This window comes from Microbacterium meiriae, assembly GCF_040686935.1.
In the GTDB taxonomy this organism is placed as follows: domain Bacteria; phylum Actinomycetota; class Actinomycetes; order Actinomycetales; family Microbacteriaceae; genus Microbacterium; species Microbacterium meiriae.
In genome coordinates, this window is record NZ_JBFBMF010000004.1 from 169902 (window position 1) to 277094 (window position 107193).

Here is a 107193-nt window from a genome sequence, read left to right on the forward strand (position 1 = left end):
CGACCTCAGCGAGGGCTTCTACGTGCAGCCGACCGTGTTCGAGGGGACGAACGACATGCGGATCTTCCAGGAGGAGATCTTCGGTCCGGTGCTCTCGGTCACCTCGTTCGACGACTTCGACGACGCGATCTCGATCGCGAACGACACCCTGTACGGGTTGGGGGCCGGTGTGTGGAGTCGCAGCGGCGACACCGCGTACCGCGCGGGCCGGGCGATCGAGGCTGGTCGCGTGTGGACGAACACCTACCACCAGTACCCGGCGCATGCCGCGTTCGGCGGGTACAAGCAGTCGGGGGTGGGCCGCGAGAACCACAAGATGATGCTCGACCACTACCAGCAGACGAAGAACCTCCTCGTCTCGTACGCGGAGGGCCCGATGGGCTTCTTCTGATCCGCCCGAGCCCGAGTGTCGGGCGGCGCTCGCCGCGCCGTCCGGCACTCGGCATTCCGGAAGGAGTCCCATGGCCAGTCAGACCACGCCCGCCCGCGTCGCGGTGACCGACCCCGCCGCCGCGCTCGTCCGCGAACTCACCGCGCAGCACGGGCCGCTCATGTTCCACCAGTCCGGCGGCTGCTGCGACGGCTCCGCCCCCATGTGCTACCCCGTGGGGATGTTCCTCACCGGTCCCGGCGACGTGCTCCTCGGCACCCTCGACGTCGGGCTCGACGACGCCGTCGAGGTCTTCATGTCGGTCTCGCAGTTTGAGTACTGGAAGTTCACGCACCTCACCATCGATGTCGTGCCAGGACGCGGTGCCGGGTTCAGCGTCGAGGGCCCCACGGGGATGCGGTTCCTCATCCGGTCGCGGATGCTCGACCCCGCCGAGCTGGCGGGCCTCGGCCTGGCCTGAGGGCCTTCGAATCGCCCGATTGGTCCCATTTCGGCCGGAGATGCAGCCAGTCAAGCGACTCGAACGGGATACGCTGGCCCCATCGTGAACGCACCGCACCGACCCTCCGTCCTCTTCGTCTGCGTCCACAACGCGGGGCGCTCGCAGATGGCCGCCGGCTTCCTCCGGCACCTCGCCGGCGACCGCATCGAGGTGCGCTCCGCCGGGTCGATGCCCGCTGCCGAGATCAACCCCGTCGCGGTGGCGGCGATGGGGGAGCTCGGCATCGACATCACGGCCGAGCAGCCGAAGGTGCTCACGACCGAGGCCGTGCAGGCGTCGGACGTCGTGATCACGATGGGCTGCGGTGACGCGTGCCCGTTCTTCCCCGGCAAGCGCTATGAGGACTGGGTGCTCGATGACCCCGCCGGTCTGGGAATCGATGCCGTCCGGCCGATCCGCGACGATATCCGCGGCCGCATCGAGACCCTCGTGGCCGAGCTGCTCTGACCCGCGCTCAGCCCGCCCCGTCGAGCACCTGTCAGGGGGAGAGCTTCGGCCTGGAGCTCTCTGGCAGCGACGGCACCCGAGTGCTCTGGACCCGGACTGCGGAGTTCAGGTAGAGAGCTGCCACTGCGAGCGCCACCAGGCCACCGATCACGGCCAGCACCGGACTCGGTGAAGCGAATGCTCCGAAGGAGGCCATGATCCCTTGGATCAAGAACATTGCGCTGAGGAGGATTCCGCTCCCTCGTGTGCTGGTCATCTTCCACCAGGGGCGTGGGGCGTCCGACTCTCCGGGGCTACGGAACGTTCGTGCCGCCACGACGACGGCCGCCACGATAACCACGGTGGCCCACACGAATCCGAGTTCGAACCTGAGGACCGTGAGCGGTACGACGGTGAGCACGATCCCGACGATGACGACGAGCAGATACCCGACCTTGGCGGTCGGTGTCTTGATGCGCACGAGTAGCACGTTACGCGTTGGTTGACGAATCGGTCAACGAATGTCCTCGCCGACCTCGTCGTCACGCCGACGGAGAGGCCGCGGCGAGCACAGCACTCCGCAGCCAGGAGCGGTAGCGGTCCGGCGACCAGCCGGACTGCACGACGAGCTGCTGGTGGCTCTCCGGCGAGAGCAGGAACGACAGCACGTCGGCGAGGGTGTCGCCGTCGCGGTCCGAGGCGACGATGCCCCGGCGCTGCAGTTCCGCCGCGAACCCCCGGTAGTCCGCCGCCCGGTTCGCGAGGATGCGCTGCAGGGCGGCATCGACGACCGGGTCGGAGAGCGCCGCGCCCAGGAGGACCGTCCAGAGGGCATGCCCGCGCTCGTTCGCGGCGCCGATCTGCGTGATGACGGCGTCCAGGAAGACGTCGTCGGGCAGGGCCGTCAGTCCCGAACCGGCCTCGGTGTCGGCGAGGGTCTCGGCGGCTTCCGAGCCGGAGAAGGTGACCTCGAAGGCGGCGATGAGCAGTTCCGCCTTCGCCGCCGTGGTCTTCACCGTCTCCGCGGACACCCCGGCCTCCCTGGCGATCGCGGAGATCGTCGTCGCCTGGTATCCCTGCGCGGCGAAGAGGCGGGCGGCCGCCGCGACAATGCGCGCACGGGTCTCCTCGGCCTGGCGGGTCCGCAGGGCGGAGCGGTAGGGGCGTGCACTCGACGTCATTGACTTTCCTCAAAGGGTGATGAATACTTCAACGGTACAACCAACCCTATCGAGAGAGCCGCCATGTCCCGTTACCTCCTCACCTGCACTCCCGCTCACGGGCACGTGCTCCCGCTGCTGCAGGTCGCCAGGCACCTGGTCGCGGGCGGGCACGAGGTCCTCTTCCTCACGAGCAGCCGCTACGAGGAGCGGGTGACAGCGGCCGGTGCGCTGTTCCGCCCGCTGCCCGCGGAGGCCGACGTCGATCTCGACGACGCGAACGGCGCGTTCCCCGAGCGCGAAGGTCTCACCGGGGCGGCCGCGCTCCGTTTCGATATGAGCACCCTCTTCATCCGCCCGGGTCGAGCTCAGCTCGAGGCCGTGCGCGTCGAGCTGGCGCGGAACCGCATCGACGCGGTCCTCACCGAACCGCTGTTCGTCGGTGCGGCGCTGCTGCAGCGGTTGCCGAAGGCCGAGCGGCCCCCGGTCGTGGTCCTCGGGATCTTCCCGCTCGGCGCTCGCAGCGTCGACACGGCCCCGTTCGGGCTCGGAGTCACGCCGATGCCCGGGCCGTTCGGACGCGTGCGCAACGCCTTCCTGCGTCTGGTGGCGGAGCGCGTGATCTTCGGGGGCGTGCAGAAGGAGGCGGATGCCATGGCGCGCGAGGCGGTCGGCCGCGATCTCGGCGGATTCGTGCTCGACTGGGCGGGCCGCGCCGACGCGTACGTGCAGTTCTCGGTTTCCGCGTTCGAATACCCACGGTCCGACCTCCCGGCGTCTGTGCATTTCGCCGGGCCCCTTCCGGCCGCGCCGTCGACGGCACCGCTGCCGGACTGGTGGTCCGACCTTGACGGTCGGCGGCCCGTGATCCACGTCAGTCAGGGCACCATCGCCAACGCGGACTTCGGTCAGCTCGTGCTTCCCACGATCGCCGGGCTCGCCGCGACCGACGCCCTTGTGGTGGTATCCACCGGCGGCCGTCCTGTCGACGCGCTCCCGGCGGAGCTGCCGGCGAACGTCCGGGTCGCCGAGTACTTGCCCTACGACCGGCTGCTGCCGGAGATCGACGTGTTCGTCACCAACGGCGGCTTCGGCGGGGTGCAGCAGGCCCTGGCCCAGGGCGTCCCGCTGGTGGTCGCGGGTCAGACGGAGGACAAGGTCGAGGTCTCCGCCCGAGTCGGGTGGACCGGCGTCGGCATCAACCTGCGGACGAATGCGCCGAAGCCGGGACAGGTCGCCGCGGCCGTGCACCGGGTGCTCGTCGAGCCGGCGTTCCGCGACCGCGCACGGCAGGTCGGAGAGGCGATGCGCGCTGCGGACGCCTGGCAGACGCTCGACGCGGTCCTGGCGGGGGAGGCCACTCGGGCCGCACCAGACAGCGCGATGCACCGCTGACTGCCGCGCGGGAAAGTGCATTCCCGCGCATGAACGCAACCGGGTGCAACGTCCGCCGGTATACCATCCGGGTATCGCCACGCAGCGTCAGTCCCCAGCTGACCACGGGCGCGACGGTCGAACCGTCAATGCGGAGGGAACGTCGAATTCCTTTCGATCCCGAGGGGGGATGGGGTGGGCGTCGGCTCCCCAGAACGACACCCACCCCCACATCGGACTCGTCGTCAGTTCCAGCGGCTGAGCATCCAGAAGACCGCGAAGCCGATCACCACGAGGATCGGCACCCACGTGCCCGTGCGCTTGAGGCGCCGACCCTGCGGCGCGACCCCCGGCGGTGGGGTGATCATCCCCGCCGGCGGAGCGAACGGGAGAGCGTGGCCCCCGGGCGCCGCCGCGGCAGCGAGGCGGTCGTCGCGCCACCGCGCCCACTGGTCGAGCTTGGTCAGCAACGCGCCCACCGTTCCGAACAGCCAGGCCCACGTCGCCGGATCGAGTGTGGAGGCCCGGCGGGGCGTGTAGAGGAACAGCCAGTCGTCGACGATCTCGACGTCGAGCTGCGCGGCGTTGTCGATGAAGCGCGCCATGATGTCGGGCGTGAAGAGGTAGAGCGCGTCCTGCTCGTAGCCTTCGGGGCAGTAGAGGGTGAAGTGCTGATCGAAGTCGCCCTCGAGCGACAGACGCTGCGCCCGTTGGAACGATGCCGGCAGGTTGGAGCCGAAGCCGTTGTTGCCCTTCGCGTCGAGCACGATGTTCGGCAGGGGCACATCCAGCTTCACGGCGACGTAGCCCCAGCGATACGTCGTCGAGTTCTTCCCGGACTGCACCGTGTACTGGTAGTTGCCGAACTCCACGAACCGCGGGTGGGTTCCGCGGACGAGGTCGGTGGCCAGGCGCGAACGGCCGAGGTGGAAGATCATTCCGGGCAGCGGCGGATCGTCCACGCGGGACTCGTACGTCATGCCGTTGGCCTGGGCGAACCGGTGCAGGCGGTACCGAGCGGTGCGCGCGTTGCGGACGCCCATCCAGACGAGCACACCCACCCCCGCCGCCACCAGGAGCAGGAGGGCGAGCGGGATCGCCGCGGAGGCGGGGGACCCACTGCCCGCTGCCAGCGCCACCACCACGGAGGCGAGGATCGGGAGCAGCACGACTCCGGCGATCGCCACGGCTACGACGGCGATGATCGACGACACCGCCATGCCGGTCGTCCGCCGGGACCGGAGCTCCGCCGTGAAGGCGCGGACGGCGGCCGGGTCGACCGGATCGGTGAGGGGACGCGCGTCGAACGACGCCGACGCCTGCGGAGACGTCATCGGTTGACCTCGTCGGCGTCCCAGGTGAGGTCGGCGCCCTCGCGAAGCGCCTTCGCCTCCAGACGTTCGTCCATGCAGATCGCGCGGACGAGGTCGGGCGAGCCCGCGACGATCGTGGAGTCGTAGTCGATCTCCGAGACCATCACCCACGTGCGATCCTTCGGCCAGAGGATGTTCGGGCTCTGCGCGGAGGGCGGGAAGCCGTGCTCCTCGCCCACCCGGTCGCGCCACGGCACGCCGAGCACCCAGGCCGGATCGATGAAGTCCCTGGCGCCGCCGGAGAACAGCACGTAGTCGCGCCCGGGGAGCTGCAGCCGCGGCCCTTCGGAGATCTCGCGCGAGAGGATGCCGTCCTGCCAGGTGGGCTTCCGGAAGACGTTGTTGAACGGGTCGTGGATGCTCCGGTCGAGCATCGCCTGATGGTTCGGGTCGTCGCTGAACGTGAGGAACGCGCGGGACGGGCCGTCGCCGAAGAACCCGACGAGGGCGCCGAACCCGTCCCAGAGCGCGACGACCCCGTCGTCCGGGGTCGCGGTGTGGGCGGCGAGGTGCCCGGCCAGGATCGACACGAGGTCGCTGTCGAGCGCACCCTCGAGCGGCGCCGTGAACTCGCGGCCGTCCGGAGCGATGCGGGTCCGCCAATCGGCGTCGACGGGAGTCCGTACGATCCGGTGCCACTGCGCCTCCGCGTGCATCGTCGTGCCGAAGGCGGCGGCGGTCTGCGCCCAGCTGACGCGTACCTCGGAATCCGCTGCCGTGGGACTCTCCCGCACGGTGGCGGGATGGAAGACCCGGGCGTACGCGGGGAAGCCGCGGGGGACGACCGCGTGCATGCTGCCCAGACCGTCGTCGAGGGTCTGGCGCAGCCACGCGCCGACGCCGGGGTCAGCGATCCACTCCATGCGACCACGGTACCGGCCGTGTCCGACGACGCGAGCCGCGGCCGTCGATCCCTCATAATCGAGGGGTGACTGCCACCGCGACCCTCCCTTCCCTCGACGGCCGACGCTTCCGCATGGTCTCGTCCACGACCTCCGCCGTCGACCCCGACGCCCCCAGCGTCTTCGAGTACTTCGAACGCGACGGCGCGATCTGGGGCGGCTACGAGGGCGACACGGTCACCTTCGGGAAGTTCGTGGGCACGCGTACCGGCGACACGATCTGGGTCTCGTTCGTCCACGTGCTCAAGGCCGACGGCACCGTCGTCACCGGGGACGGCGAGAGCGAGCTGGAGCTCACCGACGACGGCCGCATCCGTCTGGTCGAGCACTACGAGATGCACGGTCTCCCGCAGCTGAGCGTCGTCGAGGAGATCCCGGCCTCCTGACCTCAGCGCGGTGGGAGCGCATCCCGACCGGGGGAGGCCGGCGTCCACCGGGTCATCCCCAGCGGGACCTCGGTCTGCCGCTCCGGCAGGTCGCCGGGCAGCAGGTAGGGCCGCCGGATCACCTCGTCGAGCACGACGACGCTGACCACGGTCCGCACCTCCGGAAGCTGCGCGATGACCCCCGTCGAGAACTCGTGCACGCCGCTCACGTCGACGGCGCGGATGAGCAGCATCGCGTCGTGCTCGCCGGTCGTGATCGCGCACCATTCCACGTCCGGCATCTCGATGATGCGCTCCCGGAACGAGGCCCAGGCCTGCGGCATCACCGTGACGAAGACGAGCGCCCCGATCGACAGCCCGGCCTTCGCCTGATCAACGCGCGCGCTGAATCCGGTGATGACGCCGTCGTGCACGAGCGACTCGACACGTGTGTAGGCGCTGGCCCGCGAGATGCCGACCTTCTCGGCCAGCGCGGCGATCGAGACGCGACCGTTATCGCGCAGCACATCGAGGATTCTGTACGCCGTCTCATCCAAAGGGGCGGCACTTCGTCCAGATTGCTTCGACGGATCCGCGTCCTTGCTGGACATATTGCTCCTCACATCCGAGGTTCTCGACAATGCGTGCCTGTGTGACGCGCACTTGCTGGACACATCGTCGCATATGATGCGAATCTGATCCCCGGTCGTCCACATCGGTGGCGACCGGACCCGAATGTACTCCTCGCCCTTGGAGGCCCTGATGTCGTCACGCCGTATCACGCCGGTCATCGCGCTCGGAGCCGTCGCGCTCCTGGCGCTCGCAGGTTGCTCGGGAGGGAACTCGGCGAACAACTCCGAGTCGTCCCAGGGCTCCGACTCCCTCGTCATCGACACCGCGTTCTCGATCGAGACGACCGACCCCGGTCACACCTACGACCCGACCGGCAACATGATCGCGAAGGCGCTGTACGAGACCCTCGTCGACTTCGAGGGCTCCGACGTCTCGACCCCGGTCCCTGGCCTGGCGTCGTGGGAGCAGAACGACGAGGCGACGGAGTTCACCTTCACGCTCGACGGCGACCGCGTGTTCTCCGACGGCTCGCCCATCGAGGCGAAGGACGTCGTGTTCTCGCTGCAGCGCATCCAGGGGATGGCAGACGCCAAGCCCAACTTCCTGCTCGGCGGCCTCACGATCGAGGAGGTCGACGACAAGACCATCCGGTTCACCTCGGAGACCCCGCTGCTGCAGCTCCCCGCGATCCTCGCGAACCCGGCGCTCGGCATCGTCAACGCCGACGTCGTCATGGAGAACGGCGGGACCACTGACGGCTCCGACAGCGCCCAGGGCTTCCTCGACGGCGAGTCCGCCGGATCCGGCCCCTTCGTGCTGGACACGCTCGACCTCAGCTCGCAGGTCGTCCTCACCCGCAACGACGAGTACAACGGCGACGAGGAGTCGGCCTACAGCCGCGTCGTCGTGCGCAACGTCTCGGAGAGCGCGACCCAGCTCGCCAACCTCAAGGGCGGCGACTCGATGGTCGCGATGGACCTCAACGGCGACCAGGTCGCGGGCCTCGGCGACGACATCAGCGTCGACTCGGTCCCCTCCGGCCAGACCATCTTCCTGCTGCTCAACCAGGGCGAGGCCGGCGGTGACCTCGCGAACGTGAAGATCGCGGAGGCCATCCGCTACGCGCTCGACTACGACGCGCTGCTCGAGCTCGCGGGCGCCGGCGCCGTGCAGGCCACCGGCGTCATCCCGCCCGGGTTCGAGGGTGCCCTCGACAGCGGCGTGGAGCAGGACCTCGACAAGGCGAAGGCCGCGCTGGAGGAGGCCGGCTACACCGGTCAGACCCTCAAGCTGCAGTTCCCGAACGACTACCCGGTCGGCGGCGTGGAGTTCACCCCGCTCGCGGAGCGCATCCAGGCGCAGCTCGAGGACGCCGGCATCGCCGTCGACCTCGCTCCTGCACCGTTCGCGACCGAGCTCGACGCGTACGTCAACGGCACCGAGGGCTTCGGCCTCTGGTTCTGGGGTCCGGACTACGCCGACTCCGCGAACTTCCTGCCCTTCGCGCCCGGTCTGAAGGTCGGCCTCCGCGCCGGCTGGGCGGCCGAGGCGAACCCGGAGATCGCGGGCATCGCCGCCGGTGCGGCCGCGGCGACCGACGCCGAGCAGCGCACCGAGGCCTTCACGGAGTTCGCCGAGGCCATGCAGGCCGAGGGCCCGTTCGTGCCGCTGATCGTCCCCGGTCGCAACATCTCCTCCGCCTCCAGCGTGTCCGGCGCCGTCTACAACTCCGTGTGGGAGATGGACATCGCCGAGATCACGCCCGCCGGCTGATCGGACGACTCATGACGACAGTGGCCGTGCAGAGGCAGGCGCAGCGGCGCCGCTCGCCTCTCGTCGGGTACCTGCTGCGGCGGGCCGGGACCTCTCTGCTCCTGTTGGTGGGCGTGACCATCGTCACGTTCGCGCTCACCAACCTGGTGCCGGGAGACCCGGTCTCGGCCGCGCTCGGCGAGGGCGCGTCGCAGAACCCCGCGACGCGCGAGGCGTTCATCACGGCGAACGGTCTCGACCAGCCACTGTTCGTGCAGTACTTCATCTATATGGGGAACCTGCTCCGCGGGGACCTCGGTACGTCGCTGGTGACCGGACGCCCGGTCACCAGCGACCTCGCCACCGCCGTGCCCGCGACGATCGAGATCGCGATCAGCGCGATCATCGTCAGCCTCGCGGTCAGCATCGTGCTCGGCACGCTCGCGGCCTACCGTCGCGGACTCGTCACCGACCAGGTCATCCGCGTCGTCACGCTCGTCGGGCTCAGCGTCCCGACCTTCTGGCTCGCGCTGGTCAGCTTCTACGTGTTCTTCCTGGAGCTGCGCATCGCGCCGGGCTCCGGACGCATCTCGCCGTCGATCACCCCGCCGCCCCGTGTGACCGGGCTCTACACGGTCGACTACCTCCTCAACGGCGACGCGGTGGGCTTCTTCGACGCCCTCGCGCACCTCGCGCTGCCGGTCATGGTGCTCTCGCTCGTGACCATCGGACTGCTCACCCGCTTCATCCGCACCTCGGTGCTCGAGGTCCTCGGCAGCGACTACGTGCGCGCGGCCCGTGCCAAGGGCCTGCCGGCCATGCGCGTCATCCTCGACTACGTGCTCCGGGGTGCCTCGCTGCCGATCCTCACGGTGGTCGGCGTGGCCTTCGGAGCCCTGCTCTCTGGAACCGTGCTCGTCGAGTCGGTGTTCGCCTGGCCGGGGCTGGGCACGTACGCCTACAACTCCGCCGCGAACCTCGACCTGCCCGGCATCATGGGCGTTGGCCTCGTGGTCGGCGTCATCTACCTCCTCATCAACTTCATCGTGGACCTGCTCTACGGCGTGCTCGACCCGAGAGTGAGGATCGCATGAGCCGCATCGCCGCAGCGACCCCCGCCGGACGCTTCCGCTTCCGCTGGCCGGGCGCCTGGCGCACCCCGCTCGGCATCATCGGCACCGTCATCGCCGGTGCGTGGATCATCGTCGCCTTCACCGCGCAGTGGTGGGTGCCCTACCCGCCGAACGCGCAGGTGCTGCCCCGTCTGCAGGCGCCGGGCATCGACACGATCCTCGGCACCGACGGCAACGGCCGCGACATCTTCTCCCGATTGATGACCGGCGCGACGGTGAGTCTGCCGCTCGCGCTCATGCTCGTGATCGCCGCCCTCATCATCGGCACCCTCGTCGGCGCGGTCGCCGGGTACTTCGGGCGCGCCGTCGACGAGACGCTCATGCGCATCACGGACCTGTTCATGGCGTTCCCGACCGTGATCCTCGCGATGGTGGTCGCGGCCTCGCTCGGCCCCTCGCTGTTCAACGCCGTCATCGCCGCGATCGTGGTCTCGTGGCCGCAGTACGCCCGCGTCACCCGCAGCATCGTGCTCGGTCTCCGCGGACAGAACTACGTGATCGCGGGCCGCCTGCTCGGACACTCGCCGGTGCGCACCCTGTTCGTCGACATCCTCCCGAACATCGCCGGCCCGGTCCTGGTGCTCGCGACACTCGACATCGGGGCGGCGATCCTGCTGCTCTCCGGCCTCTCCTTCCTCGGCCTGGGGGCGCAGCCGCCGACGGCCGAGTGGGGGTCGATGATCTCCGGTGCGATGCAGAACTTCGATGCCTGGTGGCTCGGAGTCTTCCCCGGTCTCGCGATCCTCACGGTGGTGCTCGCGTTCAACTTCCTCGGAGACGCGATGCGCGACGTGCTCGACCCGACCGCCGAGATCGCCCACGAGAAGCAGGCGGAGCACACGGCTTCCGCGACGGGGGTGCCCGCATGACCGCGCACAGCACGGCGACGCTGAGCATCCGCGACCTCACGATCGACATCGGCCGTCCGCTGGTCAAGGGCGTGTCCCTGGAACTCGAACCGGGGCGCATCCACGGCCTCGCGGGGGAGTCCGGCTCCGGCAAGACGCTCACCTCCCTCGCCGTGCTCGGCCTGCTGCCGCGACAGGCGAAGACCGGCGGCTCGATCCTGCTCGCGGGGGAGGAGCTCGTCGGTCGCAACCGCCGGGGGCTCAACCGCATCCGCGGGAAGCGCATCGCGATGGTCTTCCAGGATCCGTCGGCCTCGCTGCACCCGCAGCTGCCAGTCGGCCGTCAGCTCACCGATCACATGCGCGTGCATCTCGGGCTCAAGGGCGCCGCTGCGCGCGAGCGGGCGGTGGAGCTGCTCCAGACCGTGCAGGTGCCGAATCCGGCCGAGGCGTTGAAGCGGTATCCGCATCAGTTCTCCGGCGGGCAGCGGCAGCGCATCGCGATCGCGTGCGCCCTCGCGTGCGATCCGGAGGTGCTGCTCGCGGACGAGCCGACGACCGCCCTCGACGTGACGGTGCAGGCCGGCATCCTGAAGCTGCTGCGCGACCTCGCGATCGAGCGGAACCTCGCCGTCCTGCTCGTGACCCACGACCTGGGCGTGATGAGCGCGATCGCCGACACGGTCGCCGTCATGAAGGATGGTCGCATCGTGGAGCTCGCCGACCGGGAGACGCTGTTCCGCGCTCCGCAGCACGAGTACACCCGCATGCTGCTCGCGGCCCTGCCGGGATCGCGCATCGATGAGAGCCCGGAGGAGGCCGCGGATGAGTGAGGTCAGCGTCCTCGACGCGCGCGACGTGGTGGTGCGGTATCCGGGCACCCCGCCCGTGATCGCGGTGGACGGCGTCTCGCTGAGTGTCGCGGCGGGAGAGACGGTCGCCCTCGTGGGCGAGTCCGGCAGCGGCAAGTCGAGCCTGGCCCGCGCTGTCGTCGGCATCGAGAAGACCGCCGGCGGGACGGTGTCGTTCCGCGGAGCCCCCGTCGCGCCGCTGGGGATCCGTCGTCGTGACACGGCGCTCACGGGCATCCAGATGGTCTTCCAGGACCCGGCGACCTCGCTGAACCCGCGCCGGCGGATCGGCGACCAGATCTCCGACGGCATCGCGACCGCCCGCGCGCGCGGTGCCGCCGGTTCCACCGTGGAGGAGTGGCTGGAGCGGGTCGGACTGCCCGCTGAGGTGCGCACCCGCTTCCCGCATCAGTTCTCCGGCGGCCAGAAGCAGCGCATCGCGATCGCCCGAGCGCTCGCCGCGCGGCCCTCGCTGCTCGTCGCCGATGAGCCGATCTCCGCGCTCGACGCGTCCACCCAGACGAGTGTCGCGGGGCTCATGCGCGACCTCGTGGCCGAGTCCGGCGCCGGGATGCTCTTCATCTCCCACGACCTCGCCGTCGTGCGCCGCATCGCCGACCGCACGTTCGTGATGTTCGGCGGGAGGGTGCTCGAATCAGGGCCGACCGCTGAACTCTGGGCGGTGCCGCGGCACCCCTACACGCAGGCGCTGCTCGCCGCGATCCCGGAGCCCGACGGCACCGGCCGCATCCCCGATGCCCCCTCCGCCGACGACCGCGCGGTCTGGGCCGAGGTGCCTCCCGTCGCCTACTGAGGCCGGATACAGCGAAGGGCCGGAGCATGCACCCCGGCTCTTCGCGTGTCTCGTGCGATCAGAGCGGCGCGACGATGTCCTGCTTCACGTCCCACTCGGTGATCTCGAGCGCGACGTCGACCGACTGCCCCTGGACGGTCGCGGAGCTGGTCGAGGCGAGGTTGACGTAGTCCTCGGTGACCTCGAACACGACCTCGACGGGCGTGCCCGCCTGCTCGACGGTGCCGCTGACGAGGTAGACCTTCTGGCCGAGGCGCTCGCCGGTGCCGGTCACGGTGAAGTCACCCGTGATGGCCTTCGCCGTCTCGGCGGGGTCCATCGCGGTGACCTCCTTCGCGGTGGTGCTGAGGCCCGCGATGATCGGGTCGCTCGACGACGGGTCGGCGGTCTGCCAGTCGCTCGACGGCGACTTCACCCAGACGTCGTCGCCGATCGCGACGATCGAGCCCATCGGGGAGAGCGACTCCAGCGCCTTCTCGGACGGGTTGAAGCGCGTGGTGGACTCCATGCCCATCACGACGGTCTTGGCGGCGTAGCCGGCAGTGTCGGTCATGGCCTCGGCGATGCAGGCGCCGAGGGCAGAGCCGTCGACGGTGGCGCCGTCGGCGAGCTCGGGGCAGTCGGTGGACGGCGCTTCGGCCTCCTGCGACGCGGCCCCGCTCGGCTTCGACTCGGCCGGCTTGTCCGACGCTCCCGCCGAGCATCCGGTGAGCATGACGGCGGCGGCGAGTACGACGCCGACCCCCCACTTGTTGACGCGCATGGCGCCCCCCTCCAGGTCATGTGCCGATGACCGTCACCAGGCACGCCCTCCAGCATGCCAAGGACCGAGCGGATGTGCGGGAGGCGGTTCCGAGGAAACTCCGCTAGACTGTCGAGGTTGTCTGCCTTGCGGCGTCCATTCGGGATTCCACGGGCGGGCACGTGCACACACCCTCCTGCTCCCGGGAAAGCCCCGAGAGCCGTTCTAGTCCGAAGGAGGTGGGTAAGTGACGCACCAGTACGAACTCATGGTCATTCTGACCCCCGAGATCGACGAGCGCCAGGTCGCCCCGACGCTCGACAAGTTCCTGAAGGTCATCACCAACGATGGTGGCTCTATCGAGAACGTCGACATCTGGGGCAAGCGCCGTCTCGCCTACGAGATCCAGAAGAAGACCGAGGGCATCTACGCCGTCGTCAACTTCACCGCGACCAGCGCCGCCACGCAGGAGCTCGACCGTCAGCTCAAGCTGAACGAGCAGATCATGCGCACCAAGGTGCTCCGCGCTGAAGAGGCTCAGGCGATGATCGCTTCCGAGGCCAAGCGCTCCGAAGAGAAGGCTGCCCGCAAGGCCGCCAAGGCTGCGAAGGCCTAAGTCTCATGGCCGGCGAAACCGTCATCACCGTGGTGGGCAACCTCACCGCCGACCCCGAGCTGCGCTACACGCAGAACGGGCTGCCGGTGGCGAACTTCACCATCGCATCGACGCCTCGCAACTTCGACCGTGCCGCGAACGAGTGGAAGGACGGCGAAGCGCTGTTCCTCCGCGCCTCGGTGTGGCGTGAGTTCGCCGAGCACGTGGCGGGCTCGCTCACCAAGGGCATGCGCGTGATCGCGCAGGGTCGTCTGCGCCAGCGTTCCTACCAGGACCGCGAGGGCAACCAGCGCACCGCGATCGAGCTGGAGGTCGACGAGATCGGCCCCTCGCTGCGGTACGCGACCGCGCAGGTCACCCGTGCGGCCTCGGGCGGTGGCGGCGGGGGACAGTCCCGTCCCGCGCAGCAGCAGCAGGTGTCGGAGGAGCCGTGGTCCACGCCCGGCTCGTCGACCAGCGCCGACGCCTGGAGCACTCCGGGCAGCTTCGGCGACGACACCCCCTTCTGAAAACACTTCTTCACGGGTGGGTCCCTGAGCTTGTCGAAGGGCCGCACCCCGCTCATCACTAAGGAAAAACTATGGCTGGAAAGTCGAGCGGCGACCGCCGCAAGCCGCGGAAGGGTGGCAAGCCCACCGCTCCCGCGAAGTCCATCCGGGTCGGTGTCATCGATTACAAGGATGTCGCCACCCTTCGCAAGTTCGTCTCGGAGCGCGGCAAGATCCGCGCCCGTCGTATCACCGGTGTCTCGGTGCAGGAGCAGCGTCTGATCGCCACGGCGATCAAGAACGCGCGCGAAATGGCGCTCCTGCCCTACGCTGGCGCCGGCCGGTAAGGGGTATCGAGATGGCAAAGCTGATTCTCACGAACGAGGTCGCCGGGCTCGGTAGCGCCGGTGACGTGGTCGAGGTCAAGAACGGGTACGCCCGCAACTTCCTCATCCCGCAGGGCTTCGCTACGGCGTGGACCCGCGGTGGCGAAAAGCAGGTCGCATCGATCCAGGCCGCGCGTCAGGCACGCGCGATCCACGACCGCGACGAGGCTGTGGCCCTGAAGAACACCCTCGAGGGCACCAAGGTGCGCCTCGCGGTGAAGGCCGGCAAGGAAGGCCGTCTGTTCGGCTCGGTGAAGACCGCCGACGTCGCAGAGGCCGTCACGGCTGCGGGCCTCGGCTCGATCGACAAGCGCAAGGTGCACATCACCTCGCCCATCAAGGCGACTGGTGAGCACGAGGCGACCGTGCGTCTGCACGAGGACGTCACTGCCGTCATCACGCTGCAGGTCGTCGCCGCCAAGTAAGGCACCCGACCGGCCCTGCCTGTCGAACAGAACGCCCCCTGTCCTCCGGGACAGGGGGCGTTTCTGCGTCCGGACGCGGGTCAGGCGGCGGGGGTGCTGCCTGATTCCATCGTCTGGTCGATGAGGTGATGCCTCCGTCGACGCTGCGCGACGAGCGCCCACGCCAACGCCACGATGCCGAGGCCGAACACCGCACCGCCGACGAGGAGCGGGACGTTCAGCGGCTCCTCGCCACGGGCAGCGGCGGCGAGGGTGCACCCGGGAGCGTCCGCGTCGAACACCGAACCGGCCGCGATGCAGTCGTTCAGCACGGTGACCTGACGGGCATAGGCCTGATCGGTGTGGACGCTGATCTTCCCGTCCGCCCCCACCTCGCACGGGTTGTCCTCCGTGCACTTCTCCCCGTCGGTGTTACTCGAACCGTTCACCCCGACGATGGTCTTCCCGTCGGCGGCGACGAGGGCTTCCCCGGAGGTGCCGTGGTAGGTCTCGCAGTCCTCGTCCTTCGCCAGTCGCAGCGAGTCGGGCCGAGGGACCAGAGGCCGACGCGGTCACCGGCGGGACCGAGCACAGCTTCGGGGAGAACCGGGGCGATCCGCAGGCGTTCGCGCATGCGGCCGTCGACGCCGGAGCTGATCTGGTGGTCGGGCACGGTCCGCACGTCGTCCGGGGTGCGGAGTTCTACCGTGGCCGGCTCATCGCGGATGGACGAGCGCGGCCGATGGGACTTCCCGGGCAGTGCCGCCGTCGTCGACGCCGACGGGTTGATCGCCCCGCCGTGAGGATAGGCTGCTGGCCATGACGGACGACGTTCGCAATGTGCACGAGGCCCTGTCCACCATCCACGAGCACTGGCAGCCGCACCGGCTGACGAGCGTCAACGACTACGACGTCAAGGTCGTGAAGCTGCAGGGCGAGTTCGTCTGGCACACGCATCCCGAGACCGACGAGCTGTTCTTCGTGGTGAGCGGGCGCCTGACGATCCAGCTCCGCGACCGCGACGTCGTCCTGAACCCGAACGACGTGTTCGTCGTTCCTCGGGGGGTCGAGCATTGCCCGAAAGCCGAGGAAGAGGTGCAGGCGATCCTCTTCGAGCCGAAGGGCACGGTGAACACCGGAGACGCAGGCGGCGACATGACGGCGGAGCTCCAGGAGCTCGGCTAACCACCACATCCCGCGCACCTCGCCGAACGGGCGCACGGATGCCCCGCGGTGGGGGGACCACGGGGCATCCGCCGTCGCGCGACGGTCACGCTCGGCAGAGGAAGCGCAGCGAGGGCTGCACCGCACGGGCGGACGCTGCCGCGCACCGGCGGGGGCGAGTCTCCTCCCCCGAGGACATCGCCACCGCCGGGGCTCAGCGCCTACGCCGTGCGACGGCGCAGCAGGCCCGCACCTCCCAGCAGCAGGAGAGCGGCGAGGGCCCACAGCCACGGGGCCGAGGCACCACCGGTCATCGCGAGGCCGGTGGCCTCACCCGTCGCGGCGGCACCCGCAGCCCACGGCATGCTGGTCATGCCGGCTCCAGTGCTCGGAGTCGTTCCCGGGTACGCTCCGGGGTCGGTTCCGGGGTCGGTGCCGGGGTCCGTGCCCGGGTCGGTTCCGGGGTTCGTGCCGGGGTCCGTGCCCGGGTCCGTTCCGGGATCAGTGCCCGGGTCCGTGCCGGGGTTCGTGCCGGGATCAGTGCCGGGGTTCGTGCCGGGATCGGTCACCGTGCTCTCGCCGACGACGGAGATTGCGTTCCCGCCGATCGTGATGGGAAGCGTCACCGGGAGCTCCAGCTGAGTCCCGCCGAGGACGCTGTCGTCGCCGCCGGTGGTGCTGCCTCCGGTCGCGGGTGCGGTCGGGGACGTGGTGCCGCCGGTGGTGCCGGTGACGGTGGCGTCGTCGGTGACGGAGATGGCGTTGCCGGTGACGCCGATGGGGGCGGTCACGGGGGCGACCACCTGGGTGCCGCCGAGGATGCTGTCGTCGCCGCCGGTGGTGCTGCCTCCGGTCGCGGGTGCGGTCGGGGACGTGGTGCCGGTGGTGCCGGAGGCCTCACTGTCGCCGAGGAGCGAGATGGCGTTGCCGCCGACGGTGACCGGGGCCGTCACCGGCGCGACGACCTGGGTGCCGCTCGCGGTGCCGTCCTCGCCCGAGGTGCTCGACCCGGTCGCGGGTGCAGCCGGTGCCGGGCTGGTGCCGCCGGAGGTGCCGGTGGCCTCGCTGTCGCCGAGGAGCGAGATGGCGTTGCCGCCGACGGTGACAGGCGCCGTCACGGGTGCCACGGCCTGCGTGCCCCCGAGGATGCTGTCGTCACCGCCGGTGGTGCTCCCGCCGGCCGCGGGTGCGGTCGGGGCCGCGGTGCCGCCGGAGGTGCCGGTGGCCTCGCTGTCGCCGAGGAGCGAGATGGCGTTGCCGCTCACCGTGACGGGGGCCGTCACCGGGGCGACGACCTGGGTGCCGCTCGCGGTGCCGTCCTCGCCCGAGGTGCTCGACCCGGTCGCCGGGGCAGGCGCCGGTGCTGCGGCGCTCTCTCCCTCAGCGGCCGACTCGGAGTCACCGAGCAGCGAGATGGCGTTGTCGGACACGGTCACCGGGGCGTTGACCGCCACCAGAGCCTGCGTGCCCGAGAGCACGCCATCCAGGCCGTCCGTGTCGAGGGAGAGCACCCCGGCCGCGTCAGGGGCCTGGGGAGCCGCGCTCTGGGGAGGAGCGGCGGCCGGGGTGCTGGTCGTGGAGTCTTCGGTGAGACTGATGGCGTTGTCCGTCACCGTGACGGGGAGGTTCACGGTCACCACGGCTTGGGTGCCGGATACGGTGCCCTCCTCGCCGCTCGTCTGCGGAGCGGGGGCGGACGCCGGTGCGGGAGCCGGAGCAGGGGCGGGAGCCGGGGCCGGAGCCGGCGCGGTGGATGCCGCGTCGCCGAGCACGGAGATCGCGTTGTCGATGACCGTGATCGGGGCGGTGATGGGCGCTACTGCCTGGGTGCCGGAGAGCAAGCCGTCGTCTCCGGATGTCTCGGCCGCATTGGCGGCCGTCGCGCCGAGCAGGGTGATCCCGCCGGCGATGAGCGTGCCCCAGAGGACGCGCTTCGCGTAGGTACGCATGATGGTTCTCCTGACGTGACTGGTCTGTCTGATGGGATGCGCGCGAGGAAGTGCGCGCGCAGCACGGCATCTGTCATCCCGGCGGGATGACGCGACAGTCCGTCAGTCAGGCGAGACGTCGGTGTCGGCGACGGGTGCGCCCGGAAGGGCGTCGTCCCGTGCGCCGGCGGCCCGCTCCCAGGCACGGAGCGGGGTCGCGCCGATCTCGCTGAGGCGAGCGGGGGCGCTGGCGGAACCTCCGGCCGAGGTGGCGGAGGAAGAGGCGGGGGCGGCCGGAGCGGCCGGAGGAGCATCGAACGGCACCGGAGCGGTGTCACCGGCACCGGCGTCCGAGGAGTCGGGTGCGGAGACCGGACCTGCGAAGGAAGCCACGGTATGGAGCACAGAGTCCTGGCCCGTGCTCGGCGAGGCCGACGGTGCGCGAGCAGGCTCGGGAAGCGCGGCGATGTCCTCGCGCGCCGTGGTCACACCCGCGGGGAGGGAGCCCTCCGGTGTCTGCGGTGCGGCCGGCTCTTGTGGCGTGAGCACGTCGACGACCGGCGGAACGGTCTCTTCCACGACGCCGCCGACCAGGCCGGACGTGTCGTCGACGACGCCGACGACGTTCTCGACCAGGTCGATGGCACCCGAGTCGACGACGATGCCGCCGACCAGCGGGAGACCGCCGACAAGGTCGAGCACGGGCGCCGTGATCTGCGAGACCGGTGCAGAGCCGAGCAGATCGGTGGCGGGCTCGATGACCGTCTCGGTGGTCTCGGCGACCGCCTCGAGCACCGGGGCCGCGGTGTCTCCGACGACGGGGACCTGCGTCACCGTCTCGGTCACCGTCTCGACGATGGCGGGAGCCGCCTCCTGCACGGGAGCGACGGTGTGGGTCACGACGGGAGCGACGACCTCCTGCACGACGGGGGCGACGACCTCCTGGACCACCGGCGTCGCCACCTGCTTCACCACCGGAGCCACGACGTTGTTCACGACCGGCTTCGTCACGGCGGTGACGGTCTCCGACACGACCGAGGTGAGGCCGTCGAGCGGACCCTTCGGCTCCTCAGCCGCATGCGCGGAGCCGCCGCCGGTGAGGACGGTCAGGGCCGCCCAGGCGAGCACGCCGATGCCACCCCAGAGGACGGCGTGGGGTACGCCGCGTCGGGTGGTCCGAGCGTCCACGTGGTCCTCCCCCTCCGAAAGGTCTACGGGTGTGTCGATGGGAGGCACAATACTCGCGCACCCCTTCTCTGTCCAGGGGCGTTTACATCCGATTCGTCTCGTGTCAGATCGTGACGCGCCCGGCGGATTTCCGGCTTGACTTTCCCCAGGTTCTACACATGCCCCCTCCCGAGGCGAAACCTTCAACGCGCAATTTAAACTCGTTTTCATCCACAGGCTGGGGAAACGTTTTTCGCCTGGTCAACCGCGAGAAAAAACTTGGCTGTTCACACCGTCCACCGGGTTATCCACACCCGTTCTGCACAGACACTCCGAGATTGTCCGCACGCTGTCCACATGGTTATCCACAGGCCGTGTTGCACCGTGTGGAGACGGCTCATAGCGTGGTCGAGCGACCGAATGTCGGGGGCACCTGCTTGTCTGGGGATGGCCGCCGCGCGGCCGCGGTCCCCCGCACCGGCATCCGCGGATGCGTGCCAGGGGCCCGCCTCAGAACCGTCGCATCGAAGGGAACACAGTGTCGATCGCCGACATCTCCGCGGAGCGCCTGGGAGGGCAGCGTCCGCCCGAGCGCACCCCTCCGCACGACCTCCTCGCCGAGCAGAGCGCCCTGGGCGGCATGCTCCTGTCGAAGGACGCCGTCGCCGATGTGATCGAGACGCTCAAGGGCGCCGACTTCTACATCCCGAAGCACGAGCTCATCTTCGAGGCCATCCTCTCCCTCTACTCCCACGGTGAGCCGACCGACGTCGTCGCCGTCACCGACGAGCTCATCAAGACCGGTGAGCTGAACAAGGCGGGCGGCGCGGACTACCTGCACACCCTTACGTCGATCGTCCCGACCGCGGCCAACGCCGGCTACTACGCGGGCATCGTCTCCGAGCGAGCGATCCTCCGCCGCCTCGTCGACGCCGGGACGCGCATCGTCCAGCTCGGCTACGACGGCCAGGGCGACGCGACCGACATCGTCAACAACGCGCAGGCGGAGATCTACTCGGTCACCGGCTCGGAGACGGCCGAGGACTACGTACCGCTCACCGTCGCGGTCGATGCCGCCGTCGAGGAGATCGAGGCCGCCAACGGCCGCGACGGCTCCATGACCGGCATCCCCACCGGCTTCCGCGAACTCGACGAGCTCACCAACGGCCTGCACGGCGGCCAGATGATCGTCGTCGCCGCGCGACCCGCGATGGGAAAGTCCACGCTCGCCCTCGACTTCGCCCGTGCGGCCTCGATCGGCCACGACTTCCCCTCGATCTTCTTCTCCCTCGAGATGGGAAAAAGCGAGATCGCGATGCGTCTGCTCAGCGCGGAGGGGGCGATCCCGCTGCAGAACATGCGCAAGGGAACGCTCGACCCGCGGGACTGGACGACGGTCGCCGCCACCCGCGGCCGCATCAACGACGCCCCGCTCTACATCGACGACAGCCCGAACATGACGCTCGTCGAGATCCGAGCGAAGTGCCGGCGGCTGAAGCAGCGGGCCGGTCTGCGGATGGTCATCATCGACTACCTCCAGCTCATGACGTCGGGTAAGCGCGTCGAGTCCCGTCAGCAGGAGGTCTCGGAGTTCTCCCGAAGTCTCAAGCTCATCGCCAAGGAGCTGCAGGTGCCGGTCATCGCGCTGTCGCAGCTGAACCGTGGTCCTGAGCAGCGCCAGGACAAGAAGCCCGCCATCAGCGACCTGCGAGAGTCCGGATCGATCGAGCAGGACGCCGACATGGTCATCCTGCTGCACCGCGACTCGGTCTATGACAAGGACGTCCGTCCCGGCGAGGCCGACCTCATCGTGGCCAAGCACCGTAACGGTCCGACCGCGACCATCACGGTCGCCTTCCAGGGGCACTACTCCCGGTTCGCCGACATGGCCCCGGGCGGCGACTTCAACTGAGCCGCGGCGTCAGCGTCCCATGTCGGACGCCGACTCCTCGCGGAGGCTGAGCCGGACGTGGCAGGAGTGCGCGCTCGTGAACGGGATCACGCGTTCGATCTCCACGGGGCCGCCCACTCTCGCCAGCACCGACTTCATGAGCTCCTCGTGCACCCGGCAGACCACGGTCTGGTCATCGGTCAGCAGCGTGTGGAAGCGGCAGGGGGAGAGGTCGACGGTCATCGCCTTCTCGTCGATGTCGGGCTGCAGGCCCACGTCGTCGAGGTGGTGGAACAGCGCGTCGAGCTGATGCGTCGCGGCCTCCGGGAGCCCGGATCGCGTCGCCGGGAGCACCGCGCGCATGAGGTCGCCGTGACGGATCGCCTCCTGGACCCGCCGCTCCTCGATCTCATTCGGCTCGCTCGGCAACACGGGGGAGAAGCGCAGCCGCGGCCGTCCGCGTCGACCGGTGTGCTCGACCTCGGACCGGGCGAGGCCCTCGCCTTCGAGCACGCGCAGGTGGTCGCGCAGCGTGTTCACGTGGAGGCCCATGCGGAGGGACAGCTCGGCGAGCCCGATCCCGGGAGAGTCCATCAAAGCGGCGAGAACTCGCAGCCGACTGCTCTGCATGAGTCCGCGGTAGGCGTCGGTAGGACGTGGCATGTTACCCATTATCCCCGGGATGCCGGATGAGGGGTCGATTTCCACGGCCAGGTCTGGCGACGGCGGCGACCGGTCCGGTTAGCCTGAGGCCATGACGGGTGGACGCACGGTGACCGCGCTGCGCCTGCTCCTGCCCGCATTCCTGCTCGGGGCGATCGTCGCGATCTCGTTCCTGGAGGCGCCGTTGAAGTTCCTGGCTCCCGGAATCACGATCCCGCTGGGGCTCGGCATCGGTCGCCTCGTCTTCACCGCCCTCAATGTCCTCGCGGGAGCGGTGCTCCTCGTGTTGACGGCGGTCAGCATCCGCGCCAGGGCCGGACGTCCCTCGGCGCTGCTGCTCGGCGGGCTCTGGCTGGTGTTCCTCGTCGAGGTGGTCGTCATCCGCCCGATCCTCAACCGGCGCAGCGACCTCGTCATCGCAGGGCAGGAGGCTCCGGGAACCGATGGCGCGCACTACGCCTACATCGTCGCGGACGCGACGATGGTCGTGCTGCTCGTGGCCCTTCTCGTGGTCACGGTGCGCGCTGTGCTGCCGCCGCGCGCGTCCTTGCCGACGACCGACGTCTAGGACGCGTCGGACGGTGTGGACTCCAGGATCCGCCGTGCACTGTCGCGAGCGGTGACGAACGGTTCGGTGAACGTCCCCATGCCGACGGTGACGATGGCCCCTTCATAGAGGAGCATGAGCGTCTCCGCGAGCCGTTCCGGATCGCGGAAGCCCGCCTCATCGCAGAGCTCTGCGAAGACCGCGAGCAGCCACTCCTTCTCGCGACGGGCCTCGGCGAGCACCAGCGGGGCATCCCCGGCGCCGTCGATCTCGGCACGCGCGTTGATGGCGCTGCATCCCTTGGTGCTGTTGTCGGGCACCCAGGCTAGGGCTGCGTCGAAGATCGCGAGCACACGGGCAGGCCCCGGCTCCGGCACCCGCGCGAGGTGGGCCGCGACGTGATCGCGCCAGCGGGCGTCCCGGTGCTGCAGGTACGACACGACGAGCGCTTCCTTCGATCCGAAGCGGTCGTACAGCGTCTTCTTCGTGACGCCGGCGGCCGCGGCGATGGTGTCGACTCCGATGGCGTGGATGCCGCGCTCGTAGAAGAGGTCGGAGGCGGCATCGAGCACACGGCGTGCTCCCGGGGTCAACGGGGGGAGTTCCGGGACGGGGATCGACATGCGCCGAGTATACCAACCTGTATAGTGGGCGGATGAGTAAACAGATCGGTATACTCGGGCGCCTCCTCACCGTCGGGGCCGCGGTGGCTTTCGTCCTCACGTGGGGCTCGGGATTCCTCATCCCCGCGGTCGCCACCGCGGACGTCGACCCGCTGACGCTTCTGGTCTGGCGGTTCACGCCGCTCGCCGTCGTGCTGGTGATCCTCGTCGCGGTGTCCGGTGCAGCGAGGGGGATGACCGGTCGCGAACTCGGCGTCCAGGCGCTCATCGGATCGCTCGCCCAGTTCGGATACTGCGCCGCTGTATACGCCGCCGTCGCCGCGGGCATCGCCACCGGCACCGTCGCGCTGATCGATGCCGTCCAGCCGCTGCTCGTCGCCGTGCTGGTCGGTCCGGTGCTGGGCATCCGCGTGCGCGGCGCTCAGGTCGCGGGGCTGGTGATCGGGGCAGTGGGGGTGCTGCTCGTCGTCCAGTCGCAGTTCGGCGCCGGCTCCGCGCCGCTCGTCGCCTACCTGCTTCCGGCGGCGGCAATGGTCTGCCTCGTGATCGGCACGCTGGTGCAGCGGCGGACCGCCGTGCGCACGGGGGTGCTGCTGACCCTGACCATCCACGTGAGCGTGACCGCCGTGCTGCTCCTCGTCATCGGCGCGCTCGCCGGGGCACTCGTGCCGCCGGCGCGACCGTCGTTCTGGATCGCCGTGGTCCTGACCGCGGTCTTCCCTACGCTCGGCGCCTACGGACTGTACTGGTGGCTGCTGCGCCGGGTCGGCATCACCGCGCTGCAGGCCCTGCTCTTCCTCGTCGCCCCGGCGACCGCGATCGGCGGGGCGCTGCTGCTCGGCGAGCCCCTCACCGCGATCACGCTCGGCGGGTTCGCGCTGTGCGGGGCCGGGGTGACCGCCGTGCTCGTGAGCGAGGCGCGGAATCGGGGCCAGGAGGAGGACGGCTCCGCGGTGCCGAGTCAGGGCCGGACGCGCACCGCCCGGCCCTCGAAGGTCACCACATCGCCATCGCGGAGCTGACGCCCGCGGCGCCGGTCCACGTCGCCGTTCACGGTGACGTAGCCGTCGATTATGACCTCTTTCGCGTCGCCGCCCGAATCGAGCAGGCCCGCGAACTTGAGGAACTGCCCGAGGCGGATGACCTCGCCGCCGATGGAGACCTCGTCGATCGGATCGGAGTTCGTCATCCTTGCATGCTAGCCGTCGGGCCGACCGTCACTCGTCGATGTCGGTGCCCACCACCGCGAACGAGGCATCGAAGGAGATGTCGATCGAGCGGTTGTCCGTCGTCAGGACGGAGGCGTCGTAGGGGCTCACGTCGTCGGAGTCCACGTCGAGGTCGGTGATCATCCCTTCGGCCTCGGCGAGAGCGGCATCGACGAGCGTGCGGATGGTCTCCTCGTCGAGCGTGAGAGTCGGACCCTGGTCGTCGCCGTCCGCAGCGTCTGTCGACACCACGGTCGCGGCGAGCTCGTCGTCGACGCGCACCTCGGTCTCGTCCCCGGCGGACGTGGTGAGCTGCACCTCCCACGTCCCGTCGCGCTTCGCGTCGATCGAGGTGACCTCGCCCTCCGCGGCGTCCTGGGCGGCGGCGGCGATCGCGAGGAGCTCGTCGACGTCGTCGGTACCGATGCCGGTCACCGGACCGCGGTCGCCCCGGTCTCCGCTCGGGCGCGCCTCGTCGTCGCCGCGGTGGTCTCCGCGCGGGCCGTGGTCGCCCTCGTGTCGGGGGCCCTCCATGGCGGGACGGTCGTCGTCGTCACCGAACTCGTCGCCGATCGCGGCACCTACTGCCACGCCTCCGCCGGCGAGCAGCACCGCGGCCGCGATCCCGCCGCCGATCAGGAGTGCACGCTTGCGTCCGGGCTTGGTGGGGGTCGCTGCGGCGGCCGGTGCCTCCGGTGCTCCGTTCGGGGTCGCGGCAGGATCGGTGGTCGGCGCGACCGGCACCGTCGGGTCGTCGGCGTTCGCGTTCGTGCCGGGGCCGGCGGGGGAGCCCTGTCCGGCGGTGTGGTCCTGGCCCGCGTTCGGGACGGCGGATGCCGAGTCCGGTCCGGAGGCGCGGTTCTCGTCCGGCGTGGGGTTCTGGTCGGAAGCAGGAGTCTTGTCGTTCATGTCTCGATGGTCTCCCGACGCCGCTGGAGCCACCCTGAAGCCTCCTGAAGCCCCGTTCAGGAACCGATATCCCGGGCACGATTTCGGAGCTCGGCGACGACACGCCGTCTGGCGGAGGCCATGACCGGGGTGTCGTGGGGGATCTCCGAAGCTGTGCTCGGGCGAGGGGTCAGGAGAGAGGGCCGGCCAGGGGGAGGGTGACGGTGAAGCGGGCGCCACCCCACCGGGAGGCGTCCACCGCGATCGCGCCGTGGGCGGCGGTGGCGATGCCCTGGGCGATCGCGAGACCGAGCCCGCTGCCTCCCGCGTCGCGGCTGCGGGCCTCGTCGAGCCGGACGAAGCGCTCGAAGATGCGGTCCCGCTCCTCCGGCGGGATGCCGGAGCCGTCATCTTCGACCGTGAGGACGACGTGCTGCGGCCGTGACTCCACCCCGATCGCCACGCGGCCGTTGCTGTGCCGGGCGGCGTTGTCCGCGAGGTTCCGCAGCAGCTGGCCCAGCAGGCGGGGATCGCCGGCAGTGCGGGCCGCGCGGATGCCGGACCCGTCGACGTCGAGCCCGGCGGCCCGCAGCCGGCGCACCTCCGCGAGGGCGAGGTCGTCCAGATCCACCGGTTCCGTGCTCCCGGTGACACCCTCGTCGAGGCGGGCGAGGAGCAGCAGCGACTCCACGATGCCCTGCAGTCGCAGCCCCTCCTCGGCCACCACCTCGGCGAGCTCGTCGATGCTCGTCACCTCCGGGTGCGCCTGGGCGAGCTCCGCGTGTTGACGGATCGTCGCCAGGGGAGACCGCAGTTCGTGCGAGGCGTCGGAGACGAAGCGGCGCTGCGCGGTCGCCGCCGCGTCGAGCCGGTCGAGCATCCCGTTCATCGTCACGGCGAGGGAGTGGATCTCGTCCGCGGTGTCGGGGACCGGCACCCGGTGATCGAGGCGCTCAGCGGTGATGCCCTCGACCTCCTGACGGATGCGGGTCACCGGGCGCAGGGCGCGCCCGGTGACGAGCCAGGTCGTGACGGCCACGAGCAGCAGCAGTGCGGGGACGGCGATCACGAGCAGCGTCGCCACGGTGGCCAGGGTCTCCGCGTCCTCGTCCATCGGCACCGCCAGGACGAGGGTCTGGTCGCCCTCGACGTCGTCGGACACCACGACCATGGGTTCCCCGTCGATGCGGACCACCTGCGGATCGTCGTCGACGGGCAGCGGGGTGGCGCCGAGCGCATCGGCAGCCTCCTCGCTGGACGCTCGCACCGATCCGTCTCGTCCGAGCAGCTGCACGAGGTCGTCGTCGAGCTGGTCGGGGCCACGTCGGCCCGGACCGTCGAACCGGCTGACGAGCTCCTCCAGCCGCTGCTCCGCCGCGCGTTCGGTGCTGCCATGGATGCTCGCGCTCAGCACCCCGTAGAAGGAGAAGGCACCGAGGAGCAGCGCGACCGCGACGACCAGGGTGGCACCCAGGGTCGTCCGGCCGCGGACGGACCGCCAGAGCCGCCTAGCCACCGTTCGCCGCCAGCCGGTAGCCCGCACCGCGGATGGTCTCGATCGCCTCGCGCCCGAACGGCTTGTCGACCTTGCGGCGGAGGTGCCCGATGTAGACCTCGACGATGTTCGGGTCGCCGTCGAAGTCGTCGTCCCAGACGCCGGCGAGGAGGTCGCGCTTCGACAGCACCTGGCCCCGATGGCGCATCAGGTGCTCGAGCACAGCGAACTCGCGGGCCGTCAGGCTGATCGGGGTCTCGCCGCGCCAGACGTGGTGTCCCGCGGGATCCAGTCGCAGGTCGCCGGCCTCGAGGATCGTCGGTCGCGCCACGGCGCCGCGGCGCACGAGTGCCCGGAGTCGGGCCACGAGGATCGCGAACGAGAAGGGCTTGGTGACGTAGTCGTCGGCGCCGCTCTCCAGCGCCTCCACCTGATCCCACTCGCCGTCCTTGGCGGTGAGCATCAGCACGGGGGTCCAGTTCTCCTCGGCGCGCAGGGCCTCGCAGACCTTCCACCCGCTCATGCCGGGCATCATCAGGTCGAGCACGATGGCGTCGTACCGGGTCTCGCGGGCCCGCCACAGGCCGTCGATGCCGTTGTGGGCGACGTCGACCGCGAAGCCCTCCGCCTCGAGTCCGCGGCGCACGCCCTCGGCCAGACGCACCTCGTCGTCCACCACCAGGATCCGCATCCCCCCAGTGTGGCGGGTCGACGCTGAATCGGGGCTGAAGCCGTCGGGCCGCTTTCGAATCGCGCAACTGGTTCCATCTGCAGCTCAGATACAGCCAGTTGCGCGATTCGAAGAGGGACTCAATCGACGGCGGACGAGAGGTGTGCCTGCAGGCCGCGGATCACCTCGCCGAGGGGGCCGGAGGAGAGGAGCCCGGGGCCGAGCGGGCCGGCGGGGTCGGTGCCCAGGGGCGCGAGGGTGCGCAGGGCCGCAGCGGCCTCGGGGGAGAGGTGCGCGAGTTGCCAGCGCACCTCTGCGGCGCGGGCGTCGGGGGCGTCCGGGTGCGCCAGCTCGACAGCTCGCGCGGCGTAGGCGGCTGCCCCGAGAGCATGCGCACCCATGTGCGCGACCCCGGCGGCCTGTGCCGCGGAGCGAGCGGCCGCGGTGCCGGCAGGTGTCACGGCGCTGCGGGCAGCCCTGCCCGCGACGAAGCGACGACGGATCTCGCCCGCAGCCGCGAGCTCGCCACGGGCGAAGGCGCGCGTCCTGGCGATGGCATCACGCGCACGGTCGTCGTCCGGGGCCTCCCTCTCGAACAGCGGGAGCACGCGCTCGGCGCAGTCGGCCGCCCACGCCGCGACGATCCGACGGTCGGACTCGGTCATGCCCTGAGAAGTCGACACGGGACTCATCTCGCCCGTCGTCCGGTGCGCGCACGTGCCGCCTCGTGCGCCTCGCGGAGAAGGGCGAGCACGGCACCCTCCGTCGCCTCTGCGGGGTCGATGACGCACACCCAGCCGGCGGTGCCGTACAGGGGGTGAGGGCGGAAGACGTCGACCGCCGTCGGGTCGGTGTCGTCGCCTGTGAGAGACGCCGCCGCGATGATCGACTCCGCGCGCTCGCGTCCGACGTGGATGTTCACCCGGAAGCGCCCTGGAGCGTCCAGCGCGGAGGACGTGTCGTCGGGATAGTCCTTCGTGATGATCGTCCCGTACGGCTGAGTGCGCTCGGGCATCCGGCCGTCGGGCGCGTGGTAGAAGTACGCGTCTCCCCATGACAGTTCGGGGAAGTCGCTGCCCGCCTCCGGGGCGATGACGAGCACGCCGTCGAACGAACGGACCTCTGCGATGATCTCCTGCATTTCCATCCTTCAATGCTGAGGCTGACGTGCTTATGTGGACTCAAGGACCGGAAAGACGAGGAGGAGTGTGCAGAACCCTCAAGAGCAGGTGATGACGACGGCGGCGCTCGGCCGGCTGGCCGACTACTCGACGCAGCAGGTGCGCGACCTCGAGCGCCTCGGCGTCCTCCCCGCCGCGGAGCGCGGCGCGAACGGGTACCGGCGGTATCGGACGCCGCATGCCCTGGCGCTGCGTGCCTATCGCGCGTTGGCGGCGGCGCTCGGTCCGGTGCCCGCGCGTCGACTGATGCCCGCTCTCATCGGCGGATCGGTCGAGCACGCGGCGGAGCGGATCGACGCCCTGCACGCGGACGTCGCCCTCGATCGCTCACGGGTGCGCGCGGCCCTGCGCGGACTCGAGGACGCCGTGGCGGAGGCCGACGATCCGTTCGTCGAGGACGATGCGATGGCCATCGGCGAACTCGCCCAGGCGCTCGGCGTCCGTTCCTCCGCACTTCGGCACTGGGAGCGAGAAGGGCTCGTGCGCCCCCTTCGTCGCGCGGGATCGGTCCGCTCCTATGACTCCCTCGCGATCACCGAGGCGCGGATCGCCGCCGCCCTGCGCTCGGGCGGCTACGGCATCCCCGCGGTATCCCGGATCATCGACGAGGTGCGAGTGCATGGTGACACCGAAGACGTGCAGCGCATCCTCGCGGAGCGGCTGGCTGACCTCACGCGCCGTAGCGTGGCGCTTCTCGCGGCGGCAGGTCACCTGCACGACCTGCTCACCGAACGCCTCGCGGAGGAGGGATCCTCGCTCACGCCCCCGCCGGGATCTGCGCCAGGACCTCGGGGATCAGCGGATTCTCGTCGAGGGGGTCGGTGATGACCGCGGCGACCGCCTCGAACGGCAGCACCGGGTAGCGCGAGGCGGCGCCGATCTTCTCGTCGCTCGCGAGCACGATCGTCGCGGCACATCGGGAGGCGATCGCCCGCTTGGTGACGGCATCGTCGAGCTCGCCCGTCGTGAGGCCGTGACGCGGGTCGACACCCGTGACCCCGACGAAGAACACGTCGGCAGCGAGGTGCTGGATCGCCTCCATCGCGAGTCCCCCTCCGGCGACGAGAGAGTGCCGGGCGAGCTCGCCGCCGATCATGATCACGCGCGCATCCGAGTGCTCGGCGACGGCCAGGGCGATGGCGGGACTCGGGGTGATGACCGTGACGCCGGTGCCGGAGGGCAGCAGTCGCGCCATCGCGAGCGTGGTGGTTCCGGCATCCAGCACGATCGTCGATCCGGGGCGGATGGTCGTGACGGCCTGGCGGGCGACCCGCTCCTTGCTCTCGGTCGCCAGGTCGTGGCGCTCGCGCACCGGGCGATCGGCAGCGGCGACGGGCAGCGCGCCGCCGTACACGCGCTGGAGCCTGCCCTCCTCGGCGAGCTCGCGGAGGTCGCGGCGGATGGCGTCTTCCGATACTCCGAGGTCATCGGCCGCAGCCTTCGCCACGACCCGTCCCTCGCGGGCGAGCACGGCGAGCAGGTGGTCTTTGCGCTGAGCAGCGAGCATACGGTTTCCTCACGAAGTTGCACGTTTATGCACGATTCAGACTACAGTCATCGGCATGACGAAACCACTCCTGATCCTGATCGCCGGTCCCTACCGTTCCGGCACGAACGGTGACCCCGCCCTGATCGCCCGCAATCTCGCGCGTCTGGAGGAGGCGTCCGGTCCGATCTTCCGCCTCGGACACGTGCCGATGATCGGGGAGTGGGCCGCTCTGCCCATCCTCCGCACCCTCGACGCGGCCGAAGTGGAGACCGGCGACGTGATGTACGAGACCGCGCACCGCCTCCTCCAGCACTGCGATGCGGTGCTGCGGCTGCCGGGGGAATCCGGGGGCGCGGACCAGGATGTCGCCATCGCCCGCGAGCGGGGGCTGCCTGTCTACCGGTCGCTGGAGGAGATCCCGGCCGCCGCGACTCCGTAGGCTGGAGGCATGACCAAGAACATCTGGACCGTCCTCGGCGTCATCCTCGCCGTCGTGATCGCGTGGTGGATCGTCAGCGCGCTGTTCTCGGTGCTCTGGTTCATCGCGAAGCTCGCCATCGTCGCGGTCGTCGCCGTGGTGGTCTTCCTCGTGCTGCGGAGCCTCTTCACCCGCGACGCCGACTGACCTGCCTTCGAATCGCCCACTTTGCGCCAAACCGACCGGATTTGCAGCAAAGCGGGCGATTCGAACGGGGTCAGAGGCGGTACTGGGCGGCGCGGTGCGTGGGCTGGACCCGGTCGCCGCGGCCGTGCAGCTTGTGGCGGAGCGTGCCGGCCACGTACTCCTCGGGGTAGGCGCCGCGCTCGCGCAGCACCGGGATGACGTGCTCGATGACGTCCTGCCAGGTGCCGGGGGTGACGGCGTACGCGAGATTGAAGCCGTCGATGTCGGTCTCCTCGACCCACGACTGCAGCTCGTCGGCGATCTCGACCCCGGAGCCGACGATCGTCGGGCCGAGCCCGCCGATCGCGTTGTGGCGGCCGAAGTCGCCCACCGTCCACTCGCGACCGAGGTCGGCCTCCTCCTTGAGGTGCTGCAGCACCGACTGGATCGCGTTCGACTCGACGTTCCCCACCGGCTCGTCCTCGGCGTACTGCGACAGGTCGACGCCCATCCACCCCGACATGAAGGTGAGCGCCCCCTCCGGGCTCGCGTAGGAGAGGTACTCGGCGTGCTTCGCAGCCGCCTCCTCGCTCGTCGCGGCGGTGATGACAGTGAGCAGGGTGTAGATCCGGGCGTCGTACCGGTCGCGCCCCGCCGCCTCGAGAGCGTCGCGGATGCGCTTCACGGTGCCGGCGAGCACCTCCTTCGACGGCGCCGCGACGAAGATGGCCTCGGCGTTCTCCGCCGCGAACCGCACCCCGCGCGGGCTGGCGCCGGCCTGGTAGATCACCGGAGTGCGCTGCGGCGACGGCTCCGAGATGTGGATGCCGGGCACGGAGAAGTGCTTCCCCTCGTGCCGGATCGGGTGCACCTTCGACGGGTCGGTGAAGATGCCGCGCTCGCGGTCCTCCACCACCGCGTCGTCCTCCCACGACCCCTCCCAGAGCTTGTAGAGCACCTCGACGTACTCGTCCGCGTGGTCGTAGCGGTCGTCATGCGCGAGCTGGTCCTCCTGCCCCATGTTCCGGGCGGCGCTGGGCAGATAGCCGGTCACGACGTTCCAGCCGACGCGGCCCTGGGTGAGGTGATCGAGCGTGCTGAGTCGTCGAGCGAACGGGTAGGGGTGCTCGAACGCGGTGCCGGCCGTGACGCCGAAGCCGAGATGCTCGGTCACCGCGGCCATCGCGCTGACAAGGAGGATCGGGTCGTTCACCGGCACCTGGGCGCCGTTGCGGATGGCGGCCTCGTTCGTGCCGCCGTAGACGTCGTAGGTGCCCAGGACGTCGGCGATGAAGATGCCGTCGAAGGTCGCGCTCTCCAGCAGCTTCGCCAGGTCGGTCCAGTACGAGATCGTGTTGTACTGGCGCGACCGGTCGTCGGGGTGCCGCCACAGGCCGGACGACTGATGGGCGACGCAGTTCATGTCGAAGGCGTTGAAACGGATCTGCCGGGTCATGCCCCCATGAAACGGGACCGGGCGGCATCGGGGCGAGCGACGGCGACACGCACCGAAACAATCGCGACGCCGGTCAGGCCTCGTCGTCCGGACGGCGGGGGCTCGGGTCGGGAGGGAGGATCTCGATCGGGCGCGCGGCCTGTCGCTGCGCTCGCCACCAGATCACGAACCCGACCGCCGTGAACACGCCGTAAAAGACGTACATGAGGCCGGTCGCGTAGTAGCCGGAGCTGAACAGCAGCGGCACCCCCACCACGTCCACGGCGATCCAGATGAGCCAGAACTCGGTCCAGCCCTTCGCCATGCCGTAGGTCGCGAGCAGTGACCCGACGAAGGTCCAGGCGTCGGCCCAGACCGGTTCCCACGAACCGAGGGCACGGAACAGGGGGGTGAGCGCCACGGTCCCGACGACGAGGACGACGACCAGACCGACGCGGGCCCCGGCCGGCGCCCACCGCGGCACGATGCGACCGCCGTCGGCATTCCGCCAGCGGATCCACCCGTAGATCGCGACGGCGATGAACATGATCTGCCGCCCGGCCTGACCGAGGAGATGCGGGAGCGACGGGTCGGGGCTCAGCGCGGATCCGAGGAACACCGTGAGCAGCAGGAGGTTGCCGACGATGCCGACCGGCCACGCCCAGACCTTGCGCCGCATGCCGCCGAGGGCGCTCGCGAGTCCGAACGCGTTCCCGACGACCTCCCGCACCAGGAGGGTCTGCCCGCCAGGCAGCACCCAGGACGAGGAGAAGGCGTCGACGAGCCACTGCAGGAAGCCCATCGCTAGAGCGCCGCGTCGGGGGTGGGGCGGTCGTCGAGCACGAGCTGCAGCATGCTGAGGTCGAGCCAGCGGCCGAACTTCGCACCGACCTGCGGCATGCGACCCACCTCGCGGAACCCGAGGCGTTCGTGCAGGGCGATGGAGGCGGTGTTGCCGCTCTCCACCCCGCCGATCATCACGTGCATCCCGGCTGCCCGAGCCCGGGCGATGAGCTCTGTCATGAGGAGCGTGCCGATGCCGCGTCCGCGCTGATCGCCGCGCACGTAGACGGAGTGCTCGACGGTCAGGCGGTAGCCGCTGTGCGGGCGCCACTGGGCGTAGGACGCATAGCCCACCACCCCGCTGTCGTCGGCGGCGACGATCACGGGGTAGCCGCGCGCGGTCCGGTCGGCGAGCCAGGCTTCCCGGTCGGCGCGATCCACCGCCTCCTCGTTCCAGATCGCGGTCGTGTGCAGGACGGCGTGGTTGTGGATCTCGGTGATCGTGTCGAGGTCGTCGCTCTCGGCGGCCCTGAGGTGCACGGCGGTCATCGTCAGACGTGGATGTCGGCGGGGGAGGCCTCGCCCTCGTGGAAGCTCGGCTTCTTGCCGAAGACCTTCGCGATGCCGAGGACGGCGCCGACGATCACGAGACCCCAGATGAGACCGGCGATGGCGGAGATGATGGTGTCGACCACCCACACCACGAAGCCGCCGAGGGGCTCCAGCGCGTGCTCGACCGCATGGAGCACGTCGGCCGGCGCGTGCAGCCCGACCTCGCCGAGGTTGATGAGGACGAGGTGCCCGCCGACCCAGAGCATCGCGACGGTGCCGAGCACGCTGATGAAGCGGAAGACCGCGGGCATCGACCGGACGATACGCGTGCCGGTGTGCCGCACGCGCTGCACGGGGTTCTTCGCCATCTTCAGGCCGATGTCGTCGATCTTCACCAGGAGCGCCACGGCGCCGTACACCGCGACGGTCATGACCAGCGCGATCACGGCGAGGATCGCCAGGGTGGACCAGATGCCGAGCCCCTTGTCGAGGCTGGCGAGGGAGATGAGCATGATCTCGGTCGAGAGGATGAGGTCGGTGCGGACGGCGCCGAGCACGAGCTTCCTCTCGTCGCGGGCACCCTCGTCCGCATGGCCGTGCTGCACCCCGAACCACTCGAGCACCTTCTCCGCCCCCTCGAAGCACAGGTACGAGCCGCCGAGGATCAGCAGGTAGGGGAGCACCCACGGCGCGAACGCCGTGAGCAGTAGCGCGATGGGGATGATGATGACGAACTTGTTCACCAGCGACCCGAGGGCGATCTTGCCGACCACGGGGAGTTCGCGGGCCGGCGTGATGCCCTGCACGTACTGCGGCGTCACGGCGGCGTCGTCGATGACGACTCCCGCAGCCTTCGCCGACGCCTTCATCGCGGCGCTCAGGATGTCGTCGACGACGGCGAGCAGTCCAACGGACATGCGGGTCCTCTTTCCGTGGGTGGGAAAGTCAGACTACCGACTTCCGGGCTCAGGCCCGCACGTCCTCCGCGGTCGCCAGCACCCGCTGCAGCGGCTGGTAGTGCTCGATGACGGCCTGGCGATACCGGGCGACGTCGCCGGAGCGGGCGGCGTCGAGCATGTCGCCGTGCCTTGGCCGTCCGGCGGATGTCGTCGCCTGTACCCGGCCCAGTCACGACACTCACCGCTCCGCCGGCACCGATCCCGACCGCTGCACCCGCCCTAGTCCCAGGATTCGTTCGGCCCGATACGACGTGACAAGCGCCGCCCACGCACGAGCGCCAACTCTCAAGCCTTCGGCGGGTGCCAGCATCACCGAAACCATTGGTCGGAGTGCGAAGGACCGACCAGACGTCACTACTGATGAAGTCGGAGTACGACCTTCAAGACTCAGCGGAAATGGCGCTCCGGTTTGTCTACGACGATGTGCGTCCCGAGGAGCGCGCTGAGCCACGGAGGGGCTCCGTCGACACCCGACTTCGTGCTTCCGGAGGTTCAGACAGCGGTCGAGGTGAAGGTGACCTACCCGGGACGAAAGAACACCCAGGTGTCGAAGGAGATCATTCATGACAACGAGACCTACCTGAAGCGCCCCTACGTGCACCGCTTGGTGTTCGTTGTCTATGACCTCGCCAACACGATTGTCAACCCGCCTGGGTTCGAGAGCGACCTCGGCGGATCGATCAGCGGGCATCCGCGCGACACTCTCGTGGTGGAGTGGCCCCATTAGACCGCGAGACCAGTCACCCCTCGTGCCCTACTTGGTAACCGGACGAGGCAGCTGCTTGTTCACGAGGTTGATCCCGATCGAGGTCAGCTGTAGGTCTTCGGCCTTCGCGCTACTCAGGTAACCCGCCTTGCGCGACTGCGAAGCAGCGTTCGCGACCTGGCTGGGAAGGCTCCAATCAGCCGCGATGAAGCACGAGACAACCTGAGCAACCGTGGCAGTAGGGAGTTCCGCCACCCGCAGTATCCAATAAACGGCGACCGCATACTTCTCGTCCATGGTCCGTGGAGACTTCTCCACAGCGAAGTCAGTGAACGAAGTCTTGTCATCAGGGAAGAGGTTGATATCCCTGTCCTGCGGAGCAGCCTTGTTGGACTTGGGCGCGCCGCGGCGGGACTTTCGGGCGGCGCCGTTGCCGTTCGAGTCCGCAGTGACATCCTCGGCTGGGCTGTCCGTCGAGGCCTGCTCCGCGGGTGGTGCGCTCTTGAACGGTGCGGCTGCAGTAGCGACTTCGACGCCACCGATCAGGTACTGGAAGGCGCTCGCCTGCAACTGCTTCGGCAGTGCGTTGACCACGTCGGCTGCCCGCGTAAGGCGGTCCAGCCGCGTATCGAACTCGGTGTCGTCCATCGTCGGATCCTCCATTTGTTGACTCGGATTACGACTTCGAGAGGGAATGAATGAGCTTCTCTGCCGCCTCAACTCCGGGCGGGAGGAGTCGGATGACCTTGGTCGTCTCGTCGAAGTCGACCAGCTTGTCCTTGTGCATCGGGCGCAGCACGGCCTTCCGGAGGTCGTTGGGCCGCTTGTGTTCGAGCCATGCGACGAGCTCGGCCTCAGTCGCCTCGGTGACGCCCGCGAGCAGGAGCAGCACCTGCTGCTTGAGGGTCAGTCCTGTGCGGAGAACACGACGCTTCTCGCCCCACTTCCACACCAGGCTGATCTCGCGCTCAACGAGCGCTTCGACGACCTCGCTCGCCTGCTCTGTGGTCAGTCCGTGGAGGAGGCGGACGAGTTCAGCCATGAGCCACTTGCTCATGTACAGCACCGCGGTGGCATCCATCTGGTTCGGGTTGACGTCGCCGCCCGCGTGCCCGACACCGCGATTATTGCGGATCTCGTAGAGGGCGACGATCATCCGCGGAATCTGGATGCGAGGTGACCGCGGAGCCTTTGGAAAAGTCCTCTCAAGCGCGAGACATGCTGCGGGCATGTTCTGAGGCTTGCTTGCGCGGGTAGAGTATGTGCCCGTCAGATACCCCTCGACGATCGAGTAAACCGCCTCGCAGAGCTTGCCCCCGTTGAGTTCGGCTGGCTCCCACCGATGCTCGGCGTAGTTCGTCACGATCTCCGCGTAAGCGTCGAGCAGATCCTGCGCCAGCGTCGGGGGGAGTGCCGCGAACGCGGTCGTCGGATCAATCGACATCGCCGTCGGCAAGCATCGCCTCGACCGCCTTTACGCCGGCCGTCGTGAGCTTGTAGGTCTTGCGGGCCTGGCGAGTCTTTCCAGTCTTGCTGGTCTGCATCACGAGAGCCGGCTTCTGCACCTCGGCGGATCCCAGGGCGTCGGTGATGTTCGGAATGCCCTGGCCCATGTTCTTGAGCGCGGCATTCAGCGTGAACGACTGGAAGGTACCGCCACCCTGGACGACCTGGAACCAGTACGCCGCGAGCAGAGCCTTGTGCATGTTGGTCTTCGCGACCCCGGACTCGAACAGCTCGTCGATCGAGTTGTAGACCCGGCCAGTCGCTTCCGGAGCGGGTTCAACCGCAGTATCGTCGAAGACAGGAGTCGAACCCGCTCTGGTCTTGAGATCACGAACCGAGAATCGGTCGACGGCCCAGCGCAACACGCGGGCCTGCTGGTCCGGCTCCAGCGGTGAGAGTGCAGATGAAATAGCTCCCATCGCGGTGATCTCCAGATCGGCGTTGTCGGTGCTCATGGTTTCCTCCCGGGTCTCAGGTCGAGGGAACAGTACCACATAACTCCAGTCGATGTCACGGATAACTGAGATGTTTTTCTCGGTCGACACTCGTCCAACGGGTACTTACCCTCCTGAGGGTTCGGATTTCGGCGTAGACAAAGACATTTAGAGGAGTCAGAGCCCTGAAGTCCGTGACGAGTCAATGGCTCATGTTCATCGGTCATCGGCGCATCAAGCCTTTCAAATCCGGCCGGATGCCAGTGCTTCCAAGGCTTCTGCGCGCGATCAGTTCGCATCCTAGGCTCAGAAAACATGCAGTCCGTGAAGTGCAATATGCGGTGTCCTCTACTATCAGCGCGCTGTGCGACCACCTTATCCCTCCTGACCAGGGCTTTGCGGGCAGACTGTCGCGCTTCACAAACGTAAAGGCCGCCTAAAGAGATTCACTCGATTCCAGCGGGCATCTACATCAACGCGGCGCGAGGAAGGCGACTCGTCGAACGGGCTCAATCTCTTGAGCACTGCGACGCCGCCGTCCCCGGTCATGCATCGGAGAAGGGATTCCTCCCGCTCGCTGCCGAGATCGCGGCCATCCGGTCCACCGGCGCCCCGGTCGGCCTCTGGCTCAACTGGGGGCGGTCGGCGATCGAGCTGCGGGATGCGGACGCGGTGACCGCGCAGATCGCCGACGCGGCGGCCTCGGGGCTGCTGACCGGCCTCGCGTTCTCCGGGGCCGCGCCGGTGGAGAGTCCGTACGGCCCCGCCTGGGTGGACGCGCACCTGCCCGTCGCGGAGACCCATCCCGCGTCCGCGTCGCTGCTCGACGGGGCGCACGTCCGCGCGGGGCTCCGCGCCGCGGGCGATGTGCCCTGGCTGGGCCTCAAGGTCGCGCGGCGGCCGGAGGATCGCACGGTCGGGGAGATCGTCCGCACCGCGGAACGGAACCTCGCCGTCGTCCGGGACGCGGGCTGAGCGGAAACTCCCAGCCCGCTCCCAGCCCCGCGGGACCAAAAGCCGGGCTCCCGTGGTTCTCCTCTGTGACGCCGCAGCCAGCGGCGTCGGACAAGGAGCCACTCATGTCGAACGACTACGGCAGGACCCCCGAGGCCGTCAGCGGTCTCACGAACCTGCAGTACGAGGTCACGCAGCAGGACGCCACCGAGCCGCCCTTCCGCAACGCCTACTGGAACACCCACGACGACGGCATCTACGTCGACGTCGTCTCCGGGCAGCCGCTGTTCTCCTCGCGAGACAAGTACGACAGCGGCACCGGCTGGCCGAGCTTCACGCGTCCGATCGACGCCGAGGCCGTGACCACGAAGACCGACCGCACGCTGTGGATGACCCGCACCGAGGCGCGGTCCTCCGGAGCCGACAGCCACCTGGGACACGTCTTCGACGACGGACCCCGCGCCGAGGGCGGCCTGCGCTACTGCATGAACTCGGCGGCCCTCCGCTTCATCCCGGCGGAGGATCTCGAGAAGGAGGGGTACGGTCGCTACAGCCCCCTCTTCACCACCCACACCTCTGAGGAGCAGTCATGACCGACACCGGAACCATCACCCGCACCCCCGGGACCGAGACGGCCGTCCTCGCGGGCGGCTGCTTCTGGGGCATGGAAGACCTCATCCGCCGCCAGCCCGGTGTCATCGACACCCGTGTGGGCTATACGGGCGGGGAGAACGACCACGCGACCTATCGCAACCACCCCGGTCACGCGGAGGCCGTGGAGATCGTGTTCGACCCGAGTGCGACGACCTATCGCGACATCCTGGCGTTCTTCTTCCAGATCCACGACCCGTCGACGTTGAACCGGCAGGGCAACGACATCGGGTCGAGCTACCGGTCGGCGATCTTCCCGCTCACTCCCGAGCAGGAGCAGGTCGCCCGGGACACGATCGCCGATGTCGACGCCTCCGGCCTGTGGCCGGCGAAGGCCGTCACGACGATCGAGCCCGCCGGTCCGTTCTGGGAGGCCGAGCCCGAGCACCAGGACTACCTGATCAAGTACCCGAACGGCTACACGTGTCACTTCCCCCGCGCCGGCTGGGTCCTCCCGAAGCGTGAGGACGCCACCGCCTGATCCCGAGACCCCGCTTTCGCGCCGAAACCCCCTCCTGCACACGCGTGCGGGAGGGGGTTTCGGCGCGAAGACGGGGTCTCGGCGGGCTCAGGACTCGGCGAAGAACGCGAGCGCGGCCTCCTTGAAGTCGCGGGAGCCGGGGGCGTTGAAGTGGTGGCGGTTCGGGAGCTCGACGAAGCGGGCATCGGGAGCCGCCGCGGCCAGTGCCCGGGAGCCCTCGATGATCGCGTCCTTCGATCCCGTCGCGAACAGCAGCGGCACGACCGGGGCGTCCGCGGGATCGGGGTCGATCGTGCCGGAGCCCCGCAGCCCCTCGGCCAGCGCGACGAGCGCACGCAGATCGTTCCCGGGCACCCGCTCGGTCAGCGCGATGTAGTTCTGCGTCGTGCGGTCCTCCACCGAGGTGCCGTCCGCGATGTACGCGCGCACCTGGTCGAGGTGGAGACGCGCGAGGGGGATGCCGTCGGGAACACCGCCCAGGACCGCCCGGCCGATCCGATGCGGGAGCTCACGGGCCACTTCCCACCCCACCCGCGCGCCGAGCGAGTAGCCGAGGTAGAACGCGTCGTCGACGAGGTATGTGTCCATGACGGTCTCGACGTCGGTCACGAGGTTGCGGATGGCGTAGGCGTCGGACTCATGCGGCTTGTCGCTCTGCCCGTGGCCCCGCTGGTCGAGTGCGAGCACGCGGTACCCGGCCCTGGTCAGCTCGCGCACCCAGCCGGTCAGGACCCAGTTGTCGCGCGCGCCGGAGGCGAAGCCGTGCACGGTCACCACGACCGGGGCATCGAGCTCCCCCCACGTGTACGTCGCCAATCGTGTGCCGTCCGCCGCGTAGACGTGCTGCGGGTCGGGCATCTCGGTGAGGTCGGAGAGGGAAACAGCCACCCCACCATCTTGGCCCTGACGTCGACGCCGAGACCCCGGTTACACGCCGAAACCCCCTCCCCGCGGTGTCGCGGGGAGGGGGTTTCGAGGAGAACCCGGGGTCTCGGGTCAGACGCGGTCGCGGAGAGCGGCGCCGAGTTCGGCGTCGACGTTCGTCCAGTACTGGAAGAAGCGCTCGCGGATGGCGTCGACCGTGATCGAACGGCCCTGACCGGTCAGCACCTCCAGGAAGCGGGCGCGCTGCGGGCCGTCGAAGACCTCGCGGTACAGCGTGCCGGCCTGACCGAAGTCGTCGTCCTCGGCGTGCAGCGTCGCGGCGGAGCGGGTGAGCTCGCCGTCCGCCGACCAGTTCACCTCGATGCCCTTGGCCGGGTCGGCCTCGGGGCCACCGGGGGTCCCGAAGGAGTTCGGCTGGTAGGTGCGGTGCGCGGCGTCGTTGTACTGATACCGCATCGAGCCCTCGTGCTGGTAGTTGCGGGTCTCGGCGGCGTGCGGCTGGTTCACCGGCAGCTGGTTGTAGTTCGCGCCGATGCGGTGACGCTGGGCGTCCGGGTAGGCGAACATCCGGCCCATCAGCATCTTGTCGGGGGAGATGCCGGTACCGGGCACCTGGTTCCCCGGCGCGAAGCCGGCCTGCTCGATCTGCGCGAAGAAGTTCTCCGGGTTGCGGTTGAGGGTCAGCGTGCCGACCTTGATGCGCGGGTAGTCCTTCTTCGAGATCGTCTTGGTGAGGTCGAACGGGTTGAAGCGGTAGTCCTTCGCCTCGTCGTACGGCATGATCTGCACGTACAGGTCCCACTTCGGGAAGTCGCCGCCGTCGATCGACTGGAACAGGTCGCGACGGTAGTGGTCCGCGTCGGAACCGGCCAGCTGCTCGGCCTCCTCCGGGCTCATCGCTTCGACGCCCTGGTGGGAGATGAAGTGGTACTTGACCCAGAACACCTCGCCCTCGGCGTTGATCCAGGAGTAGGTGTGCGAGCCGTAGCCGTTCATGTGACGCCAGCTGCGGGGGAGGCCGCGCTCGCCCATGAGGTAGGTGACCTGGTGGGCGCTCTCCGGCGAGAGGGTCCAGAAGTCCCACTGCATGTCCGCGTCGCGCAGGCCCGAGTCGCCGAGGCGCTTCTGCGAGTGGATGAAGTCGGGGAACTTGATGGCGTCGCGGAGGAAGAACGTCGGGGTGTTGTTGCCGACGATGTCGAGGTTGCCCTCGGTCGTGTAGAAGCGCAGCGAGAACCCGCGCACGTCGCGCCAGGTGTCGGGGGAGCCCTGCTCGCCGGCGACGGAGGAGAAGCGGAGGAGGGTCTCCGAGGTGGCGCCCGGCTGGAACACGGCCGCGCGGGTGTACTTCGAGACGTCCTCGGTGACGACGAACTCTCCGAACGCGCCGCCGCCCTTGGCGTGCGGGTTGCGCTCCGGCACACGCTCGCGGTTGAAGGAGGCGAGCTTCTCGACCAGGTAGTGGTCGTGCAGCGCGGTGGGGCCGTCGGGGCCCACGGTCAGCGAGTGGGTGTCGCTCGCGATCGGCGCTCCGGCCTGCGTCGTCGTGGCCGGACGGCCCGCGTCGGTGGGGTTGGTCATGGTCTTCTCCTTCTCCGCGCGGACATGCCGAACGGACCCTCGGGGAGGGGATCGGTGGATGCGCCTACGCGGCGTTCTGGCAGCTGGGGCAGAGGCCCCAGAAGGTGACTTCAGCTGTCTGCACGGTGAAGCCCCCCGTCGAGGACGGGGTGAGACACGGCGCCTCGCCGACGACGCAGTCCACATCGCCGACCGCACCGCAGGAGGTGCAGACGATGTGGTGGTGGTTGTCGTCGATGCGCCGTTCGTACAGCGCCGCGGAGCCTGCCGGTTCGATCCGGCGGATGAGGCCCGCCGTCGTCAGGTCCGCGAGGATGTTGTGCACCGACTGGATCGACGTGGTCGGAAGCACGTCGGACACGGCGCGGTAGACCCGCTCCGCATCCGTGTGGGCCATGGAGCCGAGAGCCTCGAGAACGGCGACGCGGCCCGCAGTCGCACGCAGCCCGGCGTCGCGCAACGCCGAGTCGAGTTCCGTCTCCATGCCCTCGACTCTACACGTGTTTTGAGTGATTCAAAAGAGCATGCCGGGATGCCGGGCGCGTCGCGGACTCAAACGAAGCGGACCGTCTGCTGGAGACGGGTGCGGACATCGAACAGCTCGTTGCCGCCGATGGCCCGCGCCCCGGGGACGCCCTGCCGCAGCACCATCGCCAGCGCGCTGCGTCGGACCACCACGACCGGGACGCCGCGACTGCTGCCGAGCGGAGTGACCGCCTGGGCGAGGTCGTCGTCGGGGAGCACCACGATCGCGCCTCCGAACTTCACCTTCGCGGCCTTCGCCACCGCGCGCATCCGGGCGAGAGCCGCCGTGACCGGGGCGCGGGTGCCGAGGCTCGGGCCGGTGATCTCCCCGCGGCGGAACCCCACGACCCCGCCGAAGTCCTCGGACATGACGCCGTAGAGGCCGGAGGGACTGAGCACCACGTGGTCGAGCTTGTCCTCGGGGGTCTGTCCGGCGGCGACGTCGTGCCAGACCGTGAAGCCCATGCCGAGATCGGAGACCGTGCGGGCCGTGGCCTCCTCCGCGAGCGCGTCGGCGAGCAGCCGCCGGAGCTCCCGCGGGGCGGCGCGGACGAGGGCCGGGGCGTACGGATCGGGGACCTCGACCCCGTGACCCGCCCACTCGCGGATCAGGGAGAGGTAGCGTTCGCGGCGCCAGCCGCCGGGGTGTCCGTAGGAGCGGGCGCGCGGCCGGGTGTCGGTGCGCACGGTCTGCGGGCGCCAGCCGCTCCATTCGCCGCCGTCGTCGGTCAGGCCCGCGCGGCGGTCGTACGCGGCGCGGTCCTCCGCGGTGCCGATGAGCTCCCACGCGCGCTGGACCTGGATGAACACGGCCGCGTCGCCGCCGGTGTCGGGGTGGGTCTGCCGCAGTCGCAGCCGATACGCCCGCCGGAGTTCGGCGTCGTCGACGGCCGGATCCACGCCGAGGACCTCGTACGGCGAGGCCGAGAGCGGACTGTCGAACATCGCTCTCCTTCCGCGACCGCGGCGTCCAGGATATCCGGCGGACGGTGTGCGGCCGCCGGGAGCCTCAGTCCGCGACGTCGACGATCCGCTCGATCCCGGCCACCGGGGCGACGGCGCCCCCGGACGCGGCGGCGAGGTCGGCGGTCAGACGCGGCAGCGCGGCGGCGGGCACCCACAGCTCGAGGTGCGCGGAGGCCCTGTAGGTCGGAGTGCCGAGCGTGGCCCCGTGCGACGCCGCCCAGTCGCGGAGCAGGTTGTCGTAGCGGCCGGCGTCGGCGTGCGGGACCTCGACGGTCGCCTGGGTGAGCGCCTCGCGTCGGACGAGTGAAGCACGGTCGAGCGTCTCGGACACCGCCGTGGAGTAGGCGCGGATGAGGCCGCCCGCCCCGAGCTTCACCCCGCCGAAGTACCGGGTCACCACCGCGACGACGTCCGTGAGGCCGCGGCGCCGGAGGACCTCGAGCATCGGGACGCCGGCCGTGCCGGAGGGCTCGCCGTCATCCGAGGAGCGCGCCTGATCCCCGTGCAGGCCGGTCACCATCGCGGTGCAGTTGTGGTTCGCGTCCCAGGCGCGCTTCCGGATCGTCGCGATGACGCCTTCGGCTTCGGCCACCGTCGACACCGGCGCGACGTGCGTGAGGAAGCGCGACTTGCGGATGACGAGCTCGTGGTCGACGGCCGCCGCGATCGTCGCCGGGAACGGGTGCGGTGTCGACATCGGCCCCACGATACCTCCGTTCGAATCGCCTGATTGGTCCCGAATCCGGGCCGGATGCCGCCAATCGCGCGATTCGAACCGGCTCGACCGAACGATGGAGGCGGGCTGTGGCCCGGCGGACGAGAATGTCAGCATGCCGACCGGAGACACCGCCGAGCCCGACCTCCCCGGAGGGCGGACGGGAGCACGCACGCGCTCCTGGGGGCGCCTGGTCACGTCGCTCCGGATCGGGCAGGCCGTCATCACGGTCGTGCTCACCGTCGTCGGTGTCGTCCGCTCCCTCGCCGACGGGGTCCCGGTGCCGTGGCTGCTCGCGACCGCCCTCGCCTTCCTCGGCTGGTACGGCGGCGGGCTCCTGCTCTCCTCCCGGACGGACGACCGGGCGCTCGCCACCGGCTGGCTGCTGGGGCTCACGGCCATCTGGCTGGGGGCGGTGGCGCTGTCGCCGGAATTCGTCTGGCTCGCGTTCTCGCTGTGGCTGCTCGCCGGCTTCCTGTTGCGGCTGCGATGGGCCGTACCGCTGAGCCTCCTCGTCCTCGCCGTCGTGATCGTCGCGCCGCTGCTGCACACCGGGACGACCACCTACGCGAACGTGATCGGGCCGCTGGTGGGGGGCATCTTCGCCCTCGGGATCTCCCGCGGCTACCTGGAACTCGTCCGCGACGGGCGGCAGCGGCGGCGACTCATCGCCTCCCTCGTCGCGACGCAGCAGGAGATGGCGGCCCTCCAGGACGAGCTCGCCCGGACCCAGCGGGAATCCGGCGCCGCCGCCGAGCGCACCAGGGTGTCGCGGGACATCCACGACACGGTCGCCCAGAGCCTGTCGTCCATCGTCCTGCTGGCGCGGTCAGCGGCCGAGCACGAGGACGGCCGGGATCGGGTGCTCGGGCAGATCGGGGCGCTCGCCGCGGAAGGGCTCGCCGACGCCCGACGCATCGTCGACGACCTCATGCCCGCCGAGCTGGACGGCTCCGCGCTGAGCGACGCCCTCGCCCGGATGCTCGAGCGCCTGACCGCCGAGACCGGGATCGCGGCCACCTTCCATGCCGACGAGGATCTGCCCGCACTCGGCCTCGATGCCGAGGTCGCCCTGCTGCGGACGGCCCAGTCCGCGCTCGCCAATGTGCGCAGCCACGCCGGCGCCACTCGCGTCGTGGTGACGCTCGCGGACGCCGGCGACGCGGTGCGGCTGGACGTGGTCGACGACGGTCGCGGCTTCGACCCGTCCCGACTGGAGTCGGCGGGGCCCGGCGGCGGTTACGGCCTGCGGGCGATGCGCGCCCGGCTGCGCGAGCTCGGCGGCGGTCTCGATGTGGAGAGCGCCCCCGGCGACGGCACCGCGCTGTCCGCCCACCTGCCCCTCGGAGGCCGGTCGTGACCCCCGTGCGGATCCTGCTCGTCGACGACCACCCCATCGTGCGCGCCGGCGTGCGCTCGCTGTTCGACCGCCACGACGACGCCGAGGTCGTGGGTGAGGCCGCGTCGGGGGAGGAGGCGGTCGTGCTCGCCCGGCACCTCCGTCCCGACGTCGTCCTCTGCGATCTGCGGCTGGGGGCGGGCATGGACGGCGTGCAGACGACGGCGGCGCTCCGGGCGCTTGACCCGGCGCCGGCGGTGCTCATCCTCACGACATTCGACCGCGACGCCCAGATCCTCGGCGCGATCGAGGCAGGGGCGGCGGGGTATCTGCTCAAGGACATCGCCCCGGAGGACATCGTCCGGGCCGTGCGACAGGCCGCATCGGGCGGGCAGGCGCTGACGCCGGAGCTCACGGCGCGCGTCGGCCGCGCCCTCCGCGCCCCGCGGGTGCAGCTCACGGGGCGCGAGCTCGACGTGCTGCGGCTGCTCGACACCGGGGCCTCGAACCGGGAGATCGCGAAGGCGCTGTTCGTCACGGAGGCGACGGTGAAGACCCACCTCGTGCACGTCTTCGAGAAGCTCGGGGCCGACAGCCGCGCGAAGGCGGTCGCGATCGCCAGGGAGTCCGGTCTGCTCTGACGCCCGCGGTCTCCACCGTTCGATGGATCCGCGACGACGGTCCCACGGCGAGGCTGGAGGCAGACAGAAAGGACTCCCATGCGCAGGCTCTTCACCGCCGCGTTCGCCTCCATGCTGGTGGGCGTCGCCTCCGGACTCTTCTATCGCGAGTTCACCAAGATCAACGGCTTCCCCGAGGGGGCGCCGACGCAGCTCGGACTCGTGCACACGCATCTGCTCGTGCTGGGCTTCGTCGTCTTCCTCGTGGTGATGCTCCTGGAGAAGGCGTTCGCGCTCTCCGAGAGCCGCCTGTTCGGCTGGTTCTTCTGGACCTACACCGCCGGGCTCGTGCTGACCTCGGCGATGCTCGTCTGGCACGGCTGCCTCACGGTGCTCGGCCAGGAGTCCACGAAGATGATCGCCGGCATCGCGGGCGTGGGGCACATGCTGCTCGCCGCCGGCATGGTGCTGCTGTTCCTCGCGCTCCGCCCCCGTGTCTTCGCCCCGAAGGTCGCGGCCACACAGCCCGCGACCCTCGAGTCGGTGGCCTGACGCCTCAGTCGGCCGGGATCGTGTCGTCGCGCAGGTACGCGATGTGCGCGGCGTGGCGCTCCAGGTGGTGCGGCGACTTCCGCACGAACAGCCAGGCGACGATGAGGATCGCGAACCAGATCGGTGTCACGAGCAGCGCGATCAGGGTGTCCGGCTGGGTGGTCAGCGCCCAGAGGATGAACAGGAAGAACGCGAGCACCACGAACACCATGAACACGCCGCCCGGCATCTTGAATGCCGAGGTCGCCGCCTTCTCCGGACGACGGCGCCGGTACACGAGGTAGCTGCAGAGGAAGATCGTCCACACGAACATGAAGCACACGGCCGACACCGTGGTGACCATCTCGAACGCCGTGCCGATGTCCTTGCCCGCGTAGAGCAGCACGACGCCGGACAGCAGCAGGATGCAGGACAGGAACAGGGCGTTCTGCGGCACGCGGCGCTTCGAGAGCCGGCCGAAGAACCGGGGGGCGTCGCCGTCCTGCGCCAGCCCGAAGACCATGCGCGAGGTGGAGTAGATGCCGGAGTTCGCGCTGGACATCGCGGAGGTCAGCACCACGAGGTTGACGACGGTGGCGGCGATGCCGAGTCCGGCGAGGGCGAACATCGCGATGAAGGGGCTCTCGCCGGCGACGTACTCGGTCCACGGCGTGACGGACATGAGGATGATGAGCGCGCCCACGTAGAACAGCAGGACCCGGATCGGGATGGCGTTGATGGCCTTCGGGAGGTTGCGCTTCGGGTCCTTCGTCTCCGCGGCGGCGGTGCCGACGAGCTCGATCCCGACGAACGCGAACACCGCGATCTGGAAGCCGGCGACGAAGCCGAGGAAGCCGTGCGGGAACATGCCGCCGTGCTCCCACAGGTTGGCGAAGCTCGCGGTGCCGGCGTCGTGCGAGAAGCCGGTGAGGATCATGACGAGACCGGTCACGATGAGGGCGACGATCGCGACGATCTTGATGAGCGCGAACCAGAACTCCATCTCGCCGAACGCCGCGACGGTGGGCAGGTTGAGCGCCAGGAGGATCACGACCACGAGGAGGCCCGGGATCCACAGCGGGATGCCGGGGATGAGCGCATCGGTGTACCCCGCGATCGCGATCACGTCGGCCACGCCCGTGACCACCCAGCAGAACCAGTACGTCCAGCCGGTGAAGAAGCCCGCCCACGGGCCGAGCAGGTCGCTCGCGAAGTCGCTGAACGACTTGTACTTGAGGTTCGACAGCAGCAGCTCGCCCATCGCCCGCATGACGAAGAACAGCATGAACCCGATGATCATGTAGACGAAGATCACCGAGGGGCCGGCGACGGAGATCGTCTTGCCGCTGCCCATGAACAGGCCGGTGCCGATCGCCCCGCCGATCGCGAGGAGCTGGATGTGCCGGTTGCTGAGCGCGCGCCGCAGGTGCTCCTCGCCTCCGGCTGCGGTCTGCCCCTGGCGGATGGCCCCCGTGTCTTCCTTCGTCACGCTCATCTCCTCCGGTCGTCCTCGACTGATGCAGAGTAACCACCGGGGCCCGCTCGTCCGAAATCGACGCCCCGGCGACGGCAATCCGGCCCGGGGTGTTCCGTTCGCCCGAAACGATTCGATAAACTGGGCGCACCCCCGATCCATCCCCTCTTTCCCTGCGAGCCCCTTCCTTCATGGCCACCACCCTCACCACGGGCCGTCCGTGGCGCGTCATCCTCGCCTTCTCGATCCCGCTGCTGCTCGGCAACGTCGTGCAGCAGCTCTACCAGTTCGCCGACGCGATCGTCGTCGGACGCCATCTCGGCGTCCAGTCCCTCGCCGCCGTCGGCGCGACGGGCAGCCTGCTCTTCCTCCTCCTCGGCTTCGCCTGGGGTCTCACGAGCGGCTTCGCGATCCCCATCGCCCAGGCCTTCGGTGCGCGCGACGACGCCGCCGTGCGCCGCTCGGTCGCCACGGGCGTGCTCCTCAGCGGCATCACGAGCGTGGTCCTCACGGTGGTCGCGCCGCTCATCGCCGGGCCGATCCTCGCGCTGCTGCAGACGCCGCCCGAGCTCATGGCCGAGGCGACGGTGTTCACGCAGATCAGTTTCCTCGGCGCGGGCGCGACGATGTTCTTCAACTACCTCTCCGCCATCATCCGCGCCATCGGCGACTCGAAGACCCCGCTGGTGTTCCTCACGGTCTCCTGTGCGCTCAACGTCGGCCTCGTCGTGCTCATGGTCGGTCCGCTGGAGTGGGGCGTCGCGGGTGCCGCGCTCGCCACGGTGGTCGCACAGGCCGTCTCGGTGATCCTCTGCCTGGAGTTCGTGCGCCGGCGGCTGCCCATGTTGCACCTGCGTCGTTCGGACTGGCGCATCTCCCGCACGGACATCGCCGACCACCTGCGCCTCGGCCTCCCCATGGGCTTCCAAGCCTCGATCATCGCGATCGGGACCCTCACGGTGCAGGTCGCCCTCAACACGCTCGGCGCCGACGCGGTCGCGGCCTACACGACGGCGTCCCGCGTGGACAGCCTGGCGGTCGCCCTGCTCTCCTCGCTCGGGCTCGCCGTGTCGATGTACGCGGCGCAGAACCACGGTGGACGCCGCCCCGACCGCATCCGGCGCGGCGTGGTCGAGGCCACCTGGATGGCGGTCGCCGCGGCGATCGTCCTCGGCGGGCTGCTCATCGCGTTCGGCGCGCCGATGGTCCGGCTGTTCGTCGGCGACGGCTCGGACGACGTCGTCGACATGGCGCACCGCATGCTCATCATCAACGGCTGCGGCTACTGGGCGCTCGGCATGCTCTTCGTGCTCCGCGGCGCGCTGCAGGGGCTCGGCCACACGCTGGTGCCGACGGTCACCGGCGTGATCGAGCTCGTGATGCGCGTCGTCGCCGCGGTCGTCCTCGGGGCGATGATCGGGTTCGACGGCGTGGCCCTCAGCAACCCGCTCGCCTGGGTGGGCGCGATCGTGCTCCTCGTGCCGGCCTACGTCAAGGCGCATCGCGCGCTCGCGACGCAACCCGTGGCCCCGGCCGAGGCCACGGAGACCTCCGCGATCGCGATCGTCGGTCCCACCGACGGCTCGATGGTGGTCGACGCGGTCGTCACCCGCCCGGTCCGCGTCGTGCGCCCCCGCCGGCTGCGGTGGCCGGTCCGGCGCTGATCCGCGATATCCACCGGAAGGATGACCCGGATCGGACTTGAGACGGATGGCCTTCCGGAGAGACACTTCTAATGTCGAAGGTGCGGAGGGGTTCCGCCGGACGGGGGGTCGTCATGACGACATTGGGAGTGGCCAGAGACCTGGCCGCCATTCTGGTACCGATCGGATACGTGGGTGCGGCGCTCGCCGCGGTCTGCGCGATCGTGGCAGCGATCGCGATCATCCGCGGAGCCGGGGGGCTCGCGGGCGGCGCGGTCGGACTGTGGATCGTGTGCGCGCTGATGAGCTTCACCGCGAGCTTCGCGAACCAGTGGCTTCCGCTGATCGCGGCGGGCGCGTCGCTCGTGGGCATGCTCGTGATCGGCGGGATCGTGCGCGCGATGCTCACGGCCGGCGGCTTCGAGTCGCGACGCCGGGCCGCGCGCGTGAAGCCGGCGCCGGCGACCACGACGACGGCCACGCTCAAGACCGGCTCGACCGCGACGCCCACGGCGCCGGTCGCCGTCGTCTCCTAGCGCTCAGCGGTAGTCGCGGTCGCGGTGCTGCCGCGCCTCGTCGCCCGCGGCCACGCGGGCGCTCTCGCGTGCCCGCAGCTCGACGCGGCGGATCTTCCCGGAGATCGTCTTCGGCAGCTCGGGCACGAACTCGATGATCCGCACCCACAGGTGCGAGGACAGCCGTTCGTGCGCGTAGCCGAACACGGCGCGCGCGGCGGCGGCCTCGTCCGCGCCCGCGTCCGGCGTCAGGCACACGTACGCCTTCGGGACCGCCAGGCGCGTGGGGTCGGGGCTGGGGATGACGGCCGCTTCGACGACGAGGTCGTGCTCCAGCAGCACGGACTCGAGCTCGAACGGCGAGATCTTGTAGTCGGAGGCCTTGAACACGTCGTCGGAGCGTCCGATGTAGGTCAGGTAGCCGTCGGCGTCGCGCACGGCGATGTCCCCGGTGTGATGGAAGCCCCCGGCCCGCGACTCCGCGGTCTTCTCCGGATCGTCGTAGTACCCCGCCATGAGGCCGAGCGGCGGCTGCGCGAGGTCGAGCGCGATCTCGCCCTCGTCCTCCACGACCTCGCCCGTCGACGGATCGAGCAGCACGACCGGGTACCCGGGCAGCGGACGGCCCATCGATCCCACCTTGACCGTCTGCCCCGGGGAGTTGCCGATGCAGGCGGTCATCTCCGTCTGCCCGAAGCCGTCGCGGATCGTGCCGCCCCACGCCTCGCGCACCCGGTCGATGACCTCGGGGTTCAGCGGTTCGCCGGCGCCGACGAGCTCGCGCGGAGGGTGCGCGAGCCGGGAGAGGTCGGCTTGGAGGAGCATGCGCCAGACCGTGGGCGGGGCGCAGAACGTCGAGACGTGGTGGGTGTCCATGACCTCCATGAGCGTGTTCGCGTCGAAGCGGTCGTAGTTGTAGACGAACACCGTCGCCTCGGCCAGGAACGGCGAGTAGAAGCTCGACCAGGCGTGCTTGGCCCACCCGGGGGAGGAGATGTTGAGGTGCACGTCGTCCGGGCGCACGCCGAGCCACCACATCGTGGAGAGGTGGCCGACGGGGTAGGAGACGTGGGTGTGCTGCACGAGCTTCGGGCGGTTCGTCGTGCCGGACGTGAAGTACAGCAGGGCCGTGTCGCCGGCGGGCGTCGGGCCGTCCGGAACGAACTCCTCGGTGGTGGCGGCGGCGTCCGCGAACCGCTTCCAGTCCGCAGGCAGCGACGCGCCGACCCCGATGCGCAGCACCGCGGGGTCGATCCCCTCGAGGCGGTCGGCCAGGCTGCCGAGGGTGACGACGGCGCCGGCGCGGCCGTGCTCGATCCGGTACGCGAGGTCGGAGGCCGACAGCAGCGTCGAGGTCGGGATCGACACCGCGCCCAGCTTCGTGATCGCGAGCATCACCTCCCACAGCTCGATCGTGTTGTTGAGCATGACGATCAGGTGATCGCCGCGGCCGATGCCGAGGCCGCGCAACCAGGCGGCGACCTGGTCGGACCGGGCGGAGAGCTCGCCGTACGTCCAGGAGCGGAGGCTGAGGTCGGCCTCGACGATCTGCACGGCCGGACGGTCGGGGTTCTCCCCGGCGACGACGTCGAACCACTCGAGCGCGAAGTTGAAGGCGGTCAGGTCGGGCCAGGCGAACTCGCGGCGCGCGGCGTCGTAGTCCGTGGCGTGCGTGAAGAGGAGGTCCCTCATCCCGCGGATCGCTTCGGTGGCGGGGGTGGCACGACGGCTCATGGTGCTCCTTTGCAACGGCGTCCCTCCATCCTGCCCCCTCGTTCAGCGGGGGAGGAAACCCGTGCCGTCGCGGAGCTCGAACACGAGCTGGGTCTCGGTGCCGCGGACGACGGGGTGGACGGTGATGTGCTCGAGCACGATGTCGCGGAGGGCGGTCGCGTCCTGGACGGCCACGTGCACGAGGAAGTCGTCCACCCCGGCGACGTGGAACACCTGGAGCACGCGGGGGATCGCGACGAGCGCGTCGAAGAGCGCCGTGACCTTGGGCCCAGTGTGATGCGCGAGGCGCACCTTGATGATCGCCTGCAGGGGGTAGCCGAGAGCGGAGCCGTCGAGGCGGACGCGCGTGTCGCGGATGACTCCGCGCTCACGCAGGCCGCGGATCCGGTGGGCGCAGGTGGATTCCGCGAGTCCGAGGCGGTGGGCCAGAGCCTTGTTGGTGACGGCCGCATCGCGGCTCAGGGCGGCGAGCAGCTCCAGGTCGATCTCGTCGAGTTGCGCTTTCGCCAACGTGCCCTCCTCGATACGGCCGGATGTTGCACAGAATAGCGAGGATCCCGGATTCAATGAGTTGTTCTGTCGAAAACCAGCGAGAACCTCGCGATTCGGCCAGCGTGGAGGGATGACCGCACCGCTGCATCCCGACACCGTGGCCGTCCACAGTGGCCGTGCCGACCTCGAGGCGCTCGGGGTCCACGCCCTGCCGATCGACCTCTCCACGACCAATCCGCTGCCCGACGTCGAGCGCGGCGGTGACTCGTACGAGGCGATGGCGACCGGGGGCCGCCCGCCGCAGGACGGCAGCATGGTCTACGCCCGCCTCTGGAACCCAACGGTCGCGCGCTTCGAGGACGCCCTCGCCGAGCTCGAGCACGCCGAAGCCGCCGTCGCCTTCGGCTCCGGGATGGCGGCCATGACGGCCGTGATCCTCGCGCACACCGGTGCCACGGGGGCGCGGCACGTCGTCGCGGTGCGTCCGCTCTACGGAGGGACCGACCACCTCCTGGGGTCGGGTCTGCTCGGTGTGGAGACGACGTACTGCCGTCCCGACGAGGTCGCCGCCGCACTGCGCGCCGACACCGGACTCGTCGTCGTGGAGACGCCGGCGAACCCGACCCTCGATGTCGCGGACATCGCCGAGGTCGTGCGGCAGGCCGGGAGCGTACCGGTGGTGGTCGACAACACGTTCGCGACCCCCGTGCTGCAGAACCCGATCGACCACGGCGCGGCGATGTCGTTGCACAGCGCCACCAAATACCTCGGCGGCCACGGTGATGTCATCGCCGGCGTCGTCGCCTGTGACGAGAGGACCGCGGAGGCGCTGCGTCGCGTGCGTGCGGTGACCGGGGGGCTCCTGCACCCGCTCGGCGCGTACCTGCTGCACCGCGGTCTCACGACCCTGCCGGTCCGCGTGCGGCACCAGCAGGAGAGTGCTCGTCGCATCGTGCAGTGGCTGGTCGATCGACCCGAGGTCGCCGAGGTCTTCTATCCGGGGCTCGACGGGGATCCGCGGGGCATCCTGGAACGGCAGCTCCGCGGGCCGGGGGCGATGATCGCCCTGCGGCTCCGAGGCGGTTATGCGGCGGCCGCGGCGGTGGCCGGTGCGACCCGCCTCTTCACGCATGCGGTGTCACTGGGCGGCGTGGACTCCCTCATCCAACATCCCGCCGCGCTCACGCACCGCCCGGTCCCCGCGGAGGCGCGTCCCGCCGCCGACGTCCTTCGCCTGTCCATCGGCCTCGAGAACGTCGATGACCTCCTCGCCGACCTCGCGAACGCCTTCGCCACTCTCGCCGACCCACCCCTTTCCGTGCCACCCACCCCGGAAAGTGCGTCACATATGGGGGTGGCTCGCACATAAGGGGCCGGGTCGGCGATTGTGTGAGTACGACAAGAAACTGAGTCTCGACTGAGGTGGGACTTGGTACCTGACGGCAAAACCGGGGGGTCGCGGAGAGGGCGGGCCTACAGTCGCGGGTGGCAACGACGCCACTGACCTCGGGAGTCCTCAATGACGAGTGAAAAGACCCACGCGCACGGCCTCGGCATGCGCATCGCCGTGATCGTCCTCAGTCTTCTGCTGGCGGCGATGGTGCTGCTGTTCTTCGCCACGATGAGCAAGGTCTCCGCGGGGGCCGCGGAGCTCGCCGACGGCACGACCGCCGCGCGGGGCGGATCCGCGGACCTCGCCGCCGGTGCCTCCGACCTCGCCGCGGGAGCCGACGACCTGGCCGCGGGCACGCAGGATCTCGCGGCAGGCACCGCGACGGCGCAGCAGGGCTCCGAGAAGCTGAGCGACGGGGCGACGACGGCCGCCGCGGGCGCCACGACGCTCGCCGAGGGCGCCGGAACCCTCGCGGCGGGAGCCGCCACCGCTCTCGACGGTGCAGGACGCGTGAGCGGCGGAGCGCAGACGGCGCTCGCCGGGTCGCAGGAGCTCGCGGCGAAGATGGCGGCGGCGGATGCCGGGGCCCGAGAGCTCGTCGCGGGAGCGACCACGCTCGCCGCGGGCGTCGATGGCGCGCACCGGTACGCGAACGGCGTGCTCGAGGGCGCGACGACTCTGAGCACCACGCTGCGCGCCGGAGTGAGCGCCGACGTGCAGAAGCTCGCCCATCCGGACACGCAGACGCTGCTGACGGGCGTCGCCACGAGCGCTCCCGGCAATGCGCGGACGCTCGCCGCCGGTCTGCAGGGCCTCCTTGCCGCGAACCCCGCCGATGTGCAGCTCCAGCAGCTCGCGGCGCTCGCCGCCGGCGTCGAGAAGCAGGTCGGCGCGCTGGCAGCCCCCGCCGCGGCTGCTCCGGGCCTCGCACAGGGACTCATCGGCGCCGCCGACGGCTCCGCACGCGTCACAGCCGGCGTCGGCGCGCTCATCAACGGGGACTCCTCGAAGGGGTGGCCGGGGACCGTGGTGCTGGTCTCCCCGAAGGGCGCTCCCGCCCTGGTCGCCGGAGCGCAGACACTGCAGGACGGCACCTCCCGGCTCGCGGCGGGCGCGGCGGATCTCTCGTCCGGGCTGCAGACCCTCTCGACCGGGGCGTCGGCGCTGTACTCCGGCACCGCGGAGCTCAGCGCCGGCGCGGCGCGGCTCGACGACGGCGCCGGGTCTCTGGCCACGGGCGTCGGCGCGCTGCAGTCGGGTGCCGGTGACCTCCGGTCCGGGATGAGCGAACTCCGCACCGGCGCCGACGCGGTGGCCGAGGGCTCCGGGGCCCTTGCGAGCGGAGGCGCGAGGCTCGACGCCGGTGCCGCCGACCTCGCGGCCGGCAACGGACGTATCGCCGACGGTTCGGGCACCCTCGCGACGGCCACGGCGGGCGCCGCGCCCTCTCTGCTCCCGTGGATCCTCGGGATCGGTCTCGTCGGCCTGATCGCGATCGGGTTCTGGATCGGCCACCGCGTCGCCCACCGCTGATCGTCGATCCACCCCCTTCCGCGCGACCCACCCCCGTAAGTGACGCACTTTCGGGGGTGGGTCGGCGAGCGCGGGTCAGCGCTTCGGGAGCGGGATCGTGCCGGTGGCGATGCGCTCGGTGGGCATGCGGTCGCGATCGTAGGTGATCTCGTCGTAGCCGTGCGGGGTGGGCAGGCCGTCCTCGCCGATGCTGACGAACACGATCTCGTCGATGGTGAGGATGCGCTTTCGGGTGATCATGTTGCGCGCGACGGCCCGCATCGTGAGCGACGTCGTCCCGAAGCGGGTGGCCTGCAGCCCGATCTCGATGAGGTCGCCCTGCACCGCCGACGCCTCGAACGTGATGGCGGAGATGTGCCGGGTGACGACGCGGTAGTTGCCGAGCTGCACGATCGCGTAGATCGCGGCCTCCTCGTCGATCCACTTCAACAGGCTCCCGCCGAACAGCGTGCCGTTCGCGTTGAGGTCTTCCGGGCGCACCCACTTGCGGGTGCGGAAGTTCAGGCCGTCCTCGGACTGCCATGCCGGTGCTTTCTGTTTCGCCATGCCCCGAGGCTAGGCGGCTCGTGCGTCTGCGGTGTTACGCCGGGTTTTCGGGCGGGTGCACGCCGCCGCTCACAGCGGATCTGCTCCGGGCGGATTCGCTCCCGCCGTCATGACCGGAGCCGGATGCTGGGGACATGAGCGAAGACACCCCTCTCCCGCAGTTCGGCCCCGAGGCCCGGCGCGCCCTGTTCCACGAACGGGTGCTCGTCCTCGACGGCGCCCTCGACGACGACAACGGCACCCTCCTGATGACCCAGCTCCTCGGCCTCGCCGCGGAGGACCCGACGACCGACATCGCCCTCTGGATCCACTCGCCGGGCGGCTCCGTGCCGTCGATGCTGGCGATCCGCGATCTCATGCACCTCATCCCCAACGACGTCTCGACCCTCGCCCTGGGTCTCGCCTGCAGCGCGGGGCAGTTCCTGCTCTCCGCGGGGACGAAGGGCAAGCGGCGCGCTCTCCCGCACGCCCGGATCCTCATGCACCAGGGCTCGGCGGGGATCGGCGGATCGGCGGTGGAGATCGAGGCGCAGGCCGACGACCTCCGGCACATGCGTGACACCGTCCTCGGCCTCATCGCCGACGACACCGGCCAGCCCCTCGCGCGGATCTTCGAGGACTCCCTCCACGATCGCTGGTACACCGCGGCCGAGGCGCAGGGCTACGGGTTCATCGACGAGATAGTGCGGTCCGCGGCGGAGATCATGCCCCGCCGTCGTGCGCGGGTGGGACTGGGGGCGGACGTATGAGCAGCTACACGATCCCCAACGTCATCGCGCAGCACCCGCGGGGTGAGCGGGTGATGGACGTCTACTCGCATCTGCTCGCCGAGCGCGTCATCTACCTCGGAACCGGCATCGACGCGGGAGTCGCGAACGCCCTCATCGCGCAGCTCCTGCACCTCGACGCGGACAGCCCGGAGACCGCCGTCCAGTTCTACATCAACAGCGAAGGCGGGGATCCCGGTGCCGCGCTGGCGATCTACGACACCATGCAGCACATCCGTCCGCGGATCGCGACGACCTGCGTCGGGCAGGCCATCGGTCCGGCGGCGCTGCTCGTCGCGGCGGGGGCGCCGGGGGAGCGAGCGGCCCTCGCCCACGCGCGCATCGTGCTGCATCAGCCGGCCGGGCAGTCACGCGGAGCCATCCCGGACCTCATCCTCGCGGCCGACGAGGTCGTTCGGGTGCGGGCCGACATGGAGTCGATCCTCGCCCGGCACAGCGGTCGCGCGCTCTCGGAGCTGCGCGTCGACACCGACCGGGACCGGGTCTTCACCGCCGCCGCGGCTCTCGAGTACGGCCTCATCGACACCGTGCTCGGTCCCCGTGATCCGGATGCACGATGAGGTGACGGGTGCACGACGGATTCCCGAGATCCGTCGTGCACCCGGACTCCGGTCGTGCAGGTGAAACGGGAACCGGGGGTCAGGCGGCCAGGGCGAAGGCGCCGCGGGAGGTCGAGACCGCAGCCGTAGCGGGGGTGGCCTGACGGAGCTCCTCGGCGACCGCGCTCGTGAGCTCCACGAGGGAGGAGTCCAGCGCGCCGGCGATCGCGGCGATCATCTCGCTGGACGGCTCCTTCCGGCCGCGCTCGACCTCGGAGAGGTACTGCGGCGAGACCCCGGCCTTCTCCGCGGTCTCGCTGAGTGTCTCCCCGCGGTCATGGCGTCGCCGTCGCAGCTGATCGCCGAGCATCTCGCGCCACAGCGGTTCGGGTCCGTTGGACGGCGGACGGACGGGATGCGGGGCGCGGGGGAACGGGACGATGTCGGCCATGCCTCACGATAAGCCGCCGCCCGCGGGGCGATCGAGACGTTCTGCTCAGAGCAGAACGAGGGTCAGAGTGCGGCCCTGACTCCCGGCAGCAGCGCCCCCAGGATGTCCTGCAGCCGCTGCCGATCCTCCGCGGACAGCGGGTCGAGGATGAGCTCGCGGATCTGGGCCACGTGGACCGGTGCGGCCGCGCGGAGCATGTCCCGTCCGGCCGGGGTCAGCGTCGCGGAGAGGGTGCGCTTGTCCGTGCTGCACGAGGTCCGTTCCACCCACCCGCGCTCCTCCAGCGAGTCCAGGGCGTGGCTCAGGCGCGACCGGCTGAGTCCGGCGATGCGCGCGAGCTCGGTCATGGTGACGGCGTCCTCACCCTGGCCCGCGAGGGTGACGAGGATCGCGTAGCGGGCGTGGTTAAGGCCCACCTCGTCCTTCAGCGCCCGGTCGAGGACCTGCGGCAGCAGCTGGACGAACCGGATGATCGGCAGCCACGTCGCGAGTTCGTCGTCGTCGAGCCGCCGCGGGTGCCGCGCCTCGCTCATGTCGTGCTCCTCGGAGGTCACGCCGCGGTCAGGTCGATCGTGTGGGCCGTGTGGTCGCGCTTCGCCTGGAGATAGCGCGAGTTGGCTGCGGAGAGGTGCACCTCGGTGCGGACGCGCTCGGTGACCTGGATTCCGAGCCCGTCGAGCTGCGCGGCCTTGTCGGGGTTGTTGCTGAGCAGGCGGACGCGGTCCACGCCCAGCGCTCGCAGCATCTGCGCCGCCACGGTGTAGTCCCGCTCGTCCTCGCCGCGGCCGAGGGCCACGTTCGCTTCGTAGGTGTCGAGCCCGGCGTCCTGCAGCGCGTAGGCGTCGAGCTTGGCGTAGAGCCCGATGCCGCGGCCCTCCTGCCGCAGGTAGAGGAGGAAGCCGCCCTCGGCGGCGATCCGCTCCACGGCCTCCCGCAGCTGCGGTCCGCAGTCGCAGCGCTCGGAGCCGAACACGTCACCGGTGAGGCACTCGCTGTGCGGGCGGACGAGGGGCGCGACCCCGCCGTCGGCGGCGCGATCGAGGGCGGCCTGCCAGTCGCCGAGACCGAGCAGCAGGTGCTCGCGGCCGTCCACGAGTCCGTCGAAGGTCACGACGTCGGCCGTCGTGCCGAAGCCGTCCGCGAAGCGCAGGGGCACCCGCACGCGGGTGCGCTCCGCAGCGACCGTTGAAGTTTCAATCATGTGAGGGGAAACGCCGGAGACGCCTGGCTATTCCCGCAACCGTCCGGAGGCGATGACCGTGTCCGTCCGTGACGGAGGCAGACGGGGAGCGCCGCGCACTCGGTAGCCTCGCACCATGAGTCACTTCGTCAGCGCGACCCAGCTCTATGACCTCCTCCTGAACGGCGCCCCGATCCGGGTCATCGACGTGCGCTGGCGCCTCGACCGCCCAGAGGCGGGCCCGGGCGACTATCGCTCCGGCCACATCCCCGGCGCGGTGTTCGCGTCGTTGGATCAGGAGCTCTCCACACCCGGGGCGCCGACCGAGGGCCGCCATCCGCTCCCCTCGACGGAGACCCTGCAGGCGGCGGCCCGGCGATGGGGTGTGCGGCAGGGCGATACCGTCGTCGCCTACGACGACACCAAGGGACTCGCGGCGGCCAGGGCGTGGTGGCTGCTGCGGCAGGCAGGGGTCGACGTCCGGGTGCTCGACGGCGGGCTGCGCGCGTGGACCGCGGCCGGATACGACATGGCGACCGACGACGTCGTGCCGGAGACCGGCGATGTCGTCCTCGCGGATCCGGGCCAGGACGCTCTCTCGATCGATGAGGCGGCGGCGTTCCCGGAGAACGGGGTGCTGCTCGACGTCCGCGCCCCGGAGCGCTACCGCGGTGAGACCGAACCGCTCGACCCGATCGCCGGGCACATCCCCGGCGCCCGGAACCTCCCCACCACGCGGCACCTCGACGACAACGGGCGCATCCGCGACCGTGACACGGTGCTGGCGACGCTCGCCGAGGTCGGGGTCACCCCGGAGACGCCGGTGGCGGCCTACTGCGGGTCGGGAGTCACGGCGGCGCACACGGCTCTGGTGCTGCACGAGGTCGGCATCCCGGCGAAGGTCTTCCCCGGCTCCTGGAGCCAGTGGTCGAACACCCCGGGGCGGTCGGTCGCGACGGGGGATCAGCCGGGCTGATCGCCCCTGCGAGGACCGTACCCCCAGCGCAGACCGAGGGCGCCGGGGCCGAACGCCCGACGGACCTGATGCACCGACGTGCCCCAAGGTCGGGGGAGCGCGGTGACGACGGTGCCTCCGGCGGTCTCGACGAGCTCGTCGCACCAGTCCGGGACGGCATCCGGGTGGAAGCGCGTCCACACCAGGACCTCCCGGGCCTGGCGGGACAGGGCGTGTCCGGTCTCGCGATCCGACGGGTGGCCCGGCTCGTACTGCACCGACCACTCGAGCACCGCGGTGTCCGGAGCTGCGAGCGGGACGTCGAGTTCGATCAGCGCACCGTGCGCCTCGCCGTTCGGGTGGGAGTAGCGCGCGGTGACCCGTCCGCCGGCCACGGCCGTGAGTCGCGGCGGAGGCCCGGGCACGCCGGGGGTGAGGTCGAGGACGGGGATGGCGGTGATCACGCCGCTCGTCGACTGCACGATGCTGCGGGTGAGGCAGGAGGACACCTCGCCGTCAGCGTCGACGTCCGTGACGGAATGGACGGTGAGCTCCCGCGACGGGTCCGGGTACGTGGCGCCGAGGGCGGCGTAGACCTCGCGGACGGCCCGTTCCATGTCGACCTGCTCCAGCGGGAACCCCTGCGGTCCCAGGGGTCCTGTGCGGTGCGGACGGAGGAGACGGCTCAACGCCCCGGATTCGAGGCACAGCAGGTCCTCGATGTCGGCGAGGGCGGCGAGGGACTGCGGTCCTTCCGGGCGACGGGCCCCCGAGCGCCAGTAGCTCAGCGTGGCCATCGAGACGCGGTTGCCCCGGTCGCGGAGCTGCCGCTGCAACCACGACAGCGTCACCGGTCTCGCATTGATCGCATCGCGCAGTGCCGCGGCGAACGCGTCCGGCGTCGCCGCTCTCCTCTCGCCGTCCCCAAAACCCATCACAGCCCCCGCCCGGTATGTGAAGAACACACCTCTACAGTGAGCATAAGACCGCACGCGCGCACCTCAGGGGACCAGGTGGGCATGTGGGTCACGGGGCTGCGATGTCGCGGGGAGGGTGCCCGACCCGGCGACAGCGGCCCGACGCAGTGATGCCCCCCTTGCTGCGTATGTCGTGAAGCCCGGCAATCGATCTGGGGAGATCCGCCGGGCTTCACGAGCATCCCCGGGCGCGTGCGGCTCGCGGCCCCGCGTAGACTGGGGGGAAACCCCGGAGGATCTGGCCGTTATGTCTGCCCCTGCTCGCGCGTTCACCATGCGCCACGTGCAATTGCTGCGCGCGTTGTTCGCGGCCGTCGCCGCCCTGATGATCACCTTCTCCTCGGATCACTCCGCCGCGGTCGGTCTCGCCGTCTTCAGCGGCTTCGCGCTGGTCACCGCCCTCGTGCACATCCTCGCGGCCTGGCTCGTCCTCCCCGCGGGGTCGCGCTGGGCGGCGATCCTCCTCGCGGTCGTCAGCGTCATCGCTGGTATGGCGAGCGGTGTGCCCGCGTGGCGCACCGATGACATGTTCTTCATCGTCCTCATCACCTGGGGCGTGCTCAGCGGTGGCCTCGAGCTGCTCGCCGGCATCCGGGCCCGCCGCGCCGGGGGAGCGCTCGCCACCGACGCGATCACCGTCGGGGCTCTCGGCCTGCTCCTCGCCGTCGTCCTGCTGCTGATCCCCTCGGGCTTCGTCCAGGAGTACACGATCGAGAAGGCGGGCACGTTCCAGCTGTCCGGCATCATCCTCGGCGTGGGGATGTTCGGAGGGTATGCGGCCATCGTCGCCGTCTTCCTCGGCATCGCCGGCCTCACCCCGAAGCGTGCGGACGCCGATGACGTCGCTCCCGCCCCCGAGAACGATGCGGCTCCTGTGGAGCACGGAGGAGAGCGATGAGCGACGACAAGCCCACCCGACGGGACATCCTGCGTCCCCTCCACCTGCTCGGCATCGCCCTGGGCTGCGGCGTGTTCGCCATGGTGGTCACTCTCGTCTCCACCGGCGCGTTCACCCTCCGCGTGAACACGGCCATCGCGAACGGCACCTACGAGGGTCTCACCCCCGTGGCGTTGAGCCTCGTCGTGGGTGGCGGCGCCTTCATCGCGACGCTCCTGATCCTCGCGATGCTGATGCTCGCGATCGACCCCGCCGACGTCACCAAGACCATCGACCGCCCCGTGCTCTACGACGCGGAGGACGACGGCAAGGGTGACGGCACCACCGACGAGCCGGGACGCCCCGCCTCGACCTGATCCGTCATACGGGCGGAATATCGGTGAGGTCCTTCCGCTTGTCCCTGGAGTGACTGCCTCCGTCGACCGCGCCTCCATCGGACTCCGGTCGGAGCGCGGACCCATCCTCGGCGCGCTCATGCTCGCCACCGGCCTCATCGCGATCGACGCGACGATCCTCGCGACCGCGGTTCCGAGCATCGTGCGCGACCTCGGCAGCTATCAGCAGTTCCCGTGGCTGTTCTCCGTGTACCTCCTGGCGCAGGCCGTCAGCGTGCCCATCTACTCCCGCTTCGCGGACACGGTGGGCCGGAAGCCGATAATCCTGCTCGGCATCGCCCTGTTCCTGCTCGGATCGATCCTCTGCGGGTTCGCCTGGAGCATGCCGGCGCTGATCGTCTTCCGCATCATCCAGGGCATCGGCGCCGGTGCCGTCGCGCCGATGTCGATGACCATCGTCGGCGACATCTACACGGTCGCCGAACGCGCCAAGGTGCAGGGATACGTCGCGAGCGTCTGGGCCATCTCCTCGGTCGTGGGCCCGGCGCTCGGCGGGATCTTCGCGCAGCTCGACGCCTGGCGATGGATCTTCTGGATCAACGTCCCGCTGTGTCTGATCGCCGGGTGGATGCTGCTGCGCACCTACCGGGAGCAGAAGCAGACGCAGAAGCACAGCATCGACTACGGCGGAGCGGTGCTGCTCACGATCGGGTTGACCGCGCTCATCCTCGGCATGCTGGAGGGCGGGAACGCGTGGGCCTGGCTGTCGGTGCCGAGCGCCCTCTGCTTCGGTATCGGGGTGGTCGCGTTGGTGGCCTTCGGGGTCGTCGAGCGCCGGGTCGCGGAGCCGATCGTCGATCTGCGCCTCGTCACACGTCGGCTCATCCTCACGACGACCATCGTGTCGCTCGGCATCGGGGCGTTGATGCTCGGGGTGACGAGCTTCGCCCCCGCCTACCTCGAGGGGTCCATCGGCATCGCTCCGCTGCTGTCAGGTCTCGCGGTGGCTGCTCTGACCCTCGGCTGGCCGCTCGCCGCCGCGAACGCCGGCCGGCTGTACCTGCGCATCGGCTTCCGCCGCACCACCCTGATCGGCATGAGCATCACCACGGTCGCCGCCGTCGCGCTCGCCGCCGTCGCCTCCTGGCCGAACCCGTTCGTCGTCGCCGGCATCGCGTTCCTCCTCGGCTTCGGGCTCGGGTGGAGTGCCGCGCCGACCCTCATCGCCGCCCAGGCCTCGGTCGGCTGGGGCGAGCGCGGAGCGGTGACCGGGATGAACGCGTTCGCACGGTCCGCGGGAAGCGCCGTGGGGGTGGCGGTGTTCGGGGCGATCTCCAACGCCGTCATCGCGCAGGGCGCGGGACCCGACGACCCCGACACGATCATCCACGCGTCGGTGTGGGTGTTCGTCGCGGTCGCCGTGACCGCCGTGCTCACCCTGATCGCCGCCGCGTTCATGCCGAAGGACAGCGTCGAGGAGCACTCCGGGGAGTCCGGCTCCTAGCTCCCCGGGCTCAGCGGGCGAGGCGCTCCGCGATACCGGTGTAGGTCGCGGGGGTCAGTGCGAGCAGCCGCTGCTTGGCCGCGTCGCCGATCTCCAGGCCCTGCACGAACTCGGCGAGGTCGGCGGCGCCCACCCGGTGTCCGCGCGTGAGCTCCTTGAGGAGCGCATACGGGTCCTGGATGTTCGACCGGCCGGCGACGACCTCGGCACGGATCACCGTCTGGATCGCCTCGGCCAGCACCTCCCAGTTCACGTCGAGGTCGGCGAGCAACACGTCGCGCGACAGCGAGATCGCGTTCAGGCCGCGGCGCAGGTTGTCGAGCGCGAGCAGCGAGTGCCCGAATGCGACGCCGATGTTGCGCTGCGTGGTGGAGTCGGTGAGGTCGCGCTGCAGGCGGCTCGTGACGAGGGTCTGGCCGAGCGAGGCGAGCAGAGCGCCAGAGATCTCCAGGTTGGCCTCGGCGTTCTCGAAGCGGATCGGGTTGATCTTGTGCGGCATCGTCGACGAGCCGGTGGCCCCGGCGACCGGGATCTGCGCGAAGTAGCCGAGCGAGATGTAGGTCCAGATGTCCGTCGCGAGGTTGTGCAGGATACCGCCGGCGTGACGCACGCGGTCGTACAGCTCCACCTGCCAGTCGTGCGACTCGATCTGCGTCGTCAGCGGGTTGAACCCGAGACCGAGCCCTTCGATGTACTCGCGGGCGATGGTCGGCCAGTCGGCGTCCGGGTCGGCCGCGAGGTGAGCGGACCAGGTGCCGGTCGCTCCGGAGAACTTCGCGAGGTACTCGGAGCCGGCGATCTGGCTGCGCACGCGCTCGAGGCGCCAGGCGAAGACCGCGAGTTCCTTGCCCATGGTCGAGGGCGTGGCGGGCTGCCCGTGCGTGCGGGAGAGCATGGCGGCGTCGGCGTGCTCGACGGCGAGCTCCCGCAGCTTCGCGATCACGGTGTCGAGAGCCGGGAGCCAGACCTCCTCGACGGCGCGCTTGACGGTGAGCGCGTAGGACGCGGAGTTGATGTCCTCGCTCGTCGCCGCGAAGTGCGTCAGCTCGGCGATGTGGTCGAGCCCGAGCGTGGCGAGCCGGTCGCGCACGAGGTACTCGATGGCCTTCACGTCGTGCTGCGTGACGGCCTCCTTCTCGGCGAGCCAGTCGATCTCGGCCTGCCCGAAGTCGCGGTAGAGCGCGCGCAGGCGCTCCTTGTCGTCGTCCGACAGGGGGCTCGTCTCGAACAGCGAGCGGTCGGTGAGGGCGATCAGCCATTCCACCTCCACCTCGACCCTGGCGCGGTTGAGTCCGGCCTCGGAGAGGAAGTCGGCGAGCCCGGTGACGGCGCCGCGATAGCGGCCGTCGAGGGGGCTGAGGGGCTGCGGCGGGAGCGAAGGCTGGAAAGTCAGGGGAATCCTCCTGATCAGGCCCCGAAGGTTCGGGGCGTGCGGGGCAGGCGCAGGGCGGGTTCGAGCTGGCGGAACAAGCCGCGAGTCGCCGTCTCGATCATACCGAGCACCGAATCGAACATCTCCGGGCCCGCGTAGTAGGGGTCGGGGACGTCGTGGGTCGAGGCGTCGGGATCGAAGGCGAGGAGGAGGGTCACCTTGCCGTCCTCGTCCTCGTCCCTGGCCCATTCGCGGAGGATGCGCTCGTGCGTGCGGTCCAGGGCGACCACGAGGTCGTTCTCTGCGAAGGACGCGGCGGTGAACTGGCGGGCGCGGTGCAGCGAGCCGTCGTAGCCGCGACGGGCGAGCGCATCGATGGTGCGGTGATCGGCGCGCTCCCCGAGATGCCAGTCCCCGGTGCCCGCGCTGCGGGAGACGATCCGGGAACCGAGACCCTGCCGTTCCGCGAGGTCCCGGAATACGGCCTCCGCCATGGGGGAGCGGCAGATGTTGCCGGTGCAGACGAAGATCACGCGGAAGGGATCTCGGGCTGTCACGGATCCATTCTGCCGGTCGACGCGGTTCCTGCACAGCGCCGCCCGGATCGCGACCCGCCTTCGACTCTCCTGCACCGTGGTGTGTGGGCGACGACTGTCCACGGTCCGTGCCCGTGTGAGGCGCATCCGGAGCCGGGGAACGAAGGGCGGGGAAAGGGTGGATCCATGTCGTCCTTCCCTCTCACCGCCCTCTCTCCCGGTGTCGACCCCGCGCTGCGCGCCGCAGTGCTGTCCGAGCTGGATGCGGCCGGGGAGCGACTCGACGAGGCGGCGTCCGTGCTGACGGCCCTGCGTGATGCGTGCTCCTGGGAATCCGAGGGGGTCGAGGCGCTGCGGACGGCGCTCTGGCGGCTGTCCGAGGACGCGGCGCCGGTGCGCGCCATGATGCAGCAGTGCCGCAGGGAGGCGGAAGCGGCATGAGCGGGCTCAGCATCGACCACGGCGGCGCGATCGCCGTGGACACCGCGCAGCTTCGCGACCTCGCGGTACGGGTGCGGGGCGTCGTCCCGGTGTTGGCGGAGGTGGCCGATGCCGTGGCGCGCGCGGAGGCGCTGCTCGCCACGGCGGCGTGGACGGAGCTGGCCCCCGCTGCCTGGTCGCTGCGGTCCGTGGCGACGTCGCTGGACGGGCTGACGGCCCGCGTCGAGAAGACGGCCGCCGACCTCGTCCTGATGGCCGAGGCGTACGAGGTCGTCGAGCTGCGCGCGCAGGCGGAGGCGCTGGCGCACACCGACGCGGCCGCCGCCGCCGCGGTGGAGGCGCGCCTGGCGCGGCTCCTCGCCTCGGACGGGAGTGTGGGAACGCTCGCGGACACTCTGGAGCGGACCGCGGATGCCCGGCGGTTCCGCGGCCTCGACGACCAGTACGACGCCGCCGGTCTGCTCCCACCGGTCTTCCTGGGCGGTGCGTTCGTAGGGGTGACGTCGGGACTCGGGCGCGTCCGACCGGGAATGGCGCTCGGCGCGACGGCCGATCCGGTACGCGTCTCCGTGGCCTCACGCTCGCGGCCGACCGGTGCACCGAGCGGACTGGCGAGTGCGCTCCGCCGCCTGCCGTCCGCCTCCGGGGCGCAGGTGGCGATCGAGAAGTACACGATGCCCGGTGAGGCGCCGCGATACGTCGCCTACCTCGCCGGCAGCCGCTCGATGTCGCTCCGCACGGCCGGCGGGACGGAACCGTGGGACATGAAGTCGAACATCGAGCTCTACACCGGGGGCGGGTCCGCGTCGTATCAGGCGACCCTCGATGCCCTGGCCGCGGCCGGTGCGAGACCCGGGGATCGGGTGGATGTCGTCGCGCACTCGCAGGGTGGGATGATCGCGGCGCACCTGGCGATGGAGAGCCCGTTCGCGGTCACGACTCAGATCACCGCCGGAAGCCCCGTGGAGCCGACGCTCTCCGCCGATCACACACTGGTGCAGCTTCGGCACACCGACGACGTGGTGTCCGCGCTCGCCGCGGGAGGGGCGAGGGAGGGCACAGGCTCGGCCGACAGCTTCACCGCGAGCCGGGTGGGCGACCCCGACGCCGGTCAGCAGGACCTCGCGCTCGAGACGCACTCCCTGGAGAACTACATGGAGACCGCGGCGATGGTGGATGCCTCCGCCGACCCGCGGGCGGAGGCTCTCGACGCCTACTGGGCGGACCTGGACCGCGCCGTCACCGTCGACCGCACCGAGTACCGCGCGGAGCGTGTGCTCCCCGATCCGTGAGCCGCACGCGGCGTCGGCAGACGTCGGTGGACGGGTCAGTCGCGGCGGGAGCGCTTGTTCTGCGGGCGCAGGATGAAGCCGAAGATGCCGTTGATGATCGAGATGATCAGGGCGGCGAGAACACCCCACCAGAACGACTCGACCGTCAGGCCCCATCCGAAGCTGCTGGTGATCCAGGCGGTCAGCCAGAGCAGGAAGCCGTTGATGAGGAAGCCGATGAGGCCGAACGTGATGATGTACAGCGGGAAGGCGACGATCTTCACGACCGTGCCGATGATGGTGTTCACCAGCGCGAAGAGGGCTCCGACCGCGAGGAGCGTCAGGACGAGCTGCAGCGTCTCGCCCGGCGGGAAGGCGCGCACCGTGACCTGGAGCACGGGGATGAGCGTGACGACCCAGATGGCGAACGCGTTGACGACGACCCGGATGATGAAGCGCATGATGTGTTCAGTCTCCCACGCGGGGCTCGCGGTGTCAGCCGCGGTCGTCCACCGGACGGATGTGGGCGGCGAGGACCTGGGAGATCTCCCCGAGATCCATCCGGCTCTGCGCGACATCGATCACGAACTCGAAGGCTTCGTCGTTCGTAAAGGTGAGGTCGTAGCCGTTCAGCCGGATGAAGATGAAGGTGAGATAGAGCGCCGTGCGCTTGTTCCCGTCGAACAGTGCGTGATTCTGGGCGACGGAGCTCATCAGGGCGGCCGCCTTCTCCGCGAAGGTCGGATACGCATCGACGCCGAACATCCCGGCGGCAGGTCGCGCCAGAGCGGAGAAGAGCAGTCCCTCGTCGCGCACATGCAGGCCGAGCTTCGCGATCAGCGCGAGGGCCTGCTCGGGCTCGATGTACTCGGTGGCCATCGATCAGGCGTCCTCGAGGCGCGTGATGGCGTCGCCGTAGCGTTCGGTCACCTCGTCCGCGAGCGCCAGAACTCGATCGGTCTTGGACTCGCTGTTCGCGAACCGGGTGGCCGCCTCGATGATCACGGCGTGCTTGGAGACGTGCCGGGCGCGTGCGATGTCTTCGAGCCGGGCATCGAGTTCCGCAGGGAGTCGCACCGTCATAGCCATACCAGAATGGTATCACCGCACACTCAGCCCCGAAAAGGTGGCGGGCCACACGTCCTAGACTCGACGCGTGACCGAGCCGACCCTGCCCCGCATCCGTCCCGCCATCGCCTCCCTGGCTCCGTATCGTCAGGGCAAGCAGGCCGGTCCGGAGGCCTTCAAGCTCTCCAGCAACGAGAACCCATTCGACCCGCTGCCCTCGGTCCTCGACGCGCTGCAGCACACGACGCCGATGAACCGGTATCCCGACGCCACGGCCGGCCGTCTCCGCGCGCGGCTCGGGTCCCGCTACGGGGTCGAGCCCGAGCAGGTCCATGTCGCCTCCGGCAGTGTCGCGATCCTGCACCAGCTCGTGCTCGCCACGGCCTCCGTCGGCGACGAGGTCGTCTACGCCTGGCGATCGTTCGAGGCGTATCCGAGCCTGCCGCTGGTCGCCGGGGCGACCGGGGTGCAGGTGCCGCTGACCGCCGACTCCCGCCACGACCTCGACGCGATGGCCGACGCCGTGACCGACCGCACGCGCGCGATCATCGTCTGCACGCCCAACAACCCGACCGGCCCGATCGTCACCTCCGCCGAGTTCGCGGCCTTCGTGGACCGCGTGCCCTCTGACGTGCTCATCATCCTCGACGAGGCCTACGCCGAGTTCGTCACCGCCCCCGACGCCGTCGACGGCCTGGCCGAGCGCGTCTTCGAGGCGCACCCGAACGTGGTCGTCCTCCGCACGTTCTCCAAGGCCTACGGTCTGGCCGGGCTCCGGGTCGGCTATGCGATCGGCCACGAGAAGGTGCTCGACGCGGCGCGGACGACCGGCATCCCACTGTCGGTGACATCCGCGGCCGAGAACGCCGCCATCGCGAGCCTCGACGCCGAAGCCGAGCTCCTGGAGCGCGTCGCCGTGATCGTCGAACGCCGCGCCCGTCTCGTCGAGGGGCTCCGCGCGCAGGGCTGGGAGGTGCCGGACGCCCAGGGCAACTTCGTCTGGCTGCCGACCGGCGCGCGTACGGACGAGGTCGCGGCGGCGTTCGTCGACGCCGACCTGATCGTGCGCCCGTTCTCCGGCGACGGCATCCGGATCTCCGTCGGCGAGGAGGCGGCCGTCACCCGTGTGCTGGAGGTCGCCGCAACCCTCCGCTGAGCGCGACGCCGCCCGGCGAACCGCGGAATCTCGGGGTTCCGGGGAGATACGAGGGCGTCCTAGGTATGCGTGACCCGGCATGCCGACGCGGGTAGCGTGGGGGCCGTGAGCACCTCTGAGACCCCCCTCGTGCGCGTCCTGGACGAGACCGGAAAGGTCGCCCCGACGCCGGCCGCGGAGCAGTACCTGCCGCTCATCGAGGCCATCCCCGACGACGAGCTCGCGCAGTTCTACCGCGACATGGTGGGCATCCGCGCGATCGACACCCAGGCCACCAACCTGCAGCGCCAGGGCCAGCTCGCCCTGTGGCCGCCGAGCCGCGGACAGGAGGCGGCGCAGGTCGGCTCCGGTCGGGCCGCCCGCGCGCAGGACACGATCTTCCCCTCGTACCGCGAGCACGCCGTCACCCGGATCCGCGGCGTGGACCCGGTCGACATCATCAAGCTCATGCGCGGCGTCTCCCACGGTGGCTGGGACCCGACCGATCCGAAGAACGGCAACACCCGCCTCTACACGCTCGTGCTCGGCTCCCAGGTGCTGCACGCCGCCGGCTATGCCATGGGTCTCACCTTCGACGGCCGCACCGGCACCGGCGACCCCGAGCGCGACGAGGCGGTCGTCGTGTACTACGGCGACGGGGCCTCCAGTCAGGGCGATGTGCATGAGGCGATGGTGTTCGCGGCCAGCTACCAGGCCCCGACGCTGTTCTTCCTGCAGAACAACCACTGGGCGATCTCGGTCCCCGTCACCACGCAGTCCCGGGTGCCGCTCGTGCAGCGCAGCGCCGGGTACGGCATCCCCAGCGTCCGCGTGGACGGCAACGACGTCCTCGCCAGCTACGCGGTGTCCCGCGTGGCCCTCGACGAGGCGCGCGGCGGCGGCGGCCCTCGCGCCATCGAGGCCGTGACCTACCGGCTCGGCGCGCACACGACCAGCGACGACCCCACGAAGTACCGCGGCGACGACGAGGAGCTCGCGTGGGCCGGGCGCGACCCGATCGTCCGGATGCGCGCGTTCCTGGAGAACCGCGGCGCCGAGGAGAGCTTCTTCGCCGAGGTCGACGCCGAGGCCGCCGACGCCGCGGAAGACCTCCGCGCCCGCACCGTGCAGCTCGGCCCGCCCCGCGCCGACCTCATGTTCGACCACGTGTACAGCGAGCCGCATCCGCTGATCGAGGAGCAGAAAGCCTGGCGCGCCCGCTACGAGGCGTCGTTCGAAGGAGAGGGCCAGTGACCCGGGAGACCATGCCGCTCGGCAAGGCGCTGAACGCCGGTATGCGCAAGGCGATGGAGGACGACCCGAAAGTCCTCCTCATGGGCGAGGACATCGGCAAGCTCGGCGGCGTGTTCCGCATCACCGAGCACCTGCAGCGCGACTTCGGGGAGCAGCGCGTGCTGGACACCCCGCTCGCGGAGTCGGCCCTGGTCGGAACCGCGATCGGCCTCGCGATGGCCGGGTTCCGTCCCGTCGTCGAGATCCAGTTCGACGGCTTCGTCTTCCCCGCGTTCGACCAGATCACCACCCAGCTCGCCAAGCTCACCAACCGGCACGAGGGGTCGCTGCGGCTGCCCGTCGTGATCCGCATCCCATCCGGCGGGCACATCGGGGCGGTCGAGCACCACCAGGAGAGCCCGGAGGCGTACTTCACGCACACCCCCGGTCTGCGCGTGGTATCGCCGTCCACCGCGAACGACGCCTACTGGATGATCCAGGAGGCCATCGCGTCGGACGACCCGGTGATCTTCCTGGAGCCGAAGAGCCGGTACTGGCCGAAGGGCGAGGTCGAGCTCGACGCTCCCGCCGTCCCGCTGCACTCCTCGCGGGTGGTGCGGACCGGGACGGACGTGACGCTCGTCGGACACGGCGCCATGGTCACGACGCTGCTGCAGGCCGCCGCCCTCGCCGAGGCCGAGGGCACGAGCTGCGAGGTCGTCGACGTGCGCTCGCTGTCGCCGGTGGACTACGAGCCGATCCTCGGGTCGGTACGCAAGACGGGCCGCATGGTCTACGCGCAGGAGGCCCCGGGATTCACGAGCCTCGGCAGCGAGATCGCCGCGACCGTCATGGAGCGCGCGTTCTACGCCCTCGAGGCTCCGGTGCTGCGCGTCTCCGGCTACGACACCCCGTTCCCGCCCGCGAAGCTCGAGGGCGCCTACCTGCCGGACGCCGACCGCATCCTCGAAGCCGTCGACCGCTCCCTGGCCTACTGACACCGACGTTCCATGTTCACAACTCAGGACAACCACCCCCTTCACCCGTCCAGCGCGGGCGCAGGGGGGCGCACCGGTTCGAGTCTCCTGAGTTATGAACGCGGCCCACGAAAGGACTCCGCATGAGCACGCAGAACTTCCCCCTCCCGGACGTCGGCGAAGGGCTGACCGAGGCCGAGATCGTCGCGTGGAAGGTGGCGCCGGGTGACCGGGTGGCCATCAACGACGTCATCTGCGAGATCGAGACCGCGAAGTCCCTGGTCGAGCTGCCCTCCCCGCACGCGGGCGTGGTCGGCGAGCTGCTCGTCGACGAGGGGGCGACGGTCGAGGTCGGCACCCCGATCATCACCTTCGTGACCGACCCTGCGGCGGGCTCGGGGAACGGTTCGGTGGCGCCCGGCACCGTCGCGACGGCGGAGGCGCCCGCGCCCGAGGAGGGCGGCGGGTCGGTGCTCGTCGGCTACGGCTCCGGAAGCGGCGCGACCTCGCGGCGCAAGCGCCCGGCCGAGCGCCCCGTGCGGTCGTCGGTCGGCGTGATCGCGAAGCCGCCGATCCGCAAGCTCGCCCGCGACCTCGGCGTCGACCTCACGAGCGTGACGCCCACGGGCGCCGACGGCGAGGTCACCCGCGACGACGTCATGAAGCACGCCTCGCAGGCCAGCGTCTTCCGCAACATCGAGACCCCGGAGTGGGGGAGCGTGCGCGAGGAGACCGTCCCGGCACCGCAGGCCCCGTCCGGCCTGGCGCGCGGCCTCGCGCCGGTGCGCCCGTCGGCGGCCGGCGACGACCGCACCGAGTCCATTCCCGTGAAGGGCGTGCGCAAGGCGACGTCGTCGGCGATGGTGCAGAGCGCGTACTCCGCCCCGCACGTGACGGTGTGGAAGGAGATCGACGCCACCCGCACGATGGAACTCGTCAAGCGCCTCAAGGCCTCGCCGGACTACGCCGACATCAAGGTCTCGCCCCTGCTCATCATGGCCCGCGCGGTGATCTGGGCGGTGCGCCGGACGCCGATGGTCAACGCGGCCTGGATCGACACGGAGGCCGGGGCCGAGATCGCCGTGCGCCACTACGTGAACCTCGGCATCGCCGCCGCCACGCCTCGGGGTCTGCTCGTGCCGAACATCAAGGACGCCCAGGACCTCAGCATGAAGGATCTCGCCCGCGCCCTGAACCGGCTCACGCTCACAGCACGCGAGGGCAAGACCCCGCCGGCCGACCAGCAGAACGGCACGATCACCATCACGAACATCGGCGTGTTCGGGATGGACGCGGGCACTCCAATCATCAACCCGGGCGAGGCCGGCATCGTCGCCATGGGCACGATCAGCCAGAAGCCCTGGGTCGTCGACGGCGAGGTGCGCCCGCGCTGGGTGACCACGGTCGCCGGCTCGTTCGACCACCGCGTGATCGACGGCGACGGCATGAGCCGGTTCATCGCCGACGTCGCCTCCATCCTCGAGGAGCCCGCGCTCCTGGTGGACTGAGTTGGCCACGGTTCGGCGCGGCCCGAACGATCGGGTGGCGAGAATGGACGGATGAGAACCACGCGGAGCGTCGACCTGCCGGTGTTGTACTTCGGGACTCCCGTCGCGCTGATCACCACCGTCAACCCCGACGGGTCGTCGAACATCAGCCCGATCTCGTCCGCATGGGCGCTGGGGACGCGGTACATGCTCGGACTGGGTGCCGAAGGGCAGGCCGCCGCGAACATCGGACGGGTCAGGGACCTCGTCATCAACCTCCCCTCCGCCGACCTCGTGCACGCCGTGGAGGCGATCGCGCCGACCACCGGTCGCTCGCCGGTTCCCGCCGAGAAGGTTCCCGCATACCGGCATGAGCCGGACAAATGGAGTCTCGGGGGCTTCACCCCTGTGCCGTCGGAGGCGGTGATCCCGTTCCGGATCGCGGAATGCCCGGTGCAGATCGAAGCGCGCGTGGCCCAGATCATCCCGATCGACGGCGGCGACGCGCTGGCGGTCGAAGCCGAGGTCCTGCAGGTCCACGTGCACGAGGACATCTTGAAGGCGTACGGACCCGACCGCATCGACACGGACAAGTGGGACCCTCTGTCCTACGCCTTCCGCCATTACTTCGCCCAGGGGCCTCGGGTCGGCTCCAACTTCCGCGCGCCGCTCCTCGACGACCCCGTCGTGGCGTGATCGTCGATCCCTCGTCCGTGTCCCAGCTGGGACACGCGCTCAGCAGCCCGACCCGGGTGCAGATGTGTCTGGCGCTCCTCGACGGCCGGGCATGGACGTCCGGCGAGCTCGCGCGTGCCGCCGGGGTGTCGAGGTCGACGGCGTCGGAGCACCTGACGACGCTCCTCGACGTCCGGCTCGTCGCGCTCCGCCGACAGGGGCGGCACTCCTACGTCACGCTCGCGTCCCCCGATGCCGCGCACATCATCGAGGCCGCGACGGCGTACGCCGGGAAGGCGGCTCCGGTCTCGAGCCTCCGTTCGGCGACGGCGCGAGACGGCATGGCCCTGGCCCGCACCTGCTACGACCACTTCGCCGGTCGCCTGGGGGTCGCCCTCTTCGACGCCCTCGTCGAGCGGGGGCACCTCACGCCGGACCTGACGGTGACCGCGACGGGGCGCGACCTGTTCGAGAGCATCGCGGGGCCGGACGCGTTGGTGCCGTCGTCTCGTCGTCCTCTTGTGCGGAGCTGCCTCGACTGGACGGAACGGCGCTCGCATCTCTCGGGTCACCTCGGCGCCGTCCTCCTCCGCACCGCGCGCGACCGAGGCTGGATCCACCCTCAGCAGACCTCGCGTGCCGTGACGATCTCTCCCGCCGGCACGGCCGCCTTCCACACTCTCTTCGGTATTCCGCCGACACTGTCCTGACCGCGATCGGCATCGGGCGTCCCGTGACACAGGCGTTCGCGCGAGAACAGGCTCTGGAGTGGGGGAGAGCCTGAACTCCGGCGTTCGCCTGAGTTCGCGCGGGGGCCTGTTCCCACGACAGGCCGGCGGGGCAGGCGTTCGCGCGAGGACAGGCTGCCAGGGGCGGGAGAGCCTGAACTCGCGCGCTTGCCTATTCTCGCGAGAGAGGGCGGCTCGCGAGGAGAGCGGGCGGCTGACGCAAGAGGGGGGTCAGGCGGTGAGACGCTGCTCCGCGAGGCGGGGGACGGCACGCTCCCTGGCAGCCCTCCGGGCGGTCGCGATCGCGCCGGCTGACACGACCTCCGCGCCGAGTGTGGAGGCGAGGATCTCGGGTGCGGGCAGGTGCAGCTCGTCCGGGAGGATCCGGCGGGCGGCGGCCAGCACAGGCTCGATGCTCTCCGCCACGGCCCCGCAGATGATCACGCGGGCCGGGTCGTACATGCTGCCGAGCACCCCGACGACGCGGGCGAGGGTGGCCCCCACGCGCTCGGCGACGCGCAGGGCGTCGGCGTCTCCGGAGGCGGCGAGGGTCAGCACCAGCCGCGGATCGACCGGCCCGTCCGCCACGAGCCGTGCGAGGATTCCGTCTGCGGCAGCGCCCCCGTCCTTGACGGCGCTCCGAGCCTGTTCCTCCACGGCGTGCCGGAGGCCCACCGCCGAGCCGACACCGATGATGTGATCGAACACCACGCCCTCGCCGACGCCGCCGTGGGCGCCGTGCAGCACGTGCCCGTCGACGACGACGCCGCCGCCGAAGCGCTCGCTGGCGAGCAGGGCCACATAGTCGCGGCAGTCGCCGGCGACCCCGAGCGTCCCCTCGGCGATCGCGGCCAGCTGGGCGTCGTTCTTGACCTCGACCACCGGGGCCCAGTCGCGCAGAGCCTCCGCGAGGCCGGGGTTCGTGCGCTCCCAGAAGCCGTCGGGGTGCGGGGGCGAGATGCCGTCGCGGTTCACGGGGGCGGCGACGCCGGCGCACACCGCGAGCACGCGCTCCGCGGGCACCCCGGCCTCGTCGCGCGCGGCGGTGAGGTGCTGCAGGATCGTCGCCCGGCGGTCCTCGACGCTCTGCGCGGGGTCGACCTCCACGCGATGATGGACGAGCGTGCGATCGAGCAGATCCGCGACGGTGACCGCGAGATGGGTGTCGCCGGCGTCGATGCCCATCACCACGCCGAGGTCTGCCGCGAGGGCGAAGCGGCGCGCGGGGCGCCCGGAGCGGTAATCGCCGATGGCGCGGGCGTTGGGCAGCTCGCGCAGCACCTCCGCGGTGACGAGGGTATCGATCGCGTCGATGGTGGTCGAGCGCGTGAGCGAGGTGCCGGCCATGGCCTCGGTGGCGGTGAACTCGCCGGCCGTCCAGGCGAAGTCGAGCACCGCGCTCACGCTCGCGCGGCCGGTGCCGAGTCCCGTCGAGACCTCTGTCACTCCCCTTGACCTTTCTGTCGCCCAGATGAGACAGTACCTCTAGACGGACTAAATTCGCTCACTAGATTTATTCCGCGGATCTACGAAAGGACGACGGTGTCTGCCACACGATCACGGGCGGTGCGCTGGACCGCCGGAGCGCTCGGCCTCGTGCTGACCGGCGCGGCGCTCACGAGCTGTGCCGCCGGCGGGGGAGCGGAGACGATCCGCTTTACGTTCAGCAAGCGCGAGGCCATCCCGTTCATGACGGAGCTCGTCGCGGAGTACAACGCGTCGCAGGACGACGTCCGGGTGGAGATCGACACGTCCGGCGTCGACGTCGTCTCGGCGAGCTTCGTCCGCGGGAACCCGCCCGACATCATGCTCGCCAACTACAACTACGAGGTCGCCCGGTTCGTGCAGCGGTGCGCGCTCACCGACCTTTCCGGCACGGAGGCCGCCGCCGGCATCCGTGAGGATCTGCAGCCGTTGATGGACCAGTACGGCTCCTGCGAGGGGCGCACCAGCGCCCTGCCGTACTCGGTCATGGCCGCCTCGGTCATCTACAACACGCAGATCTTCGCGGAGCAGGGCCTCGAGGTGCCGCAGACCTGGGACGAGCTCCTCGCCGTCAGCGACAGCCTCCGCGAGGCCGGGATCGACCCGTTCTACGCCACGTTCAAGGACGACTGGACCGTCGCGCAGGGCTGGTACGACTACGCGGCCGGTGGCTCGCTGGACGTGCTGGCTTTCTTCGACGCGCTCGCCGCCGAGGGCACAGAGGTGGGCCCGGACTCGGAGGTCTCCTTCGAGAAGGACTTCGCGGAGCCGATGGACAGGATGATGGTGCTCGCGAACGAGTACACGAACGAGGATGCGGCGAGCCGGGCGTACGGAGACGGCAACCTCGCCTTCGCGAAGGGCGAGGCCGCGATGTACCTCCAGGGGCCGTGGGCTTTCAGCGAGATCGCCAAGACCGACCCCGACCTCGACCTCGGCACCTTCCCGCTGCCCATGACCGACGATCCGGCCGACCTCGCCGTCCGGGTGAACATGGACCTCGCGGTCATGATCCCCGAGGAGTCGCAGCACCAGGAGGCCGCGCGCGACTTCCTGGAGTACCTCTACCTCCCGGAGAACATCGAGGAGTACAACGCCTCGCAGCTCGGGTTCACCCCGACGACGGACGCGGCACCGCCGGACGACCCGCGTATCGAGGGCATGATCGAGTACTACGACGAGGGGCGGATCTACCAGGGCCCCTCGGTCCTCGTCCCGAAGACGCTGCCGATGAACAACTACGCGCAGGCCATGGTGCTCGGCGCCGACCCGTCCTCCATCCTCCGCACCATGGACGCGGACTGGGCCCGCATCGCCTTCCGCGCCCCGATCCCGAGTTCCGAGGATTCCGCATCGGGCGAGACAGAGGAGTCCGCGCCATGAGCACCAGCACGACCGCCATCGTCACCGGCGAGCAGCGGAAGATCCGCCGCCACACGCGCCGCGTCGAGCCGATCTACTACCTGTTCCTGCTGCCGACCCTGGTGATCTTCACGCTCGCGATCACGGTCCCCGGCGTCATCGGCATCTTCTTCAGCTTCACCGACTCGATCGGGATCGGCGAGTGGAGCTTCAACGGGCTGACGAACTACATCGCGCTGTTCAGCGACCCGGCGATCCTGCAGAGCTATCTCTTCACCTTCGGGTTCTCGATCGCGACAGTGATCGTCGTCAACGTCATCGCGTTCCTGCTGGCGGTCGGGCTCACCTCCCGCATCCGGTTCAAGACGGGGCTGCGGACGATCTTCGTGATCCCGATGGTGATCTCGGGCATCATCATCGCCTACGTCTTCAACTTCCTGATCTCGAACTCGATCCCCGCGGCGGGCGCGGCCACCGGCATCCCGTGGCTGGAGACGAGCCTGCTCGCCAACCCCGACCTCGCCTGGGTCGCGATCGTGATCGTCACCGCCTGGCAGGCGGTCCCCGGCACGCTCCTCATCTACATCGCCGGACTTCTGTCGGTGCCGGGCGAGGTGTACGAGGCGGCGAGCATCGACGGCGCCAGCCGCACGCAGCAGCTGACCCGCATCACGATCCCTCTCGTCGCCGGATACGTCGTCATCAACGTGATCCTCGGCTTCAAGGGCTTCCTCAACGCCTACGACATCATCGTCGGCCTCACCAACGGCGGTCCCGGCACCGCCACCCGCAGCGTCGCGATGACGATCATCGCGGGCTTCAACGGCGGCGACTACGCCTACCAGATGGCCAACGCCACGATCTTCTTCATCGTGGCCGTGCTCATCTCCGTCCTCCAGCTCTCGCTGACCCGCGGAAGGAACACGTTCTGATGTCGACGGAGACCCTCACCACCATCCCCGCGGACGGACGCCGGAAGCGGCAGAAGATGGAGCGCGTCAACTGGTCGGGCACCATCATCCTGATCCTGTGCACGGCGACGATCCTCATCCCGCTGTACGTGACGATCTCGATGGCGTTCAAGACCACCGGGCAGGCGGTCGACGGCAACGCGTTCTCGCTGCCGGCGCCGTTCAGCATCGACGGCTTCGTGCAAGCATGGACGCTGACGAAGTTCCCGGTCGGCGCCGCGATCTCGCTGCTCGTCACGGCAGGGACGGTCATCGCGACGATCGTCCTCGCGGCCTTCGCGTCGTACGCGATCGTACGCAACTGGGACCGCCGGCTGTTCCGGTACTCCTTCTTCTACCTGCTGGCGGCGATGTTCATCCCGTTCCCCGTCGTGGCACTTCCGCAGATCCAGCTCACCGGACGCGTCGGCCTCGACAACCCGTTCGGCGTGATCATCCTCGCCACGATGTTCCAGCTCAGCTTCAGCGTGCTGCTGTTCACGGCCTTCCTGCGCTCGATCCCGATCGAGCTGGAGGAGAGCGCGCGGATCGACGGCGCCACGACCTGGCAGACGTTCTGGCGGCTCATCTTCCCGCTGCTCGCGCCGATGAGCGCCACGGTCGGCATCTTCGCCTTCCTCTACGCCTGGAACGACTTCATGATGCCGTCGCTGATCATCTCCGACCCGGCGCTGCAGACGCTCCCGGTGCGGCAGAACCTCTTCCAGAACCAGTTCAGCAACAACTACAACGTCGCCTTCGCCTCGTACCTGATGGCCATGGCGCCCGCGATCGTCGCCTATCTCTTCACTCAGCGCTGGGTGATGGAGGGCGTCACGCAGGGTGCCGTCAAGGGCTGACCCGACCCCCGCAAGAAACAAGGAGAGCCTCTTCCTCATGACCGATTCGCTGCTCACCGCGACCCGCGAAGACGACAAGACCGCGACCTGGTGGCGTCAGGCCGCCGTGTACCAGATCTATCCGCGGAGCTTCGCGGACGCCGACGGCGACGGCCTCGGCGACATCCCCGGCATCGTGTCGCGCGCCGACTACCTCGCCGAGCTCGGCATCGACGCGGTGTGGCTGAGCCCGTTCTACCCGTCGGAGCTCGCCGACGGCGGGTACGACGTGGCGGACTACCGGGACGTCGACCCCCGCCTCGGCACCCTCGACGACTTCGACGCCATGGTCGAGGCGCTGCACGCGCGGGGCATCCGCGTCGTCGTCGACATCGTCCCCAACCACACCTCCGACCAGCACGCCTGGTTCCAGGAGGCGCTGGCTGCCGGCCGCGGCTCGGCCGCCCGGGAGCGCTACATCTTCCGCGAGGGCACCGGTCCCGACGGCGCGGAGCCGCCCACCGACTGGGTCTCGGTCTTCGGAGGCAGCGCCTGGGAGCGCGTCGCGGACGGCCAGTGGTACCTGCACAACTTCGCCGTCGAGCAGCCCGACCTCAACTGGGACCACCCCGAGGTGCGCGAGGACTTCCTCACAACGCTCCGCTTCTGGTCGGACCGCGGCGTGGACGGGTTCCGCATCGATGTGGCCCACATGCTGACGAAGGACCTCACCGAGCCGCTGCCGTCGCGTGCCGAGCTCGACTCGATGGACCGCACCTCCGGCACGCACCCGATGATCGACCGCGACGACGTGCACGAGATCTACGCCCAGTGGCGCGCGGTCTTCAACGAGTACGACCCGCCGCGCACCGCGGTCGCGGAGGCGTGGGTGGAGACCCCGGAGCGCCGCGCGAAGTACGCCTCCGCAGAGGGGCTCGGACAGGCGTTCAACTTCGACCTGCTCGTCGCCGACTTCGACGCGGCGGACTTCCAGCGCATCATCGCCGACAACCTCGCCCAGGCGCAGGCCGCCGGATCCTCGACGACCTGGGTGCTCTCGAACCACGACGTGACCCGGCACGCCACCCGCTACGGCCTGCCGCCGCTGCGCGGACGCGCGGTCAAGCAGGGAACCGAGTGGGTGCGCGCGGGCGGCCCGGAGGAGGGACTCGATCGGGAAGGCGGTCTGCGTCGGGCGCACGCAGCGACGCTGCTGCTGCTCGGCCTGCCCGGCAGCGCCTACCTCTATCAGGGCGAGGAGCTCGGCCTGCACGAGGTCGCGGACATCACCCCCGACCAGCGCCAGGACCCCGGGTTCTTCCGCGGCGCGGACTTCGACGGCCTCGGGCGCGACGGCTGCCGCGTGCCGCTGCCGTGGACGGCGTCCGGCAGCTCATACGGCTTCGGCGCGGCCGGCGCGCACCTGCCGCAGCCTGCCTGGTTCGCGGAGTACGCGGTCGAGGTGGAGGACGCCGATCCCGGCTCGACCCTCAACCTGTACCGCGAGGCGCTGCGTCTCCGGCGACTGCTGCAGACCGGGGAGACGCTCGAGTGGGTCGACACGGGTCGGGAGGACGTGCTGCGGTTCCGCCGCCCGAACGGGTGGGAGGTCGTGACGAACTTCGGCACCGCTCCGTTCGATCTGGGCGCCGCGGCCGACGATGCCGTGCTGTCGACCGTGCCCCTCGACGGCTCCGTGCTGCCGGGCGAGGCCACGGCGTGGATCGCCCCGGGGGCGCTCGCGGACTGACTGCAGAGTCGGGGCGAGGGCACCGGTTTGATAATGGTTCTCATTAGCGTTTAGAGTGGGAATCATGAAGAAGCCCGTCCTCGCCCTCACGCTCGCCTCCGTCGCCGCCCTCACGCTGGCCGGATGCTCGACCACCCCGGGCGCGGCAGAGGACGACGGCGCGGTGACGGTCGTCGCGAGCACCAACGTCTACGGCGACATCGCCGCGCAGGTCGGCGGGGACCGCGTCGACGTCACCTCGATCATCGACTCGGTCACCCAGGACCCGCACTCCTACGAGGCGAGTGCCCGCGACCGTCTCACGCTGCAGAAGGCCGATCTCGTGGTGGAGAACGGCGGCGGCTACGACGCGTTCATCGACAGCCTCCTGCAGGATGCGCAGGACCCGCACGTCGTCACCGCGGTGGAGTTCTCGCACGACTACCCGGGCAACGAGGGTCACGACGAGGGCGAGGACCACGATCACGGCGACGACGAGGCCGCGACCGAGGAGCCGCACGATCACGAGCACGCGGAGGGCGAGGACGAGCACGCCGGCCACGACCACATCGAGGGCTTCAACGAGCACGTCTGGTTCGACCCGCACACGATGATCCACGTCGTCGAGGCGATCGCCGACGAGCTCACCGAGATCGACCCCGACGGCGCCGACACGTTCCGCACGAACGCGGACGAGCTCGTCGCGGAGCTGGAGGGCTTCGAGGGCGACCTCGAGGCGATCGAGGCGGACGCCGCCGGTGCGACGGTGTTCATGACCGAGCCGTTGCCCGGATACCTGGCCACGGCCGCCGGGCTCACCGACGTCACCCCCGAGGGCTTCGCGGAGTCGGTGGAGGAGGGCAGTGATGTCGCGCCCGCCGTGCTGCTCGAGGCGCTGCAGGTCGTCGGGTCCGGCGATGTGACCGCCGTGCTCACCAACGCCCAGACCGGCGGCGCGGAGACGGAGCGCGTCGAGAAGGCCGCGGAGGACGCCGGGGTGCCCGTGGTCGCGTTCACGGAGCTGCTCGAGGACGGATCGTCGTACTCTGAGTGGATGAGTGACGCGATCCAGAGCCTCGCCGCCGCCGTCCAGTCGTGAGCGGAGCCCGTTCACAGGCGCAGCGACCCGCGAGGGAGACCGGCCCGGTCCTCGAGATCGCCGACGGCGCCCTGCAGCGGGGCGACCGCGAGCTCTGGTCGGGACTCGACCTCTCGGTACAGCCCGGGGAGTTCATCGCCGTGCTCGGCCCATCGGGATCCGGGAAGACGACGCTCCTCCGCAGCATCCTGGGACTCCAGCCCCTCTCGCGCGGGAGCATCCGCGTGGCCGGCGAGCCCGTGCACCGCGGGAACGCCCGCATCGGCTACATCCCTCAGCAGCGCTCGCTCGCTCCCGACACGAGCATGCGCGCCCGTGATCTCGTCGCCCTCGGCGTGCAGGGCAGCCGCTTCGGCTTCCCGGTCCCGCACCGTGGCGACCGGGCGAAGGTCGACGCCCTGCTGGCCGCTGTCGGGGCGACCTCGTACGCGGACCGCCGGGTGGGCCTCCTCTCCGGCGGAGAGCAGCAGCGTCTCCGCGTCGGGCAGGCGCTGGCCGACGAACCCGCGCTGCTCCTCTGCGACGAGCCGCTGTCGAACCTCGACCTCGCCAACCAGGTCGCCGTCACCGACATCATCGATCGGCAGCGTCGGGAGCGCGGAGCCGCCGTGCTCTTCGTCACACACGACGTCAACCCGATCCTGAACCGCGTCGACCGCATCCTCTACATCGCCGGCGGCCGGTTCCTCCTCGGGACCCCGGAGGAGGTGCTGCAGACCCGGGTGCTGACGGATCTCTACGGCACCCCGGTGTTCGTGCTCCGCGCCGGTGACCGGCTCGTCGTGGTCGGCGTCCCCGATGCGGAGCCGCACCACGACCATGACCACGAGCACGGGGGCGCCGCATGACCGTCGCGTCCGCTCTCGTCCCCCTGGTCGGCTGGGACGACATCTTCTCCTTCCAGGACTATGGCGAGCTCGTCGCCCTGCTCGCGAACTCGATCATCGCGGGCGCCGTGCTCGGGCTCGTCGGCGGTCTCATCGGGGTGTTCGTCATGCAGCGCGATCTCGCGTTCGCGGTGCACGGGGTGAGCGAGCTCTCCTTCGCGGGAGCGGCGGCGGCGCTGCTGTTCGGCGGCAGCGTCGTGCTCGGCTCACTCGGCGGAGCCCTCGTGGCGGCGATCCTCATCGGGGTCCTCGGCGCCAAGGCCAGGGACCGCAACTCGATCGTCGGCGTGCTCATGCCGTTCGGCCTCGGTCTCGGCATCCTGTTCCTGTCGCTGTACGACGGCCGCAGCGCCAACCGGTTCAGCCTCCTCACCGGGCAGATCGTGTCGGTCTCGAGTCCCGACCTCGGCTGGCTCGTCGGCATCAGCCTCGTGGTGCTGCTCGGCCTGCTCGTGATGTGGAATCCGCTGCGCTTCGACTCGCTCGACCCGGAGTCGGCGGCAGCCCGCGGTGTGCCCACCCGGACCGTGAGCCTGCTGTTCATGGTGCTTCTGGGGCTCATCGTCGCGGTGAGCGTGCACATCATCGGCGCGCTGCTGGTGATGGCGCTCCTGGTGACGCCCGCTGCCGCAGCCATGCGGATCACGGCGGGCCCGGTCGCGGTGCCGGTGCTGGCGGCGCTGTTCGGGTTCGTCTCGGCCGTCGGCGGCATCCTCCTCGCGCTCGCCGGCACCCTGCCCGTCAGCCCCTACATCACGACCCTGTCCTTCACGATCTACGTCGTGTGCTGGATCGTGCAGCGCGTCCGTTCCCGGGTCACCCGCGTCTGACCCCCCTTCGAGTCGCGCACTTCGCTCCATTTCGGCCGCAGATGCCGCCGATCGGGCGACTCGAATCCGCGGTGGGGGCGCTCCCAGCCCTCGCCGATCCCGGCGGCCTAGAATCGATGGCATGGCTCAGCGGAACACCTGGCAGCGCGAACGCGTGCGCGAAGCGCTCGCCGACGCCCGCGGTTTCGTGAGTGCGCAGAGCCTCCACGCGACGCTCCGCGACGACAACACGGGGATCGGCCTGGCCACCGTCTACCGCGCCCTCGCCGGACTCGCGGCGGCCGGAGATGCCGACTCGCTGCAGAGCCCCGAGGGGGAGGCGCTCTACCGGGCGTGCACCACCCAGGGCCACCACCACCACCTCATCTGCCGGTCCTGCGGCCTCACGGTCGAGATCGAGGCGAAGGACGTGGAGCAGTGGGCGCACCGCACGGCCGCCCTGCACGGCTTCACCGAGGCCGCGCACGTGGTCGACGTCTTCGGACTGTGCACCCCCTGCGCGAACAAGCGCGACGCCGAGAGGACTGCGACAGCGTGACCGCCCCGGCACGAACGGCCACCCGTCCGGGCCACACGCACCGTCGAGCGCCCTCGCCGCGCTCGACGTGGATCGCCGTCGGCATCGGCGTCGTGATCGTCGCGGCGCTGTTCCTCATCGACGCCTTCCTCCCCACCCTCTTCCCCGCCTCGCTGCCCACCCGCGCCCAGGACGGTCTGACACTCGCTCTCAGCGTGCTGATCGAGGCGCTGCCGTTCGTGGTGCTCGGCGTGCTGCTGTCGATCGTGGTGCAGGTCTGGCTCCCGGCGGACGTCATCCACCGCTGGCTCCCGCGCCGCGCCTGGGCCCGCCGTGCCGTGCTCTCCCTGCTCGGCATGCTCATCCCGGTCTGCGAGTGCGGGAACGTCCCGTTCGCCCGCGGACTCATGATGCGCGGACTCGCCCCCGCGGAAGCGCTGACCTTCCTCATCGCGGCGCCGATCGTGAACCCGATCGTGATCCTCACGACGCACGCCGCGTTCGGATGGGACGGCGGCATCCTCGTCGCCCGCCTCGTCGGCGGCTACCTCATCGCGAACCTCATCGGCTGGATCTACAGCCGCCATCCCGCGCCGGAGTCGCTGCTCACCCAGCGCTTCGTCGACACGTGCGAGCGCGTGACCCACGAGCCGGGAACTCCCGTGCGCCGCAGCCTCACGCAGTTCCTCGTGGAGCTGCGGGCCGTGATGCCGGCGCTCGTGATCGGCTCCGCGCTGGCGGGGGCCGTGCAGGTGCTCATCCCGCGCGACGTCCTGCTCACGATCGGCGCCAATCCCGTGCTGTCCATCGTCGCGATGATGCTGCTCGCGATCGTCGTGGCGATCTGCTCCAATGTCGACGCCTTCTTCGCGCTGTCGTTCGCGTCGACCTTCTCCTCGGGGGCCCTCGTGGCGTTCCTCCTGGTCGGGCCGCTCGTCGACATCAAGATGCTGGCGCTGATGCGCACGACCTTCACCACCCGGACGCTCGTCGGGATCACCGCTGTCGTGCTGGCGTCGGCCTTCGCGATCGGGATCGGGGTGAACGTCCTTGCCTGAGCTCTCCGTCCGCACGCGCGCCCTCGCGACCCGGTGGCTGGGGATCGGTCTGGCCTCCGTCGTCGCCGTCGTCACCCTCGGCCTCGCGGTGACCGACCGCCTCAGCCTCTACATCAGCCCGGAGTCGGTGTGGTTCGCATCGGCTGCCGCCGTGGTCACTCTCGCCGGAGCCGTCTGGTCGTGCACGCTGCCCCTGGGCGCGGAGGAGGATCACGGGCACGACCACGGTCCCTCCTCCGCCCGATCTGCGGAGTCGGAGCACTCCTCCGCTGAGGAGAGCGAGCGCCCCTCCGTCCCATCGCGCCGGAGCCTCGCCGGGGTCGGTGCTCTGGCCGGCGGTGTGGTGGCGACGGGGGTCGTCGTCTCCGCACTCGTCCTGCCTCCCGCCTCGCTCTCGGTCGAGCTCGCGATGTCGCGCGCCGGGGAGGAGACCGCACTGTTCGCCGGCGCCGACACGGTCGCCCTCGGGGTCGCGGACACGTCGACGTTCGGCGTGGGCGACTGGGCGAGCGTCTTCGCCGCCGCGACGAACACCACGGCCTATGACGGGGCCGACGTCACCTTGCAGGGCTTCGTCACGCCGGGCGACGGCGACGGCGTCAACCTCACCCGGCTCGTGATCACCCACTGCGTCATCGACGCCCAGACGGCGGCGCTGCCGGTGAGCGTCGACGCGGACGCGTACAAGACCGGACAATGGGTCGAGATCACCGGGACCGTCCGTGCGGATGAGAACGGCTCCTTGCACATCGAGCCGACCGATGTCGTGGCGATCGACGAGCCGAAGGACCCGTATGAGTACTGACGACGAGCGGCCGGAGCCGCCCGCCGTCCCGCGGACCCGCGCCGAGCTGCGCGCTGCCAGGGAAGCGGAGGAGCGTGCCGCCGAGGAGCAGACGGCCGCGGAGCGCGCGGCCACCGAGCAGGCTGAAGCGGAGCAGGTCGCGGCGGAACGTGCGGCCGTGGAACGGATGGCCGCCGAGGTCGCCGCCGAGCAGGCCGCCGTCGATCGCGAAGCTGCGGCGGAGCGTGAAGCGGCAGAGCGCGCTGCTGCGGAGCGTGAGGCGGCGGAGCGCGCTGCTCCCGATGCGGCCGCCGGCGTCCCCGCGATCCCGCAGGCGCCCGAGCCGGTGTTCACCCCCGCGGGGCCGGCGTCCACCCCCGCGGCGAGCAGCGAACCGGGCGATGCATCGGATCCGGGCTGGACGCCGACCACCGACCTCCCCGCCGACGACGATGCGCCTCCGCCCGCGCCGTGGTCCCGCCGCCGCTTCCTCGTCACGATCGGTGCCGTGGTCGGAGTGCTCGTGCTCGTCGGCACCGGACTCGGAATCGTCAGCCTGCTCCAGGGCCCCCGGGTGACCGATGTGCAGGTCGACGCCGCCCAGGCCATCGAATCCTCAGGGAGCCGCGTCATCCTCACGGCGAATCAGCCGCTCTCCGCCATCGACCCCGAGCAGGTCAGGGTCGAGCCGTCCGTGCCGTTCACGGTCGATGCCGCCGGTCGGGGCGTCGGCGTGCGCTTCACGGTGCCCCTCGACGACGACACGACGTACACGGTGACCGTCTCCGACGTGACGGGTGCGGGAGGAGGCCCGGCCGCCGACCTGACGACATCCTTCGAGACCCCGGCGTCGTCGATCTTCCTCCTGCGCCGCGACCCCGACGGCGACGACATCATCTTCCGCACCGACCTGAGCGGCGAGAACGCGCAGCCGGTGTTCTCCCACCCGCGGATCGACGACTTCCGGGCCACGTCCACGCAGCTCGTGGCCGCGGTCGAGGATGACGACCAGTCGCGGCTGCTCGTGATGGACAGGGACGGCTCCGACCAGCGCGAGCTCCCCCTTCCCGGCGAAGGCTACGTGGGCGCGATCCAGGTGTCCGAACGCGGCAACCTCGTCGGCTACAGCTACTCCGATCGCGAGCTCAGCGACACCGAGGGGCGCGCGAGCGTGCTCGTCACCCAGTCGCTGAGCGGCGACGACGAGCCCCGCATCATCGAGGTCGGGGACAAGCAGGTGAGCGTCTTCGTGTGGCAGTTCGTGCCGGACAGCGCCGCGGTCCTGTTCATCGACTTCGACGGAGCGCTGTCCCTCGTGGACCAGTCGGCCGACACCGGCGTGCAGTCCCTCGGTCTCGCCACGACGATCCAGGGCATCTCCCGCGGCACCTACACCGCGATCGTCGAGCGACTGGACGGATCGGTGGTGGAGCTCGACCTGGCGGACGGATCGGAGGAGCCGCTCGCCGCGTCGGAGCCGGACTACGGCACCGCGACCTCCATCACGCCGTTCCCCGGCGGAACGCTGCGCCACGTCGTCGCCAGGGACGAGGGCGGCCTCCCGGTGGGACAGGCCGTCATCCGCGTCGACGACTCCGGCGCGGCCACGCCGCTGGTCGAGGTGAGTTCGGCCGACTCGATCCTCCAGGCCTGTGCGTCGCCGAGCGGGCAGTACGCCGCGGTGGTGATCGCGCCGGACATGGCGGACAACGCCTACGACGGGATGCTGCTGCCGCTGCCGGAGAAGCTCGAGACGCACCTCATCGACATGAAGACCGGGGACGAGATCGTCGCACTGACCGGTTTCGACGCGTCCTGGTGCCAGACGGCGCCGCGGTTCTGACATGACGGGGCCCCTGGCGGTGCGGCGCGCGACCCGCGACGACGTGATGCGCTCCGCCGTGGAGGTCGCGCCGACCCTCCTCGGCGCGGAGCTGCGGACCGTGGTCGTCGAGGACAGTCGCCCGGTGGAGGTGCGCGTGCGGATCACCGAGGTGGAGGCCTACCACGGGCAGGGCACCGGAGCGCTGGCGGACCCGGGGTCCCACGCCCGCATGGGCCGCACCGCCCGGAACGCCACGATGTGGGGCGAGCCGGGCCATCTCTACGTGTACCTGAGTCACGGCATCCACTCCTGCGTCAACGTGGCCTGCGGTCCCGAGGGGCAGGGTGATGGGGTGCTGCTGCGCGCGGGGGAGATCGTGACCGGGGTGGAGGAGGCGGCCCGGCGACGGCGTGCGGTCCTCCCGCTCGGCCGCACCGCTCGGCGGGACCTCGCGCGTGGGCCCGGACGGCTCGGACAGGCCGTGGGACTGCGGCACTCCCTGCACGACGGCATCGACGCCATCACCGGCGAGGAGCGGAACCACGCCAGGGCGGAGTTGTGGCTCGGCCCTCCCGTGGTCGACGTGGCCCAGGGCCCGCGGGTGGGGGTGGCGGGCATCGCCGGCACGGACGCGTTCCCTTGGCGTTTCTGGATCCCCGGCGACCCCACGGTGTCCGCGTTCCGGTGGGGGCGGGGTGCCGCCGACGCTTCGAGTCGCGCGAATGGCGGCGTTTCGGGCTGAGATGGGACCATTCGGGCGATTCGAACGGCCGCTCGGAGCCGTGCTAGACTGACTCTTCGTCTGCGCACGCTCCTGTGCGCAGTTCGTGTGCTCCCCCTTCTTCCGCCGAGAGATCGGCATGCGGGGCGGCGTGCAGACAAGGGATCTTGGGTGAGGCCGTCCGGTCTCACGGTAATGAAGGAGTCATCATCATGGCAGCAGTGTGCCAGGTGACCGGAGCTGTTCCCGGCTTCGGTCACAACGTCTCGCACTCGCACCGCCGGACGAAGCGTCGCTTCGACCCGAACGTGCAGAAGAAGACCTATTTCGTGCCCTCGCTCGGTCGTAAGATCACGCTCAACGTGTCCGCCAAGGGCATCAAGGTGATCGACGTGCGCGGCATCGAGAACGTCGTCAAGGACCTCCAGGCGAAGGGTGTGAAGCTCTAATGGCCAAGAAGGCTCAGGACGTCCGTCCGATCATCAAGCTGCGTTCGACGGCGGGTACGGGTTACACGTACGTGACCAAGAAGAACCGCCGCAACACCCCCGACCGCCTCGTGCTCAAGAAGTACGACCCGGTCATCCGTCAGCACGTCGAATTCCGAGAGGAGCGTTGATCCATGGCTAAGAAGAGCAAGATCGCGCGCAACGAGCAGCGCAAGGTCATCGTCGAGCGCTACGCCGAGCGTCGTGCCGAGCTGAAGAAGACCCTGGTCGACCCGAACGCCACCGACGAGGCCCGCGAGGCCGCCCGTGTCGGCCTGCAGAAACTGCCGCGCAACGCGTCGCCGGCTCGCGTGCGTTCGCGCGACGTCATCGACGGCCGCCCCCGTGGTGTCCTCACGAAGTTCGGCATCTCGCGTGTCCGCTTCCGTGACATGGCGCACCGTGGCGAGCTGCCCGGCGTGACCAAGTCGAGCTGGTAAGAACCCCGCGAGAAGGGGCGGGGATCTTCGGATCCTCGCCCCTTTTGCATGCCCGGGAACGCAGGCGATCACGCCGGATCAGGCGCATATGTCAGGGAGTGCCTGATGCCGCGCGGCGGCCTGAACCCGCGAGCGGGCGCCCGAAAACCTGTGACGCGAGTGGCCAATGTGACGCGACACGCCGGGAAATCGGTCGAAACCCGCGAAATGACGCGGAAATCCGGGTGGCCGTTGGTACATTCGAGGCGGTCACACGACCAACGGGGAGCACCCGCTCCTCGCACCCACACACGATGCGACGGTCCTTCGTCGCTGGAGGATGACATGGCTGACAAGTCCATCACCAAGACCGAGCTCGTCGCGAGCATCGCTTCCGCCACCGGCCAGAGCCAGGCCACCGTCTCCGGTGTCCTCGACTCGCTGTTCGCCACGGTCTCCGACGCCGTCGCCAAGGGCAGCAAGGTCTCCATCCCGGGCTGGATCTCGTTCGAGCAGGTCGACACGGCCGCCCGCACGGGCCGCAACCCGCAGACCGGCGCCGAGATCAAGATCCCGGCCGGCAAGCGCGTCAAGGTGACCGCCGGCTCCAAGCTCAAGGCTGCCGTCAAGTAAGACCGCACCCGTTCGAAGGCCGCCCCCGCTCCGGGGGCGGCCTTCGTGCGTTCTCCCTGCTGCGCGCGCCTAGGCTGGAGGGGTGAGTTCCCGCACCGAGACGCCGCGCCCGACGTCGGCGTACCGTCTCGCCGGCATCGTGATCCTCCTCGTCGCAGCCGGAGCCGCTCTGGTCTGGGCGCTCCTGGTCGGGGGAGGGGCGAACCCGCCGCTGCTGCAGGACCCAGGGCCGGTGGTGCTGTGGGGCACTCCGCTGGCGAAGCTCGTGATGAACATCGCCGGCGCTGTCATGCTCGGCTCCCTCGTGCTGGCGCTCTTCGGACTGCGGGCGGGGGAGCGCACCTTCGACACGGCCCTGAACATCGCGTCCATCGGCGCCGCCGTCTTCACCGTCTCCGCCGGGCTCGCCGGGTTCTTCTCCTTCATGGCCGCCTTCAACCCGCAGCTCAGCATCGAGCGCGAGTTCGGTTCGCAGCTCGGGCGCTTCCTGCTCGAGCTCCCGCTGGGGCAGTCGTGGCTGATCACGACGATCCTGGGCGCCGTCATCACGGTGCTCGCGTTCGCCTGGCGCACCTGGACACCCACGCTGCTCACCGCCCTGCTGGCCGCCGTGTCTTTCCTGCCGCTGGCGACCCAGGGGCACGCGGGCGACCTCGACGGACACAACATGGCCGTCAACTCGATCCTCCTGCACACCATCGGCGCGGCGGCGTGGCTCGGCGGGCTGCTCCTTCTCGTGCTGTTGCGCGGGCAGCAGGGGCTCGACCTCCCCCGGCTCGTCGGCCGCTACTCGTCGCTGGCGATCGCGGCCTTCGCGGTCGTCGCCTTCTCCGGCTTCACGCGGTCGATCGTGGCCGTCGGGAGCTGGGAGGCCGTGTGGACGACCCCCTACGGACTCATCGTCGTCGTCAAGGCCGTCCTGCTCGTCGGCATGGGGCTGCTCGGCGCCTGGTACCGCACGCGGCTGATCCCGAAGCTGAACGGCGCCCGCGCCTCCCGGTGGTTCTGGGCTCTGGTCCTCGGCGAGGTGGCGCTCATGGGCCTCGCCTCCGGCGCGGCGGCCGCGCTCGCTCGCACGCCCCCGCCGACCGGGGAGGTCGCCGCGTTCGCGCAGACCCCCGCGCAGATCCTCACCGGCTCGCTGCTGCCGCCGGAGCTCACTCTGGAGCGCTGGTTCACGGCCTGGGACATCGACGTGCTGTGGCTCGTCGCGGCGGGCTTCGGACTCTTCTTCTACCTCGCAGGCGTGCGCCGGCTCCAGCTGCGCGGCGATCGCTGGCCGATCCACCGCACCGTCTTCTGGGTGCTCGGCCTGCTCCTGCTGGTGTGGGTGACCGGCGGACCCATCAACGCGTACCAGGAGTACCTCTTCAGCGTGCACATGCTGGGGCACATGATGCTCTCGATGGCGATCCCGCTGCTCCTCGTCTCCGGCGCGCCGATCACCCTCGCGCTGCGCGCCATCCACAAGCGCGACGACGGCACCCGCGGTGGTCGCGAATGGATCATGTGGGCCGTCCACTCGCCGTTCGCGAGGGTCGTGACGCACCCGATCGTGGCGGCGGCGATCTTCATCCTCTCCCTCTGGGCGTTCTACTTCACCGACCTGGTGCGCTGGTCGATGTTCGAGCACCTCGGGCACGAGTGGATGGTCGCCCACTTCCTGATCTCGGGGTACCTCTTCGTGATGAGTCTGATCGGCGCCGACCCGGTGCCGTATCGCCTGCCGTACCCCGGCCGGCTCATCACCCTCATCGCCGTGATGGCCATGCACGCGTTCTTCGGCATGGCGATCATGATGCAGGAGGGGCTCATGGTCGCCGACTGGTTCGGTGCGATGGGGCGCGACTGGGGCGCCGACCCGATGACCGACCAGTACGTGGGCGGGGGCATCGCGTGGTCGATCGGGGAGATCCCGACGCTCATCCTCGCGATCACCGTCGCCATCCAGTGGAGCCGGAGCGACACCAAGCTCCAGCGTCGTCGCGACCGGCATGCCGATCGCACCGGCGATGCCGAGCTGGAGGAGTACAACGCGCGGCTCGCCGACCTCGCGGCCCGGGATCAGCGCGCGGCGGAGCGCCAGGGCCGCTGACCGGGCACCGGTCTCACTTCACGGGATCGTCCGGGGAGCCGACGCGGATCGATGCCGAGCCGTCCGGGAGGATGGCGATGGAGCCGTTGACCCGGAAGGGCACGTCTTCGGAGACCGGCTCCACGGAGCCGTCGAAGAGCGACTGGATCTCGACCTCGACGTGCGCCACGGCGTCGGTGGCCGGGATCTGCCAGTGACCGTCGTCGGACGGCGCCACCATGATCTCGGGCTGCTGGGCGATGGACCACTTCGGCGGCGCGGCGATCCTGTTCTCGACGCGCAGGCCGAACGGGCACGCGGTGGGCTGCAGCACCTCCTGCGTGGTGCACGCGGTGAGGAACTCCTCGACGCGCTCCTGGACCACGTCGACGAACTCCTCCGTCGGCTCGGTCTGCACGTCGAGAGGGGTCACGGCGAGTGGCTCATCGGCGAGCACGCCGTGCCCGGTGGACTCCGCGATCGCGGTGTCGACCGTCACGGAGTAGAGCCCGGGGGTGAAGACGAGCAGCGGGAGAGGCTCCAGGGGCAACGCCGCGGGCCCGGCGGCGGAGACCTGGCGGCGGTCGACCTCGAACCCGTTCACGGAGAACCGGTCGGCTCCGCGCACCGTGAGCTCGACGACGGCGAGGGGGCTGGTCGTGAACCGCCAGTTCGGTGTGACGCCGGCCCAGCCGTCCTGCGCGACGTGGAACGTGGTGGTGCCGGAGTGGCCGCCGGCGCGGTAGCTGACGGTCACCGCGGTGCCGTCGCCGGAGGGCTCCTCGGATTCGACCTCGACGTCGCTGAGCGGACCGAGGGCGGAGCGGCGCAGCATCGCCTCGGACGCGGCGGGGTCGATCCCGGCGTCATCGAGGGTCTCCCGGTCGATAGCGACACCGGGAACGCGGAGGGCATCGGCGGCTCGCCCCTCGGACAGCAGGTCGAGATAGCGGACCACGAACGCCGACGGGCCGTAGAACTGCCGGTAGAGCGTCGCGCCGCCCGCGCCGATCGCGGCCAGCAGGAGGACGCCGATGAGACCCAGGATCGCCAGATCGGCGCCCAGGCGCGACCGCCGGGGCGCGCGCGTCCCGGCCCGCTCCATGCCGGTCAGTCTAGGAGGGCGTCCTGGGGGGACGCCGAGCGTCGGCGGCCCCGTCCCGGACGGGGCACGTAGCATGGGGGAGCGCCCCGTGTCCGCCCCGTCAGCCCTGTGAGAACCGTGTCCCTTCCCGCCCTGTCCGAGGAGCAGCAGGAGCTGTTCCGGCTCATCGAGGACACCAGCGAGCACGTATTCATCACGGGCCGCGCGGGCACCGGCAAGTCCACGCTGCTGCAGCATTTCGCCTGGAACACGAAGAAGCAGATCGCGATCTGCGCCCCCACCGGCGTCGCGGCCCTGAACGTCGAGGGGCAGACGATCCACTCCCTGTTCCGTCTGCCGATCGGGCTCATCGGGGACGGCGACATCGATCAGAACGATGCCACCCGACGCATTCTCAACGCGATCGAGACCCTCGTCATCGATGAGATCTCCATGGTCAACGCCGACCTCATGGACGCCATCGATCGGTCGCTGCGGCAGGCGAGAGGGCGGCGGGGAGAGCCCTTCGGCGGTGTGCAGGTCGTCATGTTCGGCGACCCCTATCAGCTCGCTCCGGTGCCGCCCCGGGGCGATGAGGCTCGGTACGTGAAGGATCACTACCGGTCGTTCTGGTTCTTCGACGCGAAGGTGTGGGCGGGCCCTTCGACAGGCTCACGGGCCCAAGGGGCCCAGGGGGCATTGTTCGAGGTCGACACCCGGGCGGAGCTGCACGTGCGGGAGCTCGTGCAGATCCACCGCCAGTCGGACGACGGCTTCAAGTCCATGCTCAACGCCGTCCGCTATGGACGGGTGACGGCGGAGATCGCCGGGATCCTCAACGCTCAGGGCGCGCGCACCCCGCCGGAGCCCGAGCCCGGCGAGGTGCCGATGATCACCCTCGCCACCCGCAACGACATCGTGAACAGCATCAACAGCCGGCATCTCGCCGCGCTGCCCGGCAAGGAGCAGACCGCGCGGGCGGAGGTCAACGGCGACTTCGGCCGCGGCGAGGCCTCTCTTCCCGCCGAATCCGAGCTCAAGCTCAAGGTGGGGGCGCAGGTGATGTTCCTGCGCAACGACACCGCGATGACCGGAGAGCCGCCGCGCTGGGTCAACGGCACCATCGGGACGGTGACCCGCATCCTCGGCGGGACCGTGCGGGTGGAGATCGACGGCGAGGAGGTCGACGTCGAGCCGGCCGTCTGGGAGCGGTTCCGGTACGCCTACGACCCCAACACGAAGAAGCTCTCCCGGGACGTCGTCGCCGAGTTCACGCAGTTCCCGCTGCGGCTCGCGTGGGCCGTGACGATCCACAAGTCCCAGGGCAAGACCTACGACCGCGCCGTGATCGACCTGGGCTCCGGGGCCTTCGCGCCGGGGCAGACCTACGTCGCGCTGAGCCGGCTCACATCCCTCGACGGGCTGTACCTCTCCCGTCCGCTGCGGCCGAGCGACATCCGCGTGGATGAGGACGTGCGCCGGTTCATGCGCGATGCGTGGCTGGCGGCCTCGACGCCGGAGCTGCCGAGGACCTGAGGTCGCTGCCGGGTCAGGCGGCGGCGCGGGCGCGGTCGAGGTCTTCGAAGAGCTCGGTGTTGAAGCGGTACGCCAGCAGCACCTCGTCGATGACGCGCTCGCGCTCCGCCTCGTCCCACGGAGCGGCGTCGAGCTGTTCGCGATAGACGTCCTTGAAGGCGGAGGGGTCGGCGATGTCGTCGAACAGGTAGAAGCCGATGCCGTTGGTTTCGAAGCCGAAGCGCCGCGCCATCACCCGCCCGATGAAGATGCCGCCGGAGAGATCGCCGAGGTACCGGGTGTAGTGGTGCGCCACGAACCCGCCCGCCCACGTCGCGCCCACCTGACGGATGCGGTCGACGTAGCGCTGTGTGGTGGGCAGGGGTGCGATCCGCTCGCGCCACTCGGGGCCGAGGAGGAAGGCGAGATCGGCTTCGAGCGCGGGGAGGCGCGTGAGCTTGTCGCTGAGGAACACGGAGGCCACCGGGTCCTGACGCATCCGCTCTCCCGCCCCTTCGAGGGCGTCGTAGATGAAGTAGTGCTGCGCGACCAGGGCGATGTAGTCCTCGCGCGACCCTTCGCCCTTGAGCAGATCGGACATGAAGCCGGCGGTCTCGCTGCGGGAGTGCGAGCCGGAGGAGCGCTCGCGGAGGGCGGCGGAGAAGGACAGGATCTCGGGCATGGCTTCAGTGTAAGGGCAGCCTAACCTTGGGCGGAAGCCCGAACCGCGCGGGACGACTCAGTCGTGCGGACGCGGTTCGATGCCCAGGCGCGCGCAGGCCGCGTCGTACAGGGCCACGACCTCGCGGCGCACCTCCCGGCGCTCGGTGATCGGACCGCCGGGCCACGGGACACGGAGCTCCGACGTCGAGCCACCGCGGGAGATCTCCCAGACCCCGACCTGCCCGTCGAAGCCGGTCATCACCGCCCCGTCGATCGCCTCCGCGGACGGTTCGGCGAAGGCACGGGCGATGAGGAGGTTGTCGTCCGTGTGGTCGCCGTTCATGTGGCGGAGGACGGCGGCGATCACGTCGGCATCGAAATCATGGGGCACAGGGACACCCTACGACGCCACGCGGGGCCGACTTTCAGCATCCGCGTTCTAGACTCAGGGGACACGTCTTCGGGGGTTCCCACACATGCAGCTTCTCTCGTCGCGCCGGTGGCGCGCCGCAGCGGCCACGGCGGCCGTTCTCGGTCTCGTCCTCACCGGATGCTCCTCCGAGGGCTCCTTCAGCTATACGCCACCCCCGCAGGTCGACGCCACGCTTCCCGACGACACGGTCGCGGCGCTGCAGGGCGCGGTCGACAACGCGCTCGCGGCCTCCGGGGCCAGCGGGGCGATCGTCGGGGTCTGGGTGCCGTGGAGCGGTACCTGGGTCGCCGCCACGGGCACACAGGACAAGGCGGACGGCGGCGAGCTCTCCACCGACATGTCGTTCCGCATCGCCGACATCACCCGGTTGATGACCTGCGACGTCCTCTACGCGCTCGCCGACGAGGGCACCGTGGAGCTCGACGCGAAGGTGCCGGAGTACGTCTCGGGCGTCGCCGACATGGCCGATGTCACTCTCCTCGATCTGTGCAACGGAACCAGTGGCGCCGGTTCGTCCGAGGCGACGGTCAAGAGCGCGTGGCTGAACACCCCGGAGCGGGTCTGGGCGCCCCTCGAGCTCGCGGGTTACGGTCTCGGCCGCGCGCGCGTCGCTCCGCAGACCACGTTCCGCGACTCCGACGCCGGATACCTTCTCCTCGGCCTCGCGTTGGAGCGCGCCTCGGGGATGAGTGCGCGCGAACTGATCGCCGAGTACGTCACCGAGCCGCTGGAGCTCGCGGACACCTCGCTGCCGTCGCCCGCTGCGGCACCGCCGTCGGAGGGGGCGTCGCTCAGCGGACACTACATGGGAGCCGTCGAGGGCGGTTTCACCTGCGCCGCGCCCGTCGACATCACGACGATGTCCTCCAGCACCGGCTTCACCGATTCGGGTGTGGTGTCGACGATCACCGACCTCGGGCGGTACATGCAGGCCGAGGCCAAGCAGGTGCTGCGCACGAAGGACGAGCCGGACCGCTTCGCGTCGCCGCTCCCCGCGTATGACAAGGCACCATCGTGGTACCAGGCGACCGGTGGCGCCTACATCGTCGGTTCCATGATCGGTCAGCACGGCTGGACTCCCGGCTACGCGACGGCGGCGTACTCCGACCCGACGACCGGCTTCACGGTGGCCGTGGTGCTGAACGACTCCACGGGCGGTGCGCGCTTCGCCCAGCAGCTCTCCTGGGAGCTCGCGGCGATCGCCTCCAAGGCACCCGCGGCGGCCGGGGAGACGGCTCCGGAGTTCGGTCTCCCCTATACGGCCGAGCAGTATCACACGGCCATCGCGAACGCCGCGCTCGCGTGCGTCCCTCCGGCCGGCTGAGCGCGTCTTCGACGAGCAGGAGGTCCGCATGGCGATCGTCGACAACGCCGTCTACGTCGATGGCGTGCGCACCGAGAACCCGCAGAGCCTGAACGACACGTTCGAGCGGATCCGCGAACGACGGGGCATGGGGTGGATCGGTCTGTATCGGCCGAGCCCCGAGGAGATCCGCGCCGTGGCTGACGAGTTCGGCATCCACGAGCTGGTTGTGGAGGACGCGCTCTCCGGTCACCAGCGCGCCAAGCTGGAGCGGTACGGCGACGTGCTGTTCATGGTCCTCCGCCCCGCCCGCTATCTCGACGAGCGCGAGGAGGTCGAGTTCGGCGAGGTGCACGTGCTGGTAGGATCCGACTTCGTCGTGACGATCCGTCATGCGGAGTCGCCGGACCTCGGCCGCGTGCGTCGCCGGCTCGAGGCCGATCCCGCTCTGCTCGCCCACGGCCCGGAGGCCGTGCTCTACGCGATCCTCGACGAGGTCGTCGACGAGTACTCCCCGGTCCTCGCCGGACTCGAGAACGACATCGACGAGATCGAGGGTCAGCTCTTCGAGGAGGACGCGGACGCGACCCAGCGGATCTACGACCTCGGTCGCGAGGTGATCGACTTCCAGCGGGCGACGCAGCCGCTGACCGGCATGCTCGAGGCGCTGCTCCGCGGATCCGAGAAGTACCACGTGAGCGAGGAGCTCCAGCGGTACCTGCGGGACGTCCTCGACCACACCCTGCGCGTGAGCGACAAGGCGACGACCTTCCGCTCCGTCCTCGACAACGCCCTCACGGTCGAGTCGACCATCGTCGCGCGACGCCAGAACGACGAGATGCGACGGATGACGGAACTCAGCATCCGCCAGAACGATGAGGTGAAGAAGATCTCCGGGTGGGCGGCGATCCTCTTCGCTCCGACGCTCGTCGGCACCGTCTACGGCATGAACTTCGACCACATGCCGGAGCTGCACTGGGCACTCGGGTACCCCATGGCGGTGCTGCTCATGGTGGCGATGGGCGTCGGGCTCTACGCGGCGTTCAAGCGCAAGGGCTGGCTGTAGCGCCCGACGGCGCCGGATCAGTCCTCGCCGTCGGCCTCCGGCATGCCAGGACCGGGGCCCGGGCGCACCTCCGCGTCATCCCGGATGTCGATGCGCGTGTTGCCGTCGTGCTCCGAGACGTCCACGCGCGGCGCGGCGTCGGCCTCCGTGGCGTCGGGAGCGGAGGTCAGCTGGTCGTGACGGTTCTCCTCGAACGTCTCGTCGGCGGTGTTGTCAGGCGTGCTCATGGCTCTCCTTCGTGTCGGCGGTCTTCGATCGATTGCGGGTCCACCGGGCGACAGCGTAGAGCACTCCGCCGACGGCGAGGAGGATGGCGCCGAACAGCCATACCTGTGGACGCTGTTGGGTGAGCAGCAGGATGCAGGACGCGATGCCCAGCACCGGGACGAACGTCCACACGCGGAAGTGGTCGTGCTCGACCTTGTCGCGGCGCAGGACCAGCACCGAGATGTTCACGCTCAGGAAGACGACGAGCAGCAGCAGCACGACGGTCTCGGCGAGGGTCGCGAGGTCTCCGACCAGCGTGAGGCCCATCGCCACGAGCGTCGTGGTCAGGATCGCGACCCACGGGGTCTTCCGCTTCGGCAGGACGCGCCCGAGCACCGACGGCAGGAGGTTCTGCTCCGCCATGCCGTAGGTGAGGCGGCTGACCATGATCATCGTGAGCAGTGCACCGTTGGCGACCGCGATGAGGGCGATGAGGCTGAACAGCCAGGACGGGACGCTGACCCCGGTGGCCTCGACGACCGCGAGCAGCGGACCGCTGGACTCCTGCAGCTCGGACGCCGGCAGGGCGACGGCGCTGGCGATACCGACGAGCACGTACACGACGCCCGCGGTGAGGAGTGCTCCGAACAGCGCGCGGGGATAGGTCCGCCGCGGGTCCTTGACCTCTTCGATCATGTTGGCGGAGGTCTCGAAGCCGACGAAGGAGTAGTACGCGATCACCGCGCCGGAGAGCACCGCCAGCGCGACGTTCGCCCCCTCCGGCACCTGCGTCGCCCGGGACAGGTCGCCGCCCCCGCCGCCGACGAATACCGCCACGACGACGATCACGATGAGGAGGCCGCTGAGCTCGATCGCCGTCATCACGAGGTTCGCGCCCATCGACTCGCGGATGCCGCGGGCGTTGAGCAGGCCGACGATCGCGAGGAAGACGATCGCGACCGGGATGGTCGGCAGGTCGATGAAGGTGCTGAGGTAGTCGCCGGCGAACGCGATGGCGAGACCGGCCGCGCTGGTCACACCCGCCGCGAGCATGCTGAAGCCGACGAGGAAGGAGACCAGCGGGCTGTGGAACGCGCGCTCGGCGAAGACCGCGGCGCCGCCGGCGCGCGGATACTTGGTGACGAGTTCCGCATACGAGCCGGCGGTGAGCATGGCGAGAAGGAGGGCGAGGACGAGCGGTGCCCAGAGCAGACCGCCCACGTCCTCCGACAGCACGCCCATGAGCGCATAGATCCCCGCGCCCAGGACGTCACCGAGGATGAACGCGAACAGGAGGGGGCCGGTGATGGCGCGGCGCAGCCGGGTGGGTGTCTCGGCGCGCGGCTCGGTCTGGGCGGTCATCCTTGCACGGTACGGCCCGGAAGCCGGTGGGGCGACGGGCTTGACAGTCCCGCCGCCAATGAGCCAGCACAGGACGACCGCGCGCTATCCTCAGTGCCGCAAGGCGGGTCGTCGCCCGGACGGTTCCGCGTCGCCGACTTCGTCTCCTACCTCGTCGCGCAGTTCGCCGGCGGGGCGCTCGCCGCTCTCGTGGCTCTCGCCGTCTGGCCGGCGGGGGAGAAGGCGATGGTCATCGAGGTCGGCCCGGCGTTCCTCGTCGAGGCGCTGTTCACCCTGATCCTCGTCTGGGTCGTGCTGAACTCCGCCACCTCGAAGGACACCGCGGGCAACTCGTTCTACGGTCTCGCGATCGGTGCGACCGTCTTCGTCGGTGCGGCGACGGTCGGCTCCATCTCTGGTGGCGGACTCAACCCGGCGGTGGCGCTCGGCCTCTCGGTCAGCGGGCACTTCGCGTGGGGCTCGCTCTGGCTGTACATCGTGGCTCCCGCGGTCGGTGCCATCATCGCGGCCCTGCTGTTCCGGGTGCTCAACGCCGACGATGCGCGGAAGATCGCCGCGGGCGCCGACTAGACACGATCGACCGGAGCGCCGCATCCTTCCGGGCGCGGCGCTCCGTCGTGTCGTCAGGGGCGGCTCCGACCCTGCCGGCGCAGCGCGGCCGACGCGACGGCGACGATCGTGCCGACGAGGACGCCGATGATCGTCTCCAGGACGCGATCGGTCAGCAGGTCGGCGACCGGGGTGGGCGCCGCCAGATGCACCATGAGCAGAGCGAGCGGGGTGACGAACACCATGGCGATGCCGTAGTTGCGGCCGATGAACAGTTCGGCCGTCCCCTGCAGGACCACGACGACGGCGATCACGGCGAGAGGCGGCATGTCGAGGGCGAGGATCCCGGCGGCGACCAGCACGCCGAGCAGCGTGCCGACGAGGCGCTGGATGCCGCGGATCACGCGAGCGTTGAGCTGCGCGCCGCTGACCGCCGCGACCGCGCCGACCGCCGCCCAGTACCAGTGAGTGCCGCCGAGGAGCAGGCCCACGACTCCGGCACCGACGATCGCGACGGCGACCGAGGCGGCCATCTCGGCGGCGACCGGACCCACGGACGGGCGCCGTCGCGGCGGCGCCTCCGCCGTGCTCCGGGTGACCACGGCGACGAGGGCGGTGAGCGCGAGGCCGAAGAGCACGCTCGCCCCGCCGACGAGCAGGACCGCGCCGAAGGAGGCGCCGGTGGCAGGGATGGTCGCGCATGCGCCGGTCGCGAAGACCGTGAACAGCGGACCGGGCGGGTGCCACTGCAGGACGTAGGCGAGGAGCGTCACGGCCGCAGCGACGAGTGCGACGACGAGGATGCTCAGCACAGCGGGGGCGGCGAGGACCGACAGGGCCGTGCCGATCAGCATGGCGCCGAGCAGCACGCCGCCGGCGCTGGCCTGCATGCGGATCCGGTCACGGAAGACGTCGTGCCGACCGTAGAGCGCGGCGAAGGCGCCGAAGCTCGCGTAGATGCTGAGGTCGAGCCGGCCGACGGCCCACAGGACGACCAGCGGGACGGCAACGCTCACCGCGGCGCGCAGGGCCACCCGGTGATCGCCGCGGTGCGGGCCGACGCGCAGGACCCCCGTCCACACCCGTCCCTGCGATTCCGTCACCGATCAAGCCTACGTCCGTCGCCCGGCACCGATGTGCGAGGGTGGAGGAGATGACCACTCCGCCTCCGCCGCGCCGCACCCTCCTCGTCGGCTTCGGGAAACTCGGCGCCCGGCTCGCCCCGCTGCTCCTCGGGGACGGTGGTGAGGTTCTGGCCCTCCGCCGCAGTGCCGGACCGGTCCCGGACGGTGTGGAGGCGCTCACCGCCGACCTCGCCGTCCCGCTCACGGGTCCGCTGCCCGAGGTCGACGCGATGGTGGTGACGCTGCCACCCGGGCCGGACGCGTCGTCGTACCGCACGGCGCTCTCGCACCTCGCGGCGGCGTTGCCGTCCCCGCCCGCGCGGACGCTCTTCGTCTCGTCGACCGGGGTGTTCGACGGCGCCGGTGGCGCCGAGCCGGTGACCGAGCGGGTCGAGCCGGTGCCGACCACGGGTCGCGGCCGCGGTCTGCGCGACGGAGAGCGCGCGGCCGTCGAGCTCTTCGACGCCGTGGTCATGCGCCCCGCCGGCATCTACGGTCCTGGGCGCGAGTTCCTGCTCCGGAAGGTCCGGGAAGGGGCTCCGGTGGCCCATCGTCGCCGCACGAACCGGATCCACGAGACCGACCTGGTGCGCGCTCTCGACCTGCTGCTGCGGACGCCGGAGCCCCCGGCGCTCGTGCACGCCGTCGATGCGGCACCCGCACCGCTCGGAGACGTCGTGACCTTCCTCGCCCACCGCCTCGGTCTGCCGGTACCGCCCGACGACGGCAGTGCGCCGAGCGGCTTCGTTTACGACGGCACGCTCTTGCGTTCGGTGCTCGGCGACCTCGCGTACCCGACGTACGAGGACGGGTACGCGGAGATGATCGACCGGAGCTGAGGGCATTCCGGGCGTCCGTGGTCCGGCGTACCGTGGGCGCATGACGAATGCGCAGACTGCTGTCGAGGTCGTCGACTGGCGGCGGCGGGTGTTCGCCCTGTACGAAGCGGTGCGACGGGCCGACTCCCCGGAGGAGGCGCACGAGCTGTGGCGGATCGAGCGCGACGAGCTTCTGCTGCGGCACCCGGCGACGCCCCTCCTTCCGGAGGACAGGGCACCGTTCGAGGGACTCCCGATAGCGCCGTACGACTCCGCCTGGCGGTTCGCGCTCCCGATCCTCGACACCGAACCGGCATCCTTCGAGTTCGCGACCGGGACCGACGGCGTCGTGCCGTTCGAGCGCGTCGGCGTCGTGGAGATCCCTGACGCCGGATCGCTCGACGTGTGGCGGCTCGCCTCCTACGGCGGCGGGCTGTTCGTGCCGGTGCGCGATGCCTCCGCCGGGCAGGGCGGGGGGACGTACGGCGGCGGGCGCTACCTCATCGACACGATCAAGGGTGCCGACCTCGGGGCCGACCCACGCCGCGGCACGATCGTGCTCGACTTCAATTTCGCGTACAACCCGTCGTGCGCCTACGACCCGGCGTGGGCGTGCCCGCTGGCGCCACCCGGCAACGTGCTGACGGTGCCGATTCCGGTCGGAGAGCTCCGATGAGGCCGCTGCGGTACGCGATCAACGTGACACTCGACGGCTGCTGCCATCACGAGGCGGGGCTCCCGCCGGATGAGGAGTCGATGCGCTTCTGGACCGCGGAGCTGGAGCGCGCCGACGCTCTGCTCTACGGACGGGTGACGTACGACATGATGCGGGCCGCGTGGCGCCGTCCGGAATCCGGGGTCTGGCCGGACTGGATGGAGGAGTGGGAGACACCCTTCGCCGAGGTCATCGATGGCATGCCGAAGCACGTGGTCTCGGCGACGCTCGATGCCGTCGACTGGAACGCGGACCTCGTGCGCGGCGATCTCTCGGAGGCGGTGCGGCAGCTGAAGGATGAGCCGGGGGCGGGCCTGTCGGTCGGTGGAGTGACCCTGCCCGCGACCCTCGCGGACCTCGGGTTGATCGACGAGTACGTGTTCGTGGTGCATCCGGTCGTCGCGGGGCACGGCCCTCGGCTGCTCGACGGCGTGCACGAGCGTCTTCGGCTCGAACTCGTGGAGCGGCGGGAGTTCCGCTCCGGTGCCGTCATGCAGCGGTATCGTCCGGTGGCCTGAGCGGGTGCACCGGTCTCCACCGTGATCACCTCGCGTCAGCGACGCGTCCGGAGGCAGGTCGTCCCGGCCACCAGATGCGGTCACCGACGTGCGCGAAGAGTGCCGGGACGATCACGGTCCTGACCACCAGGGTGTCGACGATCACGCCCACGCCGACGATCAGCCCGAGTTGCCCGAGGGTCACCAGCGGCAGGACGCCGAGCGCTGCGAACACGGCGGCGAGGACGATGCCGGCGCTCGTGATCACGCTGCCGGTGTGGGCGACCGCTTCGACCACGCCCTCGCGCGTACCCCGCAGCGCCGCTTCGGTCCGCGCACGGTGGACGAGGAAGATCGTGTAGTCGATGCCGAGGGCGACCAGGAACAGGAAGGCCAGCAGCGGCACCGGGAGATCGAGCGCGTGCTGTCCGAACAGCACGCGACTGAGCCAGGCCCCGGCACCGATGGCGGCCACGGCGCTCGCCACATTGACGGCGAGGAGCAGCAGCGGGGCGACCAGCGACCGCAGCAGGAACACGAGCACCAGGAAGCTCACCGCCAGGACCAGGGGTACCACGACGCCGAGATCCGCGAGGTTCCCGGCACGGGCGTCGAGATCGGTGGCCACCGCACCGCCGACGACCGCCCCGGCCCCCGGCACAGCGTGCACGGCATCACGGAGTCCGGTGATCTGAGCCAGGCTCTCCTCGGTGCTGGGCGCATACTCGCTGGTCACCAGGATCTTCGTGAGCTTCTCATCGTCCGTCGTCCCGACAGGAGTGGCGCGGACGATGCCCTCCACGTCGCGCGCCGCAGTGAGGACGGCTTCGGCTTCGCCGCTGTCCGTGACGATGAGGATCGGCTGCGCCTCTCCTGCCGGGAAGTGGTTCGAGAGCAGCTCGAGACCCGTCGCGGACTCGGACGGGACTCGGAACTTGTCGACCTGGTCGAGCCCGACGGTCGTCCCGACGAGGCCGACCGTCATCACGGCCAGCAGGGCCGCACCCCCGAGAAGGCTCACGACCGGCCGGCTCACGACGCGCGTCGCGATCGTCCGCCACACCCCGCCGCGCCGTGCGGCAGCTCCGGGACGAGGGACGAACGGCCAGAACACGTTCCGTCCGCACACCGCCAGCAGGGGAGGCAGCAGGAAGAGGACGGACGCCAGGGCGGCCAGCAGGCCGATCGCGGAGGAGACGCCGAGCCCGTGCGTGCCGGGGATCACCGCGAGGACGAGCGTCAAGAGTGCGAGGACGACGGTGAGGTTCGAGGCGAGGATCGCTGGAGCGGTCCGCCGCCACGCGGTGCTGAGCGCGCGGCGATGGCTCGCGGTGGTGGCGAGCTCTTCCCGGTACCTCGAGATCAGGAGGAGGGCGTAGTTGGTTCCGGCGCCGAAGACGAGCACGCTGATGATCCCGGCGTCGAACTGCAGGTCCCACGCGGAACCGGCAGCCGCGGTCAGGCGGCCGGCGAGTCCGTCGGCCAGGCCGACGGCGGCGAGCGGCAGCAGCCACAGCACCGGTGACCGGTACGTGACGATGAGGAGTACCGCGACGATCAGGATGGTCACGAGCAGCAGGGTGAAGTCGGCCCCTTCGAAGGAGGCGGCGATATCGGCGCCGAACGCCGGGCCCCCGGTCACGAGCAGGTTCATCCCATCCGGGGCGTGCTCGTCGACGTCGGCGCGGAGCGCCGAGATCACGGCGGCGGTGTCGGTGCTCGTCTGACCGACCGCGATCGGCGTCACCAGAACTGCGGCCTTCTCGTCCTCGCTCACGAGAGGCCCGGTCGGATCCGCGTCCGCGTGCGTGCCGAGCACCGGGAGGAGACTTTCGAGGGCGTCGACGTCCTGTGCCGAGAGCGTCGCGCCGTCGTTGCGCGACGCGACCACGATCACGGACTGGCGATCCGCGTTGGGGAACTCGGCCAGCAGGGCGCTCGCTCGCGCCGACTCCGATCCCGCGGGGGCCTGCTCGTTGCCGGCCGGGGCCTTCGCCGACCCGAACAGGCCGAAGAGAGCCGTCATGATCAGGAAGACCACGCCGAGCATGATCCATGCGCCGCCACGGGAGGTCATCCACTCGGGAAAGCGCCGAAGAGCGCGAGAATGTGCCATACCTGTCACTCCACCAGGAGCGTCGTGCGGCGACATCGTCAAGACGATGGAGGGAAGTCTCCCTCTTTCGATGGATGCCGGTCGGTCAGCGAGGGGGACGCCGAACCGGTCGCATCGAGGCGAGGATCAGAGATGTGGAGGGGCTGACGGGAATCGAACCCGCGCTGTCTGCTTGGGAAGCAGAAGTTCTACCATTGAACTACAGCCCCGCACCCGCCCGAGAGCAGGTGGAGCAAGCCTACCTGTCGCGGGCCGGATGGCCAAAGCGCGGGTCGCTCGTGACTAGGCTTGTGCCGTGCTTCTCAGCGATCGCGATATCAGAGCAGAACTCGCCTCCGGCCGCGTCGGCCTGGAACCGCATGCGCCGGAGATGATCCAGCCGTCGAGCATCGATGTGCGGCTGGACCGCTACTTCCGCCTGTTCGACAACCACAAGTACCCGTTCATCGATCCCTCGGTCGATCAGCCCGAGCTCACACGGCTGATCGAGGTCGACCCGGACGAGCCCTTCATCCTGCACCCCGGCGAGTTCGCGCTGGGGGCCACGTTCGAGCAGGTCACCCTGCCGGACGACATCGCCGCCCGGCTGGAGGGCAAGTCCTCTCTCGGCCGCCTCGGGCTCATCACCCACTCGACCGCCGGTTTCATCGACCCGGGTTTCTCCGGGCATGTGACCCTGGAGCTCGCGAACGTGGCTACGCTGCCGATCAAGCTGTGGCCCGGCATGAAGATCGGCCAGCTCTGCTTCTTCCGGCTCACCTCGCCGGCGGAGAACCCGTACGGCTCCGGCCCCTACGGCAACCGCTACCAGGGCCAGCGAGGACCGACGGCGTCCCGCTCCTTCCAGAACTTCCACCGCACGGACGTGGGTGTGACCGACATCGGAGCCGTCGGAGGCTGACATGAGCGACGCGAGCGGGACCACCCCCGACGAGCCTGGGGCGCCGTACGAGGCAGTGCCGCCGGACGCGGCGGGACCGGAGATCGCTCCCGCCGATGCGGTGATCCCGTCCGCCGATGACGTGATCCCGCCCCCGCCACCGGAGACGCCGATTCCGGAGGGACTACTGGCGACGCCGGACGCCGCGGACGATGTGCTTCCGGCCCCGACCCGTCGCTCGGAACGATCCCGTCCGACGCCCGCGATCCTCCAGGGTGAGCAGCCCGCGGCGGCCGCCGACGACTGGGCGCAGCGATCGATCGCGCCGGAGGTCGCCGACACCGGGAGCTACCGGGTGCTCGCCGTCGTGGTCTTCGTCGTGCTGTTCCTGCTGCTCGCGGCGGCCGTGGTGACGCTCGTGGTGCTGATCACCACTGTCGGGCTGCCGTTCGCGGCGGCCGGCCCGGACGCGGGCTTCCTGCCGATCCGGGTGTAGCGCTGCGGAGGGCGGCGGCCCGGTCTGCCGGTGCGGCGTCGGTGGCTGCCCGTCCCGTCGCGGTGCCGAGCGCATCGACGGCGTCGAGTCCTCCGGTCACGAGGGCGACCACCGCATCGAGGGTCGGGTCCGCCAACAGCACTTTCGTATGGCCGAGACCCACGGTGCGGACGAGGCGGGAGCGGCCGCGGTGGGTGGCGTGCAGCCTGAGGGTGTCATGGTCGGTCATCCGGCGGTCGCCCCGATCGTGCACGAGGAGCAGCGCGGTGTCGGCGGGCAGAGGATCCGCGGCCGCGTCGTATCGCTCGACGGCGGAGGCGGTATCGAGGCCGAGTCGGCGGTGGAAGCGGGTGCGGAGCCGTTCCGCGGTGGCGGGGTCGAGGCGGAGGTCGTGCGCGAACTGGGCGAGGAAAGCCTCGGGAGCCGCGGCACCGGCGACGACGGCGACGGCGGGGACCGGGCCGGACGTCCGGGCGACGGTCAGTGCCGCGAGACCCCCGAAGGGGTGGCCGATGAGGGCGGAGAAGGGGCCGTGGGTGTGTTC

General features: G+C 70.3%; 125 protein-coding genes and 1 tRNA gene (2 of these 126 running past the window's edge). 73 read left to right on the forward strand and 53 right to left on the reverse strand.

Annotation, left to right across the window (positions count from 1 at the left end; translation table 11 throughout):
* The 3 genes from exaC to AB0P08_RS14030 form a co-directional block, all read left to right on the forward strand.
* A protein-coding gene (gene exaC, locus AB0P08_RS14020) for an acetaldehyde dehydrogenase ExaC (protein ID WP_363590252.1) crosses the window boundary here: on the forward strand, nucleotides 1-391 show its 3' end. Its footprint begins 1160 nt before the window's first position; the window shows 391 of its 1551 coding nt (coding positions 1161-1551); its start codon lies off the left edge, out of view; the stop codon is at nucleotides 389-391.
* 70 nt (nucleotides 392-461) lie between these two features.
* A complete protein-coding gene (locus tag AB0P08_RS14025) occupies nucleotides 462-851 on the forward strand; it encodes a DUF779 domain-containing protein (protein WP_363590253.1) in 390 nt (129 codons plus the stop codon).
* A gap of 84 nt (nucleotides 852-935) precedes the next feature.
* Nucleotides 936-1340 (forward strand): arsenate reductase ArsC, encoded by a 405-nt coding sequence (locus AB0P08_RS14030; RefSeq protein ID WP_522727317.1) that lies wholly within the window; start codon nucleotides 936-938, stop codon nucleotides 1338-1340.
* A gap of 31 nt (nucleotides 1341-1371) precedes the next feature.
* Here the strand turns inward: AB0P08_RS14030 and AB0P08_RS14035 are convergent, their stop codons facing one another.
* Together AB0P08_RS14035 and AB0P08_RS14040 are read right to left on the reverse strand one after the other, a co-directional pair.
* Nucleotides 1372-1800, reverse strand: a complete 429-nt coding sequence (locus tag AB0P08_RS14035; protein ID WP_363590254.1) for a hypothetical protein — start codon at nucleotides 1798-1800, stop codon at nucleotides 1372-1374.
* Nucleotides 1801-1861: 61 nt separating this feature from the next.
* Nucleotides 1862-2500, reverse strand: coding sequence for a TetR family transcriptional regulator (locus tag AB0P08_RS14040; protein ID WP_363590255.1), 639 nt, complete (start codon nucleotides 2498-2500; stop codon nucleotides 1862-1864).
* A gap of 63 nt (nucleotides 2501-2563) precedes the next feature.
* Between AB0P08_RS14040 and AB0P08_RS14045 the strand changes: the two genes are divergently transcribed.
* Entirely contained in the window at nucleotides 2564-3874 is a 1311-nt protein-coding gene (locus AB0P08_RS14045) for a glycosyltransferase (protein WP_363590256.1), read from the forward strand.
* A gap of 224 nt (nucleotides 3875-4098) precedes the next feature.
* Here the strand turns inward: AB0P08_RS14045 and AB0P08_RS14050 are convergent, their stop codons facing one another.
* Together AB0P08_RS14050 and AB0P08_RS14055 are read right to left on the reverse strand one after the other, a co-directional pair.
* Nucleotides 4099-5187 (reverse strand): hypothetical protein, encoded by a 1089-nt coding sequence (locus AB0P08_RS14050; protein WP_363590257.1) that lies wholly within the window; start codon nucleotides 5185-5187, stop codon nucleotides 4099-4101.
* The gene (locus AB0P08_RS14055; RefSeq protein WP_363590258.1) at nucleotides 5184-6089 is read right to left on the reverse strand and encodes a hypothetical protein; all 906 of its coding nucleotides are present in this window, start codon (nucleotides 6087-6089) and stop codon (nucleotides 5184-5186) included. The genes AB0P08_RS14050 and AB0P08_RS14055 overlap by 4 nt, the downstream gene beginning before the upstream one ends.
* A gap of 65 nt (nucleotides 6090-6154) precedes the next feature.
* Here AB0P08_RS14055 and AB0P08_RS14060 point away from each other — a divergent pair, with 65 nt between their 5' ends.
* Nucleotides 6155-6514, forward strand: a complete 360-nt coding sequence (locus tag AB0P08_RS14060) for an avidin-fold protein (protein ID WP_363590259.1) — start codon at nucleotides 6155-6157, stop codon at nucleotides 6512-6514.
* 2 nt (nucleotides 6515-6516) lie between these two features.
* Here the strand turns inward: AB0P08_RS14060 and AB0P08_RS14065 are convergent, their stop codons facing one another.
* Nucleotides 6517-7104, reverse strand: coding sequence for an Lrp/AsnC family transcriptional regulator (locus tag AB0P08_RS14065; protein ID WP_234024180.1), 588 nt, complete (start codon nucleotides 7102-7104; stop codon nucleotides 6517-6519).
* A 151-nt stretch (nucleotides 7105-7255) separates the two neighbouring features.
* Here AB0P08_RS14065 and AB0P08_RS14070 point away from each other — a divergent pair, with 151 nt between their 5' ends.
* Genes AB0P08_RS14070 through AB0P08_RS14090 form a run of 5 tightly spaced genes read left to right on the forward strand, consistent with a single transcriptional unit; the run spans nucleotide 7256 to nucleotide 12464 of the window.
* Nucleotides 7256-8839, forward strand: a complete 1584-nt coding sequence (locus AB0P08_RS14070) for an ABC transporter substrate-binding protein (protein WP_259953775.1) — start codon at nucleotides 7256-7258, stop codon at nucleotides 8837-8839.
* Between the two features lie 11 nt (nucleotides 8840-8850).
* Nucleotides 8851-9912 (forward strand): ABC transporter permease, encoded by a 1062-nt coding sequence (locus AB0P08_RS14075; RefSeq protein WP_187662750.1) that lies wholly within the window; start codon nucleotides 8851-8853, stop codon nucleotides 9910-9912.
* Complete coding sequence (locus tag AB0P08_RS14080) at nucleotides 9909-10820, forward strand: ABC transporter permease (RefSeq protein WP_363590260.1); 912 nt, start codon at nucleotides 9909-9911, stop codon at nucleotides 10818-10820. Before AB0P08_RS14075 ends, AB0P08_RS14080 begins: the two co-directional genes overlap by 4 nt.
* Complete coding sequence (locus tag AB0P08_RS14085) at nucleotides 10817-11632, forward strand: ABC transporter ATP-binding protein (RefSeq protein WP_187662748.1); 816 nt, start codon at nucleotides 10817-10819, stop codon at nucleotides 11630-11632. The genes AB0P08_RS14080 and AB0P08_RS14085 overlap by 4 nt, the downstream gene beginning before the upstream one ends.
* Nucleotides 11625-12464 carry an ABC transporter ATP-binding protein gene (locus AB0P08_RS14090; protein WP_363590261.1) on the forward strand — a complete coding sequence of 280 codons (840 nt, stop codon included), beginning with the start codon at nucleotides 11625-11627 and terminating at the stop codon, nucleotides 12462-12464. Before AB0P08_RS14085 ends, AB0P08_RS14090 begins: the two co-directional genes overlap by 8 nt.
* Nucleotides 12465-12522: 58 nt before the next feature.
* On the opposite strand, the gene AB0P08_RS14095 is transcribed toward AB0P08_RS14090, so the two are convergent.
* Nucleotides 12523-13227 (reverse strand): hypothetical protein, encoded by a 705-nt coding sequence (locus tag AB0P08_RS14095; protein ID WP_363590262.1) that lies wholly within the window; start codon nucleotides 13225-13227, stop codon nucleotides 12523-12525.
* 226 nt (nucleotides 13228-13453) lie between these two features.
* Between AB0P08_RS14095 and rpsF the strand changes: the two genes are divergently transcribed.
* The 4 genes from rpsF to rplI all read left to right on the forward strand — a co-directional run bounded on the left by rpsF (nucleotide 13454) and on the right by rplI (nucleotide 15121).
* A complete protein-coding gene (rpsF, locus tag AB0P08_RS14100; protein ID WP_021201450.1) occupies nucleotides 13454-13822 on the forward strand; it encodes a 30S ribosomal protein S6 in 369 nt (122 codons plus the stop codon).
* A gap of 5 nt (nucleotides 13823-13827) precedes the next feature.
* The gene (locus AB0P08_RS14105; protein ID WP_025102815.1) at nucleotides 13828-14331 is read left to right on the forward strand and encodes a single-stranded DNA-binding protein; all 504 of its coding nucleotides are present in this window, start codon (nucleotides 13828-13830) and stop codon (nucleotides 14329-14331) included.
* 71 nt (nucleotides 14332-14402) lie between these two features.
* The gene (gene rpsR, locus AB0P08_RS14110) at nucleotides 14403-14657 is read left to right on the forward strand and encodes a 30S ribosomal protein S18 (RefSeq protein WP_017829850.1); all 255 of its coding nucleotides are present in this window, start codon (nucleotides 14403-14405) and stop codon (nucleotides 14655-14657) included.
* A gap of 11 nt (nucleotides 14658-14668) precedes the next feature.
* The gene (gene rplI / locus AB0P08_RS14115; RefSeq protein WP_187662744.1) at nucleotides 14669-15121 is read left to right on the forward strand and encodes a 50S ribosomal protein L9; all 453 of its coding nucleotides are present in this window, start codon (nucleotides 14669-14671) and stop codon (nucleotides 15119-15121) included.
* A gap of 80 nt (nucleotides 15122-15201) precedes the next feature.
* Here rplI and AB0P08_RS14120 read toward each other — a convergent pair whose 3' ends face one another.
* Nucleotides 15202-15549: a hypothetical protein gene (locus AB0P08_RS14120; RefSeq protein ID WP_363590263.1), complete on the reverse strand. Its 348-nt coding sequence runs from the start codon at nucleotides 15547-15549 to the stop codon at nucleotides 15202-15204.
* 212 nt (nucleotides 15550-15761) lie between these two features.
* On the opposite strand from AB0P08_RS14120, the gene AB0P08_RS14125 reads away from it, so the two are divergent.
* Both AB0P08_RS14125 and AB0P08_RS14130 read left to right on the forward strand, forming a co-directional pair.
* Nucleotides 15762-15923: a hypothetical protein gene (locus AB0P08_RS14125; RefSeq protein ID WP_363590264.1), complete on the forward strand. Its 162-nt coding sequence runs from the start codon at nucleotides 15762-15764 to the stop codon at nucleotides 15921-15923.
* Complete coding sequence (locus tag AB0P08_RS14130) at nucleotides 15920-16285, forward strand: cupin domain-containing protein (protein ID WP_062637798.1); 366 nt, start codon at nucleotides 15920-15922, stop codon at nucleotides 16283-16285. Before AB0P08_RS14125 ends, AB0P08_RS14130 begins: the two co-directional genes overlap by 4 nt.
* A 200-nt stretch (nucleotides 16286-16485) precedes the next feature.
* Here AB0P08_RS14130 and AB0P08_RS14135 read toward each other — a convergent pair whose 3' ends face one another.
* A complete protein-coding gene (locus AB0P08_RS14135) occupies nucleotides 16486-18213 on the reverse strand; it encodes a beta strand repeat-containing protein (RefSeq protein ID WP_363590265.1) in 1728 nt (575 codons plus the stop codon).
* 102 nt (nucleotides 18214-18315) lie between these two features.
* Nucleotides 18316-19380 carry a hypothetical protein gene (locus AB0P08_RS14140; RefSeq protein ID WP_363590266.1) on the reverse strand — a complete coding sequence of 355 codons (1065 nt, stop codon included), beginning with the start codon at nucleotides 19378-19380 and terminating at the stop codon, nucleotides 18316-18318.
* A gap of 517 nt (nucleotides 19381-19897) precedes the next feature.
* On the opposite strand from AB0P08_RS14140, the gene dnaB reads away from it, so the two are divergent.
* On the forward strand, nucleotides 19898-21271 hold the full coding sequence (dnaB, locus tag AB0P08_RS14145) for a replicative DNA helicase (RefSeq protein WP_268776890.1): 1374 nt from the start codon (nucleotides 19898-19900) through the stop codon (nucleotides 21269-21271).
* Nucleotides 21272-21280: 9 nt separating this feature from the next.
* Here the strand turns inward: dnaB and AB0P08_RS14150 are convergent, their stop codons facing one another.
* On the reverse strand, nucleotides 21281-21913 hold the full coding sequence (locus tag AB0P08_RS14150) for a helix-turn-helix domain-containing protein (RefSeq protein ID WP_363590267.1): 633 nt from the start codon (nucleotides 21911-21913) through the stop codon (nucleotides 21281-21283).
* A 91-nt stretch (nucleotides 21914-22004) separates the two neighbouring features.
* Between AB0P08_RS14150 and AB0P08_RS14155 the strand changes: the two genes are divergently transcribed.
* Nucleotides 22005-22481, forward strand: a complete 477-nt coding sequence (locus AB0P08_RS14155; protein ID WP_363590268.1) for a hypothetical protein — start codon at nucleotides 22005-22007, stop codon at nucleotides 22479-22481.
* Here AB0P08_RS14155 and AB0P08_RS14160 read toward each other — a convergent pair.
* Nucleotides 22478-23083 carry a TetR/AcrR family transcriptional regulator gene (locus tag AB0P08_RS14160; protein ID WP_363590269.1) on the reverse strand — a complete coding sequence of 202 codons (606 nt, stop codon included), beginning with the start codon at nucleotides 23081-23083 and terminating at the stop codon, nucleotides 22478-22480. The genes AB0P08_RS14155 and AB0P08_RS14160 overlap by 4 nt on opposite strands.
* 32 nt (nucleotides 23084-23115) lie before the next feature.
* Between AB0P08_RS14160 and AB0P08_RS14165 the strand changes: the two genes are divergently transcribed.
* Nucleotides 23116-24105 carry a DMT family transporter gene (locus tag AB0P08_RS14165; protein WP_363590270.1) on the forward strand — a complete coding sequence of 330 codons (990 nt, stop codon included), beginning with the start codon at nucleotides 23116-23118 and terminating at the stop codon, nucleotides 24103-24105.
* Here AB0P08_RS14165 and AB0P08_RS14170 read toward each other — a convergent pair.
* The 6 genes from AB0P08_RS14170 to AB0P08_RS14195 all read right to left on the reverse strand — a co-directional run bounded on the left by AB0P08_RS14170 (nucleotide 24045) and on the right by AB0P08_RS14195 (nucleotide 28485).
* On the reverse strand, nucleotides 24045-24272 hold the full coding sequence (locus tag AB0P08_RS14170; protein WP_187662734.1) for an RNA-binding S4 domain-containing protein: 228 nt from the start codon (nucleotides 24270-24272) through the stop codon (nucleotides 24045-24047). The genes AB0P08_RS14165 and AB0P08_RS14170 overlap by 61 nt on opposite strands.
* Before the next feature lie 28 nt (nucleotides 24273-24300).
* Nucleotides 24301-25200 (reverse strand): hypothetical protein, encoded by a 900-nt coding sequence (locus AB0P08_RS14175; RefSeq protein WP_363590271.1) that lies wholly within the window; start codon nucleotides 25198-25200, stop codon nucleotides 24301-24303.
* Between the two features lie 169 nt (nucleotides 25201-25369).
* The gene (locus tag AB0P08_RS14180) at nucleotides 25370-26695 is read right to left on the reverse strand and encodes a sensor histidine kinase (protein WP_363590272.1); all 1326 of its coding nucleotides are present in this window, start codon (nucleotides 26693-26695) and stop codon (nucleotides 25370-25372) included.
* On the reverse strand, nucleotides 26688-27365 hold the full coding sequence (locus tag AB0P08_RS14185; RefSeq protein WP_025102802.1) for a response regulator transcription factor: 678 nt from the start codon (nucleotides 27363-27365) through the stop codon (nucleotides 26688-26690). Before AB0P08_RS14185 ends, AB0P08_RS14180 begins: the two co-directional genes overlap by 8 nt.
* A 119-nt stretch (nucleotides 27366-27484) precedes the next feature.
* Complete coding sequence (locus AB0P08_RS14190) at nucleotides 27485-28009, reverse strand: putative immunity protein (protein ID WP_363590273.1); 525 nt, start codon at nucleotides 28007-28009, stop codon at nucleotides 27485-27487.
* A gap of 23 nt (nucleotides 28010-28032) precedes the next feature.
* Nucleotides 28033-28485 carry a DUF6194 family protein gene (locus AB0P08_RS14195; RefSeq protein ID WP_280567688.1) on the reverse strand — a complete coding sequence of 151 codons (453 nt, stop codon included), beginning with the start codon at nucleotides 28483-28485 and terminating at the stop codon, nucleotides 28033-28035.
* Between the two features lie 67 nt (nucleotides 28486-28552).
* Here AB0P08_RS14195 and AB0P08_RS14200 point away from each other — a divergent pair, with 67 nt between their 5' ends.
* The gene (locus tag AB0P08_RS14200; protein ID WP_363590274.1) at nucleotides 28553-29350 is read left to right on the forward strand and encodes a MerR family transcriptional regulator; all 798 of its coding nucleotides are present in this window, start codon (nucleotides 28553-28555) and stop codon (nucleotides 29348-29350) included.
* Here AB0P08_RS14200 and AB0P08_RS14205 read toward each other — a convergent pair.
* Nucleotides 29283-30032, reverse strand: a complete 750-nt coding sequence (locus AB0P08_RS14205; RefSeq protein ID WP_363590275.1) for a DeoR/GlpR family DNA-binding transcription regulator — start codon at nucleotides 30030-30032, stop codon at nucleotides 29283-29285. The genes AB0P08_RS14200 and AB0P08_RS14205 overlap by 68 nt on opposite strands.
* Nucleotides 30033-30087: 55 nt before the next feature.
* Here AB0P08_RS14205 and AB0P08_RS14210 point away from each other — a divergent pair, with 55 nt between their 5' ends.
* Nucleotides 30088-30453, forward strand: coding sequence for a DUF4406 domain-containing protein (locus AB0P08_RS14210; protein WP_363590276.1), 366 nt, complete (start codon nucleotides 30088-30090; stop codon nucleotides 30451-30453).
* A 9-nt stretch (nucleotides 30454-30462) separates the two neighbouring features.
* Entirely contained in the window at nucleotides 30463-30639 is a 177-nt protein-coding gene (locus AB0P08_RS14215) for a hypothetical protein (RefSeq protein WP_025102796.1), read from the forward strand.
* 70 nt (nucleotides 30640-30709) lie between these two features.
* Here the strand turns inward: AB0P08_RS14215 and AB0P08_RS14220 are convergent, their stop codons facing one another.
* The 4 genes from AB0P08_RS14220 to AB0P08_RS14235 all read right to left on the reverse strand — a co-directional run bounded on the left by AB0P08_RS14220 (nucleotide 30710) and on the right by AB0P08_RS14235 (nucleotide 34305).
* A complete protein-coding gene (locus AB0P08_RS14220; RefSeq protein WP_363590277.1) occupies nucleotides 30710-32074 on the reverse strand; it encodes an LLM class flavin-dependent oxidoreductase in 1365 nt (454 codons plus the stop codon).
* Between the two features lie 73 nt (nucleotides 32075-32147).
* Complete coding sequence (pnuC, locus tag AB0P08_RS14225; protein WP_363590278.1) at nucleotides 32148-32855, reverse strand: nicotinamide riboside transporter PnuC; 708 nt, start codon at nucleotides 32853-32855, stop codon at nucleotides 32148-32150.
* A 2-nt stretch (nucleotides 32856-32857) separates the two neighbouring features.
* Nucleotides 32858-33385 (reverse strand): GNAT family N-acetyltransferase, encoded by a 528-nt coding sequence (locus AB0P08_RS14230; RefSeq protein WP_363590279.1) that lies wholly within the window; start codon nucleotides 33383-33385, stop codon nucleotides 32858-32860.
* Nucleotides 33386-33387: 2 nt separating this feature from the next.
* Nucleotides 33388-34305 (reverse strand): DUF808 domain-containing protein, encoded by a 918-nt coding sequence (locus tag AB0P08_RS14235; RefSeq protein WP_187662724.1) that lies wholly within the window; start codon nucleotides 34303-34305, stop codon nucleotides 33388-33390.
* Nucleotides 34306-34768: 463 nt separating this feature from the next.
* Here AB0P08_RS14235 and AB0P08_RS14240 point away from each other — a divergent pair, with 463 nt between their 5' ends.
* A complete protein-coding gene (locus AB0P08_RS14240; RefSeq protein WP_363590280.1) occupies nucleotides 34769-35074 on the forward strand; it encodes a PD-(D/E)XK nuclease domain-containing protein in 306 nt (101 codons plus the stop codon).
* Nucleotides 35075-35101: 27 nt separating this feature from the next.
* On the opposite strand, the gene AB0P08_RS14245 is transcribed toward AB0P08_RS14240, so the two are convergent.
* The 3 genes from AB0P08_RS14245 to AB0P08_RS14255 are packed head-to-tail and all read right to left on the reverse strand — an operon-like array spanning nucleotide 35102 to nucleotide 37014.
* Nucleotides 35102-35701, reverse strand: coding sequence for a hypothetical protein (locus AB0P08_RS14245; RefSeq protein WP_363590281.1), 600 nt, complete (start codon nucleotides 35699-35701; stop codon nucleotides 35102-35104).
* Between the two features lie 28 nt (nucleotides 35702-35729).
* The gene (locus tag AB0P08_RS14250) at nucleotides 35730-36497 is read right to left on the reverse strand and encodes a hypothetical protein (protein ID WP_363590282.1); all 768 of its coding nucleotides are present in this window, start codon (nucleotides 36495-36497) and stop codon (nucleotides 35730-35732) included.
* Entirely contained in the window at nucleotides 36487-37014 is a 528-nt protein-coding gene (locus tag AB0P08_RS14255) for a hypothetical protein (RefSeq protein ID WP_363590283.1), read from the reverse strand. The genes AB0P08_RS14250 and AB0P08_RS14255 overlap by 11 nt, the downstream gene beginning before the upstream one ends.
* 450 nt (nucleotides 37015-37464) lie before the next feature.
* Between AB0P08_RS14255 and AB0P08_RS14260 the strand changes: the two genes are divergently transcribed.
* The 3 genes from AB0P08_RS14260 (at nucleotide 37465) to msrA (ending at nucleotide 39079) form a co-directional block, all read left to right on the forward strand.
* Entirely contained in the window at nucleotides 37465-37968 is a 504-nt protein-coding gene (locus AB0P08_RS14260; protein ID WP_363590436.1) for a DUF4862 family protein, read from the forward strand.
* Nucleotides 37969-38072: 104 nt separating this feature from the next.
* Nucleotides 38073-38540 carry a peptide-methionine (R)-S-oxide reductase MsrB gene (gene msrB / locus AB0P08_RS14265; RefSeq protein WP_363590284.1) on the forward strand — a complete coding sequence of 156 codons (468 nt, stop codon included), beginning with the start codon at nucleotides 38073-38075 and terminating at the stop codon, nucleotides 38538-38540.
* Nucleotides 38537-39079, forward strand: a complete 543-nt coding sequence (gene msrA, locus AB0P08_RS14270) for a peptide-methionine (S)-S-oxide reductase MsrA (protein WP_268776906.1) — start codon at nucleotides 38537-38539, stop codon at nucleotides 39077-39079. Before msrB ends, msrA begins: the two co-directional genes overlap by 4 nt.
* A gap of 87 nt (nucleotides 39080-39166) precedes the next feature.
* Here msrA and AB0P08_RS14275 read toward each other — a convergent pair whose 3' ends face one another.
* The 5 genes from AB0P08_RS14275 to AB0P08_RS14295 all read right to left on the reverse strand — a co-directional run bounded on the left by AB0P08_RS14275 (nucleotide 39167) and on the right by AB0P08_RS14295 (nucleotide 43733).
* The gene (locus AB0P08_RS14275; protein ID WP_363590285.1) at nucleotides 39167-39967 is read right to left on the reverse strand and encodes an alpha/beta fold hydrolase; all 801 of its coding nucleotides are present in this window, start codon (nucleotides 39965-39967) and stop codon (nucleotides 39167-39169) included.
* Between the two features lie 108 nt (nucleotides 39968-40075).
* Nucleotides 40076-41545, reverse strand: coding sequence for a catalase (locus AB0P08_RS14280; protein WP_136052327.1), 1470 nt, complete (start codon nucleotides 41543-41545; stop codon nucleotides 40076-40078).
* A 64-nt stretch (nucleotides 41546-41609) separates the two neighbouring features.
* Nucleotides 41610-42029 carry a Fur family transcriptional regulator gene (locus tag AB0P08_RS14285; protein WP_187662721.1) on the reverse strand — a complete coding sequence of 140 codons (420 nt, stop codon included), beginning with the start codon at nucleotides 42027-42029 and terminating at the stop codon, nucleotides 41610-41612.
* A gap of 68 nt (nucleotides 42030-42097) precedes the next feature.
* On the reverse strand, nucleotides 42098-43015 hold the full coding sequence (locus AB0P08_RS14290; RefSeq protein WP_363590286.1) for a J domain-containing protein: 918 nt from the start codon (nucleotides 43013-43015) through the stop codon (nucleotides 42098-42100).
* 64 nt (nucleotides 43016-43079) lie between these two features.
* Entirely contained in the window at nucleotides 43080-43733 is a 654-nt protein-coding gene (locus AB0P08_RS14295; protein ID WP_363590287.1) for an IMPACT family protein, read from the reverse strand.
* A gap of 133 nt (nucleotides 43734-43866) precedes the next feature.
* On the opposite strand from AB0P08_RS14295, the gene AB0P08_RS14300 reads away from it, so the two are divergent.
* From AB0P08_RS14300 to AB0P08_RS14310, 3 genes are all read left to right on the forward strand, one after another.
* A complete protein-coding gene (locus AB0P08_RS14300) occupies nucleotides 43867-45111 on the forward strand; it encodes a sensor histidine kinase (protein WP_363590288.1) in 1245 nt (414 codons plus the stop codon).
* Nucleotides 45108-45731 carry a response regulator gene (locus tag AB0P08_RS14305; RefSeq protein ID WP_363590289.1) on the forward strand — a complete coding sequence of 208 codons (624 nt, stop codon included), beginning with the start codon at nucleotides 45108-45110 and terminating at the stop codon, nucleotides 45729-45731. Before AB0P08_RS14300 ends, AB0P08_RS14305 begins: the two co-directional genes overlap by 4 nt.
* A 78-nt stretch (nucleotides 45732-45809) precedes the next feature.
* Nucleotides 45810-46262 (forward strand): DUF2871 domain-containing protein, encoded by a 453-nt coding sequence (locus AB0P08_RS14310; RefSeq protein WP_247641578.1) that lies wholly within the window; start codon nucleotides 45810-45812, stop codon nucleotides 46260-46262.
* A 4-nt stretch (nucleotides 46263-46266) separates the two neighbouring features.
* Here the strand turns inward: AB0P08_RS14310 and cycA are convergent, their stop codons facing one another.
* Nucleotides 46267-47736: a D-serine/D-alanine/glycine transporter gene (cycA, locus tag AB0P08_RS14315; RefSeq protein ID WP_051582169.1), complete on the reverse strand. Its 1470-nt coding sequence runs from the start codon at nucleotides 47734-47736 to the stop codon at nucleotides 46267-46269.
* A gap of 170 nt (nucleotides 47737-47906) precedes the next feature.
* On the opposite strand from cycA, the gene AB0P08_RS14320 reads away from it, so the two are divergent.
* Both AB0P08_RS14320 and AB0P08_RS14325 read left to right on the forward strand, forming a co-directional pair.
* Nucleotides 47907-49379: an MATE family efflux transporter gene (locus tag AB0P08_RS14320; protein WP_025102772.1), complete on the forward strand. Its 1473-nt coding sequence runs from the start codon at nucleotides 47907-47909 to the stop codon at nucleotides 49377-49379.
* A gap of 113 nt (nucleotides 49380-49492) precedes the next feature.
* Nucleotides 49493-49894: a hypothetical protein gene (locus tag AB0P08_RS14325; RefSeq protein ID WP_144881698.1), complete on the forward strand. Its 402-nt coding sequence runs from the start codon at nucleotides 49493-49495 to the stop codon at nucleotides 49892-49894.
* Nucleotides 49895-49897: 3 nt separating this feature from the next.
* Here the strand turns inward: AB0P08_RS14325 and AB0P08_RS14330 are convergent, their stop codons facing one another.
* Entirely contained in the window at nucleotides 49898-51607 is a 1710-nt protein-coding gene (locus tag AB0P08_RS14330) for an AMP-binding protein (RefSeq protein ID WP_363590290.1), read from the reverse strand.
* A gap of 42 nt (nucleotides 51608-51649) precedes the next feature.
* A complete protein-coding gene (locus tag AB0P08_RS14335) occupies nucleotides 51650-52117 on the reverse strand; it encodes an Lrp/AsnC family transcriptional regulator (protein ID WP_025102769.1) in 468 nt (155 codons plus the stop codon).
* A 112-nt stretch (nucleotides 52118-52229) separates the two neighbouring features.
* Between AB0P08_RS14335 and AB0P08_RS14340 the strand changes: the two genes are divergently transcribed.
* Together AB0P08_RS14340 and AB0P08_RS14345 are read left to right on the forward strand one after the other, a co-directional pair.
* Nucleotides 52230-53468 carry a trans-sulfuration enzyme family protein gene (locus AB0P08_RS14340; protein ID WP_280569879.1) on the forward strand — a complete coding sequence of 413 codons (1239 nt, stop codon included), beginning with the start codon at nucleotides 52230-52232 and terminating at the stop codon, nucleotides 53466-53468.
* Between the two features lie 150 nt (nucleotides 53469-53618).
* Nucleotides 53619-55025 carry a hypothetical protein gene (locus AB0P08_RS14345; protein WP_363590291.1) on the forward strand — a complete coding sequence of 469 codons (1407 nt, stop codon included), beginning with the start codon at nucleotides 53619-53621 and terminating at the stop codon, nucleotides 55023-55025.
* A 75-nt stretch (nucleotides 55026-55100) separates the two neighbouring features.
* Here the strand turns inward: AB0P08_RS14345 and AB0P08_RS14350 are convergent, their stop codons facing one another.
* A complete protein-coding gene (locus AB0P08_RS14350; protein WP_081811533.1) occupies nucleotides 55101-55571 on the reverse strand; it encodes an acyl-CoA thioesterase in 471 nt (156 codons plus the stop codon).
* A gap of 134 nt (nucleotides 55572-55705) precedes the next feature.
* On the opposite strand from AB0P08_RS14350, the gene AB0P08_RS14355 reads away from it, so the two are divergent.
* Complete coding sequence (locus AB0P08_RS14355) at nucleotides 55706-56320, forward strand: ClpP family protease (protein WP_187662710.1); 615 nt, start codon at nucleotides 55706-55708, stop codon at nucleotides 56318-56320.
* Nucleotides 56317-56919 carry a ClpP family protease gene (locus tag AB0P08_RS14360; RefSeq protein ID WP_363590292.1) on the forward strand — a complete coding sequence of 201 codons (603 nt, stop codon included), beginning with the start codon at nucleotides 56317-56319 and terminating at the stop codon, nucleotides 56917-56919. The genes AB0P08_RS14355 and AB0P08_RS14360 overlap by 4 nt, the downstream gene beginning before the upstream one ends.
* Before the next feature lie 79 nt (nucleotides 56920-56998).
* Here the strand turns inward: AB0P08_RS14360 and AB0P08_RS14365 are convergent, their stop codons facing one another.
* The 3 genes from AB0P08_RS14365 to AB0P08_RS14375 form a co-directional block, all read right to left on the reverse strand.
* Nucleotides 56999-57349, reverse strand: a complete 351-nt coding sequence (locus AB0P08_RS14365; protein WP_363590293.1) for a helix-turn-helix domain-containing protein — start codon at nucleotides 57347-57349, stop codon at nucleotides 56999-57001.
* 62 nt (nucleotides 57350-57411) lie between these two features.
* Nucleotides 57412-57882 carry a MarR family winged helix-turn-helix transcriptional regulator gene (locus AB0P08_RS14370; RefSeq protein ID WP_363590294.1) on the reverse strand — a complete coding sequence of 157 codons (471 nt, stop codon included), beginning with the start codon at nucleotides 57880-57882 and terminating at the stop codon, nucleotides 57412-57414.
* Between the two features lie 17 nt (nucleotides 57883-57899).
* Nucleotides 57900-58550: a GTP cyclohydrolase II gene (locus AB0P08_RS14375; RefSeq protein WP_363590295.1), complete on the reverse strand. Its 651-nt coding sequence runs from the start codon at nucleotides 58548-58550 to the stop codon at nucleotides 57900-57902.
* A 115-nt stretch (nucleotides 58551-58665) separates the two neighbouring features.
* On the opposite strand from AB0P08_RS14375, the gene AB0P08_RS14380 reads away from it, so the two are divergent.
* Nucleotides 58666-59505: a sulfurtransferase gene (locus AB0P08_RS14380; RefSeq protein WP_363590296.1), complete on the forward strand. Its 840-nt coding sequence runs from the start codon at nucleotides 58666-58668 to the stop codon at nucleotides 59503-59505.
* On the opposite strand, the gene AB0P08_RS14385 is transcribed toward AB0P08_RS14380, so the two are convergent.
* The gene (locus tag AB0P08_RS14385; protein ID WP_363590297.1) at nucleotides 59493-60419 is read right to left on the reverse strand and encodes a hypothetical protein; all 927 of its coding nucleotides are present in this window, start codon (nucleotides 60417-60419) and stop codon (nucleotides 59493-59495) included. The two genes, AB0P08_RS14380 and AB0P08_RS14385, sit on opposite strands and share 13 nt — an antisense overlap.
* Before the next feature lie 289 nt (nucleotides 60420-60708).
* Between AB0P08_RS14385 and AB0P08_RS14390 the strand changes: the two genes are divergently transcribed.
* Genes AB0P08_RS14390 through AB0P08_RS14400 form a run of 3 tightly spaced genes read left to right on the forward strand, consistent with a single transcriptional unit; the run spans nucleotide 60709 to nucleotide 63198 of the window.
* Nucleotides 60709-61359: an acyl-CoA synthetase gene (locus tag AB0P08_RS14390; RefSeq protein WP_315636706.1), complete on the forward strand. Its 651-nt coding sequence runs from the start codon at nucleotides 60709-60711 to the stop codon at nucleotides 61357-61359.
* A complete protein-coding gene (locus AB0P08_RS14395) occupies nucleotides 61356-61715 on the forward strand; it encodes a hypothetical protein (protein ID WP_187662702.1) in 360 nt (119 codons plus the stop codon). The genes AB0P08_RS14390 and AB0P08_RS14395 overlap by 4 nt, the downstream gene beginning before the upstream one ends.
* A gap of 49 nt (nucleotides 61716-61764) precedes the next feature.
* Nucleotides 61765-63198: an MFS transporter gene (locus AB0P08_RS14400; RefSeq protein WP_363590298.1), complete on the forward strand. Its 1434-nt coding sequence runs from the start codon at nucleotides 61765-61767 to the stop codon at nucleotides 63196-63198.
* Nucleotides 63199-63208: 10 nt separating this feature from the next.
* On the opposite strand, the gene purB is transcribed toward AB0P08_RS14400, so the two are convergent.
* Together purB and AB0P08_RS14410 are read right to left on the reverse strand one after the other, a co-directional pair.
* Complete coding sequence (gene purB / locus AB0P08_RS14405; protein ID WP_363590437.1) at nucleotides 63209-64591, reverse strand: adenylosuccinate lyase; 1383 nt, start codon at nucleotides 64589-64591, stop codon at nucleotides 63209-63211.
* 14 nt (nucleotides 64592-64605) lie between these two features.
* Complete coding sequence (locus AB0P08_RS14410) at nucleotides 64606-65127, reverse strand: low molecular weight protein-tyrosine-phosphatase (protein ID WP_187662700.1); 522 nt, start codon at nucleotides 65125-65127, stop codon at nucleotides 64606-64608.
* 165 nt (nucleotides 65128-65292) lie between these two features.
* On the opposite strand from AB0P08_RS14410, the gene AB0P08_RS14415 reads away from it, so the two are divergent.
* Both AB0P08_RS14415 and AB0P08_RS14420 read left to right on the forward strand, forming a co-directional pair.
* Nucleotides 65293-65547, forward strand: coding sequence for a hypothetical protein (locus AB0P08_RS14415; protein WP_363590299.1), 255 nt, complete (start codon nucleotides 65293-65295; stop codon nucleotides 65545-65547).
* The gene (locus tag AB0P08_RS14420) at nucleotides 65544-66839 is read left to right on the forward strand and encodes a hypothetical protein (protein ID WP_363590300.1); all 1296 of its coding nucleotides are present in this window, start codon (nucleotides 65544-65546) and stop codon (nucleotides 66837-66839) included. Before AB0P08_RS14415 ends, AB0P08_RS14420 begins: the two co-directional genes overlap by 4 nt.
* Before the next feature lie 35 nt (nucleotides 66840-66874).
* On the opposite strand, the gene AB0P08_RS14425 is transcribed toward AB0P08_RS14420, so the two are convergent.
* Genes AB0P08_RS14425 through AB0P08_RS14435 form a run of 3 tightly spaced genes read right to left on the reverse strand, consistent with a single transcriptional unit; the run spans nucleotide 66875 to nucleotide 67907 of the window.
* Nucleotides 66875-67279: a phage holin family protein gene (locus AB0P08_RS14425; protein ID WP_187662697.1), complete on the reverse strand. Its 405-nt coding sequence runs from the start codon at nucleotides 67277-67279 to the stop codon at nucleotides 66875-66877.
* 34 nt (nucleotides 67280-67313) lie between these two features.
* Nucleotides 67314-67697, reverse strand: a complete 384-nt coding sequence (locus tag AB0P08_RS14430; protein WP_280569130.1) for a type II toxin-antitoxin system death-on-curing family toxin — start codon at nucleotides 67695-67697, stop codon at nucleotides 67314-67316.
* Between the two features lie 3 nt (nucleotides 67698-67700).
* On the reverse strand, nucleotides 67701-67907 hold the full coding sequence (locus AB0P08_RS14435; protein ID WP_101847995.1) for a ribbon-helix-helix protein, CopG family: 207 nt from the start codon (nucleotides 67905-67907) through the stop codon (nucleotides 67701-67703).
* 67 nt (nucleotides 67908-67974) lie between these two features.
* Between AB0P08_RS14435 and AB0P08_RS14440 the strand changes: the two genes are divergently transcribed.
* The 6 genes from AB0P08_RS14440 (at nucleotide 67975) to AB0P08_RS14465 (ending at nucleotide 74103) form a co-directional block, all read left to right on the forward strand.
* Nucleotides 67975-69042, forward strand: a complete 1068-nt coding sequence (locus tag AB0P08_RS14440; protein ID WP_363590301.1) for a histidinol-phosphate transaminase — start codon at nucleotides 67975-67977, stop codon at nucleotides 69040-69042.
* 105 nt (nucleotides 69043-69147) lie between these two features.
* Complete coding sequence (locus tag AB0P08_RS14445; RefSeq protein ID WP_363590302.1) at nucleotides 69148-70275, forward strand: thiamine pyrophosphate-dependent dehydrogenase E1 component subunit alpha; 1128 nt, start codon at nucleotides 69148-69150, stop codon at nucleotides 70273-70275.
* Nucleotides 70276-70286: 11 nt separating this feature from the next.
* On the forward strand, nucleotides 70287-71252 hold the full coding sequence (locus tag AB0P08_RS14450; protein WP_363590438.1) for an alpha-ketoacid dehydrogenase subunit beta: 966 nt from the start codon (nucleotides 70287-70289) through the stop codon (nucleotides 71250-71252).
* 122 nt (nucleotides 71253-71374) lie between these two features.
* On the forward strand, nucleotides 71375-72739 hold the full coding sequence (locus tag AB0P08_RS14455) for a dihydrolipoamide acetyltransferase family protein (RefSeq protein ID WP_268776921.1): 1365 nt from the start codon (nucleotides 71375-71377) through the stop codon (nucleotides 72737-72739).
* A gap of 51 nt (nucleotides 72740-72790) precedes the next feature.
* Nucleotides 72791-73414, forward strand: a complete 624-nt coding sequence (locus tag AB0P08_RS14460) for a flavin reductase family protein (RefSeq protein WP_259952566.1) — start codon at nucleotides 72791-72793, stop codon at nucleotides 73412-73414.
* Nucleotides 73415-73431: 17 nt separating this feature from the next.
* A complete protein-coding gene (locus AB0P08_RS14465) occupies nucleotides 73432-74103 on the forward strand; it encodes an ArsR/SmtB family transcription factor (protein ID WP_363590303.1) in 672 nt (223 codons plus the stop codon).
* A 249-nt stretch (nucleotides 74104-74352) separates the two neighbouring features.
* Here AB0P08_RS14465 and AB0P08_RS14470 read toward each other — a convergent pair whose 3' ends face one another.
* On the reverse strand, nucleotides 74353-75567 hold the full coding sequence (locus tag AB0P08_RS14470; RefSeq protein ID WP_363590304.1) for an ROK family protein: 1215 nt from the start codon (nucleotides 75565-75567) through the stop codon (nucleotides 74353-74355).
* Nucleotides 75568-75663: 96 nt separating this feature from the next.
* Between AB0P08_RS14470 and AB0P08_RS14475 the strand changes: the two genes are divergently transcribed.
* The 17 genes from AB0P08_RS14475 to AB0P08_RS14555 all read left to right on the forward strand — a co-directional run bounded on the left by AB0P08_RS14475 (nucleotide 75664) and on the right by AB0P08_RS14555 (nucleotide 91842).
* Nucleotides 75664-76989, forward strand: coding sequence for an ABC transporter substrate-binding protein (locus AB0P08_RS14475; RefSeq protein WP_363590305.1), 1326 nt, complete (start codon nucleotides 75664-75666; stop codon nucleotides 76987-76989).
* Complete coding sequence (locus AB0P08_RS14480) at nucleotides 76986-77900, forward strand: carbohydrate ABC transporter permease (protein ID WP_363590306.1); 915 nt, start codon at nucleotides 76986-76988, stop codon at nucleotides 77898-77900. Before AB0P08_RS14475 ends, AB0P08_RS14480 begins: the two co-directional genes overlap by 4 nt.
* Nucleotides 77900-78778, forward strand: a complete 879-nt coding sequence (locus AB0P08_RS14485) for a carbohydrate ABC transporter permease (RefSeq protein WP_085605188.1) — start codon at nucleotides 77900-77902, stop codon at nucleotides 78776-78778. The genes AB0P08_RS14480 and AB0P08_RS14485 overlap by 1 nt, the downstream gene beginning before the upstream one ends.
* A gap of 37 nt (nucleotides 78779-78815) precedes the next feature.
* Nucleotides 78816-80507, forward strand: coding sequence for a glycoside hydrolase family 13 protein (locus AB0P08_RS14490; RefSeq protein WP_363590307.1), 1692 nt, complete (start codon nucleotides 78816-78818; stop codon nucleotides 80505-80507).
* Nucleotides 80508-80571: 64 nt separating this feature from the next.
* Nucleotides 80572-81585: a metal ABC transporter substrate-binding protein gene (locus AB0P08_RS14495; protein WP_363590308.1), complete on the forward strand. Its 1014-nt coding sequence runs from the start codon at nucleotides 80572-80574 to the stop codon at nucleotides 81583-81585.
* Nucleotides 81582-82433, forward strand: a complete 852-nt coding sequence (locus AB0P08_RS14500; RefSeq protein WP_370428263.1) for a metal ABC transporter ATP-binding protein — start codon at nucleotides 81582-81584, stop codon at nucleotides 82431-82433. Before AB0P08_RS14495 ends, AB0P08_RS14500 begins: the two co-directional genes overlap by 4 nt.
* Nucleotides 82430-83302, forward strand: coding sequence for a metal ABC transporter permease (locus tag AB0P08_RS14505; protein WP_363590309.1), 873 nt, complete (start codon nucleotides 82430-82432; stop codon nucleotides 83300-83302). Before AB0P08_RS14500 ends, AB0P08_RS14505 begins: the two co-directional genes overlap by 4 nt.
* Nucleotides 83303-83423: 121 nt before the next feature.
* On the forward strand, nucleotides 83424-83840 hold the full coding sequence (locus tag AB0P08_RS14510) for a Fur family transcriptional regulator (protein WP_363590310.1): 417 nt from the start codon (nucleotides 83424-83426) through the stop codon (nucleotides 83838-83840).
* Nucleotides 83837-84877, forward strand: a complete 1041-nt coding sequence (locus AB0P08_RS14515) for a permease (protein WP_363590311.1) — start codon at nucleotides 83837-83839, stop codon at nucleotides 84875-84877. The genes AB0P08_RS14510 and AB0P08_RS14515 overlap by 4 nt, the downstream gene beginning before the upstream one ends.
* Nucleotides 84870-85682: a TIGR03943 family putative permease subunit gene (locus AB0P08_RS14520; protein ID WP_363590312.1), complete on the forward strand. Its 813-nt coding sequence runs from the start codon at nucleotides 84870-84872 to the stop codon at nucleotides 85680-85682. Before AB0P08_RS14515 ends, AB0P08_RS14520 begins: the two co-directional genes overlap by 8 nt.
* The gene (locus tag AB0P08_RS14525) at nucleotides 85672-87504 is read left to right on the forward strand and encodes an Ig-like domain-containing protein (RefSeq protein ID WP_363590313.1); all 1833 of its coding nucleotides are present in this window, start codon (nucleotides 85672-85674) and stop codon (nucleotides 87502-87504) included. The genes AB0P08_RS14520 and AB0P08_RS14525 overlap by 11 nt, the downstream gene beginning before the upstream one ends.
* A gap of 1 nt (nucleotide 87505) precedes the next feature.
* Nucleotides 87506-88228, forward strand: a complete 723-nt coding sequence (locus AB0P08_RS14530; protein WP_363590314.1) for a DNA-3-methyladenine glycosylase — start codon at nucleotides 87506-87508, stop codon at nucleotides 88226-88228.
* 191 nt (nucleotides 88229-88419) lie between these two features.
* The gene (gene rpmB / locus AB0P08_RS14535) at nucleotides 88420-88656 is read left to right on the forward strand and encodes a 50S ribosomal protein L28 (protein ID WP_017203559.1); all 237 of its coding nucleotides are present in this window, start codon (nucleotides 88420-88422) and stop codon (nucleotides 88654-88656) included.
* Complete coding sequence (gene rpmG / locus AB0P08_RS14540; RefSeq protein ID WP_017203558.1) at nucleotides 88656-88826, forward strand: 50S ribosomal protein L33; 171 nt, start codon at nucleotides 88656-88658, stop codon at nucleotides 88824-88826. The genes rpmB and rpmG overlap by 1 nt, the downstream gene beginning before the upstream one ends.
* 3 nt (nucleotides 88827-88829) lie before the next feature.
* On the forward strand, nucleotides 88830-89135 hold the full coding sequence (gene rpsN, locus AB0P08_RS14545) for a 30S ribosomal protein S14 (protein WP_017829734.1): 306 nt from the start codon (nucleotides 88830-88832) through the stop codon (nucleotides 89133-89135).
* Between the two features lie 324 nt (nucleotides 89136-89459).
* Nucleotides 89460-89747 carry an HU family DNA-binding protein gene (locus AB0P08_RS14550; protein ID WP_017203554.1) on the forward strand — a complete coding sequence of 96 codons (288 nt, stop codon included), beginning with the start codon at nucleotides 89460-89462 and terminating at the stop codon, nucleotides 89745-89747.
* Nucleotides 89748-89829: 82 nt separating this feature from the next.
* Nucleotides 89830-91842 (forward strand): bifunctional copper resistance protein CopD/cytochrome c oxidase assembly protein, encoded by a 2013-nt coding sequence (locus tag AB0P08_RS14555; protein WP_363590315.1) that lies wholly within the window; start codon nucleotides 89830-89832, stop codon nucleotides 91840-91842.
* A gap of 13 nt (nucleotides 91843-91855) precedes the next feature.
* Here AB0P08_RS14555 and AB0P08_RS14560 read toward each other — a convergent pair whose 3' ends face one another.
* On the reverse strand, nucleotides 91856-92926 hold the full coding sequence (locus tag AB0P08_RS14560) for a hypothetical protein (RefSeq protein ID WP_187662683.1): 1071 nt from the start codon (nucleotides 92924-92926) through the stop codon (nucleotides 91856-91858).
* 117 nt (nucleotides 92927-93043) lie between these two features.
* Here AB0P08_RS14560 and AB0P08_RS14565 point away from each other — a divergent pair, with 117 nt between their 5' ends.
* Complete coding sequence (locus tag AB0P08_RS14565; protein ID WP_363590316.1) at nucleotides 93044-94441, forward strand: ATP-dependent DNA helicase; 1398 nt, start codon at nucleotides 93044-93046, stop codon at nucleotides 94439-94441.
* A 13-nt stretch (nucleotides 94442-94454) separates the two neighbouring features.
* Here AB0P08_RS14565 and AB0P08_RS14570 read toward each other — a convergent pair whose 3' ends face one another.
* Both AB0P08_RS14570 and AB0P08_RS14575 read right to left on the reverse strand, forming a co-directional pair.
* Nucleotides 94455-95102 carry a biliverdin-producing heme oxygenase gene (locus AB0P08_RS14570; RefSeq protein WP_060922936.1) on the reverse strand — a complete coding sequence of 216 codons (648 nt, stop codon included), beginning with the start codon at nucleotides 95100-95102 and terminating at the stop codon, nucleotides 94455-94457.
* Between the two features lie 57 nt (nucleotides 95103-95159).
* Nucleotides 95160-95474 (reverse strand): DUF2470 domain-containing protein, encoded by a 315-nt coding sequence (locus AB0P08_RS14575; protein WP_232089122.1) that lies wholly within the window; start codon nucleotides 95472-95474, stop codon nucleotides 95160-95162.
* Between the two features lie 85 nt (nucleotides 95475-95559).
* On the opposite strand from AB0P08_RS14575, the gene AB0P08_RS14580 reads away from it, so the two are divergent.
* Nucleotides 95560-96840: a serine hydrolase domain-containing protein gene (locus tag AB0P08_RS14580; protein ID WP_187662681.1), complete on the forward strand. Its 1281-nt coding sequence runs from the start codon at nucleotides 95560-95562 to the stop codon at nucleotides 96838-96840.
* A gap of 28 nt (nucleotides 96841-96868) precedes the next feature.
* Nucleotides 96869-97885: a magnesium/cobalt transporter CorA gene (gene corA, locus AB0P08_RS14585; protein ID WP_363590317.1), complete on the forward strand. Its 1017-nt coding sequence runs from the start codon at nucleotides 96869-96871 to the stop codon at nucleotides 97883-97885.
* A 17-nt stretch (nucleotides 97886-97902) separates the two neighbouring features.
* Here the strand turns inward: corA and AB0P08_RS14590 are convergent, their stop codons facing one another.
* Nucleotides 97903-98112 carry a multidrug transporter gene (locus tag AB0P08_RS14590; protein ID WP_187662679.1) on the reverse strand — a complete coding sequence of 70 codons (210 nt, stop codon included), beginning with the start codon at nucleotides 98110-98112 and terminating at the stop codon, nucleotides 97903-97905.
* Nucleotides 98099-99454, reverse strand: a complete 1356-nt coding sequence (locus tag AB0P08_RS14595; RefSeq protein WP_363590318.1) for an APC family permease — start codon at nucleotides 99452-99454, stop codon at nucleotides 98099-98101. Before AB0P08_RS14595 ends, AB0P08_RS14590 begins: the two co-directional genes overlap by 14 nt.
* Before the next feature lie 93 nt (nucleotides 99455-99547).
* Here AB0P08_RS14595 and AB0P08_RS14600 point away from each other — a divergent pair, with 93 nt between their 5' ends.
* On the forward strand, nucleotides 99548-100024 hold the full coding sequence (locus AB0P08_RS14600) for an aquaporin (RefSeq protein WP_363590319.1): 477 nt from the start codon (nucleotides 99548-99550) through the stop codon (nucleotides 100022-100024).
* 53 nt (nucleotides 100025-100077) lie between these two features.
* Here the strand turns inward: AB0P08_RS14600 and AB0P08_RS14605 are convergent, their stop codons facing one another.
* On the reverse strand, nucleotides 100078-101106 hold the full coding sequence (locus tag AB0P08_RS14605; protein WP_363590320.1) for an FUSC family protein: 1029 nt from the start codon (nucleotides 101104-101106) through the stop codon (nucleotides 100078-100080).
* A gap of 50 nt (nucleotides 101107-101156) precedes the next feature.
* On the opposite strand from AB0P08_RS14605, the gene AB0P08_RS14610 reads away from it, so the two are divergent.
* From AB0P08_RS14610 to AB0P08_RS14620, 3 genes are read left to right on the forward strand one after another with little or no spacing between them, the layout of a single operon-like run.
* Nucleotides 101157-101966: a Rossmann-fold NAD(P)-binding domain-containing protein gene (locus AB0P08_RS14610; protein WP_363590321.1), complete on the forward strand. Its 810-nt coding sequence runs from the start codon at nucleotides 101157-101159 to the stop codon at nucleotides 101964-101966.
* A 40-nt stretch (nucleotides 101967-102006) separates the two neighbouring features.
* Nucleotides 102007-102621: a DUF1684 domain-containing protein gene (locus AB0P08_RS14615; RefSeq protein ID WP_363590322.1), complete on the forward strand. Its 615-nt coding sequence runs from the start codon at nucleotides 102007-102009 to the stop codon at nucleotides 102619-102621.
* Nucleotides 102618-103178, forward strand: a complete 561-nt coding sequence (locus tag AB0P08_RS14620; RefSeq protein ID WP_363590323.1) for a dihydrofolate reductase family protein — start codon at nucleotides 102618-102620, stop codon at nucleotides 103176-103178. Before AB0P08_RS14615 ends, AB0P08_RS14620 begins: the two co-directional genes overlap by 4 nt.
* A gap of 25 nt (nucleotides 103179-103203) precedes the next feature.
* On the opposite strand, the gene AB0P08_RS14625 is transcribed toward AB0P08_RS14620, so the two are convergent.
* Complete coding sequence (locus AB0P08_RS14625) at nucleotides 103204-105234, reverse strand: MMPL family transporter (RefSeq protein ID WP_363590324.1); 2031 nt, start codon at nucleotides 105232-105234, stop codon at nucleotides 103204-103206.
* Between the two features lie 174 nt (nucleotides 105235-105408).
* A tRNA-Gly gene (locus AB0P08_RS14630) sits at nucleotides 105409-105482 on the reverse strand.
* 86 nt (nucleotides 105483-105568) lie between these two features.
* Here AB0P08_RS14630 and dcd point away from each other — a divergent pair.
* The gene (dcd, locus tag AB0P08_RS14635) at nucleotides 105569-106174 is read left to right on the forward strand and encodes a dCTP deaminase (protein WP_025102697.1); all 606 of its coding nucleotides are present in this window, start codon (nucleotides 105569-105571) and stop codon (nucleotides 106172-106174) included.
* A gap of 1 nt (nucleotide 106175) precedes the next feature.
* Nucleotides 106176-106649 (forward strand): hypothetical protein, encoded by a 474-nt coding sequence (locus AB0P08_RS14640; protein ID WP_187662671.1) that lies wholly within the window; start codon nucleotides 106176-106178, stop codon nucleotides 106647-106649.
* Here the strand turns inward: AB0P08_RS14640 and AB0P08_RS14645 are convergent.
* Nucleotides 106582-107193, reverse strand: the 3' portion of a protein-coding gene (locus AB0P08_RS14645) for an alpha/beta fold hydrolase (RefSeq protein WP_363590325.1). It continues 390 nt past the right edge of the window; the window shows 612 of its 1002 coding nt (coding positions 391-1002); its start codon lies beyond the right edge, outside the window — the gene reads right to left on this strand; it ends in the stop codon at nucleotides 106582-106584. The genes AB0P08_RS14640 and AB0P08_RS14645 overlap by 68 nt on opposite strands.

Coding starts and splice junctions, on each gene's coding strand:
- AB0P08_RS14460 (WP_259952566.1), top strand. CDS start 72,791: ATGAGAACCACGCGGAGCGTCGACCTGCCGGTGTTGTACTTCGGGACT.
- AB0P08_RS14170 (WP_187662734.1), bottom strand. CDS start 24,272: ATGACGAACTCCGATCCGATCGACGAGGTCTCCATCGGCGGCGAGGTC.
- AB0P08_RS14495 (WP_363590308.1), top strand. CDS start 80,572: ATGAAGAAGCCCGTCCTCGCCCTCACGCTCGCCTCCGTCGCCGCCCTC.
- AB0P08_RS14550 (WP_017203554.1), top strand. CDS start 89,460: ATGGCTGACAAGTCCATCACCAAGACCGAGCTCGTCGCGAGCATCGCT.
- rpsR (WP_017829850.1), top strand. CDS start 14,403: ATGGCTGGAAAGTCGAGCGGCGACCGCCGCAAGCCGCGGAAGGGTGGC.
- AB0P08_RS14510 (WP_363590310.1), top strand. CDS start 83,424: ATGGCTCAGCGGAACACCTGGCAGCGCGAACGCGTGCGCGAAGCGCTC.
- AB0P08_RS14245 (WP_363590281.1), bottom strand. CDS start 35,701: ATGGACGACACCGAGTTCGATACGCGGCTGGACCGCCTTACGCGGGCA.
- AB0P08_RS14085 (WP_187662748.1), top strand. CDS start 10,817: ATGACCGCGCACAGCACGGCGACGCTGAGCATCCGCGACCTCACGATC.
- AB0P08_RS14350 (WP_081811533.1), bottom strand. CDS start 55,571: ATGGCGAAACAGAAAGCACCGGCATGGCAGTCCGAGGACGGCCTGAAC.
- rpsN (WP_017829734.1), top strand. CDS start 88,830: ATGGCTAAGAAGAGCAAGATCGCGCGCAACGAGCAGCGCAAGGTCATC.
- AB0P08_RS14380 (WP_363590296.1), top strand. CDS start 58,666: ATGAGTCACTTCGTCAGCGCGACCCAGCTCTATGACCTCCTCCTGAAC.
- AB0P08_RS14355 (WP_187662710.1), top strand. CDS start 55,706: ATGAGCGAAGACACCCCTCTCCCGCAGTTCGGCCCCGAGGCCCGGCGC.
- AB0P08_RS14625 (WP_363590324.1), bottom strand. CDS start 105,234: ATGACCTCCCGTGGCGGCGCATGGATCATGCTCGGCGTGGTCTTCCTG.
- rpmG (WP_017203558.1), top strand. CDS start 88,656: ATGGCCAAGAAGGCTCAGGACGTCCGTCCGATCATCAAGCTGCGTTCG.
- AB0P08_RS14050 (WP_363590257.1), bottom strand. CDS start 5,187: ATGACGTCTCCGCAGGCGTCGGCGTCGTTCGACGCGCGTCCCCTCACC.
- AB0P08_RS14590 (WP_187662679.1), bottom strand. CDS start 98,112: ATGAGCACGCCTGACAACACCGCCGACGAGACGTTCGAGGAGAACCGT.
- AB0P08_RS14230 (WP_363590279.1), bottom strand. CDS start 33,385: ATGACCGCCGTGCACCTCAGGGCCGCCGAGAGCGACGACCTCGACACG.
- AB0P08_RS14415 (WP_363590299.1), top strand. CDS start 65,293: ATGTCGTCCTTCCCTCTCACCGCCCTCTCTCCCGGTGTCGACCCCGCG.
- AB0P08_RS14320 (WP_025102772.1), top strand. CDS start 47,907: ATGGCCACCACCCTCACCACGGGCCGTCCGTGGCGCGTCATCCTCGCC.
- AB0P08_RS14255 (WP_363590283.1), bottom strand. CDS start 37,014: ATGAGCACCGACAACGCCGATCTGGAGATCACCGCGATGGGAGCTATT.
- AB0P08_RS14285 (WP_187662721.1), bottom strand. CDS start 42,029: ATGGAGACGGAACTCGACTCGGCGTTGCGCGACGCCGGGCTGCGTGCG.
- AB0P08_RS14235 (WP_187662724.1), bottom strand. CDS start 34,305: ATGTCCGTTGGACTGCTCGCCGTCGTCGACGACATCCTGAGCGCCGCG.
- AB0P08_RS14065 (WP_234024180.1), bottom strand. CDS start 7,104: ATGTCCAGCAAGGACGCGGATCCGTCGAAGCAATCTGGACGAAGTGCC.
- AB0P08_RS14220 (WP_363590277.1), bottom strand. CDS start 32,074: ATGACCCGGCAGATCCGTTTCAACGCCTTCGACATGAACTGCGTCGCC.
- AB0P08_RS14195 (WP_280567688.1), bottom strand. CDS start 28,485: ATGCAGGAGATCATCGCAGAGGTCCGTTCGTTCGACGGCGTGCTCGTC.
- AB0P08_RS14135 (WP_363590265.1), bottom strand. CDS start 18,213: ATGCGTACCTACGCGAAGCGCGTCCTCTGGGGCACGCTCATCGCCGGC.
- AB0P08_RS14025 (WP_363590253.1), top strand. CDS start 462: ATGGCCAGTCAGACCACGCCCGCCCGCGTCGCGGTGACCGACCCCGCC.
- AB0P08_RS14365 (WP_363590293.1), bottom strand. CDS start 57,349: ATGGCCGACATCGTCCCGTTCCCCCGCGCCCCGCATCCCGTCCGTCCG.
- AB0P08_RS14075 (WP_187662750.1), top strand. CDS start 8,851: ATGACGACAGTGGCCGTGCAGAGGCAGGCGCAGCGGCGCCGCTCGCCT.
- AB0P08_RS14165 (WP_363590270.1), top strand. CDS start 23,116: ATGAGTAAACAGATCGGTATACTCGGGCGCCTCCTCACCGTCGGGGCC.
- AB0P08_RS14490 (WP_363590307.1), top strand. CDS start 78,816: ATGACCGATTCGCTGCTCACCGCGACCCGCGAAGACGACAAGACCGCG.
- AB0P08_RS14210 (WP_363590276.1), top strand. CDS start 30,088: ATGACGAAACCACTCCTGATCCTGATCGCCGGTCCCTACCGTTCCGGC.
- AB0P08_RS14390 (WP_315636706.1), top strand. CDS start 60,709: ATGTCTGCCCCTGCTCGCGCGTTCACCATGCGCCACGTGCAATTGCTG.
- AB0P08_RS14560 (WP_187662683.1), bottom strand. CDS start 92,926: ATGGAGCGGGCCGGGACGCGCGCGCCCCGGCGGTCGCGCCTGGGCGCC.
- AB0P08_RS14595 (WP_363590318.1), bottom strand. CDS start 99,454: ATGACCGCCCAGACCGAGCCGCGCGCCGAGACACCCACCCGGCTGCGC.
- AB0P08_RS14105 (WP_025102815.1), top strand. CDS start 13,828: ATGGCCGGCGAAACCGTCATCACCGTGGTGGGCAACCTCACCGCCGAC.
- AB0P08_RS14610 (WP_363590321.1), top strand. CDS start 101,157: ATGACCACTCCGCCTCCGCCGCGCCGCACCCTCCTCGTCGGCTTCGGG.
- AB0P08_RS14040 (WP_363590255.1), bottom strand. CDS start 2,500: ATGACGTCGAGTGCACGCCCCTACCGCTCCGCCCTGCGGACCCGCCAG.
- AB0P08_RS14185 (WP_025102802.1), bottom strand. CDS start 27,365: ATGCGGATCCTGGTGGTGGACGACGAGGTGCGTCTGGCCGAGGGCGTG.
- AB0P08_RS14070 (WP_259953775.1), top strand. CDS start 7,256: ATGTCGTCACGCCGTATCACGCCGGTCATCGCGCTCGGAGCCGTCGCG.
- AB0P08_RS14505 (WP_363590309.1), top strand. CDS start 82,430: ATGACCGTCGCGTCCGCTCTCGTCCCCCTGGTCGGCTGGGACGACATC.
- AB0P08_RS14340 (WP_280569879.1), top strand. CDS start 52,230: ATGACCGCACCGCTGCATCCCGACACCGTGGCCGTCCACAGTGGCCGT.
- AB0P08_RS14395 (WP_187662702.1), top strand. CDS start 61,356: ATGAGCGACGACAAGCCCACCCGACGGGACATCCTGCGTCCCCTCCAC.
- AB0P08_RS14240 (WP_363590280.1), top strand. CDS start 34,769: ATGTGCGTCCCGAGGAGCGCGCTGAGCCACGGAGGGGCTCCGTCGACA.
- AB0P08_RS14150 (WP_363590267.1), bottom strand. CDS start 21,913: ATGCCACGTCCTACCGACGCCTACCGCGGACTCATGCAGAGCAGTCGG.
- rpmB (WP_017203559.1), top strand. CDS start 88,420: ATGGCAGCAGTGTGCCAGGTGACCGGAGCTGTTCCCGGCTTCGGTCAC.
- AB0P08_RS14530 (WP_363590314.1), top strand. CDS start 87,506: ATGACGGGGCCCCTGGCGGTGCGGCGCGCGACCCGCGACGACGTGATG.
- AB0P08_RS14345 (WP_363590291.1), top strand. CDS start 53,619: ATGACGAGTGAAAAGACCCACGCGCACGGCCTCGGCATGCGCATCGCC.
- AB0P08_RS14425 (WP_187662697.1), bottom strand. CDS start 67,279: ATGCGCTTCATCATCCGGGTCGTCGTCAACGCGTTCGCCATCTGGGTC.
- AB0P08_RS14375 (WP_363590295.1), bottom strand. CDS start 58,550: ATGATTGAAACTTCAACGGTCGCTGCGGAGCGCACCCGCGTGCGGGTG.
- pnuC (WP_363590278.1), bottom strand. CDS start 32,855: ATGGGCTTCCTGCAGTGGCTCGTCGACGCCTTCTCCTCGTCCTGGGTG.
- AB0P08_RS14525 (WP_363590313.1), top strand. CDS start 85,672: ATGAGTACTGACGACGAGCGGCCGGAGCCGCCCGCCGTCCCGCGGACC.
- msrA (WP_268776906.1), top strand. CDS start 38,537: ATGACCGACACCGGAACCATCACCCGCACCCCCGGGACCGAGACGGCC.
- AB0P08_RS14295 (WP_363590287.1), bottom strand. CDS start 43,733: ATGTCGACACCGCACCCGTTCCCGGCGACGATCGCGGCGGCCGTCGAC.
- AB0P08_RS14160 (WP_363590269.1), bottom strand. CDS start 23,083: ATGTCGATCCCCGTCCCGGAACTCCCCCCGTTGACCCCGGGAGCACGC.
- AB0P08_RS14615 (WP_363590322.1), top strand. CDS start 102,007: ATGACGAATGCGCAGACTGCTGTCGAGGTCGTCGACTGGCGGCGGCGG.
- AB0P08_RS14450 (WP_363590438.1), top strand. CDS start 70,287: ATGCCGCTCGGCAAGGCGCTGAACGCCGGTATGCGCAAGGCGATGGAG.
- AB0P08_RS14330 (WP_363590290.1), bottom strand. CDS start 51,607: ATGAGCCGTCGTGCCACCCCCGCCACCGAAGCGATCCGCGGGATGAGG.
- AB0P08_RS14570 (WP_060922936.1), bottom strand. CDS start 95,102: ATGCCCGAGATCCTGTCCTTCTCCGCCGCCCTCCGCGAGCGCTCCTCC.
- AB0P08_RS14055 (WP_363590258.1), bottom strand. CDS start 6,089: ATGGAGTGGATCGCTGACCCCGGCGTCGGCGCGTGGCTGCGCCAGACC.
- msrB (WP_363590284.1), top strand. CDS start 38,073: ATGTCGAACGACTACGGCAGGACCCCCGAGGCCGTCAGCGGTCTCACG.
- AB0P08_RS14430 (WP_280569130.1), bottom strand. CDS start 67,697: ATGGCCACCGAGTACATCGAGCCCGAGCAGGCCCTCGCGCTGATCGCG.
- AB0P08_RS14095 (WP_363590262.1), bottom strand. CDS start 13,227: ATGCGCGTCAACAAGTGGGGGGTCGGCGTCGTACTCGCCGCCGCCGTC.
- cycA (WP_051582169.1), bottom strand. CDS start 47,736: ATGAGCGTGACGAAGGAAGACACGGGGGCCATCCGCCAGGGGCAGACC.
- AB0P08_RS14485 (WP_085605188.1), top strand. CDS start 77,900: ATGTCGACGGAGACCCTCACCACCATCCCCGCGGACGGACGCCGGAAG.
- AB0P08_RS14325 (WP_144881698.1), top strand. CDS start 49,493: ATGACGACATTGGGAGTGGCCAGAGACCTGGCCGCCATTCTGGTACCG.
- AB0P08_RS14205 (WP_363590275.1), bottom strand. CDS start 30,032: ATGCTCGCTGCTCAGCGCAAAGACCACCTGCTCGCCGTGCTCGCCCGC.
- AB0P08_RS14455 (WP_268776921.1), top strand. CDS start 71,375: ATGAGCACGCAGAACTTCCCCCTCCCGGACGTCGGCGAAGGGCTGACC.
- AB0P08_RS14190 (WP_363590273.1), bottom strand. CDS start 28,009: ATGACCGAGTCCGACCGTCGGATCGTCGCGGCGTGGGCGGCCGACTGC.
- AB0P08_RS14090 (WP_363590261.1), top strand. CDS start 11,625: ATGAGTGAGGTCAGCGTCCTCGACGCGCGCGACGTGGTGGTGCGGTAT.
- AB0P08_RS14360 (WP_363590292.1), top strand. CDS start 56,317: ATGAGCAGCTACACGATCCCCAACGTCATCGCGCAGCACCCGCGGGGT.
- AB0P08_RS14620 (WP_363590323.1), top strand. CDS start 102,618: ATGAGGCCGCTGCGGTACGCGATCAACGTGACACTCGACGGCTGCTGC.
- AB0P08_RS14280 (WP_136052327.1), bottom strand. CDS start 41,545: ATGACCAACCCCACCGACGCGGGCCGTCCGGCCACGACGACGCAGGCC.
- AB0P08_RS14290 (WP_363590286.1), bottom strand. CDS start 43,015: ATGTTCGACAGTCCGCTCTCGGCCTCGCCGTACGAGGTCCTCGGCGTG.
- AB0P08_RS14215 (WP_025102796.1), top strand. CDS start 30,463: ATGACCAAGAACATCTGGACCGTCCTCGGCGTCATCCTCGCCGTCGTG.
- AB0P08_RS14300 (WP_363590288.1), top strand. CDS start 43,867: ATGCCGACCGGAGACACCGCCGAGCCCGACCTCCCCGGAGGGCGGACG.
- AB0P08_RS14385 (WP_363590297.1), bottom strand. CDS start 60,419: ATGGGTTTTGGGGACGGCGAGAGGAGAGCGGCGACGCCGGACGCGTTC.
- AB0P08_RS14580 (WP_187662681.1), top strand. CDS start 95,560: ATGCAGCTTCTCTCGTCGCGCCGGTGGCGCGCCGCAGCGGCCACGGCG.
- AB0P08_RS14130 (WP_062637798.1), top strand. CDS start 15,920: ATGACGGACGACGTTCGCAATGTGCACGAGGCCCTGTCCACCATCCAC.
- rplI (WP_187662744.1), top strand. CDS start 14,669: ATGGCAAAGCTGATTCTCACGAACGAGGTCGCCGGGCTCGGTAGCGCC.
- AB0P08_RS14480 (WP_363590306.1), top strand. CDS start 76,986: ATGAGCACCAGCACGACCGCCATCGTCACCGGCGAGCAGCGGAAGATC.
- AB0P08_RS14175 (WP_363590271.1), bottom strand. CDS start 25,200: ATGAACGACAAGACTCCTGCTTCCGACCAGAACCCCACGCCGGACGAG.
- AB0P08_RS14155 (WP_363590268.1), top strand. CDS start 22,005: ATGACGGGTGGACGCACGGTGACCGCGCTGCGCCTGCTCCTGCCCGCA.
- corA (WP_363590317.1), top strand. CDS start 96,869: ATGGCGATCGTCGACAACGCCGTCTACGTCGATGGCGTGCGCACCGAG.
- AB0P08_RS14080 (WP_363590260.1), top strand. CDS start 9,909: ATGAGCCGCATCGCCGCAGCGACCCCCGCCGGACGCTTCCGCTTCCGC.
- AB0P08_RS14310 (WP_247641578.1), top strand. CDS start 45,810: ATGCGCAGGCTCTTCACCGCCGCGTTCGCCTCCATGCTGGTGGGCGTC.
- AB0P08_RS14435 (WP_101847995.1), bottom strand. CDS start 67,907: ATGGCTATGACGGTGCGACTCCCTGCGGAACTCGATGCCCGGCTCGAA.
- AB0P08_RS14420 (WP_363590300.1), top strand. CDS start 65,544: ATGAGCGGGCTCAGCATCGACCACGGCGGCGCGATCGCCGTGGACACC.
- AB0P08_RS14370 (WP_363590294.1), bottom strand. CDS start 57,882: ATGAGCGAGGCGCGGCACCCGCGGCGGCTCGACGACGACGAACTCGCG.
- AB0P08_RS14045 (WP_363590256.1), top strand. CDS start 2,564: ATGTCCCGTTACCTCCTCACCTGCACTCCCGCTCACGGGCACGTGCTC.
- AB0P08_RS14250 (WP_363590282.1), bottom strand. CDS start 36,497: ATGTCGATTGATCCGACGACCGCGTTCGCGGCACTCCCCCCGACGCTG.
- AB0P08_RS14640 (WP_187662671.1), top strand. CDS start 106,176: ATGAGCGACGCGAGCGGGACCACCCCCGACGAGCCTGGGGCGCCGTAC.